Source organism: Xanthomonas sp. WCS2018Noco2-27 (assembly GCF_031843525.1).
Taxonomy (GTDB): domain Bacteria; phylum Pseudomonadota; class Gammaproteobacteria; order Xanthomonadales; family Xanthomonadaceae; genus Xanthomonas.
The window spans coordinates 1-115,343 of the sequence record NZ_JAVTIK010000011.1; the positions used below are offsets into that span (position 1 = coordinate 1).

General features: G+C 65.2%; 87 protein-coding genes, 1 tRNA gene and 3 other RNA genes (1 of these 91 running past the window's edge). 45 read left to right on the forward strand and 46 right to left on the reverse strand.

Annotated elements, in window-relative coordinates; genetic code table 11:
* From RQH86_RS16505 to ptsP, 3 genes are all read right to left on the reverse strand, one after another.
* On the reverse strand, window positions 1–1,707 hold a 1,707-nt coding region (locus RQH86_RS16505; protein ID WP_311260731.1), incomplete at its 3' end, for a fructose-specific PTS transporter subunit EIIC.
* A 150-nt stretch (window positions 1,708–1,857) separates the two neighbouring features.
* Window positions 1,858–2,814, reverse strand: coding sequence for a 1-phosphofructokinase (gene pfkB, locus RQH86_RS16510; RefSeq protein ID WP_311240267.1), 957 nt, complete (start codon window positions 2,812–2,814; stop codon window positions 1,858–1,860).
* Window positions 2,811–5,327, reverse strand: coding sequence for a phosphoenolpyruvate--protein phosphotransferase (gene ptsP / locus RQH86_RS16515; RefSeq protein ID WP_311240268.1), 2,517 nt, complete (start codon window positions 5,325–5,327; stop codon window positions 2,811–2,813). The genes pfkB and ptsP overlap by 4 nt, the downstream gene beginning before the upstream one ends.
* A gap of 161 nt (window positions 5,328–5,488) precedes the next feature.
* On the opposite strand from ptsP, the gene RQH86_RS16520 reads away from it, so the two are divergent.
* On the forward strand, window positions 5,489–6,487 hold the full coding sequence (locus RQH86_RS16520; protein WP_311240269.1) for a LacI family DNA-binding transcriptional regulator: 999 nt from the start codon (window positions 5,489–5,491) through the stop codon (window positions 6,485–6,487).
* Between the two features lie 456 nt (window positions 6,488–6,943).
* Here the strand turns inward: RQH86_RS16520 and RQH86_RS16525 are convergent, their stop codons facing one another.
* The 3 genes from RQH86_RS16525 to RQH86_RS16535 are packed head-to-tail and all read right to left on the reverse strand — an operon-like array spanning window position 6,944 to window position 12,117.
* Complete coding sequence (locus tag RQH86_RS16525; RefSeq protein ID WP_055851747.1) at window positions 6,944–10,114, reverse strand: multidrug efflux RND transporter permease subunit; 3,171 nt, start codon at window positions 10,112–10,114, stop codon at window positions 6,944–6,946.
* A gap of 12 nt (window positions 10,115–10,126) precedes the next feature.
* Complete coding sequence (locus tag RQH86_RS16530) at window positions 10,127–11,443, reverse strand: efflux RND transporter periplasmic adaptor subunit (RefSeq protein ID WP_311240270.1); 1,317 nt, start codon at window positions 11,441–11,443, stop codon at window positions 10,127–10,129.
* A gap of 14 nt (window positions 11,444–11,457) precedes the next feature.
* Window positions 11,458–12,117, reverse strand: a complete 660-nt coding sequence (locus RQH86_RS16535; protein WP_055851754.1) for a TetR/AcrR family transcriptional regulator — start codon at window positions 12,115–12,117, stop codon at window positions 11,458–11,460.
* 277 nt (window positions 12,118–12,394) lie between these two features.
* On the opposite strand from RQH86_RS16535, the gene RQH86_RS16540 reads away from it, so the two are divergent.
* Complete coding sequence (locus RQH86_RS16540) at window positions 12,395–17,404, forward strand: NAD-glutamate dehydrogenase domain-containing protein (protein WP_311240271.1); 5,010 nt, start codon at window positions 12,395–12,397, stop codon at window positions 17,402–17,404.
* A gap of 231 nt (window positions 17,405–17,635) precedes the next feature.
* Here RQH86_RS16540 and RQH86_RS16545 read toward each other — a convergent pair whose 3' ends face one another.
* Entirely contained in the window at window positions 17,636–18,424 is a 789-nt protein-coding gene (locus tag RQH86_RS16545; RefSeq protein ID WP_311240272.1) for an SDR family oxidoreductase, read from the reverse strand.
* Window positions 18,425–18,716: 292 nt separating this feature from the next.
* Between RQH86_RS16545 and RQH86_RS16550 the strand changes: the two genes are divergently transcribed.
* On the forward strand, window positions 18,717–19,292 hold the full coding sequence (locus tag RQH86_RS16550) for a TetR family transcriptional regulator (protein ID WP_311240273.1): 576 nt from the start codon (window positions 18,717–18,719) through the stop codon (window positions 19,290–19,292).
* 65 nt (window positions 19,293–19,357) lie between these two features.
* Here the strand turns inward: RQH86_RS16550 and RQH86_RS16555 are convergent.
* Window positions 19,358–19,434, reverse strand: a non-coding RNA gene (locus RQH86_RS16555) — sX9 sRNA.
* 446 nt (window positions 19,435–19,880) lie between these two features.
* Here RQH86_RS16555 and RQH86_RS16560 point away from each other — a divergent pair.
* Both RQH86_RS16560 and RQH86_RS16565 read left to right on the forward strand, forming a co-directional pair.
* Window positions 19,881–20,867: an MDR family oxidoreductase gene (locus RQH86_RS16560; protein ID WP_311240274.1), complete on the forward strand. Its 987-nt coding sequence runs from the start codon at window positions 19,881–19,883 to the stop codon at window positions 20,865–20,867.
* Entirely contained in the window at window positions 20,864–21,286 is a 423-nt protein-coding gene (locus tag RQH86_RS16565; protein WP_311240275.1) for a hypothetical protein, read from the forward strand. Before RQH86_RS16560 ends, RQH86_RS16565 begins: the two co-directional genes overlap by 4 nt.
* 50 nt (window positions 21,287–21,336) lie before the next feature.
* Here RQH86_RS16565 and RQH86_RS16570 read toward each other — a convergent pair whose 3' ends face one another.
* From RQH86_RS16570 to RQH86_RS16595, 6 genes are all read right to left on the reverse strand, one after another.
* Window positions 21,337–22,773 carry a DHA2 family efflux MFS transporter permease subunit gene (locus RQH86_RS16570; RefSeq protein ID WP_311240276.1) on the reverse strand — a complete coding sequence of 479 codons (1,437 nt, stop codon included), beginning with the start codon at window positions 22,771–22,773 and terminating at the stop codon, window positions 21,337–21,339.
* Window positions 22,774–23,688: 915 nt separating this feature from the next.
* Window positions 23,689–24,681, reverse strand: a complete 993-nt coding sequence (locus tag RQH86_RS16575; protein WP_311240277.1) for an HD domain-containing phosphohydrolase — start codon at window positions 24,679–24,681, stop codon at window positions 23,689–23,691.
* A 34-nt stretch (window positions 24,682–24,715) separates the two neighbouring features.
* On the reverse strand, window positions 24,716–28,810 hold the full coding sequence (locus tag RQH86_RS16580) for a CHASE domain-containing protein (protein ID WP_311240278.1): 4,095 nt from the start codon (window positions 28,808–28,810) through the stop codon (window positions 24,716–24,718).
* Window positions 28,811–28,961: 151 nt separating this feature from the next.
* On the reverse strand, window positions 28,962–30,266 hold the full coding sequence (locus RQH86_RS16585) for a DUF445 family protein (protein ID WP_311240279.1): 1,305 nt from the start codon (window positions 30,264–30,266) through the stop codon (window positions 28,962–28,964).
* A 357-nt stretch (window positions 30,267–30,623) separates the two neighbouring features.
* Window positions 30,624–31,478: a plasmid replication/partition related protein gene (locus RQH86_RS16590; RefSeq protein WP_311238647.1), complete on the reverse strand. Its 855-nt coding sequence runs from the start codon at window positions 31,476–31,478 to the stop codon at window positions 30,624–30,626.
* A 242-nt stretch (window positions 31,479–31,720) separates the two neighbouring features.
* Window positions 31,721–33,073, reverse strand: coding sequence for an aspartate aminotransferase family protein (locus RQH86_RS16595; protein WP_311238646.1), 1,353 nt, complete (start codon window positions 33,071–33,073; stop codon window positions 31,721–31,723).
* Window positions 33,074–33,450: 377 nt separating this feature from the next.
* On the opposite strand from RQH86_RS16595, the gene RQH86_RS16600 reads away from it, so the two are divergent.
* From RQH86_RS16600 to RQH86_RS16615, 4 genes are read left to right on the forward strand one after another with little or no spacing between them, the layout of a single operon-like run.
* Window positions 33,451–35,130: an OFA family MFS transporter gene (locus tag RQH86_RS16600; RefSeq protein WP_055851795.1), complete on the forward strand. Its 1,680-nt coding sequence runs from the start codon at window positions 33,451–33,453 to the stop codon at window positions 35,128–35,130.
* Between the two features lie 6 nt (window positions 35,131–35,136).
* Window positions 35,137–35,982 carry a formate dehydrogenase accessory sulfurtransferase FdhD gene (gene fdhD / locus RQH86_RS16605; RefSeq protein ID WP_311238645.1) on the forward strand — a complete coding sequence of 282 codons (846 nt, stop codon included), beginning with the start codon at window positions 35,137–35,139 and terminating at the stop codon, window positions 35,980–35,982.
* Window positions 35,979–38,327, forward strand: a complete 2,349-nt coding sequence (locus tag RQH86_RS16610) for an FdhF/YdeP family oxidoreductase (protein ID WP_311238644.1) — start codon at window positions 35,979–35,981, stop codon at window positions 38,325–38,327. Before fdhD ends, RQH86_RS16610 begins: the two co-directional genes overlap by 4 nt.
* Window positions 38,317–38,589, forward strand: a complete 273-nt coding sequence (locus RQH86_RS16615; RefSeq protein WP_161961637.1) for a hypothetical protein — start codon at window positions 38,317–38,319, stop codon at window positions 38,587–38,589. The genes RQH86_RS16610 and RQH86_RS16615 overlap by 11 nt, the downstream gene beginning before the upstream one ends.
* Before the next feature lie 190 nt (window positions 38,590–38,779).
* Here the strand turns inward: RQH86_RS16615 and RQH86_RS16620 are convergent, their stop codons facing one another.
* Window positions 38,780–39,160: a hypothetical protein gene (locus RQH86_RS16620; protein WP_311238643.1), complete on the reverse strand. Its 381-nt coding sequence runs from the start codon at window positions 39,158–39,160 to the stop codon at window positions 38,780–38,782.
* Window positions 39,161–39,473: 313 nt separating this feature from the next.
* Between RQH86_RS16620 and RQH86_RS16625 the strand changes: the two genes are divergently transcribed.
* Window positions 39,474–40,754: an MFS transporter gene (locus tag RQH86_RS16625; RefSeq protein WP_115553970.1), complete on the forward strand. Its 1,281-nt coding sequence runs from the start codon at window positions 39,474–39,476 to the stop codon at window positions 40,752–40,754.
* Window positions 40,755–40,915: 161 nt separating this feature from the next.
* On the opposite strand, the gene RQH86_RS16630 is transcribed toward RQH86_RS16625, so the two are convergent.
* From RQH86_RS16630 to RQH86_RS16640, 3 genes are all read right to left on the reverse strand, one after another.
* Window positions 40,916–42,214: a diguanylate cyclase gene (locus RQH86_RS16630; protein WP_311238642.1), complete on the reverse strand. Its 1,299-nt coding sequence runs from the start codon at window positions 42,212–42,214 to the stop codon at window positions 40,916–40,918.
* Between the two features lie 100 nt (window positions 42,215–42,314).
* On the reverse strand, window positions 42,315–43,631 hold the full coding sequence (locus RQH86_RS16635) for an FAD-binding oxidoreductase (protein ID WP_311238641.1): 1,317 nt from the start codon (window positions 43,629–43,631) through the stop codon (window positions 42,315–42,317).
* Entirely contained in the window at window positions 43,631–45,010 is a 1,380-nt protein-coding gene (locus RQH86_RS16640; protein ID WP_311238640.1) for a glutamine synthetase family protein, read from the reverse strand. The genes RQH86_RS16635 and RQH86_RS16640 overlap by 1 nt, the downstream gene beginning before the upstream one ends.
* Window positions 45,011–45,157: 147 nt before the next feature.
* Here RQH86_RS16640 and RQH86_RS16645 point away from each other — a divergent pair, with 147 nt between their 5' ends.
* The 8 genes from RQH86_RS16645 (at window position 45,158) to RQH86_RS16680 (ending at window position 55,492) form a co-directional block, all read left to right on the forward strand.
* The gene (locus RQH86_RS16645) at window positions 45,158–45,913 is read left to right on the forward strand and encodes a gamma-glutamyl-gamma-aminobutyrate hydrolase family protein (protein WP_311238639.1); all 756 of its coding nucleotides are present in this window, start codon (window positions 45,158–45,160) and stop codon (window positions 45,911–45,913) included.
* Between the two features lie 6 nt (window positions 45,914–45,919).
* Window positions 45,920–47,305: a glutamine synthetase family protein gene (locus RQH86_RS16650; RefSeq protein ID WP_055851821.1), complete on the forward strand. Its 1,386-nt coding sequence runs from the start codon at window positions 45,920–45,922 to the stop codon at window positions 47,303–47,305.
* Between the two features lie 528 nt (window positions 47,306–47,833).
* Window positions 47,834–48,058 carry an RlpA-like double-psi beta-barrel domain-containing protein gene (locus RQH86_RS16655; RefSeq protein WP_311238638.1) on the forward strand — a complete coding sequence of 75 codons (225 nt, stop codon included), beginning with the start codon at window positions 47,834–47,836 and terminating at the stop codon, window positions 48,056–48,058.
* A gap of 120 nt (window positions 48,059–48,178) precedes the next feature.
* Window positions 48,179–49,546 (forward strand): aspartate aminotransferase family protein, encoded by a 1,368-nt coding sequence (locus tag RQH86_RS16660; protein ID WP_311238637.1) that lies wholly within the window; start codon window positions 48,179–48,181, stop codon window positions 49,544–49,546.
* A 217-nt stretch (window positions 49,547–49,763) separates the two neighbouring features.
* Window positions 49,764–50,879, forward strand: a complete 1,116-nt coding sequence (locus RQH86_RS16665) for a polyamine ABC transporter substrate-binding protein (RefSeq protein WP_115527967.1) — start codon at window positions 49,764–49,766, stop codon at window positions 50,877–50,879.
* Window positions 50,880–51,211: 332 nt separating this feature from the next.
* Window positions 51,212–52,414 (forward strand): HlyD family secretion protein, encoded by a 1,203-nt coding sequence (locus tag RQH86_RS16670; RefSeq protein ID WP_055851830.1) that lies wholly within the window; start codon window positions 51,212–51,214, stop codon window positions 52,412–52,414.
* The gene (locus RQH86_RS16675) at window positions 52,411–53,997 is read left to right on the forward strand and encodes an MDR family MFS transporter (protein ID WP_055851832.1); all 1,587 of its coding nucleotides are present in this window, start codon (window positions 52,411–52,413) and stop codon (window positions 53,995–53,997) included. Before RQH86_RS16670 ends, RQH86_RS16675 begins: the two co-directional genes overlap by 4 nt.
* Window positions 53,998–54,001: 4 nt before the next feature.
* Complete coding sequence (locus RQH86_RS16680) at window positions 54,002–55,492, forward strand: efflux transporter outer membrane subunit (RefSeq protein ID WP_311238652.1); 1,491 nt, start codon at window positions 54,002–54,004, stop codon at window positions 55,490–55,492.
* A gap of 294 nt (window positions 55,493–55,786) precedes the next feature.
* Here RQH86_RS16680 and RQH86_RS16685 read toward each other — a convergent pair.
* Window positions 55,787–55,862, reverse strand: a non-coding RNA gene (locus RQH86_RS16685) — sX9 sRNA.
* Between the two features lie 339 nt (window positions 55,863–56,201).
* On the opposite strand from RQH86_RS16685, the gene potA reads away from it, so the two are divergent.
* Genes potA through RQH86_RS16700 form a run of 3 tightly spaced genes read left to right on the forward strand, consistent with a single transcriptional unit; the run spans window position 56,202 to window position 59,088 of the window.
* The gene (potA, locus tag RQH86_RS16690) at window positions 56,202–57,332 is read left to right on the forward strand and encodes a polyamine ABC transporter ATP-binding protein (protein WP_311238636.1); all 1,131 of its coding nucleotides are present in this window, start codon (window positions 56,202–56,204) and stop codon (window positions 57,330–57,332) included.
* A complete protein-coding gene (locus RQH86_RS16695; RefSeq protein WP_311238635.1) occupies window positions 57,329–58,243 on the forward strand; it encodes an ABC transporter permease subunit in 915 nt (304 codons plus the stop codon). Before potA ends, RQH86_RS16695 begins: the two co-directional genes overlap by 4 nt.
* Complete coding sequence (locus tag RQH86_RS16700) at window positions 58,240–59,088, forward strand: ABC transporter permease subunit (RefSeq protein ID WP_055851842.1); 849 nt, start codon at window positions 58,240–58,242, stop codon at window positions 59,086–59,088. The genes RQH86_RS16695 and RQH86_RS16700 overlap by 4 nt, the downstream gene beginning before the upstream one ends.
* A gap of 132 nt (window positions 59,089–59,220) precedes the next feature.
* Here RQH86_RS16700 and RQH86_RS16705 read toward each other — a convergent pair whose 3' ends face one another.
* Window positions 59,221–59,898, reverse strand: a complete 678-nt coding sequence (locus RQH86_RS16705; RefSeq protein WP_311238634.1) for a hypothetical protein — start codon at window positions 59,896–59,898, stop codon at window positions 59,221–59,223.
* On the opposite strand from RQH86_RS16705, the gene RQH86_RS16710 reads away from it, so the two are divergent.
* Complete coding sequence (locus RQH86_RS16710; RefSeq protein WP_311238633.1) at window positions 59,897–61,261, forward strand: NAD-dependent succinate-semialdehyde dehydrogenase; 1,365 nt, start codon at window positions 59,897–59,899, stop codon at window positions 61,259–61,261. The genes RQH86_RS16705 and RQH86_RS16710 overlap by 2 nt on opposite strands.
* A gap of 267 nt (window positions 61,262–61,528) precedes the next feature.
* Here the strand turns inward: RQH86_RS16710 and RQH86_RS16715 are convergent, their stop codons facing one another.
* The 9 genes from RQH86_RS16715 to RQH86_RS16755 form a co-directional block, all read right to left on the reverse strand.
* Complete coding sequence (locus RQH86_RS16715; RefSeq protein ID WP_311238632.1) at window positions 61,529–62,530, reverse strand: magnesium and cobalt transport protein CorA; 1,002 nt, start codon at window positions 62,528–62,530, stop codon at window positions 61,529–61,531.
* 14 nt (window positions 62,531–62,544) lie between these two features.
* Window positions 62,545–63,810: a DUF4105 domain-containing protein gene (locus RQH86_RS16720; protein WP_311238631.1), complete on the reverse strand. Its 1,266-nt coding sequence runs from the start codon at window positions 63,808–63,810 to the stop codon at window positions 62,545–62,547.
* A complete protein-coding gene (locus RQH86_RS16725) occupies window positions 63,807–64,685 on the reverse strand; it encodes a transporter associated domain-containing protein (RefSeq protein WP_055852298.1) in 879 nt (292 codons plus the stop codon). Before RQH86_RS16725 ends, RQH86_RS16720 begins: the two co-directional genes overlap by 4 nt.
* A 96-nt stretch (window positions 64,686–64,781) precedes the next feature.
* Entirely contained in the window at window positions 64,782–65,300 is a 519-nt protein-coding gene (locus RQH86_RS16730; protein WP_311238630.1) for a hypothetical protein, read from the reverse strand.
* On the reverse strand, window positions 65,300–65,785 hold the full coding sequence (gene ybeY, locus RQH86_RS16735) for an rRNA maturation RNase YbeY (protein ID WP_055851860.1): 486 nt from the start codon (window positions 65,783–65,785) through the stop codon (window positions 65,300–65,302). Before ybeY ends, RQH86_RS16730 begins: the two co-directional genes overlap by 1 nt.
* Window positions 65,786–65,840: 55 nt before the next feature.
* Window positions 65,841–66,713 (reverse strand): hypothetical protein, encoded by an 873-nt coding sequence (locus tag RQH86_RS16740; protein ID WP_311238629.1) that lies wholly within the window; start codon window positions 66,711–66,713, stop codon window positions 65,841–65,843.
* Window positions 66,714–66,891: 178 nt separating this feature from the next.
* On the reverse strand, window positions 66,892–67,878 hold the full coding sequence (locus tag RQH86_RS16745) for a PhoH family protein (RefSeq protein WP_055852306.1): 987 nt from the start codon (window positions 67,876–67,878) through the stop codon (window positions 66,892–66,894).
* Window positions 67,879–68,566: 688 nt separating this feature from the next.
* On the reverse strand, window positions 68,567–70,036 hold the full coding sequence (gene miaB / locus RQH86_RS16750) for a tRNA (N6-isopentenyl adenosine(37)-C2)-methylthiotransferase MiaB (RefSeq protein ID WP_115527957.1): 1,470 nt from the start codon (window positions 70,034–70,036) through the stop codon (window positions 68,567–68,569).
* Between the two features lie 64 nt (window positions 70,037–70,100).
* A complete protein-coding gene (locus RQH86_RS16755; protein ID WP_311238628.1) occupies window positions 70,101–70,721 on the reverse strand; it encodes a glutathione S-transferase family protein in 621 nt (206 codons plus the stop codon).
* A 109-nt stretch (window positions 70,722–70,830) separates the two neighbouring features.
* Between RQH86_RS16755 and RQH86_RS16760 the strand changes: the two genes are divergently transcribed.
* The 9 genes from RQH86_RS16760 (at window position 70,831) to RQH86_RS16800 (ending at window position 78,316) form a co-directional block, all read left to right on the forward strand.
* Window positions 70,831–71,796, forward strand: a complete 966-nt coding sequence (locus RQH86_RS16760) for a WYL domain-containing protein (protein ID WP_311238627.1) — start codon at window positions 70,831–70,833, stop codon at window positions 71,794–71,796.
* A 49-nt stretch (window positions 71,797–71,845) separates the two neighbouring features.
* Window positions 71,846–72,835, forward strand: coding sequence for a lytic transglycosylase domain-containing protein (locus tag RQH86_RS16765; protein WP_311238626.1), 990 nt, complete (start codon window positions 71,846–71,848; stop codon window positions 72,833–72,835).
* 366 nt (window positions 72,836–73,201) lie between these two features.
* Window positions 73,202–73,846: a ubiquinol-cytochrome c reductase iron-sulfur subunit gene (petA, locus tag RQH86_RS16770; protein WP_055851876.1), complete on the forward strand. Its 645-nt coding sequence runs from the start codon at window positions 73,202–73,204 to the stop codon at window positions 73,844–73,846.
* Complete coding sequence (locus tag RQH86_RS16775) at window positions 73,846–75,105, forward strand: cytochrome bc complex cytochrome b subunit (protein WP_055851880.1); 1,260 nt, start codon at window positions 73,846–73,848, stop codon at window positions 75,103–75,105. Before petA ends, RQH86_RS16775 begins: the two co-directional genes overlap by 1 nt.
* Window positions 75,098–75,856: a cytochrome c1 gene (locus RQH86_RS16780; RefSeq protein ID WP_055851883.1), complete on the forward strand. Its 759-nt coding sequence runs from the start codon at window positions 75,098–75,100 to the stop codon at window positions 75,854–75,856. The genes RQH86_RS16775 and RQH86_RS16780 overlap by 8 nt, the downstream gene beginning before the upstream one ends.
* 727 nt (window positions 75,857–76,583) lie before the next feature.
* Window positions 76,584–77,219: a glutathione S-transferase N-terminal domain-containing protein gene (locus RQH86_RS16785; RefSeq protein WP_024939278.1), complete on the forward strand. Its 636-nt coding sequence runs from the start codon at window positions 76,584–76,586 to the stop codon at window positions 77,217–77,219.
* 78 nt (window positions 77,220–77,297) lie between these two features.
* Complete coding sequence (locus RQH86_RS16790; RefSeq protein ID WP_115513199.1) at window positions 77,298–77,738, forward strand: ClpXP protease specificity-enhancing factor; 441 nt, start codon at window positions 77,298–77,300, stop codon at window positions 77,736–77,738.
* A gap of 32 nt (window positions 77,739–77,770) precedes the next feature.
* Window positions 77,771–78,145 (forward strand): hypothetical protein, encoded by a 375-nt coding sequence (locus RQH86_RS16795; RefSeq protein WP_311238625.1) that lies wholly within the window; start codon window positions 77,771–77,773, stop codon window positions 78,143–78,145.
* Between the two features lie 94 nt (window positions 78,146–78,239).
* Window positions 78,240–78,316: non-coding RNA, sX9 sRNA (locus RQH86_RS16800), on the forward strand.
* A 75-nt stretch (window positions 78,317–78,391) separates the two neighbouring features.
* On the opposite strand, the gene RQH86_RS16805 is transcribed toward RQH86_RS16800, so the two are convergent.
* A complete protein-coding gene (locus RQH86_RS16805) occupies window positions 78,392–78,772 on the reverse strand; it encodes a DUF3301 domain-containing protein (RefSeq protein ID WP_311238624.1) in 381 nt (126 codons plus the stop codon).
* A 682-nt stretch (window positions 78,773–79,454) separates the two neighbouring features.
* On the opposite strand from RQH86_RS16805, the gene RQH86_RS16810 reads away from it, so the two are divergent.
* Window positions 79,455–83,849 (forward strand): DEAD/DEAH box helicase, encoded by a 4,395-nt coding sequence (locus tag RQH86_RS16810; RefSeq protein WP_311238623.1) that lies wholly within the window; start codon window positions 79,455–79,457, stop codon window positions 83,847–83,849.
* On the opposite strand, the gene RQH86_RS16815 is transcribed toward RQH86_RS16810, so the two are convergent.
* Window positions 83,789–84,409: a DNA-3-methyladenine glycosylase gene (locus RQH86_RS16815; RefSeq protein WP_311238622.1), complete on the reverse strand. Its 621-nt coding sequence runs from the start codon at window positions 84,407–84,409 to the stop codon at window positions 83,789–83,791. The genes RQH86_RS16810 and RQH86_RS16815 overlap by 61 nt on opposite strands.
* A gap of 299 nt (window positions 84,410–84,708) precedes the next feature.
* Between RQH86_RS16815 and RQH86_RS16820 the strand changes: the two genes are divergently transcribed.
* Together RQH86_RS16820 and RQH86_RS16825 are read left to right on the forward strand one after the other, a co-directional pair.
* Window positions 84,709–86,367, forward strand: a complete 1,659-nt coding sequence (locus RQH86_RS16820; RefSeq protein ID WP_311238621.1) for a methyl-accepting chemotaxis protein — start codon at window positions 84,709–84,711, stop codon at window positions 86,365–86,367.
* 11 nt (window positions 86,368–86,378) lie between these two features.
* Window positions 86,379–86,888, forward strand: coding sequence for a chemotaxis protein CheW (locus RQH86_RS16825; RefSeq protein WP_115513196.1), 510 nt, complete (start codon window positions 86,379–86,381; stop codon window positions 86,886–86,888).
* Between the two features lie 338 nt (window positions 86,889–87,226).
* Here the strand turns inward: RQH86_RS16825 and RQH86_RS16830 are convergent, their stop codons facing one another.
* The 5 genes from RQH86_RS16830 to rnd all read right to left on the reverse strand — a co-directional run bounded on the left by RQH86_RS16830 (window position 87,227) and on the right by rnd (window position 91,034).
* Entirely contained in the window at window positions 87,227–88,312 is a 1,086-nt protein-coding gene (locus tag RQH86_RS16830; protein WP_311238620.1) for a diguanylate cyclase, read from the reverse strand.
* A gap of 188 nt (window positions 88,313–88,500) precedes the next feature.
* Window positions 88,501–88,677, reverse strand: coding sequence for a hypothetical protein (locus RQH86_RS16835; RefSeq protein WP_311238619.1), 177 nt, complete (start codon window positions 88,675–88,677; stop codon window positions 88,501–88,503).
* Between the two features lie 154 nt (window positions 88,678–88,831).
* Window positions 88,832–88,907: transfer RNA gene (locus RQH86_RS16840), tRNA-Ala, on the reverse strand.
* An 85-nt stretch (window positions 88,908–88,992) separates the two neighbouring features.
* A complete protein-coding gene (locus tag RQH86_RS16845; RefSeq protein ID WP_055851906.1) occupies window positions 88,993–89,394 on the reverse strand; it encodes an H-NS family nucleoid-associated regulatory protein in 402 nt (133 codons plus the stop codon).
* Between the two features lie 545 nt (window positions 89,395–89,939).
* Complete coding sequence (rnd, locus tag RQH86_RS16850; protein WP_311238618.1) at window positions 89,940–91,034, reverse strand: ribonuclease D; 1,095 nt, start codon at window positions 91,032–91,034, stop codon at window positions 89,940–89,942.
* A 148-nt stretch (window positions 91,035–91,182) separates the two neighbouring features.
* On the opposite strand from rnd, the gene RQH86_RS16855 reads away from it, so the two are divergent.
* Entirely contained in the window at window positions 91,183–93,000 is a 1,818-nt protein-coding gene (locus RQH86_RS16855) for a formylglycine-generating enzyme family protein (protein WP_311238651.1), read from the forward strand.
* Between the two features lie 437 nt (window positions 93,001–93,437).
* Window positions 93,438–94,688 (forward strand): virulence factor, encoded by a 1,251-nt coding sequence (locus RQH86_RS16860; protein WP_311238617.1) that lies wholly within the window; start codon window positions 93,438–93,440, stop codon window positions 94,686–94,688.
* A 317-nt stretch (window positions 94,689–95,005) separates the two neighbouring features.
* Here the strand turns inward: RQH86_RS16860 and xseA are convergent, their stop codons facing one another.
* Both xseA and queG read right to left on the reverse strand, forming a co-directional pair.
* Window positions 95,006–96,343, reverse strand: coding sequence for an exodeoxyribonuclease VII large subunit (xseA, locus tag RQH86_RS16865; RefSeq protein WP_311238616.1), 1,338 nt, complete (start codon window positions 96,341–96,343; stop codon window positions 95,006–95,008).
* Window positions 96,344–96,397: 54 nt separating this feature from the next.
* Window positions 96,398–97,465 (reverse strand): tRNA epoxyqueuosine(34) reductase QueG, encoded by a 1,068-nt coding sequence (gene queG, locus RQH86_RS16870; RefSeq protein ID WP_311238615.1) that lies wholly within the window; start codon window positions 97,463–97,465, stop codon window positions 96,398–96,400.
* A 24-nt stretch (window positions 97,466–97,489) separates the two neighbouring features.
* Between queG and RQH86_RS16875 the strand changes: the two genes are divergently transcribed.
* The 6 genes from RQH86_RS16875 (at window position 97,490) to RQH86_RS16900 (ending at window position 105,156) form a co-directional block, all read left to right on the forward strand.
* On the forward strand, window positions 97,490–98,977 hold the full coding sequence (locus RQH86_RS16875) for an NAD(P)H-hydrate dehydratase (RefSeq protein ID WP_311238614.1): 1,488 nt from the start codon (window positions 97,490–97,492) through the stop codon (window positions 98,975–98,977).
* Window positions 98,974–99,474, forward strand: coding sequence for a tRNA (adenosine(37)-N6)-threonylcarbamoyltransferase complex ATPase subunit type 1 TsaE (gene tsaE / locus RQH86_RS16880; protein ID WP_311238613.1), 501 nt, complete (start codon window positions 98,974–98,976; stop codon window positions 99,472–99,474). The genes RQH86_RS16875 and tsaE overlap by 4 nt, the downstream gene beginning before the upstream one ends.
* A 70-nt stretch (window positions 99,475–99,544) precedes the next feature.
* On the forward strand, window positions 99,545–101,215 hold the full coding sequence (locus RQH86_RS16885) for an N-acetylmuramoyl-L-alanine amidase (RefSeq protein WP_311238612.1): 1,671 nt from the start codon (window positions 99,545–99,547) through the stop codon (window positions 101,213–101,215).
* A 138-nt stretch (window positions 101,216–101,353) separates the two neighbouring features.
* The gene (gene mutL, locus RQH86_RS16890; RefSeq protein ID WP_311238611.1) at window positions 101,354–103,225 is read left to right on the forward strand and encodes a DNA mismatch repair endonuclease MutL; all 1,872 of its coding nucleotides are present in this window, start codon (window positions 101,354–101,356) and stop codon (window positions 103,223–103,225) included.
* On the forward strand, window positions 103,225–104,160 hold the full coding sequence (locus tag RQH86_RS16895) for a DUF1684 domain-containing protein (RefSeq protein WP_311238610.1): 936 nt from the start codon (window positions 103,225–103,227) through the stop codon (window positions 104,158–104,160). The genes mutL and RQH86_RS16895 overlap by 1 nt, the downstream gene beginning before the upstream one ends.
* A 33-nt stretch (window positions 104,161–104,193) precedes the next feature.
* Complete coding sequence (locus RQH86_RS16900; RefSeq protein ID WP_311238650.1) at window positions 104,194–105,156, forward strand: TraB/GumN family protein; 963 nt, start codon at window positions 104,194–104,196, stop codon at window positions 105,154–105,156.
* Window positions 105,157–105,205: 49 nt separating this feature from the next.
* On the opposite strand, the gene phaR is transcribed toward RQH86_RS16900, so the two are convergent.
* From phaR to gluQRS, 3 genes are all read right to left on the reverse strand, one after another.
* Window positions 105,206–105,781, reverse strand: a complete 576-nt coding sequence (gene phaR / locus RQH86_RS16905; RefSeq protein WP_005994381.1) for a polyhydroxyalkanoate synthesis repressor PhaR — start codon at window positions 105,779–105,781, stop codon at window positions 105,206–105,208.
* Window positions 105,782–105,940: 159 nt separating this feature from the next.
* A complete protein-coding gene (locus tag RQH86_RS16910) occupies window positions 105,941–106,681 on the reverse strand; it encodes a beta-ketoacyl-ACP reductase (protein WP_055851936.1) in 741 nt (246 codons plus the stop codon).
* Between the two features lie 85 nt (window positions 106,682–106,766).
* Window positions 106,767–107,666, reverse strand: coding sequence for a tRNA glutamyl-Q(34) synthetase GluQRS (gene gluQRS, locus RQH86_RS16915; RefSeq protein ID WP_311238609.1), 900 nt, complete (start codon window positions 107,664–107,666; stop codon window positions 106,767–106,769).
* A gap of 97 nt (window positions 107,667–107,763) precedes the next feature.
* On the opposite strand from gluQRS, the gene htpX reads away from it, so the two are divergent.
* Window positions 107,764–108,642: a protease HtpX gene (gene htpX / locus RQH86_RS16920; protein ID WP_115513184.1), complete on the forward strand. Its 879-nt coding sequence runs from the start codon at window positions 107,764–107,766 to the stop codon at window positions 108,640–108,642.
* Window positions 108,643–108,869: 227 nt separating this feature from the next.
* Here the strand turns inward: htpX and RQH86_RS16925 are convergent, their stop codons facing one another.
* From RQH86_RS16925 to RQH86_RS16940, 4 genes are all read right to left on the reverse strand, one after another.
* A complete protein-coding gene (locus RQH86_RS16925; protein WP_115527936.1) occupies window positions 108,870–110,939 on the reverse strand; it encodes an EAL domain-containing protein in 2,070 nt (689 codons plus the stop codon).
* A gap of 117 nt (window positions 110,940–111,056) precedes the next feature.
* Window positions 111,057–112,238, reverse strand: a complete 1,182-nt coding sequence (locus RQH86_RS16930) for an NAD(P)/FAD-dependent oxidoreductase (protein WP_311238608.1) — start codon at window positions 112,236–112,238, stop codon at window positions 111,057–111,059.
* On the reverse strand, window positions 112,235–112,783 hold the full coding sequence (locus RQH86_RS16935; protein ID WP_311238607.1) for a YaeQ family protein: 549 nt from the start codon (window positions 112,781–112,783) through the stop codon (window positions 112,235–112,237). Before RQH86_RS16935 ends, RQH86_RS16930 begins: the two co-directional genes overlap by 4 nt.
* Before the next feature lie 56 nt (window positions 112,784–112,839).
* Window positions 112,840–113,325 carry a YaiI/YqxD family protein gene (locus RQH86_RS16940; protein WP_311238606.1) on the reverse strand — a complete coding sequence of 162 codons (486 nt, stop codon included), beginning with the start codon at window positions 113,323–113,325 and terminating at the stop codon, window positions 112,840–112,842.
* A gap of 268 nt (window positions 113,326–113,593) precedes the next feature.
* On the opposite strand from RQH86_RS16940, the gene RQH86_RS16945 reads away from it, so the two are divergent.
* Together RQH86_RS16945 and RQH86_RS16950 are read left to right on the forward strand one after the other, a co-directional pair.
* Window positions 113,594–113,809 carry a cold-shock protein gene (locus RQH86_RS16945; protein ID WP_005923176.1) on the forward strand — a complete coding sequence of 72 codons (216 nt, stop codon included), beginning with the start codon at window positions 113,594–113,596 and terminating at the stop codon, window positions 113,807–113,809.
* A gap of 384 nt (window positions 113,810–114,193) precedes the next feature.
* Window positions 114,194–114,892 carry a glutathione S-transferase gene (locus tag RQH86_RS16950; RefSeq protein WP_311238605.1) on the forward strand — a complete coding sequence of 233 codons (699 nt, stop codon included), beginning with the start codon at window positions 114,194–114,196 and terminating at the stop codon, window positions 114,890–114,892.
* A gap of 109 nt (window positions 114,893–115,001) precedes the next feature.
* Here the strand turns inward: RQH86_RS16950 and RQH86_RS16955 are convergent, their stop codons facing one another.
* Window positions 115,002–115,343: the 3' end of an alpha/beta hydrolase gene (locus RQH86_RS16955; protein ID WP_311238604.1), read on the reverse strand. It continues 534 nt past the right edge of the window; only the last 342 of its 876 coding nucleotides appear in the window; its start codon lies beyond the right edge, outside the window; the stop codon is at window positions 115,002–115,004.

The window sequence follows — 115,343 nt, forward strand, 5'->3', positions numbered from 1 at the left end:
GCGCAAGGCAATCGCAGTGACCGCCACGCCGGCCAGCAGTGCCAGCACATACATCGCCAGGTGGGTGACGGCATTGGGAATCAGCAGCACGAAGATGCCGCCATGCGGAGCTTTGAGCTCGGCGCCGACCGACATCGAAATCGCGCCGGCCACGGCCGAGCCGATCATCAGCGCCGGAATGGTGCGCAACGGGTCGCGCGCGGCATACGGGATGGCGCCTTCGGTGACGAAGGCCAGCCCGAGCACGCCGGCGGCGGTGGCCGAGCCGCGTTCTTCGACGGTAAAGCGGTTGCGGAACAGCCAGGTGGCCAGCGCGATGCCCAGCGGCGGTGTCATGCCGGCCACCATGGCGGCGGCCATCGGGGTGTAGACCTGGCTGGCGATCAGGCCGGTGGAAAACGCGTAGGCGGCCTTGTTGACCGGCCCGCCCATGTCGAAAGCCATCATGCCGCCCAGCAACAGGCCCAGCAGCAGCGCGCTGCTACCTTGCATGCCACGCAACCATGCGGTGAGCCAGGCCAGCAGGTCGGCGACCGGTTGGCCGAACACGTACATCATCGCCAGACCGACCAACAGGGTGCCCAGCACCGGCAGGATCAATACCGGCTTGAGTCCTTCCAGGTTGCGCGGCAGCTTGATGTAGCGGTTGAGCGCGGCCACGCCGTAGCCGGCGATGAAGCCGGCGATGATGCCGCCGAGGAAACCGGCATTGAGATTGGCCGCGACCAGCCCGCCAATCATGCCGGGCGCGATGCCGGGGCGGTCGGCGATGGAGTAGGCGATGTAACCGGCCAGCGCGGGAACCATCAAGGTGAAGCCGGCCTTGGCGCCGATCTGGAACAGCGACCAGGCCAGCGTGCCCTGATGCGCGTCGTCGCCGGCATAGATGCCGCCCAGCGCGAAGGCCAGCGCGATCAACAGGCCGCCGGCAGTGACGAACGGCAGCATGAACGACACACCGGTCATCAGGTGCTTGTAGGCGCCGGTGCGACCGTTGCCTTTGTTGTCCGATGTGGCGCTGGCGCCTGCGACCGGGGCTGCGCCGCCCTGTACGCCGGCCTCGGCCAGCGCCTTCTGGATGAGTGCCGGGCCATCGTTGATTGCCGGCTTGGTGCCGCTCTTGAACAGCCGCTTGCCACCGAAACGGGCCAGGTCCACTTCGCGGTCGGCAGCGATGATGACGACGTCGGCCGCGCGGATTTCCTCGTCGGTCAATGCGTCCTGCGCGCCGACCGAGCCCTGCGTTTCCACGCGCATCTGATAGCCGAGCTTCTTTGCGGCCTGCTGCAGGCCTTCGGCGGCCATGAAGGTGTGCGCGATGCCGGTGGGGCAGGAGGTGATCGCAACGATGCGTTTGCCGCCTGCGCCGGATGCGTCGGTCGCTGCCGATGTGCTGGTCGTTGCGGTGGGCACGGCGAGCTGGCTGACGGCGGCGGCCGGGTCGTCCAGCACGGCGCCCAGGCTCAGCCGCAGCAGTTGTGCGTCGCCGAAGCGTGCGCTGTCGGCATCGGCATCGCCGACGATCAGGACCTGCGCGGCACCGCTGGCCAGTTCAGTCGGTAGCGCACCGAGCACGCCCTGGTCGCTGCGGATTTCGATCGTCACGCTGCGCCCGGCGGCGGTGGCCGCGCGGCGCAGCGCCTCGGCCGCCAGAACGGCTTCGGTACTGCGTTCGCCGGCGGCGATGACCACGATGGAAGAGGACATGGCAAAACTCCTGCTGTATTGCGGTCGCCGGTGTGGCCGGCGGGGGGAATTGGGGGCGTTACGCGTGCGGGTGGCGCGTGCCGGGACGACTGCGGTCGGAATAGGCCGCGGACACCTGCGTGCCGGTCGCCGCCTTATGGAAGGCAGCGTTCACGACAGCGTCTCGATCACGACTTCGGCCGCGGCACGGCGCACGCCGTCGGCGCTGAGCCTGCGCGCGTCGCCGCTTTCCAGCCGACACATCGAAAACGCCGTGGCCAGCCGTGCGCACTGCTCCAGATCGGTGCTCGCATCCAGCAGCGCAGCGGCCAGGCCGGCCACCATCGCATCGCCTGCGCCAACGCTGCTGCCGTGTGCCAGGCGTGGCGGGCGCGCGATCAGTCGCTGGTCGCGCTGCACGAACAACGCACCGTCGGTGCCCATCGAAATCACCACCAGCTGGATGCCGCGTGCCAGCAGTTCGTGCGCAGCGGCGCTGAGTGCGGCGCGATCGGCGAGCGGGCGGCCGGTCCAGGCTTCCAGTTCGTGGCGATTCGGCTTGACTGCGTAAGGCAGCGCATCGCGTGCTGCGCTCAGTGCGGCCACCAGCGGTGCGCCGCTGGTATCGAGCAGCACGCGTGCACCGGCGGCGCCGGCCTGCGCCTGCAGCTGCGCCCAGCTGTCGTCGGGCAGGCCGGCTGGCAGGCTGCCGGACAACACCACCGGCAGGCCGGGGCGCAGCAGCGGCGCGAGTTGATCGGCAACGCTTTGCAGATGCGCGCTGGTCAGTTGCAGGCCGGGCAGATTGATGTCGGTGGTGTCGTTGCTGCGCGCTTCCACCAGTTTGAGATTGGTGCGGGTTTCGCCGGCCACGCGCTGGCAGTGGTCGACGATGCCGCGCTCGCGGAACAGCGCTTCGAACACGCCGGCATTGCCGCCGCCGAGCACGCCAAGTGCGGCCACATCGGTGCCCCAATCGGCCAGGCACGCAGCCACGTTGATGCCCTTGCCGCCGGCATCGTTACGCACGCTGCTGGCGCGATGCACTGCGCCGGGCTGCAGGCTGTCGAGCCGGATGGTCTGGTCGATCGCCGGATTCAGCGTGACAGTGAGGGCCTGCAAGCTCATGCCATGCCCTCGCGCTTGGCTTCCAAAGCGCGCACTTGCTCGGCGGTTTCGCAATTGAGCGCCTGCTCGGCCAGCTGCTGCAATTGGTCGAGCGAAGATGCCCGCAGGCGCGCCTTTACCGCGGGGATGTCGTTAGGCGTCATCGACAGTTCCTGCACGCCCAGGCCGGCCAGCAGGCTGGCGCCGAACGCATCGCCGGCCAGGCCGCCGCACACGCCAACCCAGCGCTCGTACTTGCGCGCGCCTTCGATGGTGCTGCGGATCATGCGCAGCACCGCCGGATGCAGGCTGTCGGCTTCGGCGGCCAGCTCCGGGTTCTGGCGGTCGATCGCCAGCACGTACTGGGTGAGGTCGTTGGTACCGATCGAGAAGAAGTCCGCGTGCCGCGCCAGCACGTCGGCCTGCGCGGCGGCGGCTGGTACTTCGATCATGATGCCGATCGGAACCTCTGGTGCATCCAGCTCGGCGCGGATGCGTGCGCAGATTTCGCGCAAGGCGATCAGCTCCGGCACCGAGGTGATCATCGGGAACATGATCGACAGCCGCGCACCGTCCTTGGCCGCGCGGTACAGCGCCAGCAACTGCGGCTCCAGCAGGTCGGGGCGACGCAGCAGCAGGCGCGCGCCACGCACGCCCAGGAACGGGTTTTCTTCGTGCGGCAATTCCAGATGCGCCACCTGCTTGTCGCCGCCGATGTCCAGCGCACGCACGATCAACGGGCGGCCGTCCAAGGCCTGCGCCATGGCGCGATAAGTCGCGTACTGCTCGTCTTCGGTAGGCGTGCTGCCGCTTTCCAGGAACAGGAACTCGGTGCGCATCAGGCCGACGCCTTCGGCACCTTGGGTGAGTGCCATCGCCACCTGGTCGGGCAGGTTGACGTTGGCGCCGATGTCGATGTGGTGGCCGTCGGTGGTTTCGGCCGGCAAGGCGCGCTGTGCGGCTTCGCGCTCGCGGATGGCCTGTTGTTCGGCGATGTGGGTGCGTGCCGCGTCCAGATCCTGCGCGGACGGGTTGATGTACAGGCGCCCGCTGCTGCCGTCGATGATGGCGGTGGCGCCGTCTTCGATCTCCAGCAACTGGCCGCCGGCCGCGACCAGCGCCGGCAGGCCCAGGGTGCGCGACAGGATCGCGGTGTGCGAGGTCGGGCCGCCCTGTGCGGTGGCCAGGCCGAACACACGTGCGGTGTCCAGGTTGGCGGTGTCCGACGGCGACAGGTCGCTGGCCAGCAGGATGCAGGGCTGGTCGGGCAAATCAGTCAGGCCGGCGCCCGCTGCAGATGGGTCGAGCTGGGCCAGCACGCGGCGGCCGACATCGCGCAGGTCGGCCGCGCGGCCGGCCAGCACCGGGTTGCCCAGCGCGGCCAGGCCGGAGGCGATCTGTTCCACTGCCTGGTGCCAGGACCACGCCACGCCATGGCCTTCGACCATCAGCTGGCAGGTGCGGGTGATCAGGTCAGTGTCGTTGAGCAGCTCGGCCTGGGCCTTGAAGATGGCCGCGTCCGAGGCGCCGAGACGGCGCTGGGTGTCGTCCTGGATCGCCGCCAGCTGCTGGCGGGTGCGGGTCAGCGCATCGTGCAGCTGTGCGCCGCCATCGCCCAGGCCGACCGGCTGATCGGCCACCTCGGTCTGCGCCGCACGCAGGCGGTGCACGATGCCGATCGCCACGCCCGGGCTGGCGCCGATGCCGACGATGGCCGGCTGCGCCTGCGGCGGGGTCCAGCCGACCACCGGTGCGGCGCGGCGTTGCGCGGCACGTTCGGCATCGGCCTTTTCCTGTGCGGTCAGGCTGTCCATCACCGCGCGCAGGCGCTTGAGCAGCGCCGCCGCATCGTTGCCTTCGGCCGAGACGGTGATGCTGTCGCCGGCACGCAGGCCCAGCTGCAGCAGGCCGACCAGGCTCTTGGCATCGGCGGCCTGGTCGCCGGCACGCACCTGCGCACGCGCAGAGAAGCCGCGCGCGGTTTCGGCCCAGCGCGTGGCCGGGCGCGCATGCAGGCCGCTGGGGTAGGCGATGGTCCACTCGAAGCGCTCGGCCAGATCGGTGGCCGGCGCGGCGCTGGTGTCGGGCGCGCGGTCGCCGGTGAGCGCGGCCACGATCACGCCGGGGTCGTCGGTGGTGAACAGCGCTTCCAGCTGCGCCGGGTCCTGGATCAACCGGGTCAGCCGGCGCAGCAGGGTGATATGGGTGTCGGACTGTGCGGCGATGCCCACCACCAGCCGGGTGATCTGGCCGGGGTTCCATTCCACGCCCTCGGGCAGCTGCAGCACCGCAATCCCGTCGCGGTGCACCAGGTGACGGTCTTCGCCCACCCCGTGCGGGATGGCCAGGCCATGGCCCAGGAAGGTATTCGCCAGGCCTTCGCGGCGGCGCATGCTGGCGTCGTAACCGGGTGCCACGCAGCCGGCGGCGACCAGCAGTTGCGCAGCCTGGGCGATGGCATCGTCCTTGTCGCGGGCGTGGGCACGCAGGCGGATGAGCTCGGGAGTGACGGGGGCTGGCGACGGAGAAGACAAGGCGGGCTCCGATGGGGGGATCAGGCTGGGAAGTATAGTGGGAACGTTCCCACGATCCAGGTCAATGTGCAGTGCACAAAATCCTTATAGTGCTTTCGGGTTAGCATCGGAACTGACACCGCGCCTGGGTCAGGTGCGCAAATGGAGCGGGAACGGTCCCAGTGAGTATCAGCATCAATGACGTGGCCCGGGTGGCCGGTGTGTCCAAGTCCACAGTCTCGCGCGCGCTGGGCACCGGCCCGGTGAGCCAGGAGGTGCGTGCCAAGGTCGAGGCGGCCGTCCGTCAGACCGGTTACCGCCCCAATCTGATGGCGCGGCGATTGCGATCCCAGCAGTCCGGCATCCTCGGCGTGATCGTGGCCGATATCCGCAACCCGTACTTCACGTCCCTGATCCGTGCGGTGGAAGAGGTCGCTTACCGTGCCGGTATGCGCGTCACCCTGTGCAATACCGATGAAGATCCCGAGCGCGAGGCGCTGTATCTGGAGCTGATGCAGGAAGAACGCATCACCGGGCTGATTTTTGCCCCGACCCGGGTGACGGTGGGGCGCATGCACGAACTGGCCCTGGATTACCCCACGGTGCTGGTGGACCGTGCCGGCGCCGGCAGCCGCTACGACAGCGTGGTACTGGATAACGCCGCGGCGATGGGCGAGTTGGTCACGCACCTGCAGGCGCAGGGGTACCGACGCATCGGTGGGTTGTTCGGCAGCACCAGCACCACCGCGGCCGAGCGCCGCGACGGCTATCTGGCGGCGATGCGGATGCAAGGACTGACCCCGGACTACCGCGAAGTGGCGCCGACCGCCGAAGCGGCGATTGTCGAATTGGAACAGTGGCTGGCAAGCGACAGCCGGCCCGAAGCCATCGTCACCAGTAATAGCCTGCTGCTGATGGGCGCATTGAAAGCCGCGCGTACCGCCGGCCTGCGGCTGCCGCAGGACCTGGCCCTGGCCGGCTTCGACAACGAGCGCTGGACCGACCTGGTCGAACCGGGCATCACCGTGGTCGAACAGCCAGTCGAAGACATGGGCCGCGCCGCGATGTCGTTGCTGCTGGAACGCCTGAGCAACCCGCAGCTACCGATCCGCCGCATGGTCATGACCGGGCGTTGCGTGGTGCGCGGTTCGACCGCTGCCCGCAAATCCGATCGGACGTAGCGAGCGATACACCACCGTAGGAGCGCACCCGGGCGCGACCCAGCGTTACCGCCAGCCCTGATCGCGGTCGATCAAGCCCCATCGCGCCCAGGTGCGCTCCTACAGTGCAGTGCCAGTGCGGATCGCAACAATGCCAGTGCGGATCGCAATGCATGTGCGAGTGACGACCTGCGCATGACGTGCGCTGGCGTTTCCGAGCATCGCCATCTCGTAGGAGCGCACCTGGGCGCGACGGGCGTTACCGGTAGAGCGTTCGCGCCCGGGTGCGCTCCTGCAGTGCAGTGCCAGGGCAGATCGCAACAATGCCAGCGCCGGTCGCACTGCATGTGGGGGGTAGCGACCTGCGCGGCAGGTTGCTAGTGCGGGTGCCTGCGGTGTGCTGCCCCATGCCAAGGACAGCACAACAAAAAAGCCCCGGCATTGCCGGGGCTTTTCGTCTTGCAATCAACCGATCGATCAACGATCCGGACGGTGCGTGCCGGAGTCGTTCTGTGCGACCAGATATTCCTTGGACTGCTCGTCCAGCTTGTCGCCCAGCATGCGGCGCACCACCACGAAGAACAGCGGGATGAAGATCACGCCGAGCACGGTGGCGAACACCATGCCGCCGATCACGCCGGTGCCGATGGAGTGACGCGAGTTGGCGCCGGCACCGGTGGAGATCGCCAGCGGCAACACACCCAGGATGAAGGCGAACGAGGTCATCAGGATCGGGCGGAAACGCAGATGCGCCGCTTCCAGGGTCGCCTCGCGCAGGGTCTTGCCCGCCGCGCGCTGCTCCACCGCAAATTCCACGATCAGGATCGCGTTCTTTGCCGCCAGACCAATCACCGTGATCATGCCGATCTTGAAGTACAGATCGTTCGGCAGACCGCGCAGCATCGAGAACACGATTGCACCCAGCACGCCGATCGGCACCACCATCAGCACCGCCACCGGAATCGACCAGCTCTCGTAGAGTGCGGCCAGGCACAGGAACACCACCACCACCGACAACGCCAGCAGCAGCGTCGCCGCGTTACCGGCAATGATTTCCTGGTACGACATGCCGCTCCAGTCGAAACCGAAGCCCGGCGGCAGATCGTTGTTGACGATCTCTTCCATCGCCGTCATCGCCTGACCGGAGCTACCGCCCGGGGCAGGGTTACCGACGATGTTCACCGCCGAATAGCCGTTGTAGCGATTCAGCGCCGGCGAGGCGTACGTCCATTCGGCCTTGACCACGTTGCTCAGCGGAATCATGCCGGGCTGGCCATCGGCACCCACCGCTGTCGTGCTCGGGCTGAAGAAGTTGCGCAGCGACTCGGGGCCGGTACGGAACTGATCGTCGGCACGGATGTTGACGCGCTTGATGCGGCCTTCGGAGAAATAGTCGTTGACGTACACCGGTGCCAGCATCAGCTGGATCGAGCTGTAGATGTCGCTGACTTCCAGGCCCATCGACTGCGCCTGCACGCGGTCCACATGCAACTGCAACTGCGGCGAATTTTCCAGGCCGTTCGGGCGCACGCCTACCATGGTGTCGGCCTTTTGCGCTGCCTTGCCGAGCACGATGTTGCGCGCCTGGGTCAAGGCTTCCTGGCCTGCGCCGGAGCGATCCTGCAGCCACATGTCGAAGCCGCCGAACTGGCCAAGGCCCTGTACGGTCGGCAGGTTGACCACGAAGATCTGCGCGCCCTTGATGCCGTAGAAGGCACCGTTGAGTTGCTGGATCAATTGCTCGGCAGTGACGTCACGCTCGTCCCACGGCTTGAGCCGGATGAAGCCCATGCCAACGTTTTCGCCCGAGCCCAGGAAGCTGAAACCGGCAATCTGCAGCATGCCTTCCACGGCCGGCTGCTTTTCCAGCACCGCACGCATTTGCGCAAACGCTTCGTTGGTGCGGATCTTGGTGGCGCCCGGCGGCAACTGCACGATGGCCACCGCAAAGCCCTGGTCTTCTTCCGGCAGGAAGCTGCCCGGCATGCGGGTGAACAGGAAGCCGCACAGCACCACCAGCACCACGAACACGATCATCCACGGCGGCGAGCGCTTCAGCGTGTGACCCACCACGCCGACATAGCGATGCGCCAGCTTGTCGTAGTACTTATCGAAAGTGCGGTAGACCCAGTTCTTCTTGTCCGAATGGGTGGGCTTGAGGAAGCTGGCGCACAAGGCCGGCGTAAAGGTCAGCGCCAGGAACGCGGAGAAACCCATCGACATGGCGATGGTCAGCGCGAACTGCTTGTAGATCGCGCCGGAGGCGCCGGGCTGCAGCGAGGAGGGGATGAACACCGCCGCCAGCACCACGGTGATGGCCACCACCGCGCCGGTGATCTGGGTCATCGCCTTCTGCGTGGCCGCCTTCGGCTCCAGATGCTCCTCGCTCATGATGCGTTCGACGTTCTCGATCACCACGATCGCATCGTCCACCACGATGCCGATCGCCAGCACCATCGCAAACAGGGTGAGCTGGTTGATGGTGAAGCCGATGGCGTACATGCCGAAGAAGGTGCCCAGCAGTGCCACCGGAATCACCAGGGTCGGGATGACCGTGGCGCGGAAGTTCTGCAGGAACAGCAGCATCACCAGGAACACCAGCACGATGGCTTCCACCAGCGTGTGCACCACTTCCTCGATGGAGATGCGCACGAAGGTGGTCGATTCGTACGGCGCAAACCAGGTCACGCCCTGCGGGAAGGTGGGCTGCAGTTCGTCGAGCTTGGCACCGACCGCCTCGGACACGTTCAGTGCGTTGGCGCCCGGCAGCAACTGGATGCCGAAGGCACCGGTGGGCTTGCCGTTGTACTGGGTATCGAAGCCGTAGTTGCTTGGCCCCACGGTGACCCGCGCGACATCCTTCAGGCGCACCGTTGCACCGTTGTTGTCGGTGCGCAGGATGATGTTCTCAAACTCTTCCGGCGAGCTGAAACGCCCTTCCGCCGATACCGTGGCAGTGAAGCTGATGCCTTGCGGCGTGGGGTCGGCACCGACCGAACCGGCCGCGAACTGCACGTTCTGGTTACGTACCGCGGTCAGCACCTGGGTGGCCGACAGGTTGTAGCCCTGCAGCTTCTCCGGGTTCAACCAGATGTTCATCGCGTACTCGGCGCCGAACTGGTTGGTGCTGCCGACGCCGGGAACGCGCGAAATCTGCTCGAGCACGCGCGAGCCGACGATGTCGTTAAGCGCATCGCGGTTGATCGACGGATTGTCCGACCGCAGTGCCGCCACCATCAGGAAGCCGGCGTTGGCCTTGGCCACCACCACACCCTGCTGGGTGACTTCGGACGGCAGGCGCGGCGTGGCCAACGACACCTTGTTCTGCACCTGCACCTGCGCGATATCCGCGTCGGTGCCGGTTTCGAAGGTCAGGGTGATGGTCACGCGGCCGTTGGAGGCCGACGAGGAGTTGAAGTACAGCAGGTGGTCGATACCGGTGAGCTGCTGCTCGATGACCTGCGTCACCGCTTTTTCGGCGGTATCGGCGCTGGCACCGGGGAAGTTGGCGGTGACGGTGACCTGCGGCGGGGCGATCGTGGGGTACGACTCGATACCCAGATTCAGGATCGAGATCACGCCCGCAAGCGAGATCAGGATCGCCACCACCCAGGCAAAGATCGGGTGTTCGATAAAAAACTTAGGCATGTCCGGGTTCCGTCACTGCTGCTTTGACTGGGAGTCGGCCGGTTGCGCGGCCGCATCCTGCTTGGGCTGTTCCTGCGCTGCCGGCGCCGCGGCATCGGCTGCGTTTGCAGCCGGTGCGGCCTTCGCATCGTCAGCCTGGCCTGCGGCCGGAGCCGCGCCAGGTGCACCGGGCTGACCCGGCTGGCCACCGGCGGCCGGCTTGTTCGGATCCCACAGCACGCCCTTGGCCGGCTGACCTTCCTTGGCCTTCTGCACGCCATCGACAATGATCTGGTCGCCCGGGGTCACGCCGCCGGTCACGATCCACTGGCCCTTTTGCTGGCCGTCGACAGTGAGGTTCTTGCGCACCACCTTGCCGTCCTTGCCCAGCACCAATGCATAGGCGCCCATCGCATCGCGCTGCAGCGCCTGCTGCGGCAGCAGGTAGGCATTGTTGCGCTGCCCCAGGCTGGCCTTGAAGGTGACGAATGCGCCCGGCAGCAGCGCCAGTTCCGGGTTGGGCAGGGTCGCGCGCAGCGACACCGCACCGGTGCTCGGGTCCACCGTCACTGCCGACACGTCCAGCGTGCCGGGGTGCGGGTACAGAGTGCCGTTGCCCAGCTCCACGTTGATGGTGGACTTGCCGTCGCCGCTGAGCTGCACGTTGCCGCTGCTCTGCGCCTGGCGTAGCGCGGCGAGTTCTTCGCTGCTCATCGCAAAGTTCACGTACAGCGGGTCGATCTGGTCGACCGTGGTCAGCAGGGTGGCTTCACCCGAGCCGACCAGCGCGCCTTCGGTGACCCGCTGAATGCCGGCACGGCCGGTGATCGGCGAGGTGACGCTGGCGAAGCTGAGCTGGATGCGGGCGGACTCGACCAGGCCACGCGCCTGCTGCACGTTGGCGCCGGAGGAGCGCTCGGTGGCTTCGGCGTTGTCGATGTCGGCGCGCGAGACGTATTGCTGCGGCGCCAGGCTGCGCGCGCGCTTGGCGGCGACCTGGGCGTTGGCGTAGGTCGCCTGCGCGGCGGCCAGCTGGCCCTGCGCCTGCAACAGCGTGGCACGCAGCGGCATCGGGTCGATCTCGAACAGCGGCTGGCCTTCCTTGACGTCGGTGCCTTCGGTGTACAAGCGCTTGAGCAGCACGCCGTCCACGCGGGCGCGCACGTCGGCCGAGCGGAACGCCGACAGGCGACCTACCAGGTCGCGCTCCAGGGGCAGCGTCTGCGGCTTCATTTCCAGCACCGACACTTCCGGCGGCGGCGGCGCCTGCTGTTGTTCGGGCTTGCTGCAGGCAGCGAGCGCCACGGTGATGGCCAAGGCCAGGCCGAAGGTGCGGAGCGGGGCAATCATCAGGAGGAACTCCGTTAGGGTCTTGAAGTGAGAAGAGCAAGCGGGGCCAGCGCAGGCGCGGCGTTGGCCGCGGCAAACGCCCGCAAAAAGGTATCGACGGCGAACTGCGCCCACTGCTGCCTGGCGGCAAGGCCGGCGCGATGGGGAACCTGAAACCGTTGGCGATCGAAATCCAGCCCGACGATCATGCTGAGCAGCAGCTCGGCCATGAAGTGCGGATCGTCATGGCGCAGCTGGCCGGCGGCCATCGCTTGCTCGAAGCGATGCGCCAGGCGCTGCTGCATACCGACGACGCCCTCCTGGAAGATCTGCTGGGATTGATCGGGGAACCGGTGCGACTCGGCTTCCACCAAACGACAGGTCTGTAACACATCCGGGCTGTTGAGGCGGTCAAGATGGGCCAGCGCGAAGGCCAGCAGATCTTCGCGCAGATCGCCGGACACCGCGTCCAGCGGTACCGTGGCCAGGTGCACGTGGTCCTGCAGGACATCGCGCAGCAGATTCTCTTTACAACCGTAATAGCTGTAGAGCGTTTGCTTGGAACAGCCGGCGCGCTCGGCCACCGCGTCCATGCTCAGCCGCATGCCGCGCTCGGCAAGCAACGTATGCACGGCAGCATGGATGCGGCGATCGCAGTCCGAACGCCGGGCAGCACGGGGGGAACGAGGAGTCATGGCGGTAGACTATACCGTCCAGTTTAGTTTTTAAACAGCCTTGACGATCGCAGTTTGGTCTGCGCAACGCCTTGTGTGCCAAGCATTCGACCGGACTTTGCCGGATCTGGCGATCCAGCGACCCTGCGGCCGGCCAGGGGTGGGGAAACTACAGAGCCATACGGCTTTTGCGCCACTGCCGCGCCTGCTACGTGCCGTGCATTTGCGCTATGCAGCAAGGCGTTGTCACGGCGCATCGGTACAATTCAGGTTTTCCACCGAGCATCCCAGCTCTCTCATGACAGCCAAGAAAGCCGCTTCGAAATCGTCCACGACGTCGGTCAAACCGGTCGCCGAACGTGCCGTCCCCGTGCTTGCCACCGAACCGCAGGCGGTCACCCTCGAGCCGGTGTTTGCCGCGTTGCGCAAGCGCTACCCGGCGGCCCGACAGTCCGAGGTCCAGTTGTTCGCGGCCGATTTCTATCGGCGCATGGAAGAGGACGAGTTCCCGAACCATCCGCCCGAGCAGTGGGCGGCGTTGGCGGCCGACATGCTGGAATTTGCGCGCGTGCGCAAAGCCGGCACGGTCAATGTGCGGGTGTTCAACCCGGCCCTGAAGAGCCATGGCTACGAGTCGCCGCATACGCTGCTGCAGATCGTCAACGACGACATGCCGTTCCTGGTGGACTCGGTCAGCATGACCTTGTCGGACCTGGGCATCGGCGTGCATGTGCTCGGCCACCCGGTGCTGCGCATCGCGCGCGACAAGGCCGGCAAGCTGACCGCGGTGGGCGAGGGCAAGAGCGAATCGTTGATGGTGCTGGAGATCGACCGCCAGCCGGCCGATGAGATGGCCAAGGTGGAAGCGGCGGTGCGCAAGGTGCTGGGCGAAGTGCGCGCCATCGTGCACGACTGGGCCTCGATGCGCGAAAAGATGGTGATGCTGGCCGACGATCTGGCCACCCGCCGCCTGCCGATCGACGACATCAGCCGCCATGAAGCGCAGGAGTTCTTGCGCTGGGCTGCTGCCGACCATTTCACCTTCTTCGGCTACCGCGAGTACCGCGTGGAGAAGCAGGGCGGCCAGGACGTGCTGGCACCGGTGGAAGAAACCGGCCTGGGCCTGATGCGCGGCCACGACACCTCGCCGGCGCGCCCGGTGACCACGCTGGCGGCGCATGGCTTGAATGCGTCGTCCAAGCGCAAGGACGCGTTGATCCTGACCAAGACCAATGCACGTTCGCGCGTGCATCGCGTTGGCTACATGGATTACATCGGCATCCTGGAATTCGATGGCAAGGGCCGTATCGTCGGCGAGCAGCGCTTCCTGGGCCTGTTTACCTCCAGCGCCTACAACCGCCGTCCGTGGGAAATTCCGCTGGTGCGGCAGCGCCACGAATACGTGATGAGCAAGTCGGGGCTGACCCCGAGCAGCCATAGCGGCAAGGCGTTGCGGCATATCCTTGAGACGCTGCCGCGCGAAGAGTTGTTCCAGTCCAACGAAGAAGAGCTGTACCGCACCGCGATCGGCATCCTGGGCTTGCAGGAGCGCGTGCGTAGCCGCATGTTCCTGCGCCGCGACAAGTACAGCCGCTTCATTTCTGCGCTGGTGTACATCCCGCGCGAGCGCTTCAACACCGATGTGCGGTTGCGCATCGAAGGGCTGTTGAAAGACGCGTTGCACGGCGAATACATCGATTCGTCGGTGGTGCTGGGCGAGTCGCCGCTGGCGCAGCTGCATCTGATCGTGCGGCCCAAGAGCGGCGAAGCGCTGGAGTTCAACACCACCGAACTCGAATCGCGCCTGGCGCATCTGCTGCGCAACTGGCGCGATGCCCTGCGCGAAGCGCTGGTGGCACGTCACGGCGAGGCCAATGGCCTGCGCATGGCCGCCAATTTCGGCCGCGCGCTGCCGGCCGGCTACATCGAAGAGTCGTCGATCGAATCGGCGGTGTCCGACGTCGAACATCTGGCAACCCTGGATGGCCCGGACGATCTGCATCTGAGCCTGCAGGAAATCCGTCGCGACGACGGCGTGCGGCTGGATGCCGGCGAAGGCCTGCGTTTGAAGTTGTACCGTCAGCTCGACGACATCCCGCTGTCGGATGCGATGCCGATGATGGAAAACATGGGCCTGCGCGTGATCTCCGAGCGGCCGTATCGGCTGCAGGTGGGCGAGACGCCGGTCTATATCCAGGATTTCGAAGTCGAATCGACCGCGGGCAAGATCGACGCCGCGCATGCCGATGCCGGTTTCGGCGAAGCGTTCGAGCGTATCTGGAATGGCGATGCCGAAAACGACGGCTTCAACCGTCTGATCCTGGCCGCCGGTCTGCACTGGCGCCAGGTCGCATTGCTGCGTGGTTACTGCAAGTATCTGCTGCAGACCGCGGTGCCGTTCTCGCAGGCTTACGTCGAAGCCACGTTCACCCGCTATCCGTTGCTGGCACGGCTGTTGGTGGAACTGTTCGAAGCGCGCTTCGACCCGTCTACCGGCAGCGAAACCAAGGCACAGATCTTTGCCGGGCAGGAACGTCTGCGCGAAGAATTGTTCGCGCTGGCAGGTAGCGACGAGGCCACGCGCAAGGCGCTGGAACCGGTGCTCGCGGCACGCGGCGGCGACCGCACTGCGCAGCAGGAGGCCACCCGCGCCACCTTGCTCAAGCTGATGGACCGTGTGTCCAGCCTGGACGAAGACCGCATCCTGCGCAGCTTCATCGACGTGATCGATGCCACGCTGCGCACCAACTACTACCAGACCGACAAGCACGGCAAGTACGGCCATTGCATCAGCTTCAAGCTGGATTCGGCGATCGTGCCGGACCTGCCCAAGCCGCGTCCGTATCGCGAAATCTTCGTCTACGGTCCGCGCGTGGAGGGCGTGCATCTGCGCTTTGGCGCAGTGGCGCGTGGCGGCTTGCGCTGGTCGGACCGTCGCGAGGATTTCCGCACCGAGGTGCTGGGCCTGGTCAAGGCGCAGATGGTCAAGAACACCGTCATCGTGCCGGTCGGCGCCAAGGGCGGTTTCTACGTCAAGCGCTCGCCGGTCGGTGGCGATCGTGACGCGATCCAGGCCGAAGGCATCGCCTGCTACAAGCTGTTCATCCAGGGCCTGCTCGACATCACCGACAACATCGTCGGTGGCAAGATCGTGCCGCCGCCGCAGGTGGTGCGCCACGATCAGGACGACCCGTATCTGGTGGTCGCCGCCGACAAGGGCACGGCGACGTTCTCCGACATCGCCAATGGCCTGGCGCTGGATCATGGCTTCTGGCTGGGCGATGCGTTCGCCTCTGGCGGCTCGGTCGGCTACGACCACAAGGGCATGGGCATCACCGCGCGTGGCGCGTGGGAGTCGGTCAAGCGCCACTTCCGTGCGATGGGCCGCGATTGCCAGAGCCAGGACTTCAGCGTGGCCGGCATCGGCGACATGTCCGGCGACGTGTTCGGCAACGGCATGCTGCTTTCAACGCATATCCGCCTGCTGGCCGCGTTCGATCACCGGCATATCTTCCTCGACCCGTCGCCGGATGCGGCTGCCTCGTTCGCCGAACGCGAGCGCCTGTTCAAGCTGCCGCGTTCCAGCTGGGCCGATTACGACGCCAAGCTGATCAGCGCCGGCGGCGGTATTTATCCGCGCACGTTGAAGTCGATCGACATCAGCGCGCCGGTGCGTGAGGCGCTGGGGCTTGAGGCCAACGTCAAGCAGCTCTCGCCCAACGCCCTGATGAACGCCATCCTCAAGGCGCCGGTGGACCTGTTCTGGAACGGCGGTATCGGCACCTACGTCAAGGCCTCCAGCGAATCGCATGCCGATGTGGGCGATCGCGCCAACAACGGCTTGCGCGTCAACGGCGGCGAGCTGCGCTGCAAGGTGGTGGGCGAGGGCGGCAATCTGGGTCTGACTCAGCTGGGCCGCATCGAAGCGGCGCAGACCGGCGTGTTGCTCAACACCGACTTCATCGACAACTCGGCCGGCGTGGACACCTCCGATCACGAGGTGAACATCAAGATCCTGCTCAACGACATGGTGCAGGCCAAGAAGCTCACCTACGACGCACGCAACAAGCTGCTGGCGTCGATGACCGACGAAGTGGCCGACCTGGTGCTGTGGGACAACTATCGCCAGAACCAGGCGATCAGCTTGATGGAGCGCATGAGCGTCAAGCGCTTGGGTTCCAAGCAGCACTTCATCCGCACGCTGGAATTGCAGGGCCTGCTCGATCGCCAGATCGAATTCCTGCCGTCCGATGCAGAACTGTCGGCACGCAAGGCGCGCGGGCAGGGCTTGTCGCGGCCGGAACTGTCGGTGCTGCTGTCGTACTCCAAGCTGGTGGCGTTCCAGCAGCTGCTGGAATCGGATATTCCGGAAGACCCGTATCTGTCCAAGGAATTGCAGCGCTACTTCCCGCAGCCGCTGCAGAAGAAGTACGCCGATGCGATGGAGCGCCATCGCCTCAAGCGCGAAATCATCGCCACCGCGGTCACCAACACCACCATCAATCGCATGGGTGCGACCTTCCTGATGCGCATGCAGGAAGACACCGGCCGCAGCATTGGCGAGGTCGCCAAGGCCTATACCATCAGCCGCGAAACGCTGGACGCGCGCGCACTGTGGACGCAGATCGATGCGCTGGACGGCAAGGTGCCCGAGTCAGTGCAGATCGATGCACTGGAAGTGATCTGGCGCCTGCAACGCTCGTTCGTGCGTTGGCTGTTGCTGCGTCCGGGCCAGATGCCGGGCATCACCGCAGCGGTGGAGCGTTACCACGGCCCGTTCAACGATATCCGGGTGGCGTCGGGCGTGTTGTCCGACACCCAGCGACCGCTGTACGAAGCCAGCGTGCAGGAATGGCAGGACAAGGGCCTGCCGCCGGCACTGGCACAGCAGCTGTCCGAGTTGCGCTATCTGGAACCGGCGTTCGACATCATCGAAACCGCGCGCACCCGCAAGCTCAAGCCGGTGGAAGTGTCCAAGGTGCATTTCCGTCTGGGCGATGCGCTGCGGCTGCCGTGGTTGTTCGAGCAGATCGACGCGCTGGAGGTCAACGGCCGCTGGCATGCGGTGGCACGTGGCGTGCTGCGCGACGAACTGGCCGCGCATCAGCGTGCGCTGGTGGGTCAGGTGCTGACCATGCCCGGCAGCAGTGCCGAGGACAAGGTGGCCAACTGGATGGCACGCGACGATTCCAGCCTGCGCTTCACCCTGGCGATGTTGAGCGATGTGGCCGAGCAGAAGACGCTGGACTATCCGACCGTGTCGGTGGCCGTGCAGCGGTTGGGGCAGTTGGCGGCGCACGGGCTGTAATTAGCGTGCGCGGCATGACGGCAGAGCGATTGCTCCGCCGTCACGCTGCCTGTCATCAGCGGATGAGCTTGTGTTGCCAATGAATAACGCAGAAGGCCGCCCTGGGGCGGCCTTCTGCGTTATTGGATGCGTGCTGATGACGTAGTGAAGCTGTGCGCGCTTGCGCAGGCACGACACAGCATCGCAGGCCCGCACCGTTCGCCATGCGAGCCATGCGGGCAGCAATGCAGCTCAGCTCGTCAGCTGATAGCGCTCTGCGGCGTTTGCCTGCCGGATGTCCGACAGCAAACCCTGGCGCGCGCCATCCAGTGCGTCCCAGCGTTCGGCCACGTGAAGCGGCGGAATGGTGACCAGTTCGCGGCGATCGAAGCCGACCAGCGCGGCGTCGACCAGTTCGTTAACATCCATCAAGTCGCTCAGCGTGTTGATGTCGATACCGGCGCGTTCCCAGATCTCGGTGCGCGTGCCGGCCGGCAAGACGGCCTGCACATACACGCCCTTGGCGCCAAGCTCCACGTGCAGGCCCTGCGACAGGAACAGCACGAAGGCCTTGGTGGCGCCATAGACGCTCATGCCGAATTCGGGCGCAAACCCCACGACCGATCCAATGTTGACGATCGCACCGCTGCCGGACTGCGCAAAGCGCGGCGCAACGGCGGCGGACAGGCGCGTCAACGCGGTGACATTGAGCGCAATCAGGCGGTCGATCGCCTCGGCGTTTTGCTGCACGATGCCGCCCGATTGCGCCATGCCGGCGTTGTTGACCAGGATGCCGATCTGCGCGTCGTCGCGCAGGCGGGTTTCCACGGTGCTCAGGTCGGTCGGCTGGGTCAGGTCGGCCTGCAGCACATCGACGCTGACGCGATGGGTGTCGCACAGGTGCGCGGCCAGGGCGTCCAGCCGTTCCTTGTCGCGTGCGACCAGCACCAGGTTGTGGCCGCGTTGGGCGAAGCGCTCGGCGTAAACAGCACCAATACCGGTGGAGGCGCCAGTGATGAGGACAGCGGGAAGTGCGGTCATGGAAATTCCTTGAGTGAGAGAGGTGGAAAGGCGCACGACGTGGCCGCAAGCGCCCCGGGCGCCGGCCGACGCCTGCACGGTGACGTGTCACCGGGACCATCGCGATGCGACTGGGTCGCGTCAGGTTGCCCAGGGCAGAGGGAGCGGGCAGCGACGCGTGGGCATTGAGGATGCTCAGAAAGACGGCGGATGCAAAGATTACGAATAAAATCTAAGGTGTCAATACTTTGATGACGCGCAACATCAAAGTATGCTGTCGCTGTCCCCATTCCCCCCACGGAGCGTCGCAACGATGAAAGTGACCAAAGCACAGGCACAGGCGAACCGGGCGCATGTCGTCGAAACCGCTTCGGTGCTGTTTCGCGAGCACGGTTATGCAGGGATCGGTATTGCCGATCTGATGGCCGCTGCAGGGTTCACCCACGGTGGTTTCTACAAGCAGTTCGGCTCCAAGGCAGATTTGATGGCCGAATCGGCAGCCTGCGGCTTGGCCAACATCGCGACACAGTCCGAGCGCGTGGACAAGACCGATTTCGTGAACTTTTATCTGTCGCGCGGACATCGCGACAGCCCGGCCACCGGTTGCACGATGGCTGCGCTGGGCGCCGAAGCCGCGCGTCAGCCGGAGCAAGTGCGCGAAGCGTTTGCAGCCGGGGTCGAAAACCTGTTGGCCGCGCTCGACCGCAGCGGGGCCGCGCCCGGTACTGCCGAGGCAGCAGATGAGCGCGTCAACACGCTGAACATGCTGGCGCACGCCATCGGTGCCATCGTGCTGTCGCGGTCGTGTCCGAACGATTCGCCACTGGCCGACGAAGTCATTGCGGTATGTCGTGACCAGATCCTGTCGTCGTTGCAACCCTCCAACTGACCGAGAGAAGTGCACCTGCGTCCGGCGTGGTCGAGGGATTGGCGGTAGCGCCGCGTGCCAAGAACGGCTAACAAACCGTAGCGAGCAATTGTCAGGTGCGTGTGGATGGCGCGTTCAGAACCGGAATGTACGCGTGGTGCATGCCGCACCGAGCACCGGCCGCGCCGGCCTGGCGGTAAGCACAGTCGTTTTGCTAGCTGCTTTTAGCGAAATGTTTTAGCGAAATGCGCTTTTACTGACACGCCAGCTCACGCGTGGCCACTCCTTGTAGGAGTGCCATGTGCTTGGCGCGACGCCGATCCCCCCGCTGTACGACGAGCCGCTGAAGCGACACGCCCATCGAGCAAACGTTGCAGGCGATCATCGCCGTCCACGTCAGCCCGACTCAAGCGACTTCGTTGCCGCAGCGGAAAGCGTCTTGCGCCGAATGGTGGCACCGCATCACCGGAGATCCCGCACCGCATCGCCATCGCAGTCCCGTAGCGGGGTGATCGTCAACTGGCCGCAGCGTTGTCATTGACTGCGTCATTGACTGCAATCAGGGACGCGCTCACCCGCGGCCTCAATCCATCCCATCAGGAGAAGACAATGACCTTCAATGCATTGCTCGCCACGCAAACCGGCGAGACGGTTGCTACCAAACTCGTCCGGTTCAACGAAGACGACCTCATGCCGGGCGAGGTGACGATTGCCGTCGACTACTCGACCGTCAACTACAAGGATGCGTTGGCGGTGACCGGACGCGGCCCGATAATTCGCCGTTTTCCGCTGATTCCCGGCATCGATCTAGCCGGTGTGGTCGAAGCGTCCAGCGATCCCGGCATTGCGGTCGGAGACCGCGTTCTGGCCAATGGCTGGGGCCTGAGCCAGACCCATCATGGCGGCTACGCGCAGAAGGCGCGGGTGCCTGGCGACTGGTTGATCAAGATTCCGGCGGCATTTTCCACCCACGATGCGATGGCGATCGGCACGGCCGGCTACACCGCCATGCTGGCGGTGATGGCACTGGAGCACGGCGGGCTGACCCCCGAACGCGGCGACATCCTGGTGACCGGCGCAAATGGCGGCGCCGGTTCGGTGGCCATCGCCTTGCTGGCAGGGTTGGGGTATCGCGTGGTCGCCTCCACGGGCCGGCTGGAGCAGGCCGCGTATCTGCGCAGCCTGGGCGCTGCCGAGGTCATCGACCGCAGCACTCTGTCCGAACCCGGCGCGCCGATCAGCAAGGAGCGCTGGGCAGGCGTGGTGGATGGGGTGGGCAGCCACACGCTGGCAAACGCGCTTGCGCAGACGCAGTATCGCGGCGTGGTGACCTCGTTCGGCATGGCGCAGGGCATTCAATTGCCGGCCTCGGTGCTGCCCTTCATTTTGCGCAACGTCACGTTGGCCGGTATCGATTCGGTCAACGCGCCGCAGGCGGTACGCCTGCAGGCGTGGTCGCGTCTGGCGCACGATCTGGAGTTGGGCAAGCTGGCATTGACCACGACGGCAGTCGGGCTGGCGGAGGTGCCGCAGATTGCCGCCCAGTTGCTGGATGGCAAGGTGCAGGGGCGTACTGTCGTGGATGTGAACGCATGAGCGCGCCCACTGCATCGCGGGCATTCCGCTACCTGGCCACGCTGTCGGCCCTATTGTTTTTCGCGCTGGGCGCTGTCTGGTTGCTGGCGCCTGCGACCATGCTGGCCAACTGGGGTGTCGCCTTCGACAGCAACGCTTTAGGCGTGGTCGGTCGCCGCGCCGCGCCGATGTATGGGGCCATCGGCGTGATGCTGTTGCTGGTACGCGCGGTACCGCCATCGCCGGGGCGCCGCGCGGTGATTGCCGGCTTTGCCACCGCGTGCCTATCGTTGGCAGTGTTGGGCGTGTCGGAATGGGCTGCCGGGCATGTCAACGCCGGTATTTTCCCGGCGGTCGCCATCGAAATCGGGCTTCCGCTGGCGTTTCTGTTGGTCACGCGTGCGGAGGCCGCGTCACGGCGCGCCAACACCACGCCTTGATCGAAGGCATGACGGCAGCTTTCGTCGGCTGCGCCACGGCTGTGTCAGTGTCAGCCGCGCGAAGCGCGGTGTCCGCTCATTTCCTGCCCGGCGTTCTTGTCGAAGCGCACATGCCACCAGGTGGCGCTGAGCGAAATCAGGCTGACCACGCAGAACGCCAGCGAAAAATCGCGTTGTGCCGGTTGGGTGTGATCGCCGGCCAGCATCGCCAGTTTGAGAATCATCGCGCCGGCGCAGACACCCACCGACAGCATCAGCTGCTGCAACGTGGTGTACAGGCTGCTGGCGCGGCTCATGCGCGCGCTGGGCACGTTTTCGTAGGCAATGGTGTTGTAGGCGGCGAACTGGAACGACATGAAGGCGCCGCAACACAGCAGCAAGCCAAATATCAGCGCCGGCGGCCAGTCGGGCCGGAACAGCGCGCACACCATGTAGCCCAGGCTGGCCAGTACGCCGTTGCCGATCAGGCTGTTGCGGTAGCCAAAGCGGCGCAGCAATTGCGGGGTGATGGTGCGCATCAGCAACGCACCGAGTGCGGTGGCCAGAATCAGCCGCCCGCTGTGCGCAGCGCTGAAACCGAAGCTGATCTGAAACAGCAGCGGCAACAGAAACGGCTGCGCGCCCTGGGTGATGCGCATCAGCGCACCGCCGATCACCGACAGCCGGAACGAGTCGATGCGCAGGAGAGTCAGATCGAGTAGCGGTGCCGGGTGGTGGCGCGCATGCCACAGATATCCCACCGACGCGGCCGCGCCGGTGGCCAGCAACCAACTGGCCATGCCGATGCCGTCCTGCTGGCTGACCATTTCCAGGCCGAACAACAAGCAACCCAGTGCAGTGCCGCACAACACGAAGCCGCGCAGGTCGAAGCGTGCCGGTGCGGTGTCGGTAGGAATTTCCGGGATGAAACGGCGCACCAGCAAAAAGCCGGCAATGCCGATCGGTACGTTGATGTAGAAGATCCAGCGCCAATCCAGATACGACACGAAAAAGCCGCCCAGCGGCGGGCCCAGCATCGGGCCGATGAAGGCGGGGACGAGCGTCCAGGCCATCGCCGACACCAGATGGCGGCGCTCCACGGTGCGCAGCAGGATCAAGCGCCCGAGCGGGGCCATCATCGCGCCGCCAGCGCCTTGCAGTACGCGCGCGGCCACCATGGTGGGCAGGCTGTCGGCCAGCGAACACAGGATCGAGCCGCCCACGAAAACCCAGATCGAAGCGCCGAACACGCGGCGCAGGCCGAAGCGGTCGGCGATGGCACCGCTGGCCGGGATCAGTACCGCCAGCGCCAGCAGATAGCTGGTCATGGCGATACTCATGGCGGGCGCGGCAACGCCGAAGTCGCGCGCCAGCGTCGGCAGCGCGGTCGCCAGCACCGTGGCGTCCATCTGCTCCATGAAGATGGCGCACGCCAGGATCAGCGAAATGATGCGGTAGTCGGGATAACGCGGCGGCGTGACGCCGGCCTCGGACACGCTGGAAGACATCGGACTCTCGGTTGCCGGGCCGTGTCCACGACGCCTGGAGGCGCCGGATCGGCCCGCGTCGCACGGTGTTGTGCGGCGCAGCATGGGCATTGTCCGCCTGCGTGGCGCACGGTTCAAGCGCGTGGCGGCAACGCTGCGTGCGGTTGGGAGTGTGGCCGGCGTTGGCTGTGTTGGGGGGACAAGCTGCTGCGGTGGGCAGTGCGCGTGCGGTCGTCCTCAGTGGATGGAGGAGGCGCGCCGGAGCGCTGCTTCCTGTAGCGCAGATTGGCCGCGTTCTCGATCGGAAAGAATGCATCAGTGTTCGAGCCGGTCGTGTGGCGGCGCGCGGCATAGCAACGGCACTGCGTGGAGGCGATGTCTGGTGGGTGTGGTGGTGATGGCTGCGTCGTACCCTCATCCGGCGCTGCGCGCCACCTTCTCCCGGTGGGAGAAGGGACGGTAGGTTTCTGTGCGGGGCGCGGCGGTTGCTAGGCAGCGACAAAGCAACTGGCATAACGCATAAAGCAACGCCCAGGTTCATTGGATGGCGATGGCTACGTCGTACCCTCATCCGGCGCTGCGCGCCACCTTCTCCCGGTGGGAGAAGGGAACGTAGGTTTCCGTGCGGGGCGCGGCGGTTGCTAGGCAGCGAGAAAGTGACTGGCATAGCGTGCAAAGCAACGCCCAGGTTCATTGGATGGCGATGGCTGCGTCGTACCCTCATCCGGCGCTGCGCGCCACCTTCTCCCGGTGGGAGAAGGGAAGGTAGGTTTCCGTGCGGGGCGCGGCGGTGGCTAGGCTATGCATGCCGGCCGTGCTGCGATGGCCAGCACCAAGCACCAAGCACCAAGCAACAAGCAACAAGCACCAAGCACCAAGCAACAAGCAACAAGCAACAAGCACTGTGCAGCCCGCAGCGCTTCCTAAAGTGTGGGATCAGCGCTGTGCGGTCGGGCTGTCCCAGGCCTCCTTGACCAGCAGGATCCTCGCCAGGGAATCGCGGAAATGCTGAACCAGACGCGGTTCCAATTGCTTGCCCGACATGCTTTCCAACTTGCGCATCGCGTCTTCCACCGTCCACGGCGCTTTGTAGGCGCGCCGTCCGCACAGCGCGTCGAACACATCGGCTACTGCGACGATGCGTGCCGATTCCGGAATGGCCTCGCCGGCCAGGCCGGTGGGATAGCCGCTGCCGTCCCAGCATTCGTGGTGATGCAGTGCGATTTCGGCGGCCATCTGGAAGACCGGTCCGCGGCCGTGCCGTAGCAGGTCGTGTCCTGCCTGCGGGTGCTGCCGCACCACCGAGCGCTCGTGCTCGTCCAGCGTGTCGGGCTTGTGCAGGATGCTGCCGGGCACGGCGATCTTGCCGGCGTCGTGCAGTGGCGCGGCATCCTGCAGCATCTGCGCCTGCTGCGGCGACCAGCCGGCGGTTTCGGCCAGCACCCGGGCATACACCGCCATGCGCCAGATATGCGCGCCGGTGTCGGCGTCCTGGGCTTGGCCAGCGGTGCCCAGCAGATGGATCGCATCGCGGTATTGCTGCGCCAGGCGCGCGCTTTCGGCCAGCCTGAGCTGGGTGTTGATGCGTACCTTGAGCAAGGCCGGCGAATACGGTTTGCTGACGTAATCGGCTGCGCCCGCTTCCAGCCCGGCGCGCTCGTCGTGCTCGCTGTTGCGCGAGGTCACGAACAGGATCGGGATGGCATTGCTGGAGGGTTGCTGCTTGAGCGTGCGCGCCACCGCATAGCCATCCATGTCGGGGAGTTCGACATCCAGCAGGATCAACGCAGGCGCATGGCGCGCCACCGCGTCCAGCGCCTCGCCACCGGTTTTGGCGAACACCAGCGCAAAGTCCTCACGCAACAGCTGGCGCAGGGTCGCCAGGTTGCTGGACTCGTCGTCGACACACAGCAGGGGACGGGACGGCATGGGGGATCCTTGCAGACGGCGCGGGAGAACGCCGTCAGCGTGGGTGGGTGGCTTGCCAGTCGTGCAGGGTGGCCTGCGCGCGGCGGAAATCGAAGTCCTCCACGGCGCGTTGCAGTTCTTCCTGCAACGCAGGCGGCAGGTGCGGTGCGCAGATCAGCAGCGCGTGGTCGATCTTGTCGGCGTCGTCGGTGGAAAGAGCCACCTCCAGGATCTGCAGGCTGCCGGCGTCCAGTGCGACAGCGTCGTCGTTGGCTGCCGCAGTAGTTTCGTCGTCTTGCAAAAAGACGCCAATCGCCTCGGCGGTACGCTGCATCACATCCTTGAGCGCGATCAACGAGGCGGTGATGTCTTGACCATCTTCGATACGCGTTTCCAGATCGCTTGCAGCACCGGCCAGTGCCGGCAGCGCCAGCGAGCCCGCCGCACCACGCAACTTGTGCGCCATTGCGCCGATGGCAGGCAGTTCGTTGCGGCGCAGGTGTTCGGCCGCGACTTCGGCCGGGTCCGGATTGTCGCGCAGCAGCTTGCTCAGGTAACGCGCGTACGGCTCGCGGTCGCGCCACAGGCTGCGCGCGCGCGCGGCGTCCAGTAGCTCGGGATCGTCGTGCTGCCACTCGGGGCCGGCCGCCAGTTCGGTTTCGTGCGGCAGCGATGGAATGCGCTTCATCCCGGGATGCATGAAGTGACGAATGGCGGTGACCAGTTCCTCGACATTGAAGGGCTTGGCGATAAAACCGTTCATGCCCGCTTCCAGCGCTTTTTCCTGTTGCGGGCGGAATGCGCCAGCGGTCAGCGCGATCACCGGCAGGCTGGCCAGGGCAGGGATCTGCCGCAGCCGGCGGGTGGCTTCGTAGCCATCCACCACCGGCATCTGCACATCCATCAACACCAGATGGAACAGATCCGGCGCGCGCTTGAGGGTGTTGACCGCCTGCTCGCCATCGTGGGCGACGGTGACCATGGCGCCTTCGCCCTCAAGAATGCGCTGCGCCACCTCGCAGTTGATCTCGCTGTCGTCGACCAGCAACAGGTGCGTGCCTTCCAGCCGCCGTGCCACGAAGGTGGGCGTGACCGGACGCGCACCGGGGCGCTGGTCGACCAGCTGTTCCACCAGACGATGCAATGCCGCGCTGGTCACCGGCTTGGTCATTACCGCGTCCAGATCCTGTTGCTCGGGATGCTGTTCCAGCAGACGTCGCTCGTAGGCGGTGACCATGACGATCACCGGATGCGGACCAGGGGCGGCACGTGCGCGGATTTCGCGCGCGATCGCCACGCCATCGATGTCGGGCATGCGCCAGTCGAGCAGGAAGATGTCGTAGGGCTCGCTGGCCTGTTCGATCGCCTGCAGCGCGGCCTGGCCGCTGGCCACTGCATCCACGCGCCAGCCCAGGTCGGTGGTGATCCGCACCAGATTGCTGAGCGCGGCATCGTGGTCGTCGGCGATCAGCACCCGCGGCATCGCTTCCGGCGGTAGCGCCGGCAGCTCCTGCTGCGCCTTGGGTGGCGCGGCCTTCTCCAGGGTCACCACGAAATAGAACTCGCTGCCGCGGCCGGGCACGCTTTCCACTTCCAGCTCGCCGCCCATCAGTTCGATCAGCCGTCGGCTGATGGTCAGGCCCAGACCGCTGCCGCCATAGCGCCGACTGGTCGAGGTGTCGGCCTGCAGAAACGGCGAGAAGATCAGGCTCTGCTTTTCCTTGGAAATGCCGATGCCGGTGTCGCGCACGGAGAACAGCAGCTTGACCTTGTTGGGATCGCCGCTGGGGAAGCGCCGCACCGACAGCACCACTTCGCCCTGCTCGGTGAACTTGATCGCGTTGCCGACCAGATTGACCAGCACCTGGTTGATGCGCAGCGCATCGCCCAATAGCCAGCGGCTGTCGCGCGGCAACGGCTCGACAATCATCTCCACCGGTTTGGCGCTGAGCGAGGAGCGCATCAGGTCGGCGATGTTGTCGAACAACTGGTTGAGATCGAACGGCGCGCGTTCCAGATCGATGCGCCCGGCCTCGATCTTGGAGAAGTCCAGGATGTCGTTGATGATTTCCAGCAAGGTGCGTGCGGAGCGATCGATTTTGGTGACCATGTCCTGCGCCGCGCCGGGAAGCTCGCTGCGCTGAAGCAGATACAACATACCCAGGATGGCGTTCATCGGGGTGCGGATTTCGTGGCTCATGTTGGCCAGGAAATCGGACTTGGACTGATTGGCGCTCTTGGCGGCATCCATTGCCAGACGCAGCTGTTTTTCGTGCAGTTTTTGCTCGGTGAGATCCACCGCAACGCCGAGGTAACCGATCACCTGGTCATTGTCGTCGCGCAATGTGCTCAGGGTCAGCAGCACCGGCAGGCGGCGGCCGTCGTAACCGACATAGGTCCACTCGCTGGTATCGCTGCGGCCGAGGCTGGTGAGCGCGGCCACCGCTTCCAGCGTGTGCGCCACCGGCACCCCGGTCTGCTCGGAGAGCAGATGCGCACGGTCCTGCAGTTCTTCCGGTTCGACGAACTGGCTGGCCTTGCGCCGGCCGATCACATCCTCTGCGTTATAGCCGAGCAGCTTTTCTGCGGCGCGATTGAACAGCGTGACAAAACCGCTGGAATCTGTAGCGATGATGGCGTAACCGGCATGCGCCAGAATCGCGCGCTGCAAGACCGAGAACTTCACCAGCTCGCTGGTGCGCTCGGCCACCTGATGTTCGAGCGAGGCATTGAGGTCGACGATGCGTTGATGCGACCGTACCCGCTCGGAGATATCGCGGAAAAAATGCGAGTGCCCGCTGAGCGTGCCATCCGGTTCGATGATGGGTGCCTTGCTCGCCAGCACATGCACGTGATGACCATCGCGGTGGCGCATGCTCTGGGCGGCCGAGGCATTGGTCGGGTACGCTTCATCGGCGTGCTCGATCTGCGGCATCGCATACGGTTGCGGCGATAGCAGCAACGTCAGGTCCTGATCGATCGCGTCCTCGGCGGTGTAGCCGAACATCGCTTCTGCGGCCGGGTTCCAGTGGGTGATGCGGCCATCCGGGGTTTCGGCCACGATGGCCTCGCTGGAATGGCTGACCAGTGCGGCCAGTTCCATCTGCTTGCGCAACACCTCTTCGCGGCGCAGCCCGTTGCTGAAGTACAGCCCCAGCAACGCCGCAAACAGTACGGATGCCGCCATGACCAGACCGCCCACCAACCATGGCGAGGTCTGATTGAGCGAGGTCACAAAGCTGGCCGTGGGGTGGGCGGTGACGATCCAGGTGCGCCCGTAGATGGGCAACAGCTGCACCACCGGCCGCCAGCGCGCGCTGTCGCCGGCCGGAGTGCCGCTGCGATAGAAGTTATGGGTGGGCTCGTTGCGATCGGACAGATCCAGCGCCACATCGTCGCGTTCGCCCAATGCGCTTTTCACCATCTGCTCGACGCTGAAAGGCGCATACACCCAGCCGTTGGTGGCAGCCATGCGTTGCTGTGGCGTTTGCAGCGGCATACCTTCGCGATACACCGGCAGCAAGACCAGAAAGCCGCTCTCGTTGGGCACGCGATAGCCCGACAGCGAGACCGGCGAGGTCATGATCGGCTCGCCGCTGCGTGCGGCCTGCAATGCGGCGGCGCGGCGGCGCGGTTCGGATGCGATATCCAGACCGATGGGGCGATTGCCCGATGACTCGGGTTCGAAGTACAGCACGATGTAACGTTCGCCATCCCACGGCGCCAGCAAGCGGCGGTGGATATCCGGTGCTCCGTCGGCGCGCGCGGTCTGCAAGAACGCGTCCTCGTCGGCAGGCGCGACCCGATGGATATAACCGTAGCCCAGCACGCCTGGAAACTCGCGCGCGTAATCGCGCGAGCGGCTGTACAGGGTGAAGCGATCTCGACTGATGACCTCGCTGCCGGCACCGATCACCGCACCGCGCGCGCCGCGCAAGCCATGCTCGAAGGTGTACATACGTTCGCTGATATTGCGGGCGAGGGTGCGCACGACATACTGAAAGCGTTGCTCGCGCTCGAGCTCGTTATGCCGCTGCAGCCAGACCCCCGTGACGATGGCGGCAATCAAACCTGCGGTAAGGATCAGCAGTGCGCTGATAAAGACGCGGCGCCCGTATTTCCTGCGCAGATCCCAGCGGCCATTCGGCATTTTCGTTCCTTCGCCTTGCCTGTTGCGTGCCCAGTGTCCTGGCCGACGGCAACGTCGACCTCGCGGTACCGCCTGACGATTATCCGGCTGCGTGCAGTCTCCCCAGTTGCTGCACGCTAGCCTGTTGGGCGATCAACGTCATCTCAGTGCATCAGAACGATAGCCAAATCGATAATGCATGAAGCGCAAGGCCGATCAATCCACCGACCAACGTCCCGTTGAAGCGAATGTATTGCAGATCGCGTCCGACACCCAATTCCAATTGTTCGACGAGGTGACGTTCGTCCCAACTTTTCACTGTCGATGCAATGTGCTCGGTGACCGATGCGCGCAGGCGCGTGGTGAGTTTGTCGGCTGCCTGCAGCATATGCTGGTTGAGTGCGTCGCGCAGTGACGGATCTTGCGACAACGCCTGGCCGAGCGATTGCATGGAGCGCTCCATGTGCGCAGCCATCGACGACTCTTCACGCGCCAGATCGTTGCGCAGCGCATCGCGGATCTCGCCCCACAGGCCTTGCACGTATTCCTGCAGCGCGGGATGTTGGATGGCACGTTGCTTGAGTTCTTCTACACGCGCAGCCATTTCCGGTTCGTCACGCAGGCGCGCGATGTAGCCTTGCAGCCACGCTTCATAGTCGAGCCTGATTGGATGCTCGGGCGTTTTGAGAATGTCCTGGAGTTCTTCGATGGCCGCACGCGCCATGCGGTCGGCCAGACTGTCGCCGATCTCTTCGATCGGCTTGATCCAGTTCACTGTGCCGACCAGCTTGGGCCATTCGCGGCGCGCATACCGCACGATCAATGCAGACGCGCGCGTCTTGACCTGTTCCTGGTCCAGCCATTCGCCCAGCCGCAGCAACACTTCGTCGAGCAATTTCTGATGGCGCCCGTCGGTGGTGAGCAGCGCCATCACATCGCCGACGGTCGCGGCAGCATTCCACTTGCGCAGGCGGTCCACCACGAAGCGCTGGATGGCGCTGCGCACGGCGGCTTCGTCCAGCAGCTCCAGCGCCTGCAACATCCAGCCGCGTGCCATCTGCGCGAGCATGCGCGACTGCTCGGGTTTGGCCAGCCATTCGCCGAGGCGGCTGGCGGGGTCGAACACGCGCAGCTTTTCCATCAACGCAGCGGGCGCAAGGAACTGATCGCGCACGAATACCGCCAGCCCATCGGCCAGCCGCTCCTTGCCGCGCGGCAGGATGGCGGTGTGCGGGATCGGCAGGCCCATCGGACGGCGAAACAGCGCCACCACCGCAAACCAGTCGGCCAGTGCGCCCACGGTCGCCGCCTCGCAGAAGGCCGACACCCACGCCCAGATGCCTTGCTCGCCCATCAGGTGACTGACGATAAAGCCGGCAAACATCGCCAGCAGCAAGGCCACCGCCAACAGCTTCATGCGCTGCAGCTGGGCACGACGGGGATCGATGGGGCGGGGAGCGCTGGGACTGGGTTCCATCCGCGAAGTGTACCCAGTCGTTTGACCAGGGCATGTCCACGGCAGGTGGGCGACGTCGCGGGCGGCTGCCGGTGGCCGCGCTTTCGGTGCAGGAGCGGCTGTGTGGACCAGTGCGTTATCGGGAACGCTTCATCGCGCCCAGGTGCGCTCCTACGTGATGGCTGTTGGCTAGTGGGTGCGCGGACTCAGCCGCGCAGGTGCTGCAGCTGCGCTTGACAACTGGGCAACCTTCAAGCTGTGCAAAAGCGTCGATCACTGTCGTAGGAGCGCACCTGGGCGCGACAGGCTTTCCTGGGAACGCCTATCGCGCCCAGGTGCGCTCCTACGTGAGGGCTGTTGGCGAGTGGATGCGCGGACTCAGCCGCGCAGGCGCTCCAGCTGCGCTTGCAATGCGGTCACCTTGGACTGCAGTGCGGCGTTTTCGTTTTCCAGTTCGGTGACGCGGCGCTGCAAGGCCTTGACGTCGCGGCGCTCGGCTTCGCCACCTTCGGCCTCGTCGGGCTTGGGTTTGCGTTTGGCGTCGCGCACGCGCTTGGCGGCCTGTTTGAGTTCGGCCTTGCCAGCCTGCGCGGCGGCGCGTTGTTCGTCTTCCGACAGCGTGGCCACGGCGGCTGCGGCGCTGATCGAGATCTCGCCGGCCTTCACTGCCTGCACCACTTCCGGCGCGGCCTGTTTGTGGATGCGCTCGATCATCACCACCTGGTTGCTGCTCAGGCGTGCTTCGCGTGCCAGCTCGGCGCGGCTTACCGGGGTGGAGGTTTCCTCCCACGGCGGGCTGTCGGTGTCGTCGGTCGCGCGGGCTGCGCTGTCGTCGAGGCCGGTATCGGCCTGTGCGTCATCAACCACCGGCGCCTCGGCGGCGGCATCGGCCTCGCGCTGGCTGCGCTGGCGGGCGGCCAGGATCTCGCGCTTGCGCAGCGCCAGCACGCCACGCTGGAAGTCGGACACGCTGCGCCGGCCAAGGTGCTGCTCGATCATCCATAGATGCACGTCCTGCATCGACTGGAAGCGTGGGTTTTGCACGGTCTGGAACGGCAGTCCGTGCTTCTGGCAGATGCCGTAGCGGTTATGGCCGTCCACCAGCACATCGCCCCACAGCACCAAGGCATCGCGACAGCCTTCGGCCAGCAGGCTGCGCTCCAGCGCCTCGTGCTCGTCGGGTGTCAGTGGGTCGATGTAGGCCTTGAGTTCTTCTTTGACAACGATGTTCATGGGGCAACTGCGGGGGGAGTGCGGGGCCGGCATTGTAGAGAGCCTGCTCCGGCTTTGCGCGCTTGACGTGGTACCCGCGCCCGTGACACGCGAGCGCTGTCGTGGAACGGCCACGCGCGCCGTCACCGGCTATCTTCAGGCGAGCGGCGCGTACGGCGTGAGCCGACACGGCAAGGCCCATGCAGCGCGCGGCCAGGGCCCGCGTGCCTCTGCCTGCAACGCACCCATGCCGCCGGCCGCGCTCAGTCCACCAGGCGCAGGATGCCGGCCAGCGTCTCGACCATCTGTCCGATCTGCTCGGGGGTGACGATCAACGGTGGCGACAGCGCGATGACATCGCCGGTGACCCGCACCAGCAGTCCGCCGTCGTGGAAGCAGCGCTCGAACACCTCGTAGCCGCGTGCACCGGGGGCGCCATCGCGCGGCGCCAGTTCGATGGCGCCGATCAGGCCGACGTTGCGGATGTCGATCACGTGCGGCAGGCCGCGAAGGCTGTGCAGCGCGTCTTCCCACTGCGGGCCGAGCGTGATCGCACGCGAAAACAGCCCGTCCTCGGCATAGGTGTCCAGGGTCGCAATCGCGGCCGCACAGGCCAGCGGGTGACCGGAGTAGGTATAGCCATGAAATAGTTCGATGGAGTTGTGCGGCCCGTGCATGAACGCGTCATGGATCGCATCGGCCACCAGCACCGCCCCCATCGGCACGGTGCCGCTGGTCAGCCCCTTGGCGGCGGTGATGATGTCGGGCGTGACGCCGAAGCGCTGCGCGGCGAACGCCTCGCCGACGCGGCCGAAGCCGGTGATCACCTCGTCGAACACCAGGAGGATGCCGTGGTGGTCGCAGATGGCGCGCAGCCGTTGCAGATAGCCTTCCGGCGGCAGGATCACCCCGGCCGAGCCGGACACCGGTTCGACGAACACCGCGGCGATGGTGGAGGCGTCGTGCAGGGTGATCAGCCGCTCCAGGTCGTCGGCCAGCTCCGCGCCGTGCGTCGGCAGCCCGCGTGAATAGGCGTTGCGCTGCAGATCCAGGGTGTGGCGCAGATGATCGGTGCCGGCCAGCAGCGGGCCGAACCACTTGCGGTTGTTGGGCAGCCCGCCGATCGACATGCCGCCGAAGCCGACCCCGTGATACGCCTTCTCGCGGCCGATAAAGCGGGTGCGATGGCCCTCGCCGCGCAGGCGGTGGTAGGCCAGCACGATCTTCATCGCACTATCCACCGCTTCCGAGCCGGAGTTGGTGAAGAACACATGGCCCAGGCCGGGCGGCGCGATGGCGGCCAGGCGCTGCGCCAGCACGAACGGCAGCGGTGAGCCCATCTGAAAGGTCGGGGCGAAATCCAGCGTGCCGGCCTGCGCGCGGATCGCCGCCACGATGCGTTCGCGCGCGTGTCCTGCATTGCAGCACCACAAGCCTGCGGTGCCATCCAGGATCTGCCGGCCGTCGACATCGCGGTAGTACATGCCGGCGGCCGAGGCGAGCAGGCGAGGGCGTGCCTTGAACTGCCGGTTGGCGGTGAACGGCATCCAGAACGCATCCAGCTGCGCCGATGTCTGCAGCGCAGGCGCGTCGTCGCGCGGAAGTGGGTCGTGCATGGCCGGCTCCGTCACGGGGGTCGGCCGACTGTACCCAGCCATCGCCTCGGGCGTCACCCCGCCGCGGGCAGGAATGGGCGATATGCCCGCGCAGGCCTGGCGGATGCCCATCGATCTAATGCATAAGAACTAGTCAATTAGTCGCAGCGCCGGCCGCTAATCTCAAGGAACGCTTGCGTGGCGTGTGTGTGGCAATGCGTTGGAACGCTGCGAGGCGTCGCCAAGCATTGCAAAGCTGCAAGGATTGCCGATGATGCGCCAGACAACCGCTGGTTGGGCCTGGTCGTCGCCGCTGCTTATATCGCAACACGCTAAACGATCGCAGCCGTCAATCGTCTTTATCGCAGTTCATCGCACTTTATTTTTGGGGAATGGGAATGACGCAAGGGTCCACCGTGGCGACAGCCAGTGGCGCAGACGCCGGTCTGCTATCCAAGGAGCGCATCATTGCGCGTCCGGGGTTCAATCGTTGGCTGGTCCCGCCGGCTGCGCTGGCGATCCATCTGTGCATTGGCATGGCCTACGGCTTCAGCGTGTTCTGGCTGCCGCTGTCCAAGGCGCTGGGGATCACCGAAGCGATTGCCTGCCCGGCCGACATGGGTCTGTTCGCGCGCATGGTGGCGACCACCTGCGACTGGAAGATCAGCGAGCTGCAGTGGATGTACACCCTGTTCTTCGTGCTGCTGGGCTGCTCGGCGGCGATCTGGGGCGGTTGGCTGGAACGTGCCGGCCCGCGCAAGGCCGGTGTGGTCTCGGCGCTGTGCTGGTGTGGCGGCCTGGTGATCTCGGCGGCCGGTATCCATTTCCATCAGATCTGGATGTTGTGGCTGGGTTCGGGCGTGATCGGTGGTATCGGTCTGGGGTTGGGCTACATCTCGCCGGTGTCGACCCTGATCAAATGGTTCCCGGACCGTCGCGGCATGGCGACCGGCATGGCGATCATGGGCTTTGGCGGCGGCGCGATGATCGGCAGCCCGCTGGCCGACGCGCTGATGCGCCACTTCGCCACACCCACCTCGGTGGGCGTGATGGAAACCTTCCTGGTCATGGCCGCGCTGTACTTCGTCTTCATGATGGCCGGCGCCTTCGGGTATCGCGTGCCGCCGAGCGGTTGGACCCCGGCCGGCTGGACCGCGCCGGTGGCCAGCACCAACGCCATGATCACCGCCAACCACGTGCACGTCAGCAAGGTCTGGGGCATTCCGCAGTTCTGGCTGCTGTGGGGCGTGTTGTGCCTGAACGTCTCGGCGGGTATCGGCGTGATCGGCATGTCCTCGCCGATGCTGCAGGAAGTGTTCGGCGGCAGGTTGATCGGCGTGGACATCGGCTTCGGCAGCCTGGATACGGCTCAGCTGGCCAGCATCGCGGCGATCGCGGCAGGCTTCACCGGTCTGCTCAGCCTGTTCAACATCGGTGGCCGCTTCTTCTGGGCCAGCATGTCCGACAAGCTCGGCCGCAAGAACACCTACACGCTGTTCTTCCTGCTGGGCATCTGCCTGTACGCAGCGGCGCCGTCGGCCGGTGGCGTGGGCGGCATCGCGCTGTTCGTGGGCATCTTCTGCATCATCCTGTCGATGTACGGCGGCGGCTTCGCCACCATTCCGGCCTATCTGGCCGACCTGTTCGGTACCCAGATGGTCGGCGCCATCCACGGCCGTCTGCTGACCGCCTGGGCCACCGCCGGCATCCTCGGCCCGGTGGTGGTGGGTTACATGCGCGAGTACCAGCTGGCGCACGGCAGTCCACCGTCACAGGTCTACAACACCACCATGTACATCCTCGCCGGCATGCTCGTGCTCGGCCTGATCTGCAATTTGTTGGTGCGCCCGGTGGCTGCGCGTCACTTCATGACGCCCGACGAACTGGCACGCGAAAAGCAGCTGGCGCACGAGAAGGTCGACCGCAGCGGGCATGCGGTGCTGCCGCCGGAACAGATGGCGCGGATCGGGCATGGCGGCAACCCCGCAGTGGTCGCGTTCGCTTGGTTGGCGGTCGGCATCCCGATGGCGTTCGGTATCTGGGTGACGCTGCAGAAAGCCTTTGTGCTGTTCCATTGAGGTGAGATGACCAGTCCGTCTTCCCGCACAGTGCGCCCCGGTAGTGTGGTGCGCACGGTTGTCCGCCATCGCGGCGGTCGCGGTGCCACGGTGCAGGACATGGTGGCGGCCGAAATGCCGGTTGCCCTGATCTACAACCAGGTGCCGTTCGCGGTGATGATGGCGACGCCGGAGGACCTGGAGGATTTCGCGCTCGGGTTCTCGTTGAGCGAAGGCATCGTCGATCACGCGCAGGACTTGCGCGTGGTTGCGGTGGAGACCTTTCTGGAAGGCGCTTCGCTGCAGATCGAGATTCCGCCCGAGCGCGCGGCCGTGTTGGACCAGCGGCGGCGCAATCTGGATGGACGCAGCGGTTGCGGCGTGTGCGGCAATGAATCAATCGAGGCGGTGCTGCGCGTGCCGCCGCGCGTGCAGTCGACGCTGCAGATCGACGCCGATGCGTTGGCGCGTGCGCTGGATGCGTTGCATGCGCAGCAGCCGATCGCCGCGCAGACCGGCGCGGTGCACGCCGCCGGTTGGGCCGATGCGAATGGTGTGGTGCAGTTGGTTCGCGAAGACGTCGGGCGCCATAACGCGTTGGACAAATTGATCGGTGCATTGGCACGCGCGCGCATCGATGCATCGCAAGGGTTTGCGGTGGTCACCAGCCGCGCCAGTTATGAAATGGCCATGAAAGCCGCGCAGGCCCGAATTCCGCTGCTCGCAGCGATTTCGGCACCTACCGCGCTGGCGATCAGCCTGGCCGACAGCGCGGGACTGACCCTGATCGGGTTTGCCCGTAATCACGATTGTGTTGTTTACAGCCATCCACAACGCCTGGATCTGGGCGTTGCCGTGGGAGAGCCCGCATGAGCAAGAAAACCATCAAGCAGTACGACAATCCCGCGGGCGGCTGGGGCGCATTGCGCTCGGTGGCCAAGCACCTGATGGAACAGGACATCGCAGTGCAGGGCGCCAAGACGCTGCTGCATGCCAACCAGCCGGACGGCTTCGATTGCCCAGGCTGCGCCTGGCCGGATCGCGACCATACCTCCACCTTCGAGTTCTGCGAAAACGGCGCCAAGGCCGTAGCCGCCGAATCCACCGCGCGCCGCGCCGGGCTCGAATTGTTCGCCTCGCACAGCGTCAGCCTGTTGTCGCAGTACAGCGACTATTGGCTGGAAGGGCAGGGCCGGTTGACCCACCCGATGCGCTACGACGCCGCCACCGACCACTATGTGCCGGTGAGCTGGGACGATGCGTTTGCGCAGATCGCCGGCCATCTCAATGGCCTGGCAACCCCGGACGAGGCGATCTTCTATACCTCCGGGCGCACCAGCAACGAGGCGGCGTTTTTGTATCAGTTGTTCGTCCGCGAGTTCGGCACCAATAACTTCCCGGATTGCTCCAACATGTGCCACGAGCCATCCGGCACCGCGCTGCGTTCGCAGATCGGGGTGGGCAAGGGCACGGTGTCGTTGCACGATTTCGAGCTGGCCGATGCGATCTTCATCTTCGGCCAGAACCCGGGTACCAATCACCCACGCATGCTGGGCGAGTTGCGCCAGGCCTCCAAGCGCGGCGCGGCGATTGCGGCGTTCAACCCGTTGCGCGAGCGCGGGCTGGAAAAGTTCGCCGACCCGCAAGACAAGCTGGAGATGCTGCACAACGGCTCCACGCGCATTGCCTCGGATTATTTCCAGCTCAAGATCGGCGGCGACCTGGCGGCGTTAAAGGGCATCATCAAGCATGTGCTGGAGCGCGATGCGCAGGCCCAGCGCGATGGCACGCCGCGCTTGCTGGATCTGGAGTTCATCGCAGAGCACACCGCCAATTTCGACGCATTCGCTGCCGATGTGCATGCGGAAGCCTGGGACACCATCGTCGAAGAGTCCGGCCTGGACGAAGCGCAGTTGCGCAAGGCCGGTGAGATCTATCTGAAGGCCGAGCGCGTGATCGCGTGCTGGGGCATGGGCATTACCCAGCACAAGCACTCGGTGGCCACCATCCACATGATCACCAACCTGCTGTTGCTGCGCGGCCATCTGGGCCGCCCCGGCGCAGGCGTGTGCCCGGTGCGCGGGCATAGCAACGTGCAGGGCGACCGCACGATGATGATCTACGAAAAACCGCCAGCCGCGTTTCTGGACAAGCTTCAGTCGGTATTCGGGTTTGCGCCGCCGCGCGAAGACGGCTTCGACACCGTCGGTGCGATCGAGGCGATGCTGGACGGGCGCGGCAAGGTGTTCTTCGCGATGGGCGGCAACTTCGCCGCCGCCACGCCGGATACCGATGCCACGCACCGCGGGCTGCGCAACTGCGAACTCACCGTGCACGTCACCACCAAGCTCAATCGCAGCCACCTGGTGCATGGGCGCGATGCGTTGATCCTGCCATGCCTGGGGCGTACCGAAATCGATATCCAGGACGCCGGCTCGCAAGGCGTGACGGTGGAGGATTCGATGAGCATGGTGCACCTGTCGGCCGGCATCAATCCGCCGGCCTCGCCGGATCTGCTGTCCGAGCCGGCGATCGTGGCGCGCATGGCCGAAGCCACGTTGGGCGCGCGCAGCGCGATCCGCTGGCGCTGGCTGGTGGGCGATTACGACCGCGTGCGCGAGTTGATCGCGCAGGTGTTCCCGGACTTTGCCGACTTCAATCAGCGCGTGCGCACGCCGGGCGGCTTCCGCCTGTCCAACACCGCGCGCGACCGTAACTGGGTCACGCCCGAGCAGCGTGCGGTGTTCAAAGCGCACGCGGTGCCTACCGACAACCCGATCCATCGCGCGCGTCGTTCGCGGGGCGATCAGATGGTGTTTACGCTCGCCACCACGCGCTCGCACGATCAGTACAACACCACCATTTACGGGCTGGACGATCGCTATCGTGGCGTGTTCGGCGAGCGCCGCGTGCTGTTCATCAACGGCGCCGATATTGCCGCGTTGAACATGAAGGCCGGCGATTGGGTGGATCTGGAAAGCCTGTGCGAAGACGGCGTGCATCGCGAGGCGCGGCGCTTCTTGCTGGTGGACTACAACATTCCGCGCGGCTGTCTGGCGGCGTATTACCCGGAAACCAATTCGCTGGTGCCGCTGTCGAGTTTTGCCGACGAAGCACGTACGCCGACCTCCAAGTCGATTCCGGTGATCGTGCTGCCGCATCGGGCCGAAACCGCCGACGCGGCGCCGCGCGATATCGGAGCGGTGCTTGTCCGCTGATCCGCAGCTCACCGCGCAGCTGCTGCAGGCGCTGGCCGACACGCCCGAGGGCGTGTCGCTGTCGAGGCTGTGCAAGCAGCTGGGCGTGCGCATGAGTGTGTTGTTGCGCACGCTCGCGTGGCTGGGCAGTGCCAACCTGGATGGCCAGCCAGGCCCGGGCTGGATACGGGTCGACGAACGCGGTGAGCGGCAGTTTGCGGCATTGACGCCGGCTGGTGATAGGGAATGCAGACAGCGCCAATCGTTGGCGGACTCCGATTAGGGCGAGTTGTTCGATTGCGTTGAGATTGGAATCGTTTCAGTGGCGCAGAGATACTCGTTTCGCACCGTTTACTCCATCAAGTGGGAGAATAGGCGCGGACTGGACAAGCGGGGCGGCTTGCGGGCAGATTTCTCAGCACGCTAGCAGCCACTTCACATCCATTCGCCTACCCACGTCCGGGGAGCGGGAATCAATCGCAAGACTTGCTGAAAGGGAAGGCTGGGTGTCCGACAAACTCGATGCACAGATTTTGGTTCGCAGTGTGCAGTCCGAATGTATGACTCCTTCCATCCTGAGTGGCAATCGTCAGATCCAAGGATGCATTATCGCCGCCATAATTGAAATTCCAATGAACTTTCTGGCTTCCTCTACGGACTGCGTTCCATGTGTATAGTATTCTTCCATCAGGTGCTTTCAGCTGCGCAGTGACCTTCCAGTTTTCTTGCGCCGCTTCAATCGCGATGTAGTGGCGTTCAGCCTGTGCGGCGGATGCGCCAAAAAGGCAGAAAAGACCGAGGATGGCCGCCAGTGGTACGGTCGCCGATGGACGCTTTTTTAGTGATTTTTGCATGGCGTGTTTTTTCCGGAATTTAAAAAAGTCTGGGTGAGTCGGCGCCGGCTGGATGGAGCTGAGCCTTTCGCCGTTGAAATATGAAATGGCTGAATCGATTGAATCGACTCATATGCTAGTTCGATGCGGTTCTGCCATGAATGCGTCTTTCCGAACATTTGTCTCCATTCGAGAGCGTTTCTGATCCGCGTGACGATCGAACGCATGCGGTGGGGGAAGGTGGACCTCTCACCACCGCAACTGCAGCAAGCCCGCGGCAAGGAAAGGCGCAGTCTGCGAGAATGCGCTATCTCCTTTTGGACAGCGACTCACGATGACTGCCGCCGTGCCACTCGCCACGCCCGTCAATTCGCCTGCGCGCGTGCTGTTTGCCAGCCTGATCGGCACGACCATCGAGTTCTTCGATTTCTACATCTATGCCACCGCTGCGGTGCTGGTGTTCCCGACCTTGTTCTTTCCGGCCGGCGATGGCAGTGCGGCGATGCTGCAGTCGCTGGCGACTTTTGCGGTCGCCTTCATCGCGCGGCCGGTGGGCTCGGCGGTCTTCGGCCACTTCGGCGATCGGGTCGGCCGCAAGGCCACGCTGGTGGCGGCGTTGCTGACGATGGGCTTGTCCACGGTCGCCATTGGTCTATTGCCCGGCTATGCGCAGATCGGAGTGTGGGCCCCATTGCTGCTGGCGCTGTGCCGGTTCGGTCAAGGGCTGGGCCTGGGCGGCGAGTGGGGCGGCGCCGTGCTGTTGGCCACCGAGAACGCACCGCCGGGCAAGCGCGTGTGGTACGGCATGTTTCCGCAGCTGGGTGCACCGCTGGGCTTTTTGCTGTCCACCGGTACCTTCCTTGGCATGGGCGCATTGCTGGACGATGCGGCCTTCATGCAGTGGGGCTGGCGGGTGCCGTTTCTGGCCAGCGCCTTATTGGTGCTGACCGGGCTGTGGGTACGCCTGAGCATTACCGAAACACCGGATTTTCAAAAGACCCTGGATCGTCAGACGCGCGTACGGCTGCCGCTGGGCACCGTGATCTCGCAGCATTGGCCGGCGTTAATCATCGGCACGCTGGGTGCGTTTGCCACCTTCGTGTTGTTCTATCTGATGACCGTGTTCGCATTGGGCTATGGCACCAAGACGCTGGGCTACGACAAGGAACAATTCCTGCTGCTGCAGATGGCCGGTATCGTGTTCTTTGCGCTGGGCATTCCGTTGTCGGCCAAGTTCGGCGATCGGCATGGCGCACCGTTGGCGATGATGCTGGCCAGCATTGCCATCGTTGCGTTCGGGCTGGCGTTTGCGCCGTTGTTCCAGGCCGATCACCCGTTGCAGGTGCTCACTTTTCTCGGGCTGGGCTTCTTCTTCATGGGGCTGACCTACGGCCCTTGCGGCACCTTGCTGGCGGAGTTGTATCCCACCGAGGTGCGCTATACCGGCGCGTCGCTGTCGTTCAATCTGGCCAGCATCCTGGGTGCGGCCCCGGCGCCGTATGTGGCCACGCAATTGGCGGCGCGCTACGGGGTGCAAGCGGTGGGTTACTACCTGGGCGGCGCCGCGGTGTTGAGTTTGCTCGCGCTGACGATGGTGCGGCGATCGCGTCGATAGATGCTGTTGGATACGCGACTGCCGTAGGCGCGGGCTGGTGCGCGCAGAGGTGCTATCGGTAAGGAGCCTTCGCGCCCGGGTGCGCTCCTACGGGAGCTAGAGAAAGACGCGCTTTGAGGTGCGTCCTGGCCGGCCGTCGTGTTGGTGCAAGCGTGCGGCGCTCAGACCGCCAAGCGTACCTGGTTGCGGCCGCCGGCCTTGGCCAGGTACAGATATTTGTCGGCTTCGTTCAACAGGTGATGCAGCGATTGATCGCTTTCGGTCGCGATGCACACGCCGATGCTTACCGTCATGCTCAGCGTGTCGTCGCCGACGCGCACGCGTAGTGCGCTGATGCGTTCGCGCAGGGTTTCGAAGTAGCTGGTGGCGTTGGCTGCATCCAGCCCCGGCACCAGCAGGCAGAATTCTTCGCCACCGAAACGCGCCACCAAGTCCTGCGGACGTGCATGCCCGGAGACCGATGCGGCCACCGCGCGGAGCGCCTGGTCACCGGCTTCGTGGCCCCAGGTGTCGTTGATGTGTTTGAAGTGATCGATATCCAGCATGGCTGCGGTCACTGTCTGGTCCTGCGACAGCAACTGCGGGATCACGCGCTGGCTTTGTTCCAGGAAGTAACGCCGATTGGGCAGGCCGGTGAGGAAATCGCGTGTGGCCAGATCCTGCAGCGTGCCGATCAATTCCAGCTGGTCCACGTTCTGCGAGACGCGGCAGAAGAATTCTTCGCGCGAGAAGGGCTTGCGCAGGAAGTCGTTGGCGCCGTTCTTCAAGAAGCGCGGGATCAGCGACGAATCGCTGTTGCCGGAGATGCCGATCACCGCGACCTTGTCGCGCGAGCGCAACGCACGCAGCCGGCGGGTAAATTCCACGCCTTCCATGCCGGGCATTTCCTGATCGACGATGGTCAGGCGGATGTCGGGGTCGCGTTCGATTGCTTCCAGTCCGGCGGCGCCGTCAGCGGCCAGCACCACGCGGTAGCCGTACATCGACAGCAGTGCGGCGGCGTAGGTACGAGCAGACAACGAATCGTCCACCACCAACGCGCCGATGCGACGATTGCGCTCCAGACGCTGCACCAGCCAGGCCAGATATTCGATGCTGCCCGGTGCGTTCTTGAGTACGTAATCGATGATCTGCTGCTGCAGCACGCGCTGGCGCAGATCCTCGTCGTACACGCCGCTGACCACCACGGTCGGCAGGTTGCGCGAGAGGAAGAACTCCACGACCTTGTCGCGGTCGCCGTCGACCAGCACCAGGCCGGTCAGGACCAGGAACCAGCCATCTTCTTCGTCGAGCACGCGCGCCGCTTCGGCCAGGGTCGAAACGACCGTGACCGGCAGTTCCACGCGTTGCTCGATGGCTGCGCGCAGCATGCTGGTGAACGTGCGCGAGTTTTCCACCAGCAACACGCGTTGCGGCAGAACTGCGCTTTCACTATTGCGATGTAGGGTACCTGGGGACATCGGTTGGCCGTGTGGATCGAACCGTCAGATCAGCTAACGGCTCTGCTCGCCAAAACTTGAGCGCTGCGTTGCAGCTTGCGCGATGGACCTTGGGGCGCGGTCACCACAGCGCGTCGCGCAGCCGGTACCAGCTCATGGCCGCCACCAGCAGCGGGGTGCGCAGCCGCTGCCCGCCGGGAAACGGACGGTGCGGAATACGCGCGAACACGTCCAACCGCTGGCTCTGGCCAGCGATGGCCTCGGCGATCACCTGGCCGGCCAGGCCGGTGGCTGCCACACCGTGGCCAGAGAAGCCCTGCGCGAAATACACAGTCGGCGCGAGCCGGCCCCAGTGCGGCGCGCGGTTGCGGGAGATGTCCACGTAGCCGCCCCAGACGGTCTCCAGCGGTACCTCGCGCAACTGCGGAAACACCGTGTGCATACGCTGCGTCATCAAGCGATTCAGGCCCGGCGGCGGGCGTGACGAATAGCTGGCGCGCCCACCGAAGAGCAGCCGGTGATCGGCGCTGAGCCGGTAATAATCCAGCGCCCAATTGGTGTCGGCCACCGCCATGTCGTTGCCGATCAGCGCGCGTGCGCGCGCCTGGCCCAGCGGCGGGGTGGCACCCACGTAGGTGCCGACCGGCATGATGCGCTGCTCCAGCGGCGCGGCGATGCCGTGCAGCAAGGCGTTGCCTGCAATCACACCGAAGTCTGCGGTCACGCTGCCATCGGCCGTGTGCATCGCAACCTGTGCGCCAGGGTCCAGGCGGGTCACCGCCGAGTCTTCGAAGATGCGCACGCCGGCCGCCAGTGCCGCCCGCGCCAGGCCGAATGCATAGGCCAGCGGATGCAGATGGCCGCTGGCGGGGTCGAACATCGCACCCAGATACAGTGGGCTGTCGAGCACCTGGCGGGTGCGGGCGCGGTCCCACCACTCCAGCGGATAGTCGTAGCGCTCGGCCATGCGCACGATGCCATGCTGCAGCGCCCGCACCTGGCGCGGCTTGAGCGGGACATGGGCATGACCATCGCGCCAGTCGCAGGCAATGGCATGGCGTTCGATCCGCTGGCGTAGCAGGCGCATGCCGTCGCGCGAGAAGTCGAACAGCAGGCGCGCATCTTTATCGCCGACCAATGCTTCCAGCGTCTCCTGTTCGCAGCCGTAGCCCACGATGGCCTGGCCGCCGTTGCGACCGGATGCACCCCAGCCGATGCGCCGGGCCTCCAGCACGATGACCCGGTAGCCTGCTTCGGCCAGCGCGAGCGCCGCAGTCAGTCCGGTGTAACCGGCGCCGAGAATGCAGACATCGGCGCGTTCGGCGCCGCGCAGGCGCGGTTGCACGGGCAGGGCAGGCGCGCTGCGCGTGTACCAGCTGTCAGGGTAGCCGCCCTCCGCGGTGTCGGCGTGCGGCAGCGCGGTGGCCGGGCTGCCCATCACACGGTCCGCAGGTACCGGGCGTAATCGATGTCCGGCACCAGCGCCTGGTAATCGAGCAGCTCGCGTTGTTTCTGTTGCCCGAACACATGCTGAAACTGCGTGCCTAGCTGGGCGCCGATAAAGTCGCTGGACACAAACGCATCGATCGCGCCCTGCCAGGTGCGTGGTTGGAAGATTCCTTGCGCATAGGCGTTGCCGGTGATCGGTGGCGTGGGTTCGGCGGGCTGCTGCAGGCCGTCGAGCATAGCCGCCAGCACCGCGGCCGCGGCCAGATACGGGTTGGCATCGGCGCCGGCAATGCGATGTTCAATGCGCGTGTTGCGGGCATCGCTATGCGGGATGCGCAGCGCCACGGTGCGGTTGTTGAAACCCCAGCTGGCATCCAGCGGCACGAAGGCGTTGCTGACGAAGCGTCGGTAACTGTTGGCGTGCGGCGCGAACAACAGCAGCGATGCGTCCGCATGCCGCTGCAGCCCGGCGATGGCGTGGCGCAGGCGGTCGGTGGGCATCTCGGCCTCGCCGGCCAGCACGTTGTGCCCGTCGGCATCGAGCAGGCTCACATGCAGATGCAAGCCACTGCCGGCCTGGCCGGGGAACGGCTTGGCCATGAAGCTGGCCAGCATGCGCTGCTGCTGCGCGATGGCCTTGATGGTGCGTTTGAGCAGGATCGCCTCGTCGCAGGCGGCAACCGCATCGGCGCGATGTTGCAGGTTGATTTCGAACTGGCCCGGTGCGTACTCGGCCACGGCGGTGTCGGCCGGGATGCCTTGCTGGCGGCATGCAGCGGTGACCGCATCGGTAAAACCACGGTGATCGTCCAGGTCCTGCAATGCGTACACCTGGGTGCTGTCGCTGCGGATGCCGGTGACCGGGTCGCGCGGGGTCTGCGGGCGCCCTTGCGCATCGGGCACCGCATCGAACAGGTAGAACTCCAGCTCCACCGCCACCACCGGGGTCAGCCCGAGTGCGGCAAAGCCGTGCACCACCCGCTGCAACACCGCGCGTGGCGCGACCTCGAACAGGCTGCCGTCCGGGGTGTGCATCGCCAGCAGCAGCTGCGCCATCGGCTGTGGCGCCCACGGTACCGGGCGCAGCGAGCCCTCGATCGGCCGGCAGATGCGGTCGGCATCGCCGATGGCATAGCCAAGCCCGGTTTCTTCCACTGTGTTGCCGGTGATGTCGGTGGCGATCAGCGACATCGGCAGGCATACGCCATCGCGGTAGACCTTGTGCAACGTATCGGCAGTGACGCGCTTGCCGCGCAGCACGCCGTTGGTGTCGGGCAATAACAGGTCGACGGAGTGGCAGCCGGCGATACGCGCCAGGGTGGCGGCATCGGCAGCGGGCAGCGATGCGACGGAGTTCTCGGAAGCCATGGGCACTACCTGCGAAGTCGCCGCCCAGCCTAGCAAAGCACGCGTGATCGTTTGCGATCAGGCAACGGTGCAGCGGTGGCAATGGCGGCGGTGGCGCGGTAAGTTCGAGCGCATCTGTCGTTCAACGCACCGCATCGGGATGTCTGCATGGCTGTCGTACCGTTGGTCGGATTGCCGACCGATCGCATCGCGCAAGGGCCGCATCCGTTTCTGGCGGCCGGCGAAAAATACATCCGTGCGGTTGTGGACGCGGCCGGTGCCATGCCGGTGCTGCTGCCGAGTCTGCAGCCCAGCCTGGAGGCCGGCGTATGGCTGGATCGGTTGGACGGCGTGTTGCTCACCGGGGCGGTCAGCAATATTGAGCCGCACCACTACAGCGACGAATCGAGTTGGGAGGGCAACCCGCACGATGCCGCGCGCGATGCCACCAGCCTGGGGTTGATCCCGCAGGCGCTTGCGCGCGGCCTGCCGGTGCTGGCGATCTGTCGTGGCCTGCAGGAGGTCAATGTCGCGCTCGGTGGACGCCTGCATCAACGCGTGCATGCGGTGCCCGGCCTGGCGGATCATCGCGAAGACCGCAACGCGCCGCTGGACGTGCAATACGGCCCCGCGCATCCGCTGCGATTGCAGCCCGGCGGTTGGCTGGCTGGCATGAGCGACTCGGCCGAGGTGTGGGTCAACTCATTGCACGGGCAGGGCATCGCCACGCTGGCCGACGGCCTGCTGGTCGAAGCGACCGCTCCCGATGGCTTGATCGAAGCCTTTCGCGGCCCGGGACCGGGCTTTTTACTTGCCGTGCAATGGCATCCGGAATGGCGTGTCACACAGCATCCGTTCTACCGTGCCATCTTTCAGTCCTTCGGCGAGGCCTGTCGCCGTTACGCCGCTCAGCGCGGTCAGTGAGGTTGTATGTCGATCCGCACACGTTCGCGTAAATCCACGCCCAAGCAGCCGGAGAGCGCATTGCGCCGCTGGCTCAAGGACCGCCACATCACCGAGGTCGAATGCCTGGTGCCGGACATCACCGGCAATGCGCGCGGCAAGATCATTCCGGCCGACAAGTTTTCGCATGATTACGGCACACGGTTGCCCGAAGGCATCTTCGCCACCACGGTCACCGGCGACTTTCCGGACGACTATTACGCACTGACCTCGCCGTCAGACTCGGACATGCATCTGCGCCCGGATGCGTCCACCGTGCGCATGGTGCCGTGGGCCGCCGACCCCACTGCGCAGGTCATCCATGATTGCTACACCAAGGACGGCCAGCCGCATGAACTGGCGCCGCGCAATGTGCTGCGCCGCGTGCTGGAGGCCTACGCCGAGGTCAAATTGCAGCCGGTGGTGGCGCCGGAGCTGGAGTTCTTTCTGGTGCAGAAGAACACCGATCCCGACTTCCCGTTGCTGCCGCCGGCCGGGCGCTCCGGTCGCCCGGAAACCGCGCGGCAGTCGTATTCGATCGATGCGGTCAACGAGTTCGACCCGATCCTGGATCTGATGTACGACTATTGCGATGCGATGGAGCTGGACGTGGATACCTTGATCCACGAATCCGGCGCCGCGCAGCTGGAAGTCAACTTCACCCACGCCGATGCCTTGTCGCGCGCCGACCAGGTGTTCCTGTTCAAGCGCACCATGCGCGAAGCGGCGTTGCGGCATGGGGTGTATGCCACGTTTCTGGCCAAGCCGATGGAAACCGAGCCCGGCAGTGCGATGCATATCCACCAGAGCCTGTTGCATGCCGGCACCGGCAAGAACGTGTTCAGCGGCAAGCGCGAGGGCGGGTTCAGCGACACCTTTGCGCATTATCTGGGCGGGCTGCAGAAATACATTCCGATGGCGATGGGGTTGCTGGCGCCTAACGTCAATTCGTACCGGCGGCTGATGTTCGGCGAGGTGTCGCCAAGCAATGTGCTGTGGGGCTTCGACAACCGCACCTGCGGGTTGCGGGTGCCGATCGATGCGCCACAAAACATGCGGGTGGAAAGCCGGTTTGCCGGCTCCGATGCCAATCCGTATCTGGCGATGGCGGCGACATTGGCGTGCGGGTTGTTGGGCATCCGTGAGAAGTTGGAACCAACCGCGCCGATCAGCAGCAACGGCAAGGAGCAGGGCTACGATTTGCCGCGCTCGTTGGGTGAGGCGCTGGATGGGTTGGAAAAATGCGAGGCGTTGCAGGAGATGTTGGGGCGTCGGTTTGTGCGGGCCTATATCTCGGTGAAGCGGAAAGAATATGAGACGTTCTTTCGGGTGATCAGTTCGTGGGAGCGGGAGTTTTTGTTGTTGAATGTGTGAGGGGTTTTTACCTGTTCGGCGTGCTGCGATGTTTCCTTCTCCCGTCGGGAGAAGGTGCCCGAAGGGCGGATGAGGGTGCGGTGTCGGGTGGTGTTGAAGCTGGCAGTGGTTAGTGTGCTTTCGGGTTTCTGGAGCATTCAAATTCAGAGCAGGGCTTTCACGCCCTCCGGGCGCGAGTCACTTTTTCTTTGCTTGTGCAAAGAAAAAGTAACCAAAAAGAAAGCACACCCCGTCCTCGCGCCCTCCGCGCCATAGGCGCTACGGGTGCGCAAGTCCGGCAGAAATTTTTGTAAGGGACATCCATGTCCCTTACAAAAACGTCGCGCATCCATGCGCGCCGCCCTACGGGTTGTATCTGCCGGCCTTGCCGCTGCGGTATGGGGCCCCGTAAGGGCGCAAGGCAAAGCAAGGCAAGGCAAGGCAAGGCAAGGCTAAACAAAGCGAAGCAAGGCAAAGCAAAGCAAAGCGCTGCGCAGATCAGCGCTGCACAGGTCAGCGCTGCACAGGTCAGCGCATCAAGGTGTAGCGATGTCATGCGGGAGCCGGCCGGTGCTGGGCAGGAGGCCGGCGCCGCGCCGGAAATGCTTAGATCGCGGACGCAGCAAGGACACCGGCGATTCGGTGGTGGTGCGCGTCAACGACCGCGGCCCGTTTCACGATGGCCGCGTGATCGACCTCAGCTACGTTCCCTTCTCCCGTCGGGAGAAGGTGCCCGAAGGGCGGATGAGGGTGCGGTGTTGGCGGCAGCGCTAGTTCTCGCGACCAACCTGTCTGTCGGGCATGCAGGGGATTCGCAGGGCAATCTGCAATGCCGTCCACGGTGCGGCAACAAGGCGTGGGTATGCTCGTGGTTCCTCATGCGTGGAGCAGGTCGTGGATCCTTCTGTGCTCAGGTCGTTGCAGCAGCTCGATGCGGCGCATCATCTGCATCCGTTCAACGACAACGCGGTGCTGGCGGGCAAGGGCACGCGCATTCTGACGCGCGGCGAGGGCGTGTACGTGTGGGATGCCGACGGCAACAAGTTGCTGGATGCGTTCGGTGGGTTGTGGTGCGTCAATGTGGGTTATGGACGCACCGAGCTGGCGCAGGCAGCGGCGCGGCAGATGGAGCAGCTGGCGTACTACAACAGCTTTTTTCAGTGCACCACCGAGCCCACCATCCACCTGGCCGCCAAGCTGGCGGAACTGACGCCCGGCGATTTGAATCATGCGTTCTTCGCCAATTCCGGGTCGGAGGCCAACGACACCATCCTGCGCTTGGTGCGGCATTTCTGGGCGGTGCAGGGGCAGCCGCAGAAACACGTCTTCATCGGTCGCCACAATGGCTATCACGGCACCACCATGGCCGGTGCCAGCCTGGGTGGCATGCAGGGCATGCACAAGCAGGGTGGGTTGCCGATACCGGGCATCGTGCATATCGAGCCGCCCAATCATTTCGGCGATGGCGGGGACATGGCGCCGGACGAATACGGGCTGCTTGCCGCGCGCCGTCTGGAAGCCAGGATTCTCGAACTCGGGCCGGAAAACGTGGCGGCCTTCATCGGCGAACCCATCATGGGGGCGATCGGTGTCTATATCCCGCCGCGCAGTTATTGGCCGGAAATCCAGCGCATCTGCCGGCACTACGACGTGCTGCTGGTGGCTGACGAGGTGATTTGCGGATTCGGGCGTACCGGGGAATGGTTCGGGGCGGATTACTTCGGCTTTCAGCCCGATGTGATGACGCTGGCCAAGGGCATCACCTCCGGCTACATCCCGCTGGCGGCGGCGATGTTCAACGATCGCGTGGCCGGGGTGCTCAAGCAGCAGGGCGGCGAGCTGGCGCATGGCGGTACCTATGCCGGGCATCCGGTGTGCGCGGCGGTGGCGCTGGAGAATCTGCGTCTGCTGCAGGACGAAGGCATCGTGGATACAGCACGCACGCAGATTGCGCCGTATCTGGCGCAGCGCTGGGCCGAGTTGGGTGTGCATCGGCTGGTCGGCGAGGCGCGGATCGCGGGCCTGGTCGGCGCGCTGGAGCTGGTGCCGGACAAGCGCCAGCGCGGCCGATATTTCCCCGGGCGCGGACGGGTTGGTGCGATGTGCCGCGACTTCGCGCTAAAGCGCGGGCTGATCCTGCGCGCCACTTACGATGCAATGCTGCTGTCGCCGCCGTTGATCATCACCTGCGAGCAGGTCGACGAGCTGTTCGACAAGGCCTGGGCGGCGTTGGACGACACCGCGCAGGCGTTGGGCAAGTAAGCGCGGCGGCAGGCCTCCCGCCGCAGAGCAGCGCAACCACAGCGCAGCAAGCGCCACCGCCGCGGCCGGCCTTCGCCAATCCCGACGCTTCAGCGCGTCAAACCGCGAACCCCGGTCCACGCACCTCCCGCTGTGCAAACCCGGACGCGGTGGGTAGGCTGGGCGCAGACCGGCCGCGATGCCGGGCCGCTCCCACCGCGCTGCCCTGGAGACCCACATGACGCTGCGACTGCTCGCCCTGACCCTGTCCATCACCCTGTTGTCCGGCTGTGGCGGCGGTGGCGCGCCGGGCAAGGCCGATGCGCAGGCCAAGGTGCTGAACGTCTACAACTACTCCGATTACATCGCTGAAGACACGATTCCTGCGTTCGAAAAGAGCACCGGTATCAAGGTCACCTACGACGTGTTCGACAGCGACGAGATGGTGGAAACCAAGCTGTTGGCCGGTGGCAGCGATTACGACGTGGTGGTGCCCACGCTCAACTTCTTCGGCCGGCAGATCCAGGCCGGTGTGTTCCTGCCGTTGGACAAGAGCAAGATCCCGAATCTGGTCAATCTGGATCCGGATGTCATGCGCCGCATCGCTGCGCAGGACCCGAACAACGCCTATGGCGTGCCGTACATGATCGGCACCACCGGCATCGGCTACAACGTGGACAAGCTCAAGGCGATCTTCGGCAGTACCGATGTCGCCAACAGCTGGGATCTGGTGTTCAAGCCTGAGAATCTGTCCAAGCTCAAGGACTGCGGCGTCACCATTCTGGACACGCCCTCGGACATGATCCCGATCGCGCTGAACTACCTGGGCCTGGATCCGCACAGCAGCGTGCCGGCCGAGATCGAGAAGGCTGCCGCGCTGATCAAGACCATCCGCCCGTACGTACAGAACTTCCACTCCAGCCAGTACGTCACCTCGCTGGCCAATGGCAATACCTGTCTGGCGGTGGGTTGGTCGGGCGACATCATCCAGGCGCGCGACCGTGCCAAGGAGGCCGGCAACAACGTCAACGTGGCCTACGCCATTCCGAAAGAAGGCGCGCCGCAATGGTTCGACATGTTGGCCATCCCCAAGGACGCCAAACATCCTGACAACGCCTACGCCTTCATCAATTACCTGTTGAAGCCGGAGGTGGCCGCGGCCAACAGCAACTTCATTCACTACGCCAACCCGGTGCGCACCGCCACGCCGCTGGTGGATGCGGCGATCCGCAACGACCCCACCATCTACCCGCCGCCGGAAGTGACCGCCAAGATGTTCACCTACGCGATCAACTCGCCGGACGTCGATCGCCTGTACACGCGGCTGTGGACCGAGATCAAGACCGGCCGCTGAGCCGGGGGCGTCAGGCGCTGATGCGGCGCAGGCCGCCGCATCCTTATCAAGCGCCAATCATTGGCTGAGACACTGCAGACCTGGTCGCGGCAGCGTGCAGCTGGCGCACCGGTATCGCATCGCGAGCGCACGCTTGGGTGCGGCACGCGGCTGCCCGACACGCGCCAACCGAGCGGTACCGCGCGTCCGGCCAGCCTCAGCCCCAGCTGACTGGCCTCATCACGCAATCTGTACCGACGAGTTCAAATAATTGTATGGTTGCGCCGCTTTCGCCGTGCCGCTGATGCGGCATGCCGCTGCGCGCATCGCCCACGACCTACAGGACGCTTCCTTTGAGCAACCAAGCAGACCACCCGTCCAACGATGGCCGCAGCCAGACCGCGGATGCGCAGGGCGCCGACGCGCACGACGACCAGGAGCAGAAGCCTTCGCCGTTGAAGAACCCCAAGGTCAAGTGGACGCTGATCCTGGTGGGCGTGCTGGTGCTGGTCTTGCTGGTGGTCTGGCTGGCCTATTACCTGATCAAGGGCCGCTACATGCAGGACACCAATAACGCCTATCTGCAGGCCGATTCGGTGGCGGTGGCGCCGCGCGTCAGCGGCTATGTGACCAAGGTGATGGTGGGCGACAACCAGATCGTGGACGCCGGCCAGCCGCTGCTGCAGATCGACGACCGCACTTACCAGGCAACCCTGCAGCAGGCAGAAGCCGCGATTGCCGCGCGCCAGGCCGATATCGCTGCGGCCACGGCCAATGTCTCTGCGCAGGAATCGGCGCTGGTGCAGGCACGTACCCAGGTCACTGCTGCCGCTGCCAGCCTCACCTTCGCCCAGGCCGAAGTGAAGCGCTTCGCGCCGCTGGCGGCGTCCGGCGCCGACACCCACGAGCACCAGGAAAGCCTGCAGCATGAACTGGCGCGCGCCCGCGCCCAGTACGACGCCGCCCAGGCCCAGGCCAAAGGGGCGCAGAGCCAGATCCAGGCCAGCACGGCGCAACTGGAGCAGGCCCAGGCCGGGGTGAAGCAGGCCACCGCCGACGCCGATCAGGCCCGCATTGCGGTGGAAGACACGCGCCTGACCAGCCGGATCCACGGCCGCGTCGGTGACAAGACCGTGCAGGTGGGGCAGTTCCTGGCCGCCGGCACCCGCACCATGACCATCGTGCCGCAGGAATCGCTGTACCTGATCGCCAACTTCAAGGAAACCCAGGTCGGCCTGATGCGTCCCGGCCAGCCGGCCGAGATCGAGGTCGACGCGCTGTCCGGGGTAAAGCTGCACGGCAAGGTCGAAAGCCTGTCGCCCGGGACCGGCTCGCAGTTCGCGCTGTTGCCACCGGAAAACGCCACCGGCAACTTCACCAAGGTAGTGCAGCGCTTGCCCGTGCGCATCCGCGTGTTGGCCGGCGAAGAGGCGCGCAAGGTGCTGGTGCCAGGCATGTCGGTGGAAGTGACGGTGGACACGCGCTCGGCCAAGGACGCCAAGGAGCGTGCCGAAAAAGAATCCGACCGCGTGCAGGAGCAGGAGCGCGCGCAGTGAGTGCAGCGGCAGCCACCGGCCCGAGTGCCGGCGGCAGCGCGACTCGCGAGAAGGCCGAGCCGGGCGCGTGGCTGGCGGTGCTGGCCGGCACCATCGGCTCGTTCATGGCGACGCTGGATATCTCCATCGTCAATGCTGCACTGCCCACCATCCAGGGCGAGGTCGGCGCCAGCGGCACCGAAGGCACCTGGATTTCCACCGCGTATCTGGTCGCCGAGATCATCATGATCCCGCTGACCGGCTGGTTCGTGCGCACCTTGGGGCTGCGCAACTTCCTGCTGATCTGCGCGGTGATGTTCACCGCGTTTTCGGTTGTGTGCGGGTTGTCGACCTCGTTGACGATGATGATCATCGGCCGGGTCGGGCAGGGGCTGGCCGGCGGTGCGCTGATTCCCACCGCGCTGACCATCGTTGCGACCCGGCTGCCGCCCAGCCAGCAGACCATGGGCACCGCCTTGTTCGGCATGACCGTGATCATGGGCCCGGTGATCGGCCCGCTGCTCGGTGGCTGGCTGACCGAAAACGTCAGCTGGCACTACGCTTTTTTCATCAACGTGCCGATCTGCGTCGGCCTGGTGGCGTTGCTGCTGCTGGGGCTCAAGCATGAAAAGGCCGATTGGGCGGGCCTGCTCAATGCCGATTGGCTGGGCATCTACGGCCTGACTGCGGGCTTGGGCGGGCTCACCGTCGTGCTTGAAGAAGGCCAGCGCGAACGCTGGTTCGAATCCAGCGAAATCAACACGCTGAGCCTGATCGCCTTGAGCGGATTCATTGCCCTGGTGGTCGGCCAGTTTCGCAAGCGCGCGCCGGTGATCCGCCTGTCGCTGCTGCTGCATCGCAGTTTCGGTGCGGTGTTCATCATGATCATGGCGGTGGGCATGATCCTGTTCGGCGTGATGTACATGATCCCGCAGTTTCTGGCGGTGATCTCCGGCTACAACACCGAGCAGGCCGGTTACGTGCTGCTGCTTTCCGGCCTGCCCACCGTGCTGCTGATGCCGATGATGCCCAAGCTGCTGGACATAGTGGACGTGCGCATCCTGGTGATCGCCGGGCTGATCTGTTTTGCCGCGGCGTGTTTCGTCAACCTGTCGCTGACCGCCGACACCGTCGGCACGCATTTTGTCGCCGGGCAGTTGCTGCAAGGCTGCGGGCTGGCACTGGCGATGATGTCGCTCAATCAGGCGGCCATTTCGTCGGTGCCGCCGGAGCTGGCCGGCGATGCATCGGGCCTGTTCAATGCCGGCCGCAACCTGGGTGGCTCGGTCGGGTTGGCGCTGATCTCCACCTTCCAGGAGCGCCGCATGACCTTCCACACCGAAACCATCGGCAGCGCGATCACCGCCAATGCGACGCGCGCGCAGGATTTTCTGGCTGGCCTGAGCGCGCAGATGCAGGGCAGCGCCGGTGGCGAGGCCGCCATCCGCTCGATCGCGCAGTTGGCGCGACTGGTGCAACAGCAGGCGCTGGTGATGACCTACAGCGATCTGTTCTGGATCTTCGGCGTGATCGTGGTTTGCACGATTCCGCTGGCTTTTTTGCTCAAACCGTTACCCAAGGGGGCGCACCTTGCAATGCACTGATTCCCTGCGCCCGATGCGCATGCCACTGGCGGCGGCGCTGAGCGCCGTGTTGCTGGGCGGCTGCATGCTCGGCCCCAACTACACCAAGGCACCGCCGGTGGCCGATGCGGCCATGCAGGCGCCCGCGCTGCATCGCGCCAGCGGCGCGCAGGTGGTTGCCGCCGCGCCGTTGAACCACTGGTGGGAGCAATTGAACGACCCGCAGCTCACCCAGCTGGTGACCCGGGCGCTGGCCGACAGCCCCAACCTGCGCGCAGCGCAAGCGCGTCTGCGCGCCAACCGCGCACTGGCCCGGCAACGCCGCGCCGAGCGTTTGCCCAAGCTCAATGCCAGTGCGATCTACGCCTATGCCGAGCCGCCGCAGACCATCGTGGACACGCTGGGCGGGCTGCAGGAGGGCCAGCCCGGTCAACAGCCAGCCGCAGGCGATCAGGCACTGGATCTGGACAAGACCCAGATCTACAGCGCCGGTTTCGATGCCAGTTGGGAGCTGGATTTTTTCGGCCGCCGTCGTCGCGCCGCCGAGGGCGCGCTGGCGCAAGCGCAGGCCTCCGAAGCCGAGCTGGCCGATGCGCAGGTGCAGCTCGCCGCCGAAGTGGGGCAGGTGTATCTCAACTATCGCGGGCTGCAAGCGCGCCTCGCCATTGCCGATGCCAACCTGGAGAAGATCGGCCAATCGCTGGCATTGACCCGTCAACGCCGCGAGCGCGGTGCGTCCTCGGACCTGCAGGTGGAGCAGATCGCCACCCAGGTGCAGCAGCAGCAAGCGCAGCGTCTGCCGCTGGAAATGCAGTCGCAGGAAGCGCTGGACCAGCTCGCGCTGATGGTCGGACGCGAGCCCGGCGCGTTGGACGCGCAACTGGCGGCGGTGCAGCCACTGCCGATGTTGCCTACCGACGTACGCGTGGACGATGCCGGCGCGTTGATCCGTCGTCGCCCCGATGTGCGCAAGGCCGAGCGCGAGCTGGCCGCGTCCAGCGCGCAGATCGGCGAGGCGTTGAATGGCTACTTCCCGCAGGTGACCCTGCTGGGCGGGCTGAGCTGGGTGGCCGGTTCGCCCAGCGACTTCAACTCCGATGCGCTGACCACCCTGGCAGTGCCGATGCTGCGCTGGTCGATCTTCGATTTCGGCAAGACTCGCGCGCAGGTGGAACAGGCGCGCGCCGGCAATGCCGGGCGCGAGGCCGCTTATGAGGGCGCGGTACTGGCGGCGTTGCAGGATGCAAACTCTGCGTTGTCGCGCTTCGGTTCGGCGCGCAAGCAGCTGGTGGTCGCGCGCCAGGCCGAAGCCTCGGCCACGCGCTCGGCGGGGCTGATGCAGCAACGCCGCGATGCCGGCGCAACCTCGTCGATCGATCTGCTCGACGTGCAACGCCAGCAGTTGTCCGCACAGGACGCCGCCGCGCAAGCGCAGGTGCAGCTACTGGTCAACTACGTCGCGCTGCAAAAGAGTCTGGGTCTGGGCTGGAGCGAGGCGCCGCAGGAGACGCGTTGACTGTTGTCGATGCCTGATGGTGCCTTCAAGTAGGCATGCCTGCGCTGCCATTGCCATTGCCGCGCGTCGGTGATGGTTGCGCATGCGGTCGGCATCGGGAGTGTTGGCGTCAGGGATGTCATCGGATTGATGGAGTTTGCACAAGCCCCGTCAGTGAGTGTGGAGACCAGGAGTTGCTGGACTAAAACACGCACCGACGAGGACGGCTTGCATACCGATTTACGCATCGTCTTACACGTTTGGACGGTGTGCGTTTTGCATCCGGATATCCGGTTGATCAGGCCAGCTTGGAGCGGCTAACAAAACGGAGCCAGCAATCGTCAGGTGGGTGCGGACGGCCCGGAGGAACCGGAATGTACGAGTGGTAGATGCCGCAACGAACACTGAGCACCGAGCACTGGCCGTCTGGCGTTGAGCACAGTTATTTTGTTAGCTGCTCGTCTAACGTTGGCCCCGCTTGATTGGCTGGTATTGCCCGGCGATGTCTCCTCCAATCTAAGCAAGTCGCCACTGATGCAGTCACCGACACTTGCCGCAATGCCGCTTGATCGTCACTCTCAGCCGCAGACGCGCAGACGCGCAGACGCGCAGACGCGCAGACGCGCAGACGCGCAGACGCGCACGCGCCCGACAGCCGATACATGCTTTTGCCATCATGGCGCGCAGGCTCTGCCCCCGGCGCCTGCGTTTGCCGTCATCGAGAGGAACCATGTCACTGACCGACGCCTTGCCGCCCCTGTCCACCCCTGCGGATGCCGGCTACCTGTCCATCAGCGAGGTCCGTAAGGAATTCGATGGCTTTGTCGCGGTGGACGATGTCAGCCTGCAGATCCGCAAGGGCGAAATCTTTGCGCTGCTGGGCGGGTCGGGCAGCGGCAAATCCACCTTGCTGCGTTGTCTGGCCGGCTTCGAGCGACCCACCAAGGGGCGCATCACACTCGATGGCCAGCCGATCGACGCGCTGCCGCCGTATGAGCGCCCGATCAACATGATGTTCCAGTCCTACGCGCTGTTTCCGCATATGAGCGTGGAGCAGAACATCGCCTTCGGGCTGAAGCAGGAAGGCCTGTCGAAGGCCGCCATCGCCACCCGCGTCGGCGAGATGCTGGAGCTGGTGCAGCTGGGTGCGTTGGCCAGGCGCAAGCCGCATCAGCTCTCCGGCGGCCAGCAGCAGCGTGTCGCGCTGGCGCGCTCGCTGGCCAAGCGACCCAAACTGCTACTGCTGGACGAACCGATGGGCGCGCTGGACAAGAAGCTGCGCTCGCAGATGCAGCTGGAACTGGTCAACATCATCGAAACCTCCGGCGTCACCTGCGTGATGGTCACCCACGACCAGGAGGAGGCGATGACCATGGCCACGCGCATCGCGCTGATGGATCAGGGCTGGATCCAGCAGGTCGGCACGCCCGATGAAATCTACGAACAACCGGCCAACCGTTTCGCCGCCGAATTCATCGGCTCGGTCAATCTGATCGATGCCGTCATCGCCGAAGACGCGCCCGATTACGTCACGCTGAAGACGCCGGCGTTCGACGCCCCTATCCGTATCGGCCACGGCATCACCGGCTTCGAAGGCCAAGCGGTGGCGTTTGCGCTGCGTCCGGAAAAACTCGCCATCGGCAAGGACGAACCCACGCAGGCCTGCAACAAGGCGCAGGGCGTGATCGAAGACATCGCCTATTTCGGCAGCCATTCGGTCTACCACGTGCGGCTGCCCAGCGGGGTCAAGCTGATGGCCAACTTCGCCAATCGCCAGCGCTGGGCCAGCGAAGCGCTGACCTGGGGCGATGCGGTGTGGGTGGGCTGGGGCGAGGACGACGGCGTGGTGCTTACCGCATGAGGCCGCGTCTTTTCCGTCGCGGCTTGCCGGGTGCGCGTTGGGGCGTGATCGCTGCACCGTACCTGTGGTTGCTGGTGTTCTTCGCGATCCCGTTCCTGATCGTGCTGAAAATTTCGTTTGCCGAGCGCGCCATCGCGATGCCGCCATACACGCCGCTGTTCGCATCTGCGGCCGATGGCGCCGTCAGCGTCAGGCTGCATCTGGGCAATTATCTGGCGCTGCTGCGCGACAGCCAGTACGTGGCCGCGTACCTGAGTTCGATCAAGATCGCGGCGATCTCCACCGCACTGGCGTTGTTGATCGGCTACCCGATGGCATATGTGATCGCACGCTTGCCGTTGGCTACCCGCAACGTGGCGATGATGCTGGTGGTGCTGCCATCGTGGACCTCGTTTTTGATTCGTGTCTACGCGTGGATCGGCATTCTCGACGGCAACGGCCTGCTCAATCAGGCGCTGCTGGCGCTGGGCGTGATCAAGCAGCCGTTGCAGTTGCTGTACACGCCCGTCGCCGCCTATATCGGCATCGTCTACTGCTATCTGCCCTTCATGGTGTTGCCGCTGTACGCCAATCTGGTCAAGCACGACAACCGCTTGCTGGAAGCGGCCTACGATCTGGGCGCGCGTCCGTGGCAAGCGTTCGTGCGCATCACCCTGCCGCTGTCGCGTAACGGCATCGTGGCCGGTTGCATGCTGGTGATGATCCCGGCGGTGGGCGAGTTTGTGATTCCGGAAATGCTGGGCGGCCCCAACACCTTGATGATCGGCCGCGTGCTGTGGGGCGAGTTCTTCAATAATCGCGATTGGCCGGTGGCCGCTGCCGTGGCCACGGTCATGCTGGTGTTGTTGCTGGTGCCGATCGTGATCTTCCACCGTTACCAGCAGCGCGAGCTGGAAGGGCGGCTGACATGATGCGCGCCTCGCGCGGTGGGCGCGTGCTGGGCGGCAGTGTGCTCGCGCTGGGGTTCGGGTTTTTGTATCTGCCGATCCTGTTGCTGATGGTCTACTCGTTCAACGCCTCGCGTCTGGCCACGGTGTGGGGCGGGTTTTCGACGCGCTGGTATGGCGAGTTGCTGCGTGACCGGCAATTGCTGGAGGCGGCCTGGGTCAGTCTGGAAGTTGCGTTCTGGACCGCCTGCGCGTCGATGGTGCTGGGCACGATGGCCGCGATGGCGATGGTGCGCATGCGGCGGTTTCCCGGCAAAACGCTATTCGGTGCGCTGATCACCGCACCGCTGGTGATGCCGGAGGTGATCATCGGCTTGTCGATCCTGCTGTTGCTGGTCTCGATGGGCGGCGTGCTCGGTATCGCACCGCGCGGGGCAGTGGCGATCTGGGTCGCGCATGTCACTTTCACCGTGTCGTTTGTCACCGTGGTGATTTCCTCGCGCCTGCAGGAGCTGGACCGCTCGCTGGAAGAAGCTGCGATGGATCTGGGGGCCACGCCGCTGAAGGTGTTCTTCCTGATCACCTTGCCGATCATCGCCCCGGCACTCGCATCGGGTTGGCTGCTCGCCTTTACGCTGTCGCTGGACGATGTGGTGATTGCCAGCTTCCTGGCCGGGCCGAGTTCGACCACCCTGCCGATCAAGGTGTTCGCATCGGTGCGGCTGGGCATCAGCCCCAAGATCAACGCACTGGCCACAGTGATGGTGCTGGCGGTGTCGGTCGCCGCGGTGATCGGTTGGTGGCTGCTGGCACGCAGCGAAAAACGCCGTCTGCGCGATCAGCAACTGGCGCTGCAAGCGGCTCCCTGAGCAGGTGCCCGCGTTGGTGTGGCCAATGAACTGCAGCAGGCGGCCACCAGACAGGTGCGAACGCTCAAGCCACCGACGTGGACGACGGCTGCGACGGCCGCCGGACGCTGGGCACACCAGTGCGAGCGGCGGCTACCTGGCCGGAGGCGTGTATCCGTTGTCCCAGGGCTGCGGCTTGGTCAGGTAGCACTGATACTCGGCCCTGATGTCGTAGCCGTGTTGCTCGACTCTAGGTTGTTCATCGGCGCGGTCCTTGCGGTTGTCCTTGCCGTCGTCCTTGGACTTTCGCTTATCGGGAAAGATCGTGACCATGTTCGGCGACGACTGCGCGGTGATCAGTTGGCGGATGGCAGTGTCCGAGCACGCACGCAGTGCCTCGTCCTCGCAGGGTTGCGCGGGATCGGGCATCAGGCTGTTGCAGTGCACGGTGACAAACCCGGCCGGTCCGGGCCGCGGGCCACGCAAGAGGTCCTGGAGAACGGCACATCCCGTCAGGCATGTACTGGTGCCAAGTACAACGAGAGCAATGAGATTCCGGCGCATCGTGGTGGTCTTCCATGGATGGATGAAGCTGCCATAGCGCATGCTGGAGCAATGCGCGGTTGGACCGTCTGAACAGGGCAAGGCTGCTTTCGGTGCCTCGTCTGGGGCGTGATCCCAGCGGTCATTGATCAGAGAGTTGTGCGATGAAGATGCGGCATTGCGTCGCGGTGCGGGTAAACACAGCGTTGCAGCAATTTGCAGTGGTTGTGACGCGGCTGCAACTTCCCGGCGACTAGCATTGGGCGTCTTGCAACTGGAGACCGTCATGTCCTACGACACCGTCAACCCTGCCAACGGCCAGGTCGAACATACCCAGCAGACGCTGGACGCCGCCGCCATCGAGGCGCGCTTGGCCGCGTCCGCCAAGGCGTTTCCGCAGTGGGCAGCACTGCCCTTTGCCGAACGGGGCGCCTTGCTGCGCCGGGTCGGCGAAGAGTTGACCAAACGGCGCGACGACCTGCAGCGCATCATGACCGCCGAGATGGGCAAGCTGCGCCGCGAAGCGCTGGCCGAGGTCGACAAGTGCGCGCAGGCCTGCGCGTATTACGCCGATCATGCTGCCGAGTATCTGGCGCCGCGTGAGATTCCAACCGAGGCGCAGTCCAGCTATGTGCGCTATGAACCGCTGGGCTGCGTGTTTGCGGTGATGCCGTGGAATTTCCCGCTGTGGCAGGCGTTTCGTTTTCTTGCGCCAGGCCTGATGGCCGGTAATGTGGCGCTGCTCAAGCATGCCAGCAACGTGCCGCGTTGCGCCGATGCGATGAAGGACGTGCTCGATGCCGCCGGCATTCCGCCGGGCGTTTTCGACGTGCTGCATATCGACAACGACCAAGCCGCCGATGTGCTGCGCGATGACCGCATTGTTGCAGTGACGTTGACCGGCAGCGAACGTGCCGGCCGCTCGCTGGCCGCCAATGCCGGCGATCAGCTGAAGAAGTGCGTGATGGAGTTGGGCGGCAGCGACGCCTTCGTGGTGCTGGAAGACGCCGATCTTGAGCACACCGTGCAATCGGCGGTGCAGTCGCGCTTCGACAATAGCGGGCAGACCTGCATTGCGGCCAAGCGCTTCATCGTGGTCGATGCCATCGCCGACCAGTTCATCGAACGCTTTGTCGCCGCCGCCGCCGAGCGCGTGGTCGGCGACCCGCAACAGGAAAGCACCACGCTCGCACCGATGGCACGCGCCGATTTGCGCGACGAATTGCACAAGCAGGTGCAGGCCAGCGTGGAGAAGGGAGCGAAGGTATTGCTGGGCGGCGCACCGGTGCCGGGCTCGCATGCCGGCTACCCGGCCACGATCCTCGACCAGGTCGCACCCTTCATGCCGGCGTACGACGAAGAATTCTTCGGCCCGGTAGCCTCGATCATTCGTGTGGCCGATGAGGCCGAAGCGGTACGTGTGGCCAACGACACCACCTTCGGCCTGGGCGGCAGTGTGTGGACCGCAGACGCCAAGCGCGGCGAGCGCGTCGCGCAGCAATTGCAGTGCGGCGCCGCCTTCGTCAATTCGGTGGTCAAGAGCGATGTGCGGCTGCCATTCGGTGGCATCAAGCGCTCAGGATTTGGCCGCGAGCTCGCCGATCACGGCATCCACGAGTTCATGAATATCAAGACGATCTATGTGGCTTGAGAGCAGGGATTGAAGATTCGGGAGGTGGGATTCGTAAAGCCACGGCGCTTCCTTCTCCCATCGGGAGAAGGTGCCCGAAGGGCGGATGAGGGTACGCATCAGGTGCTGTTTGGCTAGCGCGTGCGCCCACGGAAACCACCAGCCATCAAACAGTCTTGATCAAACGATCAAACGCAACAGCGATTGAACTCAACCAACACTCAAGCTAGATCAGCAACCAGCAAACCCGCTCCAACCAATCGCGAATCCCCGCTCCCCATCCCAGCCCTACAGCCACCGCGCGCGCTTGAACAGGCGATACAGCACCAGGCACGAGGCCACCACACCGCCCACCAGCAAGGGGTAGGCGTAGGGTTTGTCGAGTTCGGGCATGTGGGTGAAGTTCATGCCGTACCAACTGGTGATCAGGGTCGGTGCGGCGAGCAGGGCGGCCCAGGCGCCCAGGCGCTTGACGGTTTCGCCCTGCGCCAGCGTCACCATCGAAAGGTTGACGCTCAAGGCGGTGCCCAGCATCTCGCGCAAGGTGTCGATGGCGTCGTTGATGCGCACTGCGTGATCGAGCACGTCGCGCAGGTAGATGCCGACCTCGTCATGGATCAACGCGCCCGGATTGCGCTTGAGGTGCGACAGCACGTCCTGTAAGGGGGCGACCACCAGACGCATCTTGTTGAGTTCGCGCTTGAGCTCATACAGGCGCACCACGGTTTCGCGCTTGTAATTGTCGGCAAAGATGTCTTTTTCCAGGCCTTCCAGCGTGTCGCGAAACTCGTCCATGATCGGCAGATAGTTGTCGACCACAAAGTCCAGCACGCCATACAGACAGAACGACGCGCCCTTGCGCAGCATCGCCGGCTCGCGTTCCACCCGATGGCGGACCGGCGTGTAGGACAGCGACGCGCCGTGGCGCACGGTCAGCAGAAAACATGCGCCGAGGAACGCATGCGTCTCGCCGTAGCGGATGCGTTCGTTGACCAGTTGCGCGGTATTGACCACCACAAACAACGAATTGCCGTAGCTCTCGGCCTTGGGGCGTTGGTGCGCCTTGAGCGCGTCCTCGATAGCCAGATCATGCAAGCCGAACTCGTCCCGCAACTTGTGCAGCACCGATTCCTGCGGCTCGTACAAGCCGACCCAGACGAAGCCATCCGGGCGCTCCAGCACATCGCTGATCTGCTCCAGGCTGATGTCGTGCCGCTTGCCGTCACCGTCGTAGTACGCGCAGGTGATGACGCAGGACGGGTTGTCCGGATGGCGACCGTGGTTGTTCATGCGCGCATCCTGGATCAGCGCTGACGCAGCGGCAAGTCGCGCGGCTGCAGAGCGATCGCGAGCGCGGCGTGGACCGGCAACAGCAGCATCACCCATTGCAGGTTGTATTGCGCCTGGAACGAGAGCCAGTGAATCACCATGGCCAGCAAGGCCCCTGCGGCCACCACCCAGCGCAGTCCATCGAACCAGCGTCCGGGCCGGCGACCACGCAGCAACTGTATGCCGCCGATCAACAGCAGCACGCACAGCGGATTGACCAGCAGCAGATTACGGTTGGCCCATGCGGACTGGTGCGCAGTAAAGCCCCACAGGTACACCAGCAGGCTGCCGCCGATGGCGCACAGCAACCAGAATGGCAGCGCAAGGCCGGCCAGTAGGCGCGGTTTGCGGCGCAGTGCCAGCACGCCGGCTGCAAGCGCCAGGCCAACCAGCAACCATGGCCACCAATGGCGCTGCTGGTCGGCAGGCTCCGGGGCGATGCGGTGCGGCAGCAGTACCTGCGTGGCTTGCACCAACGGACGGCCGGCGCTGTTGTGTACCTGGGTCAGGCTGTCGGCCAGTCGCATCGGCACGAACGCTTCTTCCCAACGCGACAGTGAGCGGTCTGCGTACGCCCCCAGCCCCAGGTCGAAGCCCAGCCACATCCATGGGGCAGGGGAGGCCAGGCGCACCGCTTCGCTGCGGAAGGTATTGCCACGCGAGCGGCCAGCCAGCTGCGATTTCAAACCGCCGCCCATGGCACGGTCCAGGGTGTCGCGCACCATGGTGGCGCAGTTGGCTTCGAAGTAATCGTAGTGATAGCGGGCGTTTTCCGGCCGGCTGCGGACCGCCAGGCCATCGGCAAGCGCGCGCGCCTGCTCGGGCGGCAGATCCAGCCACTGCACGCTGACGCCGCGGCCAACGTCGCGGTACTGCGACAGGTCTTCTTCCAGCGGCAACGCCACCAGGTAATACATCATTTCGCCGCGGGTGAAGCGCGGCACGAAGTCCGGCTCGCTCGGGTCGAAGAAACCGAAGTTGTACGAGGTTGCCCGCTGGGTGAGCGGGTCGACCACCACGATGGCGTCATGCCCGAAGCGCTCGAAGAACACTTCGCCCGGCTGCATGGTGACCACGCCGACGCGCGGTGGCGGTGTGCTAGCCGGGGCAGCAGCCTGCGTCACCTGGGCCGACGCAAGTGGCGCCACCAGCAGCGTCAGCAGGAGCAGCGCCCAGGACGCGACCCATTGCCAGCCACCACGGCCGCATCGCACCGTGGCGTGACGGCGCGCGAGGTTCAAGCGTCGTCCTGCGGGTCGGGCGGCAGGATGGTGACGTGGAAGGCATGCACACGGCGCGTATCGGCCTTGGCCACGCGGAACGCAAACCTGCCCAAGGTCAACTCTTCGCCGGTCTCCGGCAGGTGCCCGATCGCATCGGTCACCAGCCCACCCACGGTGTCGTACTCGTCATCCGGGAATTCGGCACCGAAGCGTTCGTTGAAGTCCTCGATCGGCGTCAGCGCATCGACCACGTAGCGGCCATCCGCCTGGATCGCGATCAGCGAATTCTCTTCTTCGGCATCGTCGTGCTCGTCGTCGATCTGGCCAACGATCTGCTCCAGCACGTCTTCAATGGTGACCACGCCGGCGACGCCGCCGTACTCGTCCACCACAATCGCCATGTGGTTGCGCGACAGGCGGAATTCCTTGAGCAGCACGTTGAGCTTCTTGGACTCGGGGATCAGCACCGCCGGGCGCAACAGCTCGCGCACATTGCCGGGCCCGTTATCGGCGACCACGCCGCGCAACAGGTCCTTGGCCAGCAGGATGCCGAGCACTTCGTCCTTGTTCTCGCCATGCACAGGGAAGCGCGAATGGCCGGATTCGACCACCTGCTTCATCAGGTCGATGAAGCGCGCTTCCACCGGCAGCGACACCATTTGCGAGCGCGAAATCATCACGTCGCCCACGGTGAGCTCGGACACGGAAATCGCGCCTTCCATCATGCGCAGGGTGTCTGCGGCGATGAGACCGTCTTGTTCGGCGGTCCGCAGCAAGGCGACCAGTTCGTCGCGGGTATGGGGTTCGCCAGAGAAGGCCGCGCTCAGGCGTTCGAGCCAGCTGCGGCGTTTTTCGGGGTTTTCTGAGGTGTGGCTACTGTCGTCTTCGGACATCATGACGGGGAAGGGCACCCGGCAAACCAGGCGATAGGTCGCAGTCTAGCAGGAAGCCGGCAAGCCGCTGTGGATGCGCTGCCGGGCGCCGGGTTTTTAGGGCAGGTCCAGGCTGTAGCCGCAGCCGACCACGGTCTTGCCCGGATGCGATTTGACGTTGGTCACGCTGAGCACGACCGACTCGATCATCGCCTCACCGGTCTTCGGGTTGGTGGTGTCTTCGCTGACCAGCTCGCGGCCGTACATGACCTTTTCGGCGTTATCCACGCCCAGTTCCAGGTCCAGCTGTTTGGCCAGCGGGCGCGGGTCGGGCAGGTCCAGGATCGCCATGACGCTGGCGCCGGAAAACGCGATATGCGTGGTGCTGTGGCCGAACACAGTGATTGGCGTGTTGAGCGTGTATTCGGTCATGAACAGGTTGGACTGATCCAGCGGCGTCCAGCCCAGCGCAACCGCCTTGAGTGGGTCGGCCAGTACCGGCGCCAGGGCGTTGAAGTCGCCAATGCGCTGCCGGCATTCGATCAATGCCGGCAGGTCCGGGCGCACCGGTGCGGTCTGTGCCAGCACCGCTGACGGGCTCAGCAGCACGCAGATCAGGGCGAACCACGCGCGCATCAGCGCTCCCCCGCATACGGGTCGTCGATGCCGAGGTCGGCCAGGATTTCCCGCTCCAGCTGCTCCATGGCGTCGGCTTCCTTGTCGTCTTCGTGGTCCCAGCCCAGCAGATGCAAGGTGCCATGCACGGTGAGATGCGCGTAATGCGACGCCAGCGATTTGCCCTGTTCGGCCGCCTCGCGTGCCACCACCGGCGCGCAGATCACCAGATCGCCGAGCAGCGGCATTTTGATGCCCTTGGGCAGGCCTTCGGGCAGCTCGGCCGGAAAGCTCAGCACGTTGGTGGCGTAGTCCTTGCCGCGGTAATGATGGTTGAGCGAGCAGCCTTCCTTCTCGTCGACCACGCGCACCGCCAGGTCGGCCTCGCGGATGCGGCCCTTCAGCGCCGCGGCCACCCACTTGCGAAAACTCACCGCGGACGGCAGGCCGGCGCGCGGAAGCGCATAACTAACGGCAACGTCGAGGCGGACGGGTCCTTTGGTCATGGGAACACCAGCAAGTCAGATCAGACGGAGGTGACAGTATCGCGCGAGTGCTGCCTCACTGCGACTTCCAGTCACCGGCGCTGTAGGCGATTTCGATCACCTCGGCGGCTTTTACCAAATCTTCGATGCCAGCCTGCTTGGTCGATGTGTAGCAATTGAAGCCCAGATGCGTCTTGAGCTGGCGCGTCATGTCCACGGCGCCTTGCTCGGGCTTGGCTTTGGCGTCGAGGTGGATGGTCAGGTCCGCGCATCCGCCGATGTTGGTCACCTTCACTGCCGGTACGAGCGCACGTGCGGCCTGGTCGGCGAGCGCATCAAAGTCGGGTTGCGCGATGGCTCGCTGCGCTGCCGATACCCGTACCTTGACGTAGTAGAGCTGCTTGTAGAACAGATAGCCTGTGGAAAGCAGCGGCATGCCGGACGACGACAAGTCCATGCTGAGTCTCAACTTTTCGCCAACGATTCGCTCGGCATCGGCAATGGCCGCAATCACCTGGGCATCTACCGCATTGGCCGGGGTATGAGTCGGGGCATCGTCGCTTGTCAAGATGAACCTGGTCTGGTCCAGCTCGTCCAGCCGTGAATAGGTGCCTTGCGTACGCGCCGCGGCAAGATCCTGGCGGAAGGCGGTCATGCCGTGCTTGATGGCTTCGGCTTGATCACGTTGCCCGGCCGGATACACGAAGACATCGATGTTCAATTCCGAATGGTCGGCCATCGTGTAATGAAACCCGGCGCCCGAAACCTTGGCGGCCGGGTTGTAGGAACTGCGGGCGAGCCTGAATGGGCCAATATTCCTCGGTGCGGCCAGATAACTGGTTTCGATGTAAGCGCGGGAGGATGCACCGGCATTCTCCGCTGCGGCTGGCAACGCAGCCGGCGCAAGACCCAATAGGCAGACAGAGAACAAGACGCGATAGCCGACCATGCGCACTTCCTGTGCAGAGCGTTGTCCCAAGTGTAACGCTGTGGCGCTGCGGATTGGTGCGTGCAGATCCGCGCTGCGGAGGACGGCGGCACGATGGCCACGCCGAGAATTTCCGCAGTTTCTGGCTTGTCCTGAATTTGCACCAAGCCCCGCTTAGCAGGGCGCCATCGTTACACCGTCATGCTGCAGGTTCGGCAGGCTTTTCGACTAGGTCGCGCTTTTCATAAGCCTTGACAATACGCGCCACCAACGGATGCCGCACCACGTCGCGTGCTTCGAAGAACGTGAAGCTGGCGCCTTCCACATCGTGCAGCACCTCGATCGCATCGCGCAGGCCGGATTTGACGTGCTTGGGCAGGTCGATCTGGGTCAGGTCTCCAGTGACCACGGCAGTAGATCCAAAGCCCAGGCGGGTCAGGAACATCTTCATCTGTTCGATGGTGGTGTTCTGCGCCTCGTCCAGGATCACGTAGGCATCGTTGAGCGTGCGGCCGCGCATATAGGCCAGCGGGGCGATTTCGATGACGTTCTTTTCCAGCAGTTTGACCACCTTTTCCACACCCAGCATCTCGTACAGCGCGTCGTACAGCGGGCGCAGATACGGGTCCACCTTCTGGCTGAGGTCGCCTGGCAGGAAGCCGAGCTTTTCGCCGGCCTCCACCGCTGGGCGCACAAGGATCAGCCGCTGCACGCGCGATTCGTTCAAGGCTTCCACCGCGCTGGCCACTGCCAGGAAGGTCTTGCCGGTGCCGGCCGGGCCGATGCCGAAGTTGATGTCGTGCGTGGCGATCGCATGCAGGTACTTGGCCTGGTTGGCGCCGCGGCCGCGCACGGTACCGCGCTTGACCTTGATCGCCACGTCCTGCGCCTGGTAAGCACGGTCTGCCACATGCTCGACATTGGCGTCGGTCAAGCGCAAGTGGATCGCATGGTTATCGAAGGTGGTCGAGGCGGCTTCGTCATACAGCGCAGTCAACAGCGTCTGCGCGGCGGTGACTGCCGGCTCCGGGCCGGTGATACGGAAGATGTTGCCGCGGTTGGCGATCTCGACGCCAAGTTTTAGTTCGATCTGGCGCAGGTGCGCGTCGAACGGGCCGGCCAGATTGGCCAGACGCTCGGTGTCGTCGGGTTCCAGGGTGAAATCGCGGTAGGCAGGTGAGTTCATGGTGGGGTCGGACAGCGCGCGTGCGGCGTCGGTAGGGCGGCAGATGAGGGTAGCGCGCAGCATGTGATCCCACCAACAAACAGGCGGCGCCAGCGACAGCCGCCGCGCGTGCAGGCAGTTTTCCACAAGCGCTGTGGAGTCACGCATCACTAACCTGTGGATAGATTGCGTCAGCCTTACTGGCACAAGGTCTGAGAGCTATGTGGTGAAAAAATCACCAGTGCCTGTGAGGTTGTCCACATGCGGTGTGGATCGAATTCGGCAAAGCCTGTGGGTAAGTGTCACCACGCCTTGTGCTGCAAGGTGTTGCAGCGGTGTGGTGAAATTTTGACCACTGTAGCGGATGCGGTGAAATGCTGCGTTCAGCAATGTGGCCGCTCTGCGGCGCATCGCCGGATGCGCGAGTAGGTAGCGGCATCGCCTCCGGCAACGTGGCTATGCATCTCGCGCATCGCCCACGAGCAGCTTAAACAGCGAGTCCACTGCGTCGAGGCGAAGCAGGAGTCACGCGCGACAGCACGTGCGCCGCCTAATCCAGCACACGCGCCAGCAGGCAAGACGGCTGGCAGCTTGCATCGATCTTTCAGCAGTGGTGTGCCGACACGGCATCACGCGTGCAGCGCATGCGCGATGTGTGTTCGCTGCAAAGACTGTCTCGACGCAGCGCCGCACAACTGCGGCGCGTATGTCAGCTGGTGCTGTCGTCCAGTTGGATGCGACCACGTAGCGAATTGCTCATCGCCTCGGTGATCAACACATCCACAAACTGCCCGATCAGGCGCGGATTACCGGGGAAATTCACCGGTCGCATGTTCTCGCTCTTGCCGGTCAGCTCGTTCGGATCGCGGCGCGATGGGCCCTCCACCAGCACCCGCTGCACGCTGCCGACCATGGACTGCGAGATGGTCGCCGCATGCGCGCTGATATGTGCCTGCAAGCGCGCCAAACGCGCCTGCTTGACCGCATCGGGCGTGTCGTCTTCCAGGTCCGCAGCCGGCGTGCCGGGGCGACGCGAATATACGAACGAAAAGCTCTGATCGAAGCCGACGTCTTCGATCAACTTCATGGTCTTTTCAAAATCCGCTTCGGTCTCGCCGGGAAAGCCGACGATGAAGTCCGAGCTGATCGAAATATCCGGGCGCACCGCACGCAGCTTGCGGATCTTGGACTTGAATTCCAGCGCGGTGTAACCGCGCTTCATCGCCGACAGAATGCGGTCGCTGCCTGCCTGCACCGGCAGATGCAGATAGTTGGCCAGCTGCGGCACGTCGCGATACGCATCCACCAGCGAATCGGAAAACTCCAGCGGATGCGAGGTGGTGAAGCGGATGCGGCCAATGCCCTCGATCTGCGCGATGGTGCGGATCAACAGGCCCAGATCGGCGTACTGCGCCGCCTCGCCGGCATCGGCGCCATACGCGCCGCGATACGCGTTGACGTTCTGGCCGAGCAGATTGATCTCGCGCACGCCTTGCGCCGCCAGTTGCGCCACTTCCACCAGCACGTCTTCAAACGGGCGGCTGACTTCTTCGCCGCGCGTGTAGGGCACCACGCAGAACGAGCAGTACTTGGAGCAACCTTCCATGATCGATACGAACGCCGATGGACCATCGGCGCGCGGTTCGGGCAGGCGATCGAACTTCTCGATTTCCGGGAAGCTGATGTCCACTTGTGACTTGCCGGATTGGCGCCGTGCACGGATCAGTTCCGGCAGGCGATGCAGGGTCTGCGGCCCGAACACCAGATCCACATACGGCGCGCGCTTGACGATGGCTTCGCCTTCCTGCGATGCCACGCAGCCGCCCACGCCGATGATCACCGGCGTGCCGCCGGCCTTGGCGCGGTTTTCCTTGAGCAAGCGCCAGCGGCCCAATTGGCTGAACACCTTTTCCTGCGCCTTTTCGCGGATGGAGCAGGTGTTGACCAGCACCACGTCGGCGTCTTCGGGGTTGTCGGTCAGCTCCAGCCCTTCGGAGGCTGCGAGAACGTCGGCCATCTTGGCCGAGTCGTACTCGTTCATCTGGCAACCGTGAGTCTTGATGTACAGCTTGCCACGCACCACGGCGGGTGCCGCAGGGCGGGCGACCGGCAACGGCAGCAGGGCAGGTGCGTCCACGGCGGTGGCCGCGGACAGATCGGAAACAGATGTCCCGGGCATGGCGCTTATTCCAGGCGGGTGAGATAGCCGCACAGTTTACCCGCTCACGGCAGCGCTTGCGCTCCTAGCTTGCTGCCTGCGCGTCGACGCCGGTTGCGCGCGAGACTGCCGGGCGCTCGGTCATGCGTGCGATATAGGCGCGGGTCGGGGCCGGCGGGTCGATCATGCCGAATTGCACCATCCATGCCAATGCGCCGCCCCATAGCACGTCGGCTGCGCTGCAGCGCGTGCCCAGCAGGTAGTCGCCTTGCGCCAGCTGTGCGTAGACCACGTTCAGTACGGTGTCGGAGTCGGCATAGGGCGAGAGCGAGCGCGGTGGGGGCGAGCGCTTGAGCGCAAGGTCGACGATTGCCGGTTCGAATGCCGCGCCATAGAACGCCAACCAGCGGAGGTAGGCACCGCGGTCGGCGTCGCCCGGCGCAGGCGACAGGCCGGCTTCCGGGTAGAGCTCGGCCAGGTACTGATAGATGGCGCCTTGTTCGGTGACCACGCTGTCGCCGTGCACGATCGTCGGGATCTTGCCCATCGGGTTGATCGCGAGGAACTCCGGCGCAAGCTGCTGCTCCTTTTCCAGATCGATGATCTGCAGGCTGTAGCTGGCGCCCAGCTCTTCCAGCAGCACCAGGACACCGCGTGAGCGTGAGCGGGGATTGTGGAACAGGGTGATGTGGCGGTCGGCGGACATGGTGGGTTCCTTGAGAGCAGCTAGTGGTGAGGTGGGTTCGAGGTCATTGCTGATATGACAATCCTAAAGGGGCCTTGCGGACAGTTTCTGTCCGCAATACCGTCTCGCCATGGCTTCGACCGCTGCCCGTCTGTTGCGACTGCTTTCCTTGCTGCAAGGTGGCCGCAGCTGGCCGGGCGCTGCACTGGCCGAGCGCCTGGAGGTGCACCCGCGCAGCCTGCGGCGCGATATCGAGCGACTGCGCGAGCTTGGCTATCCGGTGCATGCGGCGCCGGGATCCGGTGGCGGTTACCGGCTGGGGCAGGGTGCGGCGGCCTTGCCGCTGCTGTTCGAAGAAGAAGAGGCCCTGACCGTGGCGATCGCCCTACGCGCGGCCGCCCCGGCCATCGCTGGCATGGATGCGGCAGCGGCCCGCGTGCTGGCGAAGCTGGACCCGCTGCTGCCGCGCCGGAGCGGTCAACGCGCCAGCGCCGCACACGCTGCCATGGCGAGCATGCCGATTGCCGAGGCGGGCACCCTGGTGGATGCGGCCTTGCTGGCGCAGCTTGCCGGCGCCTGCCGCGACCGCAACACGCTGCAGCTGGACTATCGACGTCACTCCGGCGTGGCCATCACCCGCTGCGTCGAGCCAGCGCTGTTGGTCAACTACGGTCGGCGCTGGTACCTGCTGGCCTGGGATTGCGAACGCCAGGATTGGCGCACGCTGCGCGCAGATCGCATCGATCTGGCGGTCTTTACCGGGGCCCGGTTCGGCGCACGTGCGCTACCGGAGGAGCCGCTGCAGTTGCTGCGCAACGCCATCGGCGAAGCGCCGTTCCCCTGTCGGGTGAGGGTGCGCCTGTCCGGGACGCTGGAGGCGTTGGCCGCGCAGGTTCCACCCTGGCTGGGCGCGCTGGAGGCAGACGGGGCAGGCCATTGCTGGCTTGGGCTGGGCGCGCCGAGCATGCCGGCGCTTGCCGCCAATCTGCTGTTGCTGGAGCTGCCATTCGAGGCGATTGCGCCGGACGCCCTGCGGCAGCCGCTGGTCGATGCGCTGGATGCATTGCGGACACGACTGCACCGGCCGTCGGCCTGAGCATTGCCGCCTCTTGGCAAGCCCGGGGCAAGCTGGGACACTCCGCCGCATGAAGGGGATGTCAAGATTGCTAGGGCTATTGCTTGTCACGTTGTCGGCTGCGCCGGTCAGCGCCGGCACGCTATACAAGTGCGTCAGCGGCGACGGCATCACCAGCTACCTGAGCAAGCGCCAGAGCGGCGCCACCTGTAGCGTCATCAGTAGCTATACCCCCGACCGCTCGGCCCGCCGTCCGCCATCTTCGCCTTCGCCTATGTACCCGGCGTCGGCAGTGTCCAGCGGTCTGGCCCGTCCCATCGCCAGTATCGACAGTGGCGCGCCCGCCACGATCATCAGCCCGCCACCACGGCGCGCGGCCGAGGCCGCTGTGGCGGCGCCGCGTGCGCTGCCGGTGGCAGAGCGTGCGACATCGATCATGCCGGCCGCCGCGCCGGCCGCCGCGGTCAACCCGCGCCGCGTGGTCAGCGGGCAGGTCTATTCGTATATGAAGGACGGCGTGCGCCATTACACCAGCGCACGTCCGCGCCAAGTGGCCAGCATCGAAGGGCTGCGCACCATCCACTACAGCTTCATCGAGACCTGTTACGCCTGCGGCGCCAAGCCGGGCGTCAACTTCGGCGCAATCCGGCTCAACACTGCGGCCTATCAGCAGGAGATCGCGTCCGCGGCGCGCGAGTTCGGGGTCGAAGAAGCCATCGTGCGGGCCATCATCCATGCCGAGTCGGCCTATAACCCGTTGGCGCTCAGTCGCGCCGGTGCGCAGGGACTGATGCAATTGATGCCGGGTACCGCACGCCGCTTCGGCGTCAACGATGCCTATGACGCATCGCAAAATATTCGCGGTGGCGTGCAATACCTTTCGTGGTTGCTGAAGCGCTTCAATGGCGACCTCACCCTGGCAGCCGCGGGTTACAACGCCGGCGAGGGTGCCGTGGACCGCTACGGTGGCGTGCCGCCCTACAGCGAGACCCAGCGCTACGTGCAACGCGTCGGCCTGCTGGCCGGCCGCTATCGTGGTCAGAGCGCAACCGCCAACTGAGCAATGCGCTGCGCCCCAGCACGTGCAGATGCAGGCAGCGCTGAGGTGGTGACTCAATGAGGCCTTGCCGTTCGCATGGTCGCCAGTGCTGCACACGCGCAGCGATGCCTCCGCTGCCTCATCGCGCCCTCGCACCGATGCGCCGTCTGCGCGCACTGCGTCACAACCATCGCTTGGGTTATCGCGCTTCGCAGGCACCACGACAGGCGACCGCGCACATCGGCCATTGCATCGCACATGCCCGACTGCGTACATTGCATTGTCTGTGCATTAAGCGTTCCGCTACACTGCGGTCGATTCATCGCGGCTGGACCCCCCGCCAGCCGTTGGCAGCCTCACGCTACCTAATTAAGATCGGAGAGCCGGATGGCCAACGATGGGGTTAACGCACCTGCTGATATCGGGCGTCGTCGGTTTTTGACCGCGACGACGGCCGTGGTCGGTGCGGTCGGAGCAGGATTTGTTGCAGTTCCATTCGTGAAGTCGTGGAATCCCAGTGCGCGCGCCAAATTGGCAGGTGCACCGGTGACCGCCGACATCAGCGCCTTGCAGGAAGGGCAACGGCTGGTCCTGGAATGGCGCGGTCAGCCGATCTGGATCGTCAAGCGCTCCAAGGCAATGCTTGATGCATTGCCGTCGTTGGACGACCGGCTCAAGGACCCCAAGTCCGAGAACAAGGACCAACAGCCCGAGTACGTGCTGAAGAACCCCGAGTACCGCTCGATCAAGTCCGATATCTCGGTGCTGGTCGGGTTGTGCACGCATCTGGGGTGCTCACCGGAAATGGTGGCCGAAATCCGGCCCGAGCCCTACGACCCGCAGTGGAAGGGTGGCTACTTCTGCCCCTGCCACAAATCGCGTTTCGACATGTCCGGCCGCGTTTTCGACGGCGTGCCCGCACCGATCAATCTGCTGGTGCCCCCGCATCACTATGTGGACGACAACACCCTGGTGATCGGCGTCGATCCGGATGGTGCAGGTCCGTCGACCAAAAGCACGGGGGCTGCCTGATGAGCAATATCCTGGTTCGTACCGCCAACGGTGTGTTCGAGTGGGTCAACGAACGCGCGCCCGGGCTGATGCCCACGTACCGCAAGCACATCAGCGAGTACTACGCGCCGAAGAACTTCAACCTCTGGTACTACTTCGGCTCGCTGGCCATCGTGGTGCTGGTGAATCAGATCGTCACTGGCATCTTCCTGACGATGCACTACAAGACCAGCGCCGCCGAAGCATTCGCGTCGGTCGAATACATCATGCGCGACGTGGAGTGGGGCTGGCTGATCCGCTACATGCACAGCACCGGCGCCTCGTTGTTCTTCATCGTGGTGTATCTGCACATGTTCCGCGGGTTGATGTACGGCAGTTACCAGAAGCCGCGCGAGCTGGTGTGGATTCTGGGCATGCTGATCTACCTGGTGCTGATGGCCGAAGCCTTCATGGGCTACGTGCTGCCATGGGGCCAGATGTCTTTCTGGGGCGCGAAGGTCATCATCTCGTTGTTCGGCGCCATCCCGGTGATCGGCAACGGGCTGACGGAGTGGATCATGGGCGATTACCTGCCCGGCGATGCCACCCTCAACCGCTTCTTCGCGCTGCACGTGATCGCACTGCCGCTGGTGCTGTTGCTGCTGATCGTGCTGCACATCGGCGCGCTGCACGAAGTGGGCTCCAACAATCCCGACGGCGTGGATATCAAGAAGGGGCCGAAGGGCAATCGCTGGGATGCGCACAAGCCCGCCGATGGCATCCCGTTCCACCCGTATTACACGGTGAAAGATCTGGTTGGCGTCGGCTTTTTGCTGCTAATTGCTGCCTTCATCATCTTCTTCGCGCCAGCGTTCGGCGGTCTGTTTCTGGAGCACGACAACTTTACCGAGGCCAATCGGCTGGTAACGCCGGAGCACATCAAGCCGGTCTGGTACTACACGCCGTACTACGCGATGTTGCGCGTGATACCGAACAAGCTCGGCGGCGTGCTGGTGATGTTCTCGGCGATCGCCATCCTGTTCCTGGTGCCGTGGCTGGATCGCGCCAAGGTGCGCTCGGTGCGCTATCGCGGCTGGATATCGAAGGTGGCGCTGGGCGTGCTGGTGGTGTGCTTCGTGTGGTTGGGCGTGATCGGCTCCGGCCCCGGCACCGATGCGCACGAAACCTATGTGGGGCGTGTGCTTACCTTCCTGTACTTCGCCTTCTTCATCACCATGCCGGTGTGGACGCGGCTGGACAAGACCAAGCCGGTACCGGAGCGGGTGACGACCCATGACTAAGCGCATCGTGATGTCATGGAAGTCGCGCGTGGCGGCACTGCTGTGTGGCCTGACCCTGGCCGCAGGCGCAATGGCGGCCGAAGGCGGGAAGGTGCAGCAGGCGGGCAACGATCTGGGCGACCGCGCATCGCTGCAACGCGGCGCGCAGTTGTTCATGAACTACTGCTCCGGCTGCCACTCGTTGAAGTACCTGCGCTACTCGCGCATGGCCAGCGATCTGGGATTGAGCGAAGCCGAGGTCATGGCCAATCTCAACTTCACCGGGGCCAAGGTCGGCGAGCATATCGAAGGCACAATGCCGCACGATGCGGCCACCAAGTGGTTCGGCAAGGCACCGCCGGATCTGACCTTGATCGCACGCGTACGCGGTACCGACTGGGTGTACACCTACCTCAAGTCGTTTTATCTGGATCAGACCCGTCCGCTGGGCTGGAACAATCAATTGTTCCCCAACGCGTCCATGCCCAATCCGCTGTGGGAGCTGCAAGGCCTGCAGCAGGCGCAATTCGGCCCGCCCGACAAGGCCACCGGCGACAAACCGGTTGAGGCGCTGAAGCTTGGGCAGCCGGGACGTCAGACCCCGGTGGAGTTCGACCAGACCGTGCGCGATATCGCCAACTTCCTCGAGTACGCCGGCGAACCGGCCGCATTGAAGCGGCAGAGCATGGGTGTGTGGGTGATCCTGTTCCTGGCGCTCCTCACCTTCATCGCGTACTTGCTGAAGACGGAATACTGGAAGGATGTGCATTGAGACTTGAGGGACGTGCATTGATCGGGGCGTAATCTCCGATTAATGCCTGCACCAAGCGCATGCCTCAAGCACGTACCAAGCGCGGACACTGACCTATATGCTCAAGCCCCTCTACCCACGGGAGAGGGATTGGGGTGAGGGCAGGCTAGCGCGTGATGCATGCACGACCGACCCATCGTTGCTGGCACGATGATGTTGATCTCGATAACGCGCGCAGATCTGCGCGGATACAACACGCACTGCAGGCATTCCGCAATGCGTCGCTCCGCTCACGACAGCGAAAGCACACCCCGGCAATAGCAGCCGCATACACCACGCGATCTGCGCAACCTGCGCAATGCTGCAGCGGCGTCAGCCAGTGGTCACACCAAGCCATACAACTCAGCGGTTCTGCCAATGCAACGTTGGCCGCTGCGGCGCGATGCCCTGCGGGGCACAGTCTTCACGAAGTGGCATCCAGGTGGGGGCATCGACTGCAATGCCACGCATCGGCTGTTGTCGGCGCCTGAACCGCATCGCCGCAAAGTGAGATCTCCGCCAAAACGGCGCAAATCGTCTGCCATGCCTGACAGCTCGACAACGTCATCGGCTACCCGTGCATTAATAAGGCCTATCACTCTTGGCTTTTGCGTGACGTGATTGCACACTCGAAGGACCGTGGTGACGGTCGGCGTTGGGCCGACCGCGCCGATGCGGCCGGCGGATTCCGGTCGTCGGAGAGCCTTGAATGGCGACGAGTGTGCGTATGCGGAATACCTTGACTTTGTTTTCGTCCAACGACGACGTGTTGTGCCACCGGGTCCGTCTGGTCCTGGCAGCGAAAGGGGTGACCTACGACCTGGTGCCGGTCGACCCGCAAAATCCTCCCGAAGATCTGATCGATCTCAATCCCTATCATTCGGTGCCGACGCTGGTCGAACGTGACCTGGTGTTGTATGCCGCATCGGTGGTCAGCGAATATCTGGACGAGCGCTATCCGCATCCGCCGCTGATGCCGGTCGACCCGCTGTCGCGCGCGCGACTGCGTCTTGCGATGTTGCGTATCGAACACGACTGGGTGCCGCAGGTGCAGGCGATCCAGCTCGGCAACAAGACCCAGGCCGAAGCCGGCCGCAAGCGGTTGAAAGAACTGCTCACCGCATCGGTGCCGCTGTTCAAGGCCAGCAAGTTCTTCCTCAATCCGGAAATGAGTCTGGCCGATTGCGCGATGGCGCCGATCATCTGGCGACTGGATGCATTGGAAATCGGTCTGCCTAAGGATGGCAAGGCGATCGAGGACTACGGCAACCGGATCTTCCGCAATCCCGGTTTCATTCGCAGCCTCACCGATCAGGAAAAGAAGCTGCGTGATTTGCCGGGCTGATGTGACGGCTGTATGCCAACAGACCGACTTGCGAGCGCGTCGCCGCCGTTGCGGGCCATGTCCGGGTAAAATGACGTCATGAGCGAAGATTTCCCCCGCATGACCAGCCATCGCCCGTACCTGTTGCGGGCCTTGGTCGAATGGATCAACGACAACGGCATGACGCCGCACGTTTTGGTGGATGCAGGACTGCCCGGCGTGCAAGTGCCGGCCAGTGCTGTCAAAGATGGCCGCGTTGTGTTGAACATCGCCGAGCGCGCCGTGGTCGGGCTGCAGGTCGACAACGAGAGCGTGAGTTTTACTGCGCGCTTCGGCGGCGTCAGCTACCCGGTGATGGTGCCGATGGCCGCCGTACTGGCGGTCTACGCGCGCGAAACCGGGCAGGGCATGGCGTTGCCGGACGACATTCCCGGCACCAGCAGCGAGCCACCGGATCCCGGTGCTCCGCCGCCGAGCGCGCCTGCGCCGGATGAGCCGCCAAGCGGTGGCAAGCGCCCGCATCTGCGCGTGGTCAAGTAAGCGCGCGCAAGGTGACTGACCGCGGCGTTCCCATGCTGGTGGAACGCGCGCGTCATGTCGATTGCAGTGAGCCGGATGCGTCCGGCTCGGTCGATTACCACTACGAGTACGACATCTATCGCTTCACGCAAGGCGCGCGCTGTCTTGTGGCGCGCAGCTATGTCGATACGCCCGATGAAGCGCACTTTCTCAGCATCGAAGTGGGTGGCAAGTCGCGGCTGTTGAAGCGGGCGGACATACAGCATCCGCTCTGCCTGTTCGCACAGGCACAGTTGCGTCGCGAGGGTAAGCAGCAGCTGCGCTGGTTGAGCGGCAGGGGCGACGGTTACGAGCCGGTGCCGGATGGCGCGGCAGCTCCGATGGCCGGATCTGGCTGGAGGTCTGCCGTTCGTCGCTTGATCGACTGAGCCAAGGACAACGCACGACGACAGTTGCGACGAATAGCGCCTAACAACGTGCTGCGTTCATCGCCAAGCGGGCGCGGCCGGCGTTCGGTACGGCAGGGACCAACCGTCCACTCCGGTTCTGAGCGCGCCGCCCGCACCCACCTGACGACTGCTCGCGAGGTTACGTTACCCGCTATTCGCTGGCATCAGGCATCAATCAGATAGCTGCAAGACGAAGGCACCAGGGCAGGTGCCAACGCAGCCTGCTCATTCCAGCCGTTCTTGCTCCGGGTGCAGCGCACGTACCGTTGCAACCTGCGGCCCGGTGAAGGCAATCAATTGATCGCCACGCAGCACCAGCTTGCCGCTGTGGCGATCTGAGCCATCGTAGGAATACTCGAAGCGGAATGTGCGCTCGAAGCCCAGCCATCCATTGGGCATCCTGCAGATGCGCAAATTGGTGGAGTGCACGCTCTGGTCCAGCCACTGCACATCCGCAGCACGGCAGGCATTGCGGCCGAGGATATCGGCGCGTTCGGCTGCGGCCCGCGACGAGTTCCAGAACGCGAACAGCGCGGCGCCGGCAATCATGAAGAGGATGAGGCTGGGCATGCCACCAATGTGCCACGGCTTGCGGCCGATCGACAATCGTCCGCTCGGCCCGCAGCGTTGCGTCAGCGACGCCATCATCGCCAAGCAAGCGGCGGTGCTCCCAATCCCGCACCCCGCAGTCTGGTCCCAGCCATGCCGCACCGGAAGCTGCTATCAGAACGTAGCGACCCGCTGCGACGCGGACATGGACGGTACACGGGCACCAGAATGCAAGCGCGATACACAAGAGTCCTAGCACCGGCCGCGCCCGTAGGGTGCTCGCGCTTTAGCCTTGCTTGCTCGTACCAAGAGCGGCCAGCACAACGTAGCGAGCCACCGCGAAGCGGACGCGGACGGTACACGGGCACCAGAGTGCAAGCGCGATAAATAAAAGCCCGAGCACCGGCCGCGCCCGTCGGATGCTAGCGCTTTAGCCTTGCTTGCTCGTACCAAGAGCGGCCAGCACAACGTAGCGAGCAACCGCGAAGCGGACGTGGACGTTACACGGGCACCAGAGTGCAAGCGTGGTAAACAGGATTTCGGGCACCGAGCGTGCCCGCCTGGCGGCTGCACCGGTTTGATGGTCGCGGAGTAGTCTTGTCTAGTCGCTCTAAATCGTTCACTGCCAACGCCGCATCCGGCTTGTGTGGGCTGCTGCCGACCCCCATCCATTGCACTCTCGTCGAGTTGAATCCGATTGCCGGGCGGCCGGTTGGCGTCGTGGTGTCGGGCATCGCCCATGCATCCTGTTCTGCAGCACTTCCATCCTGTGGTCGCCGCGTGGTTCGCGCGGACCTTTGCTGCGCCCACGCCGGCGCAGATCGCCGCGTGGCCGGCGATCCAGGCAGGGCGGCATACGCTGGTGGCGGCGCCGACCGGGTCGGGCAAGACGCTGACCGCGTTCTTTGCGGCGATCGATGCGCTGATCCGCGACGGCCTGGACAACGGCGGTGCGCTGCCTGACCAAACGCGGGTGGTGTATGTGTCGCCCCTGAAGGCGCTCTCCAACGACATCCATCTCAATCTGGACGCGCCGTTGCAAGGCATCCGCGCGGCCCTGGCCGCCGAAGGCCTGCCGGACGTGGCGGTGCGCACGGCGGTCCGTACTGGCGACACGCCACAACGCGAGCGGGCTCAGACGCGGCGCGTGCCGCCGCATATCCTGGTGACCACGCCGGAGTCGTTGTACGTGCTGCTGGGCTCGGCATCCGGGCGCAGTGCGTTGCGGCATGTGCGCACGGTGATCGTCGATGAAATCCATGCGGTGGCGGCGGACAAACGTGGCAGCCATCTGAGCCTGACCTTGGAGCGGCTGCAGCGACTGGCCGAGCGGCCGATCACGCGGGTGGGGTTGTCGGCAACACAGAAGCCGATCGACACCGTCGCGCAGTTTCTGGTCGGCGTTGGCGAAGACGGCGTGCCACCGCCCTGCGAGATCGTCGATATCGGCTACACGCGTGAGCGCGATCTGGCGTTGGCGCTGCCGCCCACACCGTTGAGCGTGGTGATGTCCAACGACCAATGGCTGCAGGTCTATGCCGACGTGGCCACGCTTGCGCAGCAGCATCGCACCACACTGGTGTTCGTCAACACGCGGCGGATGGCCGAGCGTGCGGCGCGGCATCTGGGCGATTTGTTGGGCAAGCAACGCGTTGCCGCGCATCACGGCAGTCTGTCGCGCGAGACGCGTCTACTGGCCGAACAACGGCTCAAGGCGGGCGAACTCACCGTGCTGGTGGCCACCGCATCGCTGGAGCTGGGCCTGGATATCGGCGATGTGGATCTAGTGTGCCAGCTCGGCTCGCCGCGCTCGATCGCCACCTTCCTGCAACGCGCCGGCCGCTCCGGTCACAAGGTCGGCGGCACGCCGAAGGCGCGGCTGTTTCCGCAGACCCGCGACGAACTGGTTGAATGCGCGGCGTTGCTGGACAGCATCCGGCGTGGCGAACTGGATGCGCTGCGTATCCCCTTGGCGCCGGTGGATGTGCTTGCGCAGCAGATCGTGGCCGAAGCGGCCTGCGAGGACTGGGACGAAGATGCGCTGTTTGCGCTGATGCGGCGCGCGTGGCCGTTCGCTCAGCTGAGCCGCGCCACCTTCGATAGCGTGGTGCGCATGCTGTGCGAGGGCTTCAGCACCCGGCTTGGCCCGCGTGCCGGGTATCTGCATCGAGATGCGGTGCATCGGCGGCTGCATGCGCGCCGCGGTGCGCGCATGACCGCGCTGACTTCCGGCGGCACCATTCCCGAAACCGGCGATTACAGCGTGGTGCTGGAGCCGCAGGCCGAAAAGATCGGCACGGTGAACGAAGATTTTGCGGTCGAAAGCCTCACCGGCGACGTGTTCCAGCTCGGCAATGCCAGCTACCGCATCCTGCGCGTGGATGCCGGGCGCGTGCGCGTGGAAGATGCCAAAGGCGCACCGCCGAATATCCCGTTCTGGTTGGGCGAAGCGCCTGGCCGCAGCGACGAGCTGTCAGCAGCGGTGTCGCGCCTGCGCGGCGAGATTGCGGCCCGACTCGACAGCGCACCGCATCAGGCAGCACGTGATTGGCTATGCAGCACGCTGGGCTGCTCTGCAGAAGCGGCGCAGCAACTGGTGGACTATCTGGCGCATGCCTGCGCAACGCTGGGCGCCATGCCCACGCAGCAGTGTGTGGTGATGGAACGGTTTTTCGATGGCAGCGGCGGCACGCAATTGGTGATCCACTCGCCTTACGGCAGCCGCATCAATCGCGCATGGGGGCTGGCATTGCGCAAGCGCTTCTGCCGCACCTTCAATTTTGAATTGCAGGCCGCAGCGACAGAAGATGCGATCGTGTTGTCGCTGTCTACCAGTCACAGTTTTGCGCTGGAAGAGGTTGGCCGTTATCTGCATTCGTCGTCGGCCGAGCATGTGCTGATCCAGGCGCTGCTGGATGCGCCGCTGTTCGGCGTGCGTTGGCGCTGGAATGCGACCAACGCAATGGCGCTGCCGCGTTTCACCGGTGGCAACAAGGTGGCGCCGCAGTTGCAGCGGATGAAATCCGAAGATCTATTGGCGACCGTGTTCCCGGATCAGGTGGCCTGTGCGGAGAATCTGGTTGGCGAGCGCGAGGTGCCGGATCATCCGCTGGTGACGCAAACGCTGGACGATTGCCTGCATCAGGCGATGGACAGCGAAGGCTGGTTGCAGGTGTTGCGCGGGCTGGAATCGGGTGCCATCACCCTGGTAGCGCGCGATCTGGCAGCGCCGTCACCGCTGGCGGCCGAAGCCTTGAATGCGCGGCCGTACGCATTTCTGGACGATGCGCCGCTGGAAGAACGCCGCACCCAGGCGGTGCAAAGCCGCCGTTACACGCCGCAGAACAGCGACGACCTGGGGCGCTTGGACCCACAGGCCATCGCGTCGGTGCGTGAGGAAGCCTGGCCGCAGCCCCGCGATGTCGAAGAGATGCACGAGGCCCTGGTCGGTCTGGGCGTGCTGCCGGTCGATGAAATGGCCGGTGCGCAGTGGCAGCCGTGGTTGACGGCACTCGCCGCCGATGGCCGCGCCAGTTGCCTGGTGATGGACGGCGCGCCTGCGTTGTGGATCAGCGCCGAGCGGATCGATTGGTTCATGCCGTTGTATCCGCACGCATCGGCGCAGCCGCCATTGAAAGCGCCGGCCGACTGTGGTGTGACCGACTGGGAGCGCGACTGGGCGGTGCGCGAGCTGTTGCGCGGGCGCTTGTCGGCAGTGGGCCCGGCGCAAGTGTCGGCCTTGGCCGCCGCATTGCGCTTGCCCGAAGACGAGATCGCGCTGGCATTGCTGGCATTGCAGCGCGAGGGCTATGTCATGGCCGGCCAATTCAGTGCGCATGCGCCGTCGGAAGAATGGTGCGAACGCCATCTGCTGGCACGCATCCATCGCTACACACTGGGACGCTTGCGGCGCGAGATCGAGCCGGTGTCGCAGCGCGATTACGCGCGCTTTCTGTTCGAGTGGCAGCATGTGGACAGCGAGAGCCGGGTTGCCGGACCGGACGCATTGGCGGGGGTTGTCGGGCAACTGGAAGGCTTCGAAGCGCCGGCCGTGCTGTGGGAAAGCGAAGTGCTACCGGCGCGTGTGCGCGACTATCAACCCGCCTGGCTGGATGATTTATGCACCGCCGGACGCACCGTGTGGGCGCGCTTGCGGCCGGGCGGTGGACGCAGCGGCGCCGCGTTGCGGGCGACCCCAATCGTGCTGCTGCCGCGCCGCGACGCGCAGCGCTGGAGTGGCCTGGCACGTGCGGTCGACGATGCGCCGCTGGGGTCGCGCGCGCAGCGTGTGGTGGAGGTCCTGCAGCAGCAGGGTGCGTTGTTCTTCGACGAGATTTCCGATGCCGCGCACCTGATGAGCACCGAGCTGGAAGACGCCCTCAGTGAACTGGTGATGCGTGGCCGTGCCCATTGCGACAGTTATGCCGGACTGCGCGCGCTGCTGGTGCCGGCCTCCAAGCGGCCGTCGGCGCTCTCGCGGCAGCGGCGTCGTGCCAGTGCTTTGGGCATACGCGATGCCGGGCGATGGGCACCGGTGCGTGCGCTTGCCGAGCTACCGCTGGCCGAAGCCGGCGAGCGGCATCAAGAGATGCTTGAGCACGTCGCGCGCACGCTGCTGCGCCGCTACGGCGTGGTGTGCTGGCGCTTGCTCGAGCGCGAGGCGGCGTGGTTGCCGCCCTGGCGCGAACTACTGCGCATGTATCAACGCCTGGAAGCGCGCGGCGAAATCCGTGGCGGCCGTTTCATCGCCGGCCTGTCTGGCGAGCAGTTTGCCTTGCCGGATGCGATCGCGGCCTTGCGCCGCGTCCGCGCGCAGGCTCCGCAGCAGCGCTGGGTATGCGTGAGCGCAAGCGACCCCAGCAATCTGTTGGGCAGCATCCTGCCTGGCGAGCGCGTGGCACGGGTGCCGGGCAATCGCGTCGCATCGCTCGACGGCCTGCCGATGGCGGTGTGGGCGGCCGATCGCTTCCAACCGCTGCAGGACCTCACCGCCGAACACACCGAGCAGGCCTTGCGCCTCCTGCAACGCGGGCCAGGTGCGGCCGAGCCGACGCCGATGCAGCAATGGCTGGCTCAATCGCCTGGCAGCGCCGCACGCGTGCCGGTCACGCGCGGGAGCGGGCGCGACAAATAGGCGCTGTCGGGCACCACCCAGCGCCATGGCTGATCGACGGCCTTGCGGATGCCGATGCGCGGCGTCGCGAGCGCAACCGCCGGCGGCGCGGTGCCATCATCTTCGATCCACAGACGTGCGCCAGTATCGGTCAGGTCCAGTCCGTTGTCGGCCGCAGTGACGCCGAACGCCTGCGCCAGACGGCCGGGGCCGGTGGTCAGTGCCTTGGCCGGTGCCGCGCCGCGTGCCGTCTGCATGGCCTGCACGCCAGCGAGCGGCTGCAGCGCGCGGATCAGCACGGCGTGCCCGGGGGCACCGCCGCAGACTGCATTGATCGCCCAGTGCATGCCATAGATGAAATACACATACAGATGCCCGGGTGCGCCGAACATCACCTGCGTGCGCGGGGTGATGCCACGGAACGAATGGGCGGCAGGATCGTCGCTGCCGCAATAGGCCTCGACCTCGCTGATGCGGCCGCGGCGGCCATCGGCACTGACCAGCACCTTGTTGAGCAGGCGCGGCGCAACCTTTCGCGAATCGTGTGCGTAGAACGCGCGGGGTAATGGCGTGGGCGACATGGCATCAGCCTAGCCGCCCGGTCGTGATGTCTCTGCGGACTGTCCCGGACATCCCGCAGAGCAGGGGTAGGGTTTTTCCGAACGCGCCAGGTCAGGAGCGCTGGACCTGTCACAAAACCGCATATCCAATCTCATGAATAGGCGCTGTACCGATCGAAGCATATCAAGCGTGTTTTGCCAGCGCCGATAGCTATCAACGATTGGTTAGACGAGTCCGCATCGTGCGATCGGCACGCGCAGCACCGTCGATTGCCCATGCAACGCATGCAGCCCACGCAGCACTCAAAGAGAACTCCCCAATGTTAGGCAACTTCAAAATCGGAACCAGGCTGATCGTGGCGTTTCTGATCGTCTCGGCGATCGGCGCGTGCATCGGGTGGGTCGGCTATTCCAACTCCGGACGCATCAGCGACCTGTCGACCTCGCTGTACGAGCGCGAGTTGCTCGGCCTGTCCAACGTCAAGGAAGCCAACATCAATCTGATCTACGCAGGCCGCGCACGCGCCAACCTGTTGCTGGCCAGCAGCGCGGAAGAACGCCAGTCGCATGTGCAGAACATCGACAAATACACCGCCAAGGTGGTCGATCACATGACCCGTGCGCGCGGCAGCTTTCAGACCGAAGAGGGCAAGACCAAACTGGCGCAGTTCGATCGTGCGTGGCAGACCTATCTGGATGAGCGCGGCCGCTTTATCGAAGCCGCCAATCGCGAAGCATTGCGCGAGGCCAATCCCGAACTTGCTGCATTGTCGCGTGCGGTGCGCGCCAGCTCGGATGAAGTGGATACCTTGATGACCGATCTGAGCGGACTGCGCGAGCGCAGCGCCGCCTCGGCCAACGCAGAAACCGGCGCCATCCATGCGCGCAGTTCCAAATTGCTGATCGCCATCATTTGCGGCGGTGTGTTGCTCGGCGCGGCGCTTGGGGTGGTGATCAGCCGCAGCGTCACCGGCCCGATCCGTCGCGCGGTTGCAGTCGCCAATGGCCTGTCGGAAGGCGATCTGACCATGCGCATCGATGTACACGGTCGCGACGAAACCGCGCAGTTGCTCGAAGCCATGCGCACCATGGTGCAGAAGTTGTCGCAGGTGGTGGGCGAGGTGAATACCAGTGCCGAGACCCTGGCCAGCGCGTCCGAAGAAGTCAGCGCCACTGCGCAGTCGTTGTCCCAGGCCGCCAGCGAACAGGCGGCCGGCGTGGAAGAAACCAGCGCCTCGCTGGAGCAGATGACGGCATCGATCAGTCAGAACACCGAGAACGCCCGCATCACCGACGGCATGGCCACCCAGGCCGCAAAGGAAACCATCGAAGGCGGCGAAGCGGTGGTGGCCACCACCCAGGCGATGAAGCAGATTGCGCAGAAGATCGGCATCATCGACGACATCGCCTATCAGACCAATCTGCTCGCGCTCAATGCCGCCATCGAAGCGGCGCGTGCCGGCGAGCATGGCAAGGGATTTGCAGTGGTGGCGGCCGAAGTGCGCAAGCTCGCCGAACGCAGCCAGGTGGCCGCGCAGGAAATCGGCGAGGTGGCCAGTTCCAGCGTCGAACTGGCCGACCGCGCCGGGCGCCTGCTCGACACCATCGTGCCGAGCATCAAGCGCACCTCGGATCTGGTGCAGGAAATCTCCGCCGCTTCCGAAGAGCAATCCTCGGGTGTGAGCCAGATCAACTCGGCGGTGGTGCAGCTGAGCCAGACCACCCAGCAGAACGCCAGCGCCTCCGAAGAACTGGCCGCCACCGCCGAAGAAATGAGCGCGCAGGCCGAGCAGCTGCAACAGAGCATGGCGTTCTTCCGGCTGGGCGGGCAGGGCGCTGCGAGCACGCTGCCCAAGCGTGGCAAGCAGGTCGCTGCACGCCCGGCACGTGTTGCAGGTGCGCGCGGTTGGCGTGGCACTGCAGCGCCGGCATATGCGATGTCCGAGGGCCCGGACGAAGGCCAGTTCGCTCGCTTCTGAGAGATCGATCGATGACCGCACAGACTTCCGATGTCATGCCGGGCGATGCCGATGCAGCCGCCCAATACCTCACCTTTCAGCTGGACGGCGAAACCTTCGCCACCAGTATTCTTGGGATTCGCGAAATCATCCAGTACCGCACGCCGACGCCAGTGCCGTCGATGCCGGCGTGCGTGCGCGGCGTGATCAATCTGCGCGGCGCGGTGGTGCCGGTGGTGGATCTGCAGGCACGGCTCGGGCGTGCCGACAGCGCCATCAACAAGCGTAGCTGTATCGTGATTCTGTCCACCGAGCAGGCGCAGGGCACGCAGGTGATCGGCGTGCTGGTCGACGCCGTCAACGCGGTGATCGAACTGGCCGATGACGATATCGAAGCGGCGCCGGCGTTCGGTACGCATATCCGTCGCGACCTGCTGCGTGGCATGGGCAAGGTGGGCGAGCGCTTCGTGGTGCTGCTGGAGATGGAACAGGTGCTGCAGGTGGACGAGATTGCCGGCAACACCGACGCGCTGGCAGCCTGAGGCCGCTTGGAATTTTGGCGAGCCAATGCCGGTCGATTGAGAGTGCAGACGACTGCCAGCGCGTAGAAAGACTGCGCGTCGTGAGTCGCGCTGATTCGTAAGCCAGGCGCGTTGGTTGGGCAGCGGGCGCGGCAGTAGGTTGTCTGCCGCTCGTTGCCCAAGGCAAATCACGTAGCGCAAATGCATTCGGCGTCAGAACGTCGCAGGCGCGCATCAACCAATGTTGAACACGTGTTACGCAGCGTCGTGTACCCGCAGTGCTGCGTGCATGGCACTGCAGCGTCTGTCACTCAGTGCACACAGTAAAGACAGCTCAAGCAAGTCAGCTGGAGCGAGTGTCAGCCTTGCAGATGCCAGCCGCTGAACCGCTGCACGCGGTTGCGTCCATCGCAGATCGCGCCCTGCAACGCATGTCGCGCGCGTGCCAGCAAGATGTTGCTGTCGAGCGTGTCGGCGGCGGGTACATCGACCAGCCCGATGCTGGCGGTCAACGTCCCGATGGGCCAGTGCGCGGTTTCGACTGCTTGACCGATGTCCTCCGCAGCGTGCACTGCAGCAGACGCCCCCGCTACCGGAAGCGCCACGCACAGCCGATCGCAGTCCAGCCGCGCCACGATCGCGGTCTGCGGCAGCTGCGCCTCGACCAGTCTTGCCGCCTGCACCAGCGTTGCTTCCGCTGCGGCAACGCCCGATTGCAGTTTGTGCCGCTTGAAGCCATCCAGATCGATCAGCAAAAAGCCCAGCGACTGTTCCGGCGCTGCGGCACACGTGTCTTGCAGACGCTGCAGGCCATGCTCCAGCCCGGTGCGGTTCCAGAGCCCGGTGAGCGCGTCGCGTAATCCATCGAGCTCGACCAGCTCGGCCGCACGCCGTAACTCGATGGTGTCCACGACCTGCCGCGCCAGCACCCTCAACGCATCGCGTTCGGCGCCAGACAGTCGCCGTGGCGTGCGATCGAGCACGCACAAGGTGCCTAACGCGATGCCATCGGAGGTCAGCAGGGGCGCGCCAGCGTAAAAGCGGATCTGCGGCTCGCCGGTGACCAGCGCGTTGTTGACGAAGCGCGCATCCAGATGCGTATCGGCCACTTCCATCAGCTGGTCGGGCGCAAGGATGGCGTGCGCGCAGAACGACAGCGTGCGTGGCGTCTCGCTCGGCTGCATGCCGATCTTGGCCTTGAACCACTGCCGCTGCGTGTCGACCAGCGAGACCAGCGCCATGGGCGTGCGGCACAGGGCGGCGGCATCGGCGGCAAGCGCGTCGTACTGCGGCTCGGGGGCGGTATCCAGAAGCTGGTAGGCCTGCAGTGCGGCTAGACGGTCGTCTTCATTGGCCGGCGGGCGCGCACCCAACAAGGCGCCAATGTCGCCCGGCAACAAGGTGGCGTGGATCAGGTGCAACGCGGGCGCATCGGGAAGCTGCATGCAAGGCCTTTGCAACAAGCGCCATCAAGGCGATCAAGTGTCTGCAGCGATGGTCGCTGCCGTTAGGTGCGCCGAAATGTCGGCCGCCCCAGCGGCTGACATGTCAGGATCTTGCCACATCGGCGAGCCGCAGACGCGGTGTCGAACCCACGCCGATGCTGCAGCACTCGGTCTGTCGAACGGTGCGGCTATTCGCCCTGGCCGGCAGTCCCCTTGGGGCGGCGGCCGTGCTCGTCATGCACTTTCAGATCTTCCTGGCCCGGGCGCTGCTTGGCGGTTTCGTCCTGCTTGCGCGAGTCCTGGCTGTCGGAGACGCCGCTGGCATCGTCGTCGGCACTGTCGGGTTGGCGCTGTTGGTTGCTCATGGCGAAGGGTCCGCTGTGATGGAGAGGCGGACGTTAGCGCGCGCGATGTGATATCGGCGGCATGGCCTGTCCCTCCGCGTGCTTGGCGCCGGTGGGACAGCTGAAACGAAAGAGCCCTGGACGCGAACGTTTCAGGGCTCTTCGTTTGATGCGGTGGTGGAGCGGAAGGGGATCGAACCCTCGACCTTCGCGATGCGAACGCGACGCTCTCCCAGCTGAGCTACCGCCCCACGTGACTCGATTCTAACCACATGCCGCACCGTTCGCCAAGGCAACCGGCAGCGGACCGCGGCAAACCGGTCAATCCCGCACGGATTACTCGCGAATCAACGGGAACTTGAGGTCCGGGTTCTTGGCCTTCCATTCCTTGTACGACACCGAGCCTTCCCAGGCAGCGAAGGCCTTCGGGGTACGGCCGCGGCCAGACCAGGTTTCGCCGGTGTGCGGCAGCTCGTACTTCGGCTTCACTTCGCTACGGCCGCTCTTGACCACTTCCTTGCGCGCCGAAGTGGTGCCCAGATAGGCCGCGATATCGTTGCGCTGCTTGGTATTGAAGTGACCGGCAAACTGCTCAAGCAGCGAGACGATGGTGGCATGCGCAGAGGATGCCTCGCTCGCGCGCTCGGTTTTCTCCTGTTCTTCCAGCTTCTGCAGCTCGTCCAGTAGCTTGGCTTTGGCTTGCGCGATGGAATCCAGTTTCGAAGAGGTATTGCTCACAGAGGTATGGCCTCGGAATAAAGAGTGGAGACGCCGCCCTAGGGGCGAGCGCCATTATGGCATGCGGCCCGGGGGCGACCGCTGCGTGTGCGGGGGCTTGCACACGACGTGAACAGCCTTTTCACAAGGTCTGCTTGGCCGCTTTCGCATTGTTGTTGCGGGCGCTGCCCAGCTTACACGCAGGCAAGCAAATCCGGCCATGACCATGGCAGGAGCAGGAGCAGGAGCAGGAGCAGGAGCAGGCGATGAGCGATGACCAGCGCAGCACCGGCTTACGCGAGCATGACCGCATCATTCTGCCGATGAAGCCGATGAGCCGCAGTATCGGACCACGACGCTTGGAGTGAGCGGCGTAGCACTGCGCGCAAGAGTGATGTCCGGGGCTACTACCAGCGCACGGACCCGTGGGCAGTGATGGACTGTTTCCAACACACTCTGGCGCGTTGGGCAGCGCCGGATTGACCGGGCGCATCGCTTCGAGCAGAGCGCATCTGGCAAAAAGAAAGCCCGCATCGCTGCGGGCTGTCGTCTGCGTAACGCCGGGTTCACGGCGCCGTGTTGTCGGCCAGTAATGGCATCAGCTGCGCTTCCAGTATTTCGCGTCGCCACTGGCCCAGCGCGGCAGGCCAGCTGTGCTGCTCGATCAGAGTTTCCAGATGCCGACGCGAGGCGAGCAGGCCGTCCGCTAAGCCGAGTTCGCGGCTGCGCTGCGCCACCGCATCCTGCAAACGTTTGAGCACGGCCTTGTTGCCGTCGGTGGCGGCCTGCGCCAGCGGTGCGGTGTCTTCGTCGGGTAGTGGCGTGTTGAGCGCGTCCCACACCGCGTTGGCGAGCTTGCGCGGAGCCTTGGGGAATTTGTCGAACTGGCGCAGCAAGGCGTCCAGATCCGCGGGCGGAAAGCGCGCCAGCTGGCTGGCCAGTTCGTTGTCCAGAATCCAGCTGCGCGGGCGGTCGCTCTGACGCGCCTGCAGATCGCGCCAGCGCAGCAGCCGCAGCAACCGACGTTGCGCGGCCGGCTCCAGAAATTGTGCGGTGCGCAGGCTCACATGCGGCCAGCGCTCGCCGTCATCGTGCTCGACCGTGGCAAGCAGACGCTCGGCGTCTTCGGCCAGCCAGCCCAGGCGATCCTGCTCGGTGAGGCGACGGGTCAGCTCGTCGTGAATCGCGAACAGGTAACGCACGTCGTCGGCGGCGTATTCCAGTTGCGATGCCGACAGCGGGCGACGCATCCAGTCCGAGCGCGTCTCGCCCTTGGTCAGCAAGGTGCCGGTGACTTCCTGCACCAGCTTCTGGTAGCCCATGCCGCCGCCCACACCGGCCAGCGCGGCAGCGATCTGGGTGTCGAACAGCGGACGCGGCAACACGCCGCATGCGCACTTGAAGGTGACCAGGTCTTCGCTGGCGCTATGCATCACCTTGACGATGTCGGTGGCGGTCAACCACTCCTTGAGCGCCTCGTTCATGCCCGGAATCAGCGGGTCGATCAACAGGATCTCCTCGCCGATGGCCATCTGCACCAATGCCAGTTGCGGCCAGTAGGTGCGTTCGCGAATGAATTCGGTATCCAGGCCGATGCGCGAAGGACGCGCCGCCTGCAGGCGTTCGGTCAGCTCGGAGGGGTGGGTGATCCAATGGGGCACGTGATTTCCGTCGACAGCAAGGGTTTGCGCAGAACGCGCAGAATAGCCTAACGTCGCGATCGCCTGTCGTGCGGCAGAGCACTGGAAGGAGCAGGTGGTGGGTAAGTGCGGTAACCGGATGGCAGCGTGGGCACTGGTCGCGCTCAGCATGTGCGCCTGTTCGCGTGCCCCCGCGCCGACACCGGCGCCCGCGGCTGCGCGACAGCCGGCAGCGTCTGCGCAGCCGAACAAACCGAATGTGTCCATCGGTGGCGAAGAATCCGCCGAAACGGTCGCGCAGTGGCAGCCACCGGCGGTGGAGCTGGGCGACGAGCCCTTGGCGCAGGTACGCAAGCGCGCCGACCAAGCCCTGCAGGACGACCGCCTGTATCGCGATGCGGACGATGCGATCCCGCTGTATCTGGCGATCGAACAACGTGTCGGTGGCAAGGATGCGGCCAGCCGGCGTGGCCTGGAACAGGCACGCGCACGCTTGATCGAACGTGGGCAGGCGCTGGTTGCACAGACCGATCGGCAGGACGATGCGCTAGACCAGGCGCGCGAGCTTGCCATCGTGGCCTTGGCGCTCGCACCCAAGGACCCGAAGGTGCGCGCCTTGCAAAGCGAGGTTGAAACCGCGCAACGCGTGCTCGGTTTCAACCGCGCCGGCGAAGAAGATCTGCGCGGTGGCCGTCTGGGCGAAGACGGCAATGGCGCGCTGGCGAATTTTCGCGATGCCGCGCAGCTGGATCCCGACAACCCACGCACGCGCCAGGGCCTGGCGGCAGTGGAAAGCGGCTTGCTGGAGCGCGCCGAACAGGCCGCCGCCGCTGCCGATTTCATCGGCGCGCGTTACTGGTTGCAAATGGCCGGGCAGGTGCGCGAGCGCGCGCCGACCATTGCCGATGCGCGCGCGCGCATCGAGCGCACCCGGCGTGCGCAGATCGCGGCTTTACACGATGCCGGTCTGCACGATCTGACCTCGCCGCGTGGGCTCAAGGCGGCCGGCGAAAAACTGGCGGAAGTGCTGCGCATTGCCGACCCGGGCGACCCGATGGCCGGCGACCTGCGGCGACGCCTGGAATTGGCCACCCACTACGGCAGCTTCCGCCCCGGGCAGGTGTTCACCGATGGGCTCAAGGTCGGTGGCCGTGGGCCGCAGATGATCGTGGTGCCGCATGGCGCCTTCCAGATGGGCGCAGGCGACGCCGAACCGGGGGCATCCGACAACGAGCGCCCGGCGCATTACGTGCGCTTCGCGCGCGGCTTCGCACTCTCGATCACCGAAGTGACGGTCGGCGAATTCCGCCAGTTTGTCGAAGCCACCGGCGCGCGTCCACGTGCCACCCGGCGAGGACACTCGGTGGTGTACGACGAGCGCAGCGGCAACTTCATCCGCCGCAGCGGGGTGGACTGGCAGTCCGACTACAACGGCGCGCAGGCCGCGCCCAACAGTCCGGTAATGCACGTCAGCGTCCGTGATGCCGAAGCCTATGCGTCATGGCTGTCGGAACAGACTGGCCGGCATTACCACGTGCCCAGCGAGGCGGAGTTCGAGTACGCGGTGCGCGCCGGCACCACCGGACGCTATCCGTGGGGCAAGGCCGGCTCGCCACCGCGCGATGCAGGCAATTTCACCGGCGGCAACGACGTCTCGCGCAGCGGCCGGCACTGGAATAACGGCTTCGTCGGTTACGGCGATGGATTCTGGGGGCCGGCACCGGCGGGCAGCTTCCGCGCCAATGCGTGGGGCCTGCACGACATGGGCGGCAACCTGAGCGAATGGGTGGCCGATTGCTGGCACGCCAGTTATCGGCGAGCACCGGCCGACGGCGCGGCGTGGTTCAACCCGGGCTGCCGGCAGCGCATGATCCGCGGCGGCAGCTGGGCCAATTCGCCGCAGCAGACGCGTGCGGCCTGGCGGCAGTCGCAGGACTCCGATAGCACGAGTGCGCGCATCGGTTTCCGGCTGGCACGCGGGATCTAGTCGCGCGACTGCGGCCAAGTAGGCGCCGAGCGTGCAGTCGGGTTGCCCGCGTTTGGCGCGGCAGAGTCGCTTCTCGCCCAGTGGAGATGCCTTGGCTGCCATCCAGCGGTGCCGCGGTGGCACCTTGCAGCGTGGACAACCCGCTTCGCCGGCCGAGCAACACCGTCCAGAACAGACGCAGCGGCAACCGCACACGCACGCTGGCACGAAGGACGTCGGGATGAAGCTAGGTCGATCCGACAATGCTGCCGCTGCAAGGGAACATGGCCGGAAATGACTGCGTCCTTTGCCGCCTTCAGGACCAGGAGCTAACCAGCCGCCATCTGCAGCGTTCCTGCGTCGCATGGCTTAACCGCAGCGAACACCCGCCCGCACCAGGCCGGAACCGTTGGCGCAGACCGAGGTCGAAGCGCCAGCGCTTCTGAAGGACTGCTGCGATGGGCATGGGGATCAAAGTGTTTCGTTGGGTCGTGGCAATCCTGCTGATCGGCGGCAGTGGCTATGCCGTGGCGCGGCATATGCAGGACGGCAACACCGCCGGACATTATCGTTCGGTGGAAGTGATCCGCCCGGAAGGCACGCCCAAGGCGATGGTGGTGCTGCTGCCCGACAGCGCGCATGCGCAGGACGGACAACGGCTGGCCGACATGCTGAGTAACGACGGTGCGTTGGTTGCAGTGATCGATACTGCCAGCTACCGCGAACGTGTGCGCTCGCACCACGCCGCGTGCAGCTCGCTGGCCGACGACGCCGAGCGGCTCGGCAAGAAGTTGCTGCGCGCCGAACACGTGGACGCCTTCCTGCCGCCGGTGCTGGTGGGGCAGGGCGATGGCGCGGTGCTGGCGCGTCAGGCCTTGGCGTCTGCCGCACCCGACGTGCTCGGCGGCGCGGTGGTCGCCGATGCCGGCACCAAGCAGGCGGGCCTGGCCTGCTCGCGCGATGTGCCCGATGCCAATCAGGGCTTCCTCGATGATCTGGTCGACGATGCCAGCCCGATGCAGATTGCCGCAGCCACGCGTGGCCACTTCCAGGCAGCGCAGGCGCAGGGTCTGGGCGATCTGCCGCTGGTCGAAATGCATGCACCCGGCAGCGACAAGCTGGTTGTGATGCTGTCCGGCGATGGCGGCTGGCGCGAGCTGGACAAGGGCATTGCCGCACAGTTGCAGCAGCAGGGCGTGTCGGTGGTGGGCTGGAACAGCCTGCGCTACTTCTGGGCCAGCCGCACCCCGCAGCAGGTGGGCGCCGATCTTGACCGGGTGATCGCCGCGTATCGGCAACGGTGGCATATCCATCACGTGGCGCTGGTCGGTTACTCGTTCGGCGCCGACGTGCTGCCGTTCGCCTATCCGGACCTGTCGCCGCAGCAGCGCGCCTCGGTGCAGTTCGTCAGCCTGCTCGGGCTTGGTCATCAGGCCGACTTCAAAGTGCGCGTCGGCGGCTGGCTGGGCTGGCATAACGATGCCGAGCGCGATGTCGAACCTGCGATCCAGTCGCTGGATGCGCATCGTCTGCAATGCATTTACGGCAGCGAAGAAAAAGACACCTTGTGCCCGGAGCTGCGCACGCGCGGCGTGGAGGTTGTGATGCGGCCCGGCGGGCATCACTTCGATCACGACCCGGTGGTGCTGGCCGGCGTGCTGATGCAGGGCTGGCAGCATGCGGCAACGCAGATGCCCGCCCACAGCTAGCGCATGTTCATGCCCTTGCCATGCGTGCAAAGCCTCGTGGCGGTTTGAGATGTCGCCAGGCGGTTGCGGCTGCGCCGGCAAAGTACGCAACGCAGTGACGGCGCGCACGAGGGCATTGCTGCGAGCCTCCGCTGCTCATCATTGTCGCGACCACGCAGTATGCGGTCGCCAACGCGCTGTCGGTCATGCGGCACAAGTACCCGCATCCGCGCTACTACGCGCAGTCACTCCACACCATCGTCGCGACGATACCGCCTGCGGTCCGCCACTGCGCTGTCGGTCATCCGGCGCAAGCACCCGCACCTGCGTTGTCGCCGTCAGTCGTCGCTCGGCTCGACCCGCACCGCGATGCTGCCATCGGCCAGTTGCGCACGCAGGCGCTCGCCTGGGGCCACGTCGGCGGCGCTGCGCACCACGCTTCCATCGGCAGGACGGGTGACGATGGCATAACCGCGCGCCACGGTGGCGAGCGGGCTGACCGCTTCCAGCGAGCGCACCAGGCCGCGCAAACGTAATTGATCGTGCTGCAGCCGCCGTTGCATCGCCGCCTGCGGGTGTAATGTGCGCAACCGTTGCTGCAAGGTGGCCAGATTGCGTTGCGGGTTCTGCGCCTGCAGGCGCGTCTGCCCGCGTTGCACGCGTGCCTGCAGACGTTCCAGCAGCTGGGTCATGCGCGCGCGCAACTGCCGGCCGGCTTCTTCCTGGCGGCGCTGCAGCAGCTGCAATCGCGCCTGCGGGCTGTGCGCACGCAAGCGCAATGCAAGCCGGTCGGCGCGTTGCATCGCATTGCCCAATGCGTGCTGTTGCAGCTGGGCGATGCGCGCGCGTGCGCGCCGCACCCGTGCCACCAGTTCGCGTTGATCGGGCACCAGCAATTCGGCCGCTACCGACGGTGTGGGTGCACGCACGTCGGCGACAAAATCGCTGAGGCTGAAGTCGGTCTCGTGGCCCACCGCCGACACCACCGGTGTCTGCGCGGCGGCAATCGCGCGTGCCAGGCGCTCGTCGTTGAACGCCCACAGATCTTCCAGCGAGCCGCCGCCCCGGGTAATCAGGATGACGTCATAGCGCCCGGACGCATCGGCGCGCTGCAGCAGCGAGGTGACTTGCGCCGCAGCGCTGTCGCCTTGCACCAGCGACGGCAACAGGTCCACTTCCAGCAGCGGGAAGCGCCGTGCCAGCACGCTGAGCACGTCGCGCACCGCCGCACCGCTGGGCGAGGTGATCACCGCCAGTCGCCGCACGTGCGCAGGCAATGGCTGCTTGCGTTCGGCATCGAACAGGCCTTCTGCCGCAAGTCGCGCACGCAATTCGTCGAAGGCCCGCCGCAGCGCGCCTTCGCCGGCTTCTTCCATGTGGTCGAGCACCAGCTGGTAGTCGCCGCGCGCTTCGTACAGGGTCAAACGCCCGCGTGCGAGCACGCGCAGGCCTTCGCGTGGCTGAAACTTCAGCCAAGTGCTCTTGGGCTTGAACATCGCGCAGCGGATCTGCGCGCGCGCATCCTTGAGCGTGAAATACAGATGGCCGGAAGACGGGCGGGTGACGCTGCTTAGTTCGGCTTCCACCCAGACCAACGGGAAGCTGCCTTCCAGCAGGTCGCGCGCCAATGTGTTGAGCTGGCTGGGAGTGAGGATCTGTTGGTTGCGGTCTGCCATCGCCGCATTATCCCGCAGTGGCGATGCGCATGCGTGAGCGCAGCGGCTGGAAACTCAGATGCCGTGTTGCGCCAGTGCCCAGCCCACGTGTTCGCGGACCAGCTCCGACGCGTCGTGGCGGCGGGCTTCCAACGCCGCCAACACCTCTGGCGTGCCGGGCGCGTTGCCCAGGCCGACGGCGATATTGCGCAACCAACGCTGATGGCCGCTGCGGCGGATCGGGCTGCCTTCGGTACGTTGCAGGAACTCGGCTTCGTCCCAGGCGAACAGCTGCGGCAGCGTCGCCACATCCAATGCGTTGCGGGCGCGGAAGTCGGCCTCATCGGTGCGCTGGGCGAACTTGTTCCAGGGGCAGACCAGCTGGCAGTCGTCGCAGCCGAAGATGCGGTTGCCGATCGGCTTGCGCATTTCTTCGGGAATCGGTCCATCGTGCTCGATGGTGAGGTAGGCGATGCAGCGGCGCGCATCCAGCCGATACGGCGCAATGATGGCCTGGGTCGGGCAGATGTCGATGCAGCGCGTGCAGGTGCCGCAATGCGCAGTGGCGGGCGTGTCGACCGGCAGCGGCAGATCCAGGTAGATCTCGCCCAGAAAGAACCACGAGCCGCCGTTGCGGTCGATCAGGCAGGTGTGTTTGCCGATCCAGCCCAGCCCGGCGTTGCGGGCCAGCGCGCGCTCCAGCACCGGTGCGGAATCGACGAATACGCGGTAGCCGAAGGCGCCGATCTCGCCCTGGATGCGCTCGGCCAGTTTTTGCAGCCGGTTGCGCATCAGCTTGTGGTAATCGCGGCCCAATGCATAACGCGCCACGTATGCACGGGTGCCATCGTGCAAGGTCGTCCAGGCCTCGGTGTCGTCCTTGCGGCCGTAATCCATGCCCACCGACAACACCCGCAAGGTGCCCGGCACCAGCTCCTGCGGACGCGAGCGCTTGTCGCCGTGTTGGGCCATCCAGTGCATCGTTCCGTACAGGCCTTCTTCCAGCCAGCTGCGCAGATGCGCCTCGTCTTCGCCCAGCTCGATACCGGTGATGCCGCAGCGTTGAAAGCCCGCTTCGCGCGCAAGCGCACGGATGCGCGCGGCAGCATGGTTGAGGTCGGGGCGGGCGAGGGCGGCAGACATGGCGACAAGTATAGAATTCCCGGCATGTACGCACCGCTCGCTCTTTACGACACCGCTGCCGCGCGCACGCTCGATGCGCAGGCCACCACGCTGCTGGGTGGCGATGGCTACACCTTGATGCAACGTGCCGGGCAGGCCGCCTGGCAATGGTTGCTGAAACGCTGGCCGCAGGCGCGACGCATCGTGGTGGTGTGCGGCACCGGCAATAACGGCGGCGATGGCTATGTGCTGGCGCGACTGGCGCAGCGCGCCGGACGCCAGGTGTGCGTGGTGCATCTGCCCGAGCACGGCCCGGCCTCGGCGATGGCCCAGCGCGCCTGCACCGAGTATCTGGCGGTTGGCGGTGCGATCGAGTTGTTTCCAACTCCGCTGGCGCAGGCTGATGTCATCGTCGATGCGCTGTTCGGTATCGGCCTGAACCGCGCGCCCGATGCGCAGACCGCCGCCTTGATCGAGGCCATCAACGCGGCCGGCACCCCGGTGCTGGCGCTGGATGTGCCCAGCGGGATCGATGCCGACCACGGTGTCGCTTTCGAGACCGCGGTGCGCGCGGATGTCACCTTGCAGTTCATCGTCCCGCATCTCGGCTTGTATACCGGCGACGCACTGGAATACACGGGCGAACGCGGCATCGCCGCGCTGGACGTGCCGGCCTCTGCATTCGAGGGGCTGCATCCGGCCGCACACAGCTGGGACATTGATGCCCTGTCCGCGCACTTGCGGCCGCGTCGGCGCAATACGCACAAGGGCGAATCGGGGCGTGTGCTGTGCGTGGGCGGCAATCTCGGCAGCGGCGGCGCGATCCTGCTGACCGCCGAAGCCGCATTGCGCAGCGGCGCAGGGTTGGTGCAGGTCGCCACCCGCGCAGAGCATGTCACCGCGCTGCTGGCGCGCTGCCCCGAAGCGATGGTACGCGCCGTGCAGGCGGACGACGACATCGCTGCACTGGCCGATGCCGCCGACGTCGTTGCGCTTGGGCCGGGACTGGGCCAGGACGACTGGGCGCGCGCGTTGTGGCAAGGCGTGCTGGGGTCGGACAGTGCGGTCGTCATCGATGCCGATGGCCTGAATCTGCTGGCGGCGACCGCCGCGCCGCCGCGGGGCCCGCGCGTACTGACCCCGCATCCCGGCGAAGCAGCGCGGCTGCTGGGAATCCCCACTGCGCAGGTGCAGCGCGATCGCCTGGCCGCCGCTGCCGCGTTGGCCCAGCGGTTTGATGCAGTAGTGGTGCTCAAGGGGGCCGGCACGGTGGTGGCTGCCCCGCATGCGGTGCCGCGGATCATCGATGCCGGCAATCCCGGCATGGCCGTCGGCGGCATGGGCGACCTGCTGACCGGGGTGATCGCCGCCCTGCTGGGGCAGGGCTGGTCGGCCTTCGATGCAGCCAGCCTTGGCGCCTTGCTGCACGGCTGCGCCGGCGATGCGGCCGCACGCGATGGCGAGCGCGGCCTGTTGCCTACCGACCTGCTGCCGCAGCTGCGTCGTCTCGCCAATGCCGGAGCCAGCGCATGAGTCAGCTCGATGCACACCTGATCGACGCCGAAGCCACGGAAGCACTCGGCCGCGCCCTGGCCGCGGTGCGGCCTGCCACGGCGATGGTGCAACTGCATGGCGACCTGGGCGCTGGCAAATCCACGCTGGCGCGTGCGCTGCTGCGGGCGCTTGGCGTCACCGGCCCGATCCGCAGCCCCACCTACACCCTGGTCGAGCGTTATCCGCTGAGCAGCGGCGACGAAGCCTGGCATCTGGATCTGTACCGCATCGGCAATGCCGGCGAGCTGGATTTCCTCGGCTTGGACGAAGGCAGCGCCAGTTTGTGGTTGGTCGAATGGCCGGAGCGCGGTGCAGGCATCTTGCCGCCGGTGGATCTGGACGTGGAACTGGCCGTGGAGGGCGACGGGCGCAGCGTACGGTTGCTGGGCCGCAGCCCAGCCGGGCGCGACTGGCTGCATGCGGTGGCTCAACAGGCTGAGTTGCAGCCTCTTTTTGCCAGCGGACAAGAAGAATGAACGCCAGGTTACGGATTATTAAGGGAAATCACCTTGCAATTCACCCGGTTGGATGATTGAATCCAGCGCCATGACACCGGGGATCCGACAGTTCTGCGCTTCCGCCCTGACCGCCAGCCTTAGCCTGGCGATTTTTGCTGCGTGGGCCGGCGAAATCAAGACCGTCGGTGTCAGCACCGGCGCCACTGGCACGCGTGCAGAGATTCAGCTGGCCGGTAGCGGCGGTTTCAAGACGCTGTCGCTGGCCAACCCCAACCGTTTGGTGGTGGATTTCCCGGATTCGGCAGCCGCACGTGGCTTGAAATTGCCGCCAGCGAGCGGCCTGGTCACCTCGGTGCGCACCGGGCAGCCGGTGCCCGGCACCTTCCGGGTGGTGTTCGAGCTGGCAAGCCCGGTCACCGCGCTCAAGCCGCAGATGCAGACGCTGGGTAGTGCCTCCACCCTGGTGATCGAGTGGCCAGGCGATCCGGCGCCTGCGGTTGCGGTTGCGACATCTATTGCGGCCAGCACGCCTGCCGCACTGCCGCCGCCGCGTCCCGTCAACGCACAGGCCGAAGCCGCGCGTGCAACCGCAGCCCTGGCTGCGTCCGCGCAGCGTGCGTCGTCGCTGCCGCCAGCGCCGGTCGTCGTGCCTGCCTCGGCGATGCCGACGGTCACCCCGGCAGCGGTGCCGACCACCATCGCCACCGGCGTGCCGACGCCGCGTCCGGCAACGGCTGCAGTGGCTGCACCTACGACTCCCGCTGGCAGCATCCCTAATCGCGGTGCCGCGGGCCCCACAACTGGTGCGGCTGGTGTGGCTGCGACCGGCGGTGCGTCCGCCGCCGCAATCTTGAACGGCGGCAGCACACCGATGGCTGCTGCCGGCACCGGTGCGGTCGTGTCCGGCACTGCGTCCGGCGCCAGCGCCGACGACGATCTGCCACCACCGCGCCCGGTGCTGCCCAGCGAGGCCTCGCGGGTCAAGATGGCGCCGGGCATGCGGCCGCTGATCGTTGCCATCGACCCAGGCCACGGCGGTCAGGATCCAGGTGCGATGGGCCCGACCGGCAAGCGCGAAAAAGACGTGACCCTGGCGGTCGGCCGCGAACTGGCGCGCCAGATCAACGCCACGCCCGGCATGAAGGCTTACCTGACCCGCGATACCGACGTGTTCATTCCCTTGCCGATGCGTGCGCAAAAAGCGCGTGCCGCCAAGGCCGACATTTTCATCTCCATCCATGCCGACGCTGCGGAGAATCGCAGTGCAACCGGCTCGTCGGTGTATGTGCTGTCGACCAAGGGCGCCTCCTCGCAACGCGCGCGTTGGCTGGCCGATAAGGAAAACGCCGCCGACCTGGTTGGTGGCGTGCGTCTGCAACAGACCGAAAGCACGCTGGCCAATGTGCTGCTCGACCTGGCACAAAGCGGCCATATGAAGGCCTCCGAAGATGCCGCCGGCCATGTGCTGGGTGGCCTCAAGCGCATCGGCAACAATCACAAGCCGCAGCTGGAGCGCGCCAACTTTGCGGTGCTGCGGACGTCCGACATGCCGGCGATGCTGGTGGAAACCGCCTTCATCTCCAATCCGGACGAAGAACGCCGCCTGATCGACCCGGCCTACCAGCGCAAGATCGCCTCCGCCGTGCTGGATGGCATCGATACCTTCTTCACCCGTCAGCCGCCTCCGGGCACCTTGTTTGCCGCGCGCGCGCAGGCCGAAGCCGATGCCGTCGGCACCGTGGCCGGCGGCAGTCGCTGACCCGCTCGGCTATCATTCCGCACTGATTCCTTGAGTGACGGCGCCTGCGCGCCGACGGATTGCCGTGCCGACGTTCGTCTTGCCTGCTACACCCGCGATGCACCCTGTTTTGCGCTGCCAGCGCCGAAGCGCGCGCTGATGGCGATCCGTCAGTTACCAGAGATCCTGATCAACCAGATCGCTGCCGGCGAAGTCGTCGAGCGGCCCGCATCGGTGGTCAAGGAGCTGGTCGAAAACGCCCTCGATGCCGGCGCTACCCGCGTGGATATCGATCTGGAAGAGGGCGGCGTGCGCCTGATCCGCATCCGCGATAACGGTGGCGGCATTCCGCCCGATGAACTGCCGTTGGCGGTTTCGCGGCATGCCACTAGCAAGATCGCCTCGCTGGACGATCTGGAAACCGTCGCCACGCTCGGCTTCCGCGGCGAAGCCTTGCCTTCGATCGCCTCGGTCAGCCGCTTTACGCTGATTTCGCGGCGTCACGATGCCGAGCACGGCTCGGCGTTGCAGATCGAAGGCGGGCGGCTTGGCGAAGTAACGCCGCACGCGCATGCGCCCGGTACCACGGTGGAAGTGCGCGAGTTGTTCTTCAACGTGCCGGCGCGGCGCAAGTTTCTGCGTGCCGAACGCACCGAACTTGGGCACATCGAAGAGTGGCTGCGCTCGTTGGCGTTGGCGCGCCCGGATGTGGAATTGCGCGTCTCGCACAATGGCAAACCGTCGCGCCGCTACAAGCCGGGGGATCTGTATTCGGATGCGCGGCTGGGCGAAACCTTGGGCGAGGATTTCGCACGGCAGGCTTTGCGGGTCGATCACAGCGGTGCCGGCCTGCGCTTGCATGGCTGGGTTGCGCAACCGCATTACTCGCGGGCCAGTACCGACCAGCAATATCTCTACGTCAACGGCCGTTCGGTACGCGATCGCAGCGTGGCGCACGCGGTCAAGATGGCCTACGGCGATGTGTTGTTCCATGGCCGCCAACCGGCGTATGTGCTGTTTCTGGAGCTGGACCCGGCGCGCGTGGACGTTAACGTGCACCCGGCCAAGCACGAGGTGCGTTTCCGCGAAGCGCGGCTGATTCACGACTTCGTCTATCGCACCCTGCAGGATGCGCTGGCACAGACCCGCGCCGGCGCCACACCCAATAGCATCGGCAGCGACGGCGCGGGTTATGCGGCGACTGGTGGGATGGGCAACCTCGCTGGCGACGGTGCCACACCGTATGCCGGCGCATCCGGGAATGGCGGCGGCTCAGGCAGCTACGCCAACTGGACGCCCTCGCAGACGCCGTTGGGTCTGCGTGTGGACGAAGCGCGTGCAGCCTATAGCGCGTTGTATGCGCCGCCTTCCGGCAGCGCGCAGCAGTCCGCCAGCCTGCCGCAGTTCTCCGGAACCGGTCTGCCAGTCACGGCCGAAGACAGCGGCGTGCCGCCGTTGGGCTACGCGGTGGCGCAGTTGCACGGCATCTACATCCTGGCCGAAAACGCCGAAGGCCTGATCGTCGTGGACATGCACGCCGCGCACGAACGCATCGGCTACGAGCGGCTCAAGAACGCGCACGACAGCATCGGCCTGCATGCGCAGCCGTTGCTGGTGCCGATGACGCTGGCAGTGGGCGAGCGCGAGGCCGATACCGCCGAGCGCGAGGCCGAGACGCTGGCTACCCTGGGCTTCGAGATCACCCGCGCCGGCCCGCAATCGCTGCACGTCCGCAGCATTCCCGCCTTGCTGGCCAATGCCGAGCCGGAGGCGTTGCTGCGCGATGTGCTGGGCGACCTGCGCGAGCACGGTCAGAGCCGCCGTATCGCCAGCGCACGCGACGAACTGCTGTCGACCATGGCCTGTCACGGCGCGGTGCGCGCCAACCGACGTCTCACCGTGCCTGAAATGAACGCGCTGCTGCGCGATATGGAAGCCACCGAGCGCTCGGGTCAATGCAATCATGGCCGACCCACCTGGGCTCGGTTTACGCTGAGCGATATTGATCGTTGGTTTCTCAGGGGGCGTTGATGGCAGTGCACACGGGGAAGGGCTGGCTGCTCGGCATGCTGGTGGCAGCGGCGCTGGTCGGATGTGGGCGCGATGCGCCGCCGCCTGCCGCGCCGGTGGCGTTGGACAAGACATTCCTGGCCGACAACGCCGCCTGGCGCGAAAGCCGGATCAACGAACTGCGTGCGCCCGATGGCTGGACCAGCCTGGTCGGGCTGCATTGGCTGTCGCTGAAAGCGCATTACATCGGCAGTAGCGCCGATAGCGGCATCCGGCTCGCGGTCGGGCCGCCGAAGATGGGCATGGTGTCCAGCGAGGGCGGGGCGGTGTGGTTCGTGCCCGAACGTGGCGCTGCGCTCAGCGTGGATGGCAAGCCGCTAACCGGCAAGATCCGCTTCCAGTCCGATCGCGATCCGCAGCCCACATTCATCCATTTCGACGATGGCAAGGGCGTGCTCAGCCTGATCCATCGCGGCGACCGCTACGCATTGCGGGTCAAGCACGCCGACGCGCCATCGCGCAGCAAATTCGCCGGGCTGGAGTACTGGCCGGCAGATCCTTCCTGGCGCATCACCGCACGCTACGTGCCCAACGATGTTGGCAAGACCATCCCGATCGTGGACATCGTCGGCATCAGTAGCGAGCAGCCCAACGCCGGCGCCATCGTCTTCGAGCGCGATGGCAAGACCTATCGCCTGGAAACGATCGGCGAACCTGGGCGGCCGGTGTTCGTGGTGTTCGCCGACCGCACCAGTGGGCACGGCAGCTATCCGGCCGGGCGCTTTCTGGACGTGGACGTGCCGGATGCGTCCGGTCATGTGGCGGTGGACTTCAATCGCGCCTACAACCCGCCGTGCGCGTTCACTCCCTTCGCAACCTGCCCGTTGCCGCCGCCGGAAAACCGGATCGATCTGGCGGTCTCGGCCGGCGAGAAAACTTACAAGGTGCCGCACTGACGTGATGAGGTGGATACGGTGAACGTTGATGCGATGACGGTGCGCCTGCGTGCGCGCATTGCCGCCTGGTGCAGTGGCGCGCTGATCGGCCTGGCGCTATGGAGCGGGGCGGCCGCACCGGCCTGGGCGCGTGGTGCCAACGACGCACCTGCCAGCCCGCCGGTGCCGCTGCTGTGGAAGGTCGACGGCAAGGGCGGCACGCTCTATCTGCTGGGCTCGTTCCACGTGCTCAAGCCCAGCGATTACCCGTTGTCGCCGGATGTGATGCAGGCATTCGCCAAGGCCGACCGTCTGCTGTTCGAGCTGCCACCGTCGGATGCGCAATCGCCGCAGCTGGCCAGCCGCATGCTGCAGGTGGCACGACGCACCGATGGGCGCACCCTGCAGGACGTGCTGGACGCAAAGACCTGGCAGGCGCTCAGTGCCTACGCGCGCAAGTACGGCATGTCGATCGACGCCCTGCAGTCGCTCAAACCCTGGTTTGTCGCACTGTCGATCAGCCTGGCCGAGATGAGCCGGCAAGGCATGGACCCGAACGCGGGTCTGGACCATTACCTGATGGCTCAGGCGCAGGCCAAGGGCAAGCCCGCCGACGGCCTGGAGCGCGCCGAAGAACAGATCGCCCTGCTCGATGGCATGTCGCCCACCGAGCAGCATCAGCTGCTGGAAGAAGCGCTGGACGAGGCCGATACCACCGATCAGCTGCGCCGGCTGCATGCGGCGTGGCGCAATGGCGACGTGCACACGCTATCCACGCAGATGGCCGAAGACATGCGCCGCCAGTACCCGGCGCTGTATCAGGACATCAACGTCGAACGCAATGCGCGCTGGGTGCCACGTCTGGAAAAACAGCTGGGCAAGGGCAGTGGAACCACCTTGGTCGTGGTGGGCGCCCTGCATCTTTTGGGAAACGACGGTGTGGTGGAGCGCCTGCGTGCGCGCGGCTACCACGTAGAGCGGATCTGCTCGGCCTGCGCGGAGCAGGCCGGCCGCTGACTGCTCGCGCGCCTGCCAGCCCGATGGGCTGGAGGCGCGAGCAGTGCTGTCATCCGCGGTTGCGGGCCTTGCCGGTGGTACCGGTATGGCTGTTGGACGCACCGTGCGTACCGGTGCCCATCGGGCCGCTGCCCATGCTGCCGGCGCCAGGCGGGGTCGGCGGTGTGCCAGGGCCACCCGGACGACCGAAACCGGCGCCGAAGTTGCGCTGAAACTCCTGCCACAACTCCAGGTTGCGCTCTGTCAGCTGGTTCATCATCGCCCAGGGGGTCTGCCCGAGCAGGTTGCCCATCTGCTGGCGGAACTGCTGCTGCTGGTCCAGGAACACCTGCATGCTGCGCTCCAGGTAGTTACCCATGAAGCCCTGCAGCGAATCTCCGTAGAAACGGATGATCTGACTCAGCAACTGGGTGGAGAGCATCGGCTCGCCGTCCTGTTCCCGGTCGGCAATGATCTGCAACAAGACGGCACGACTTAAATCTTCGCCACTCTTGGCATCGCGGACTTCGAACTCCTCGCCGTCGATGATCAACTGGCGCACATCTTCGATGGTGATATAGCTGGAAATCTCGGTGTCGTAGAGACGGCGATTGGGATACTTCTTGATGATGCGAAGTCCGGCCATGGAACGTTCACTCACACTGATAGTGCGCGCAGGATGGCGCAGCGCAGCAGCGGTTGCAACAGTCAGAAGGCCTTATTTGCTTAAGCGGACACATTAAAAATGTTGCGCAGCATGGTTTTTGATCCAAATCCATGCTGCACCGCAAAGTTGCAGCAAACGTTACCAGCCCATGTGGTGGCCGCCGTTGATGTCCAGATTGGACCCGGTAATCCAGGCAGCCTCTTCCGCGACCAGAAACGCTACGGCATAGGCGATCTCTTCCGGACGTCCCAGCCGGCCGGTCGGGATGTCGGCCACGATCTTGGCGCGGACCTCTTCCGGTACCGCCATCACCATGTCGGTGGCCACGTAACCGGGCGAGACCGTGTTGACCGTGACCCCGAACGCGGCATTTTCGCGCGCTAGCGAAATGGTGAACCCGTGCATGCCGGCCTTGGCCGCTGCGTAGTTGGCCTGGCCGTACTGGCCCTTGAGCCCGTTAATGGAACTGATCTGGATCACCCGGCCCCAGCCGCGCTTGCGCATGCCTTCGATCACCGGGCGGGTGACGTTGAACACCGAGTTGAGGTTGGTGTTGATGACGTCGTGCCATTGCTCGGCAGTCATGCGGTGAAAGGTGGTATCGCGGGTGATGCCGGCGTTGTTGACCAGGACCTCGATCGGCCCCAGCGACGCTTCCACCTCCTCGACCAGTGCACGCGCATGCTCGGACGACGCCACATCGCCGCGGAACAGGGCAAATGCGTAGCCCTGCGCCTGCATGCGCTGCTGCCAGTCGCGCGCCTTTTCCTCGTTGCGGAAGTTGCTGGCCACCTTATGGCCCTGGTCGGCAAGGCGCTTGCAGATGGCGGTACCGATACCGCCGGTGCCGCCGGTGACCAATGCGACGCGAGATGTCATGACGACTCCAATAAGCAGGTAAGTCCGGGGCGATCAGGGTGCCGGCGCAGGCGCCGCACCCGGATGCCGATGCTGGGTCGCAATTCTAGTCACGCCGGGGCTGCGATGCGCGCCCATCGCTGCCCAGGGCGCAGGTGCGCGGTAGCAGGTCGGGCGAAAAATGCTGCACGGCGTGCTGCAGCAGCGTGTCGATATCCGCACGCGGCGGCAGGGCGGACGCCACCTGGCCCAGGACCTGCCAGGCGGCACGCAACGCCGGCAACGGGTCGGCGTCGTCCAGTGCGGGCGCACCATGCGATTTGGACAGCTTGCGGCCATCGGCATCCAGGATCAGCGGCAGATGCAGATAGCGTGGCTGCGGCAGGTTCAGGGCGCGCTGCAGCAGGAGTTGGCGCGGGGTGGAGTCGAGCAGGTCGGCGCCGCGCACGACATCGGTGATGTCTTGCAGTGCATCGTCCACCACCACCGCCAACTGGTATGCCCAATAGCCATCGGCACGGCGCAACACCACATCGCCGACGTCGGCGTACACGTCCTGCCACACATGGCCTTGCAAGGCATCGTCGAAGCCGACCGGCGCCTGGGGCGGCACCCGCAGTCGTACCGCGCGCCGGTCGCCCAGCGGCGCCACGCAAGCGTGGTGGATGCCGCCCATCTCGGCCAGATCGGCACGGCTGCAGCTGCATTCGAACGCCAGCCCGGCCTCCAGCAGTGCGGCGATTACGCCGGTGTACTGCGCATCGCGGTCGGATTGCCGAATCACTGGCAGGTCCGAGATCAGCCCGAACGCGGCCAGGCTGCGCAGCTGGCGTTCGGATGCGCCTGCCTCAGCGCGTGGCGGGTCGATGTCCTCGATACGCACGCACCACTGCCCACCGGCATGGCGAGCGAGCAACCAGCTGCCAAACGCCGCCAGCAGGGAGCCGAAGTGCAGGGGGCCGGTCGGGGAGGGCGCGAAGCGGCCGCGGTAGAGGGGCAATGGCATAGACAGCTGAATCGTCGGTCAGGTGCTTGCTTGATTTCAAGTCGCGACGGCCGCAAATCCGCAACAGTTCACCCTGCATCAGTGGAGCAAGCGCGTCATGTTCAACCGCATTTTCCTGTTCCTGCTGACCAACCTGGCGGTGTTGTTCCTCGCCAGCATTGTGATGTCGGTCTTGGGCGTCAATTCCGCGCAGATGAGCGGCTTGCTGGTGATGGGCGCCATCTTCGGTTTCGGCGGCGCGTTCATTTCCTTACTGCTGTCCAAATTCATGGCCAAGCGCAGCACCGGTGCGCAGGTCATCACCGAGCCGCGCACCCCGACCGAGCGGTGGTTGCTGGAGACGGTACGGCGTCAGGCGCAGGCCGCCGGCATCGGCATGCCGGAAGTGGCGGTTTACGAGGGTCCAGAGATCAATGCCTTCGCAACCGGCGCCAATCGCAACAAAGCCCTGGTCGCAGTCTCTACCGGCCTGCTGCAGAACATGAGTCAGGACGAGGCCGAAGCGGTGCTGGGCCACGAAATCGCCCACGTTGCCAATGGCGACATGGTGACCATGGCGCTGTTGCAGGGCGTGTTGAATACCTTCGTGATCGTGTTGGCGCGTGTGGTCGGCGGCATCATCGACAGCACCTTGTCGGGCAACCGCGAGGGCGGCCGCGGCTTTGCCTACTACATCATCGTGTTCGCGCTGGAGATGGTGTTGGGCATGTTCGCGACCATGATTGCAATGTGGTTCTCGCGCCGTCGCGAGTTTCGCGCCGACGCCGGTGGCGCGCAGCTGGCCGGGCGCAACAAGATGATCGCCGCGCTGGAGCGGCTGTCACTCAACCACGGCCAGAGCACCTTGCCCTCGCAAGTCCAGGCGTTCGGTATCTCCGGTGGGGTGGGCAATGGCTTGCGTCGCCTGTTCCTCAGCCACCCGCCGCTGACCGAGCGCCTTGCTGCGTTGCGTGCGGCCAATGGCGCGGCACTGTAAGCGGCACGGGAGATCGCCGCGTCTCCGTGTGATGCGCAAGGTGCTGCCGTCATCAGCATCGATCGTTGTTGCAACGGCCACATGAACGCACCGCCCATGCTCAACGAAACAGTGCCCGCTGCATCACCTGGTCGGAAGCTGGTCGACTGGGTATCGGCTTGAAAGACAACAAAAAACCCGCGCATTGCGGGTTTTTTGTTGTCCTGCGTTGCCGGCTTTCGGTTGGATCAGCCGAATTCGTAGTTCATCAGTGGGCCGGTCGGTGCGACAAAATCGCCCTGCACATAATCTACTCCGGCACTGAAGAAGCTGCTCATCGACTGCGCATCGGCCACGAATTCGGCCACGGTCAAAATGCCTGCCGGCTGCGCGCGCGAGGTGATTTCGCGGATCTTTTCCTGGCTCTCGCGGGCCGAGGCGACGTCGCCGGTGATGCCGCGGTCCAGCTTGAGGAAGGCCGGCTGGAAATGCGCGAGCAGCTGGAACGAGTCCAGGCCCGAACCGAACTGCTCCAGCCCGACCTTGCAGCCCATCGCCGACACTGCCGCCAGAAACTGCTGCGCATTGCGCAGGTGCGTAAACACCTTCGATTCCGGCGTCTGTAACCACAAGCGCTCGCCCGGCACGCCGTACACCGCCAACTGCTCGCGGATGGTGTCGATCATCTGCGGGTCGGAGAACGAGTTCGGCCCGACACGCACCAGCAGGTGCGTTTTGTGCCCCGCACGTTGCCGTTCACCGAGCTGACGGATGGCGCGGGCCACCACCCAGCGGTCGATTTCGGTGACCAGGTCGTGCTCTTCGGCAATGGCCATGAAGGCATTCGGCGACATCATCTCGCCATTGCGATCCAGGCGCAGGAACGCCTGATACAGCTCCAGCGGCTCGCCCTGCAGATTGAGCACCGGCTGGTAATGCAGCAGGAAGCCATCGCCAACCAGTGCCTCGCGCAGCTGCTCCACCCAGCGTTCGATGCGTTCTTCCTCGGCGCGGTCGGAGGCGGCCGGGTCGTAGATGCTTACCGCGTTGCCGCCAAGCTCGGCGGTGGTGCGCACCGCCTCGGTCCCGCGATTGAGCACCTGGCCGATGCTGGCGATCTTTTCGCCGATCTGCACGCCGCCGATGCTCACCGTGACCGTGGCCGAGCGCGAACCGACGCTGAAAACATGCTGCGCGAACGCATCGCGTACCGTTTCCGCCAGCGCGTGGGAGCGTGCGTAGTTGCCGTCCAGCAACAGGGCAAAGCTGTGTTCGCCGAAGCGCGCCGCCACTACGCTTTCATCGACGATACCGGCCACATGCGCGGCCATCGCGGCGATCAGGGCGTCGGCCGAATCCAGGCCGATCTCGGGAAGGATGCGCGCATAGTGATCCGGCTCGATCAGCAAGAAGCCGGACTGGCCTTCGCTGCGGCCGGCGCGCGCCACCGCCTGTTCCAGCGCCACCATGAAGGTGGGCCGGTTGAGCAGGCCGGTGACCTGATCGCGCTGGCGCAGGTCTTCGACCTCGCGCGCCAGTTCCGGATCGAACTCCTCGCGGCGGCGGAACACCACCTGGATGCACGGCTCGCCTTCGTAGGTGGCGGTGGCAAATTCCATCGTCGCCGGGAAGGTGTCGCCTTCCAGTCGGCGCGCGTCGACCTTGTACTGCGCCGGCGGCGGCTCGCCCTTGGCCATGGCCTTGAGCAATTGCTTGAAGTCGTCGACGTACTGCGCGGCGATCATGTCCAGCAGCGACACGCCTTCGACATCGTCGAACGACTCGAAGCCGAACATTTCCAGATAAGCCTCATTGGCGCGGATATGCATGCCTTCGTGCACGTAGGCGATGGGGTCGCGCGAAGAGGCGATCAGTGCGTCGCAGCGGCGCTCGGTTTCGCGCATCTGCGCTTCGATGCGACGCAGACCGCGACGCGCCTGCAGGTCGGCCCATTCCGAACGCACCAGGGAGAGCAGGTGTTCGGGACGGTGGCGCAGCACGATGGCACGGATGCCGTGCGCAGCGGCCTCGACCAATGCATTCTCTTCGATGCGCTCGGCCAGCAGAATGATTGGAATGTCCTTGCCGCTGCCGGCGATCTGCTGCTGCAGAGCGCTCATCGGAATCTGCAGCGCCTGCCCATGCAGGGCCAGATCGATCTGGCCGGCGAGCATGCTGGCGAGCTCTTCCGGAGATTGCGGGCGCGAAGGCCGCACCGCGATGCCGCCGTTGCGCAGCGCCGTCACGATCGCCTCCGCACGCTCGACACTGTCGTCGACGATCATCAGGCGGAGGGTGAGATCTTTACCTCTTTGCATGCGCAACTCCCTGGCGACGGGCTTTAATACACGAAGGTCATCGGCTGCGTCCATGTCTGTGGACAACGCCGCATCCGGTGTGAGACTTGGGCCACGCTTCCGCGCGATGAAGAGGGATCAGGCCACGCTGCCGGCGGCATGTCCCGATGCCCAGGCCCACTGAAAGTTGTACCCACCCAGCCAGCCGGTGACATCCAGCACTTCGCCGATGAAGTACAGGCCAGTCACCAGCCGCGACTCCATGGTCGCACTTGAGACCTGATCGGTATCGACTCCGCCCAGCGTTACTTCAGCGGTGCGGTAACCCTCGGTTCCGCTGGCGATCAGCGGGAAGGCGCCAAGCAGCTCGGCCGCGCTCTGCAGCTGCGGTGGATCCAACTGACGCACCGGCTTATCCGGCAACCACGCTTCGCACAGGCGCTGCGCAAAGCGTCGCGGCATCACATCGCCCAGCACATTGCGCAGCTCGGTGGCCCCGCGTTGCTGTTTCTGCTCGCGCAGCCATGCGACTGCGTCTTGCCCCGGCATCAGGTCCAGCCGCAAGTCGTCGCCGGGCTGCCAATAGGACGAGATCTGCAGGATCGCCGGCCCGCTGACGCCGCGGTGGGTGAGCAGCATGAAGTTGCGGAAACTGACCCCGTTGCAGTGCGCCTCCACCGGCAGCGCGAGGCCGGACAAGTCCTGCAGACGTTCCTGATGCTTGCCGCTCAGGGTGAGCGGCACCAGCCCGGCGCGCGTCGGCAGCAGCGTATGGCCGAATTGCTTGGCCAGGGCGTAACCGAAGCCGCTGGCGCCCATACTGGGAATCGACAGCCCGCCGGTGGCGACGATCAGCGATTGCGTCTGCACGCGCCCCAGGCTGGTGTCGAGCGTGAAGCCGTCGCTGTCGCGGCGGACCGAGCGCACCTCGCACTGGGTGTGGATCTGCACCCCGGCTGCCTCGCACTCGTCCAGCAATAGCCGCACGATCTGCTTGGATGAGGTATCGCAGAACAGCTGGCCCAGCTCTTTCTCGTGATAGGCGATACCGTGACGCTCGACCAGCTCCACGAAATCGCCCGGGCTGTAGCGCGCCAGCGCAGATTTGCAGAAGTGGCGATTGGCGGAAATGAAGTTACCCGGCGTGGTGCCGGTATTGGTGAAATTGCAGCGCCCGCCGCCGGACATCAGGATTTTCTTGCCGACCTTGTTGGCGTGGTCCAGCACCAGCACCTGACGGCCGCGTCGGCCGGCGGTGAAGGCGCTCATCAGGCCGGCAGCCCCGGCACCGATGACCAGCACGTCGCAACGCATGCTCATTCGACTGGCGCTTGCCGCACCATCGGGGTCAGGGTGACGCTGCCGTGGTCGGCCAGCATCTGCACTTCGCCGTCCTGGATGATCACGTCAAAACGCATGCCGCGCTGGATCAGCGCTCCCAGGGCCTCGGTGGCCTGCGAGTCCAGTTCGATCACGCGCAGGTTGCTGTGCCGGCCCATGGCGTTGGCGTGTTTCTTCCACCAGGTTTCGGTGGCTTGACCGCCGTAGCCGATTACTACCGCTTCGCGCGAACGGTTGCAGGCCTTGCGCACGCGACTCTCGTCGGGCTGGCCGAGGTCGATCCATAGATCCGGGTCGCCGGTGTAGTCGCGCCGCCACAGGTCGGGTTCGTCGTCGTTGCTGAGGCCGCGGCCAAATTCCAGGCGGTCGTCGGCGAACAAGGCGAACGCGAGCAGCCGCACCATCAGGCGCTCGTCGGTTTCGGAAGGATGTTGGGCCAGGGTCAGCGGATGGTTGGCGTAGTAGCCGCGGTCCATGTCGCTGATCTGAAGTTCCGCCCTACGGACGGTGGCGGTGAGAGCCATCAGGATGCCGATTGCAAAGGGCGCTCATGATACGCGCCCGGTCCAGCTGCGGCGCGTTAGGTCGGCGTGCGTGGTTGCGCGGCCAGCCAGCGGTCCAGCTGGGCAGCGAAGGCTTGGCGATCGCGTGCGTGCAGTGTCGGCGGCCCGCCGGTCGCGATGCCTGCACCGCGCAACTCCTCCATGAAGCCACGGACCGACAGGCGCTCCTTGATGGTGTTGCTGGTGAACGCTTCGCCGCGCAGGCCGACCGCCGTAGCACCGGCTTCCAGCGCGCGTGCGGCCAGCGGAATGTCCTGGGTCACCACCAGGTCGCCTGCGGCCACCCGTTCGGCGATCGCGTCGTCTGCCGCGTCCGGGCCGCCAGGCACCTGCAAGGCGCGGACATGGGGCAGGGACGGCGTACTGAGATAGTGATTGGCGACCAGGGTCACGGCGGTGCCGGTGCGCGCAGCGGCGCGGAACAGGATGTCGCGGATCACCGCGGGGCAGGCGTCGGCATCGACCCAGATCTGCGCGCGTGTCGGTGTTTGAGGCGTATTCATCGCACTATTGTGGATGGGGAGGGACCTGACAGACAGTCGGATTTGGCCTGACTGCAAAAGATTTGACGCGAGGTGTCGCTTTTTGCCGAAAACACGAGTACTGTGCACGCACTGTGTTTGCAAGGGTCACCGTGAATCGTGGCCTGATGCAGCCGGATCGTTACAGATCTCGCTTCATCGTTCCGCTTTACCAACGCCTGCAACTCAGTCTCAGCTCCGGCTTTTCGGACGCTGCGATTTATCAATCTATAGTTCAGGAGTTAGTAAAATGTCAGATGCATCACGTCAGAGCGGTACCGTGAAGTGGTTCAACGATGCCAAGGGCTTCGGCTTCATCACCCCGGAAAGCGGCCCGGACCTGTTCGTGCACTTCCGTGCCATCCAGGGCACCGGCTTCAAGTCGCTGCAGGAAGGCCAGAAGGTCACCTTCGTCGCCGTGCAGGGCCAGAAGGGCATGCAGGCTGACCAGGTGCAGGCGGTCTAATCCGTCTGCAACCTTAGGGTTGCCAAAAACGCCGGTCGCGAAAGCGGCCGGCGTTTTTTATTGTCGGCGTTTTTATTATCCCTTAGTGACCCTGCGCCGGTGTGGTCGTGTGTGTCTCCACGCCACGGCTGGTCTGCATCCAGTTCGTGCCTGTCCGGTGTTCGATTTGCCGAGTTTCCCGGTCTTCCTGCCGCCTCCAGTCATCCAACCACGTTAGTTGGTCAGCCTGCCTCTGCGGCGATTGCTCACCGCATGCGTTGTGTGGGGCGATACGCAAGAACGATCAAGCGACAGACCGACGATTGGTCGGCGTGCGGCAGTGCTTGCGCGCGGCAATGACGTCCAGGTGGGTAGGATGGCGTTTTCCGTGTGCGGCCGCTTGCCATGATCACTGTTCACCATCTCAATAACTCCCGTTCGCAGCGCGTGCTGTGGCTGCTCGAAGAGTTGGCGCTGCCTTATCAGATCGTGCGCCATGAGCGCGATGCCAAGACCATGTTGGCCCCGGCAGAGTTGCGCGCGATCCACCCGCTGGGCAAGTCGCCGGTCATTGTCGATGGCGGCCTGACCATCGCCGAGTCGGGCGCCATTCTCGAGTATCTGACCGAGCGCTACGACACCGAATGCGCGCTGTCGCCGCCTGCGCGGCCGATCGACTCCCCGGAGCGTCAGCAGTTCCGTTACTGGATGCACTACGCCGAAGGCTCGGCCATGCCGCCGCTGTTGATGACGTTGATCTTCGCTCGCATCCGTAGCGCGCCGATGCCGTTCTTCGCCAAACCCATTGCGCGTGCCATCGTGGACAAGGCGATGTCGGGTTTTGTCGGACCGCAGGTGAAGTTGCATCTGGACTGGATGGAGCAGTCGCTGCAGGCCAGTGCCTGGTTTGCCGGCGAGCGCTTTACCGCTGCCGATATCCAGATGAGTTTCCCGGCCCAAGCTGCGGCGGCACGGGGTGGCGGGCTGGAGAACTATCCGCGCTTGCGCGCGTTTCTGGAGCGGATCGAGGCGCGCCCCGCGTATCAGGCTGCATTGAAGAAAGGTGGTCCCTATGCACTGATGGGACGCAACAACAACGACTGACGCTGGAGATGACAACGGCGTGGCTTCGGCAGCCACGCCGCTGCTAGATCACCGGCCCATGAGGGAGCTGCCAGCCGCGCAGTCGCTCATCGTGGTCGTCAGCCCAACCTTAGCGCGCTTTGTACTGGCGAAGAAATTGCACGGTGTCGCGAAGTTCCGGCGAATCGGCCGGCGGCTTGCGGAAGGCGAGCACCAGGCCCATGTGGCCGACGCCTGGATAAAACTTGACCTGCACGTTTTCTCCTTTGCTGCGCATGGCTTCGGCCAGCGCAACGCTGTTTTGTGGCTCGACGACGCGGTCGGCGTCGCCGTGCAACAGCAGCATCGGCGGTTCGTTTCCGTCGACGTAGAGCACCGGTTGCGACTTGGCCTGATCGGCTGGCGAGGTGCCGAAGATCTCGACGATTTCGGGATCGGTCATCGGAGCAAAATCATAGGGCCCGGCCAGGCC

Excerpts from the sequence above, each read along its gene's own strand:
- pfkB (WP_311240267.1), bottom strand. The coding sequence starts at position 2,814 with ATGAGCTTGCAGGCCCTCACTGTCACGCTGAATCCGGCGATCGACCAG.
- RQH86_RS16525 (WP_055851747.1), bottom strand. The coding sequence starts at position 10,114 with ATGCCTAAGTTTTTTATCGAACACCCGATCTTTGCCTGGGTGGTGGCG.
- RQH86_RS16530 (WP_311240270.1), bottom strand. The coding sequence starts at position 11,443 with ATGATTGCCCCGCTCCGCACCTTCGGCCTGGCCTTGGCCATCACCGTG.
- RQH86_RS16535 (WP_055851754.1), bottom strand. The coding sequence starts at position 12,117 with ATGACTCCTCGTTCCCCCCGTGCTGCCCGGCGTTCGGACTGCGATCGC.
- RQH86_RS16540 (WP_311240271.1), top strand. The coding sequence starts at position 12,395 with ATGACAGCCAAGAAAGCCGCTTCGAAATCGTCCACGACGTCGGTCAAA.
- RQH86_RS16545 (WP_311240272.1), bottom strand. The coding sequence starts at position 18,424 with ATGACCGCACTTCCCGCTGTCCTCATCACTGGCGCCTCCACCGGTATT.
- RQH86_RS16550 (WP_311240273.1), top strand. The coding sequence starts at position 18,717 with ATGAAAGTGACCAAAGCACAGGCACAGGCGAACCGGGCGCATGTCGTC.
- RQH86_RS16560 (WP_311240274.1), top strand. The coding sequence starts at position 19,881 with ATGACCTTCAATGCATTGCTCGCCACGCAAACCGGCGAGACGGTTGCT.
- RQH86_RS16565 (WP_311240275.1), top strand. The coding sequence starts at position 20,864 with ATGAGCGCGCCCACTGCATCGCGGGCATTCCGCTACCTGGCCACGCTG.
- RQH86_RS16570 (WP_311240276.1), bottom strand. The coding sequence starts at position 22,773 with ATGTCTTCCAGCGTGTCCGAGGCCGGCGTCACGCCGCCGCGTTATCCC.
- RQH86_RS16575 (WP_311240277.1), bottom strand. The coding sequence starts at position 24,681 with ATGCCGTCCCGTCCCCTGCTGTGTGTCGACGACGAGTCCAGCAACCTG.
- RQH86_RS16580 (WP_311240278.1), bottom strand. The coding sequence starts at position 28,810 with ATGCCGAATGGCCGCTGGGATCTGCGCAGGAAATACGGGCGCCGCGTC.
- RQH86_RS16585 (WP_311240279.1), bottom strand. The coding sequence starts at position 30,266 with ATGGAACCCAGTCCCAGCGCTCCCCGCCCCATCGATCCCCGTCGTGCC.
- RQH86_RS16590 (WP_311238647.1), bottom strand. The coding sequence starts at position 31,478 with ATGAACATCGTTGTCAAAGAAGAACTCAAGGCCTACATCGACCCACTG.
- RQH86_RS16595 (WP_311238646.1), bottom strand. The coding sequence starts at position 33,073 with ATGCACGACCCACTTCCGCGCGACGACGCGCCTGCGCTGCAGACATCG.
- RQH86_RS16600 (WP_055851795.1), top strand. The coding sequence starts at position 33,451 with ATGACGCAAGGGTCCACCGTGGCGACAGCCAGTGGCGCAGACGCCGGT.
- fdhD (WP_311238645.1), top strand. The coding sequence starts at position 35,137 with ATGACCAGTCCGTCTTCCCGCACAGTGCGCCCCGGTAGTGTGGTGCGC.
- RQH86_RS16610 (WP_311238644.1), top strand. The coding sequence starts at position 35,979 with ATGAGCAAGAAAACCATCAAGCAGTACGACAATCCCGCGGGCGGCTGG.
- RQH86_RS16620 (WP_311238643.1), bottom strand. The coding sequence starts at position 39,160 with ATGCAAAAATCACTAAAAAAGCGTCCATCGGCGACCGTACCACTGGCG.
- RQH86_RS16625 (WP_115553970.1), top strand. The coding sequence starts at position 39,474 with ATGACTGCCGCCGTGCCACTCGCCACGCCCGTCAATTCGCCTGCGCGC.
- RQH86_RS16630 (WP_311238642.1), bottom strand. The coding sequence starts at position 42,214 with ATGTCCCCAGGTACCCTACATCGCAATAGTGAAAGCGCAGTTCTGCCG.
- RQH86_RS16635 (WP_311238641.1), bottom strand. The coding sequence starts at position 43,631 with ATGGGCAGCCCGGCCACCGCGCTGCCGCACGCCGACACCGCGGAGGGC.
- RQH86_RS16640 (WP_311238640.1), bottom strand. The coding sequence starts at position 45,010 with ATGGCTTCCGAGAACTCCGTCGCATCGCTGCCCGCTGCCGATGCCGCC.
- RQH86_RS16645 (WP_311238639.1), top strand. The coding sequence starts at position 45,158 with ATGGCTGTCGTACCGTTGGTCGGATTGCCGACCGATCGCATCGCGCAA.
- RQH86_RS16650 (WP_055851821.1), top strand. The coding sequence starts at position 45,920 with ATGTCGATCCGCACACGTTCGCGTAAATCCACGCCCAAGCAGCCGGAG.
- RQH86_RS16655 (WP_311238638.1), top strand. The coding sequence starts at position 47,834 with ATGTCATGCGGGAGCCGGCCGGTGCTGGGCAGGAGGCCGGCGCCGCGC.
- RQH86_RS16665 (WP_115527967.1), top strand. The coding sequence starts at position 49,764 with ATGACGCTGCGACTGCTCGCCCTGACCCTGTCCATCACCCTGTTGTCC.
- potA (WP_311238636.1), top strand. The coding sequence starts at position 56,202 with ATGTCACTGACCGACGCCTTGCCGCCCCTGTCCACCCCTGCGGATGCC.
- RQH86_RS16695 (WP_311238635.1), top strand. The coding sequence starts at position 57,329 with ATGAGGCCGCGTCTTTTCCGTCGCGGCTTGCCGGGTGCGCGTTGGGGC.
- RQH86_RS16700 (WP_055851842.1), top strand. The coding sequence starts at position 58,240 with ATGATGCGCGCCTCGCGCGGTGGGCGCGTGCTGGGCGGCAGTGTGCTC.
- RQH86_RS16710 (WP_311238633.1), top strand. The coding sequence starts at position 59,897 with ATGTCCTACGACACCGTCAACCCTGCCAACGGCCAGGTCGAACATACC.
- RQH86_RS16705 (WP_311238634.1), bottom strand. The coding sequence starts at position 59,898 with ATGACGGTCTCCAGTTGCAAGACGCCCAATGCTAGTCGCCGGGAAGTT.
- RQH86_RS16715 (WP_311238632.1), bottom strand. The coding sequence starts at position 62,530 with ATGAACAACCACGGTCGCCATCCGGACAACCCGTCCTGCGTCATCACC.
- RQH86_RS16725 (WP_055852298.1), bottom strand. The coding sequence starts at position 64,685 with ATGTCCGAAGACGACAGTAGCCACACCTCAGAAAACCCCGAAAAACGC.
- RQH86_RS16730 (WP_311238630.1), bottom strand. The coding sequence starts at position 65,300 with ATGCGCGCGTGGTTCGCCCTGATCTGCGTGCTGCTGAGCCCGTCAGCG.
- ybeY (WP_055851860.1), bottom strand. The coding sequence starts at position 65,785 with ATGACCAAAGGACCCGTCCGCCTCGACGTTGCCGTTAGTTATGCGCTT.
- RQH86_RS16740 (WP_311238629.1), bottom strand. The coding sequence starts at position 66,713 with ATGGTCGGCTATCGCGTCTTGTTCTCTGTCTGCCTATTGGGTCTTGCG.
- RQH86_RS16745 (WP_055852306.1), bottom strand. The coding sequence starts at position 67,878 with ATGAACTCACCTGCCTACCGCGATTTCACCCTGGAACCCGACGACACC.
- miaB (WP_115527957.1), bottom strand. The coding sequence starts at position 70,036 with ATGCCCGGGACATCTGTTTCCGATCTGTCCGCGGCCACCGCCGTGGAC.
- RQH86_RS16755 (WP_311238628.1), bottom strand. The coding sequence starts at position 70,721 with ATGTCCGCCGACCGCCACATCACCCTGTTCCACAATCCCCGCTCACGC.
- RQH86_RS16760 (WP_311238627.1), top strand. The coding sequence starts at position 70,831 with ATGGCTTCGACCGCTGCCCGTCTGTTGCGACTGCTTTCCTTGCTGCAA.
- RQH86_RS16765 (WP_311238626.1), top strand. The coding sequence starts at position 71,846 with ATGAAGGGGATGTCAAGATTGCTAGGGCTATTGCTTGTCACGTTGTCG.
- petA (WP_055851876.1), top strand. The coding sequence starts at position 73,202 with ATGGCCAACGATGGGGTTAACGCACCTGCTGATATCGGGCGTCGTCGG.
- RQH86_RS16775 (WP_055851880.1), top strand. The coding sequence starts at position 73,846 with ATGAGCAATATCCTGGTTCGTACCGCCAACGGTGTGTTCGAGTGGGTC.
- RQH86_RS16780 (WP_055851883.1), top strand. The coding sequence starts at position 75,098 with ATGACTAAGCGCATCGTGATGTCATGGAAGTCGCGCGTGGCGGCACTG.
- RQH86_RS16785 (WP_024939278.1), top strand. The coding sequence starts at position 76,584 with ATGGCGACGAGTGTGCGTATGCGGAATACCTTGACTTTGTTTTCGTCC.
- RQH86_RS16790 (WP_115513199.1), top strand. The coding sequence starts at position 77,298 with ATGAGCGAAGATTTCCCCCGCATGACCAGCCATCGCCCGTACCTGTTG.
- RQH86_RS16795 (WP_311238625.1), top strand. The coding sequence starts at position 77,771 with ATGCTGGTGGAACGCGCGCGTCATGTCGATTGCAGTGAGCCGGATGCG.
- RQH86_RS16810 (WP_311238623.1), top strand. The coding sequence starts at position 79,455 with ATGCATCCTGTTCTGCAGCACTTCCATCCTGTGGTCGCCGCGTGGTTC.
- RQH86_RS16815 (WP_311238622.1), bottom strand. The coding sequence starts at position 84,409 with ATGTCGCCCACGCCATTACCCCGCGCGTTCTACGCACACGATTCGCGA.
- RQH86_RS16820 (WP_311238621.1), top strand. The coding sequence starts at position 84,709 with ATGTTAGGCAACTTCAAAATCGGAACCAGGCTGATCGTGGCGTTTCTG.
- RQH86_RS16825 (WP_115513196.1), top strand. The coding sequence starts at position 86,379 with ATGACCGCACAGACTTCCGATGTCATGCCGGGCGATGCCGATGCAGCC.
- RQH86_RS16830 (WP_311238620.1), bottom strand. The coding sequence starts at position 88,312 with ATGCAGCTTCCCGATGCGCCCGCGTTGCACCTGATCCACGCCACCTTG.
- RQH86_RS16835 (WP_311238619.1), bottom strand. The coding sequence starts at position 88,677 with ATGAGCAACCAACAGCGCCAACCCGACAGTGCCGACGACGATGCCAGC.
- RQH86_RS16855 (WP_311238651.1), top strand. The coding sequence starts at position 91,183 with ATGTGCGCCTGTTCGCGTGCCCCCGCGCCGACACCGGCGCCCGCGGCT.
- RQH86_RS16860 (WP_311238617.1), top strand. The coding sequence starts at position 93,438 with ATGGGCATGGGGATCAAAGTGTTTCGTTGGGTCGTGGCAATCCTGCTG.
- xseA (WP_311238616.1), bottom strand. The coding sequence starts at position 96,343 with ATGGCAGACCGCAACCAACAGATCCTCACTCCCAGCCAGCTCAACACA.
- queG (WP_311238615.1), bottom strand. The coding sequence starts at position 97,465 with ATGTCTGCCGCCCTCGCCCGCCCCGACCTCAACCATGCTGCCGCGCGC.
- RQH86_RS16875 (WP_311238614.1), top strand. The coding sequence starts at position 97,490 with ATGTACGCACCGCTCGCTCTTTACGACACCGCTGCCGCGCGCACGCTC.
- tsaE (WP_311238613.1), top strand. The coding sequence starts at position 98,974 with ATGAGTCAGCTCGATGCACACCTGATCGACGCCGAAGCCACGGAAGCA.
- RQH86_RS16885 (WP_311238612.1), top strand. The coding sequence starts at position 99,545 with ATGACACCGGGGATCCGACAGTTCTGCGCTTCCGCCCTGACCGCCAGC.
- mutL (WP_311238611.1), top strand. The coding sequence starts at position 101,354 with ATGGCGATCCGTCAGTTACCAGAGATCCTGATCAACCAGATCGCTGCC.
- RQH86_RS16895 (WP_311238610.1), top strand. The coding sequence starts at position 103,225 with ATGGCAGTGCACACGGGGAAGGGCTGGCTGCTCGGCATGCTGGTGGCA.
- RQH86_RS16900 (WP_311238650.1), top strand. The coding sequence starts at position 104,194 with ATGACGGTGCGCCTGCGTGCGCGCATTGCCGCCTGGTGCAGTGGCGCG.
- phaR (WP_005994381.1), bottom strand. The coding sequence starts at position 105,781 with ATGGCCGGACTTCGCATCATCAAGAAGTATCCCAATCGCCGTCTCTAC.
- RQH86_RS16910 (WP_055851936.1), bottom strand. The coding sequence starts at position 106,681 with ATGACATCTCGCGTCGCATTGGTCACCGGCGGCACCGGCGGTATCGGT.
- gluQRS (WP_311238609.1), bottom strand. The coding sequence starts at position 107,666 with ATGCCATTGCCCCTCTACCGCGGCCGCTTCGCGCCCTCCCCGACCGGC.
- htpX (WP_115513184.1), top strand. The coding sequence starts at position 107,764 with ATGTTCAACCGCATTTTCCTGTTCCTGCTGACCAACCTGGCGGTGTTG.
- RQH86_RS16925 (WP_115527936.1), bottom strand. The coding sequence starts at position 110,939 with ATGCAAAGAGGTAAAGATCTCACCCTCCGCCTGATGATCGTCGACGAC.
- RQH86_RS16930 (WP_311238608.1), bottom strand. The coding sequence starts at position 112,238 with ATGAGCATGCGTTGCGACGTGCTGGTCATCGGTGCCGGGGCTGCCGGC.
- RQH86_RS16935 (WP_311238607.1), bottom strand. The coding sequence starts at position 112,783 with ATGGCTCTCACCGCCACCGTCCGTAGGGCGGAACTTCAGATCAGCGAC.
- RQH86_RS16940 (WP_311238606.1), bottom strand. The coding sequence starts at position 113,325 with ATGAATACGCCTCAAACACCGACACGCGCGCAGATCTGGGTCGATGCC.
- RQH86_RS16945 (WP_005923176.1), top strand. The coding sequence starts at position 113,594 with ATGTCAGATGCATCACGTCAGAGCGGTACCGTGAAGTGGTTCAACGAT.
- RQH86_RS16950 (WP_311238605.1), top strand. The coding sequence starts at position 114,194 with ATGATCACTGTTCACCATCTCAATAACTCCCGTTCGCAGCGCGTGCTG.